This window comes from Sorangium sp. So ce119, assembly GCF_051524405.1.
In the GTDB taxonomy this organism is placed as follows: Bacteria; Myxococcota_A; Polyangia; order Polyangiales; family Polyangiaceae; genus Sorangium; species Sorangium cellulosum_G.
In genome coordinates this window covers 3,463,430-3,578,772 of the sequence record NZ_CP150310.1, presented here as the reverse complement: position 1 = coordinate 3,578,772, position 115,343 = coordinate 3,463,430, and the positions used below count along the sequence as shown (strand labels likewise).

The following is a 115,343-nucleotide window of genomic DNA, read 5'->3' as shown; positions in this document are numbered from 1 at the left end:
GGGTGAACACCCCGTCGATCGCCCCCTCCGCCGCGTTGAGCGCGAGCAGCAGGCTCTCGCTCCGCTTGAACGCCGTCTCCGTGGTGGCGCCGCCGTACTGGTTCTCGCTCGCGATCGTGACGCCGGGCAGGGCGCGCACCGCGTCGAGGAAGCCCTGCTCACGGCGCTGCGTGCTCGCCGAGCCCTCCTGGTAGCGGAGCATGACGACCCTGCCCTTGTCACCGATCGCCTTGCCGAGGTGCTCTCCGGCGAGCTTGCCGGCCGCGTGATTGTCGGTCGCGACGAAGCTCACGTGCTCGTCGCCGGCAAGATCGGAGTCGAACACGACGACGGGGATCTTCGCCTGCGCCGCCGCGCGCACCGGCGCCTTCAGCGCCGCGTCGTTGAGCGGCGCGAGCACGATGCCGGACACGCCCTGCGCGACGAAGCTCGCGACGACGTCGATCTGGGCCTTGAGGTCGTCCTCCCTGAGCGGCCCCTTCCACACGACGTCGACGTCGAGCTCGCGGGAGGCCTTCACCGCGCCCGCGTGCACGCTCTTCCAGAACTCGTGCGTCGTCCCCTTCGGCACGACGGCGATGCGGAGGCGCGCGCCGCTCCTCGCGGCCGCGCCTGCGTCCGTCGACGCCGCCTCCGACGGCGTCCTGGAGCACGCAGCGAGGAGGGTGACCGCGAGAGCGCACGCGAGGACATTGGCGTTCATCGGCCCGCGGAAGATAGCCGACGAAGCGCGGCGGCGCTCGCGCGAGCCATCGAGTCATGAGCTCGAGCGGTCATGTCCCTGCCCGCGCAAGAGGCGCACGGATGAAACAAGGATTGCCCGCAATGGATCTGTCGCGGCAGGACTGCGTGCTGGTGCTGTCGATGATGCTGGCGCAGCTCGCGGCCATCGTTTATGTCCGCGCGGCGTGGGTCGAGGACAGGAGAATGGCAGCATGAAGCGTGGGCGTCCCTTTCAGGTGGGCGATGTGTCGGTGTGCGAGCGTTGTTTCACAGAGGAGGACGTCCTCGAGTTCCTGCGTATCTCCGGCGACGCCGGGCGCCATCACGCCCGGCCGGACGCGCACGGCAGGCGCGTCGTGCACGGCCTGCTCACGGCGACGATCCCGACCCGGCTCGGCGGCGAGATCGACTATCTCGCGCGGGAGATGACGTTCGAGTTCCTGCGGCCGGTCTTCACCGGGGACACGATCCGCTGCGAGGCGACCATCACCGAGGTCGTGCCGGAGGCGGGGCGCGTGCGCCTCGCGATGAGCGGCGGCTGCTGGAACCAGGACGGGAAAGAGGTGCTGCGCTTCAACACCCGGGGCGTGGTGCTGGACGAGGCGGAGTGAGGGACGTGCTGCGAATGCGCTCCGTTCACTGGCTGGATCACGCGGCCGCCGTCCTGACGCGCCGCCGCCGGCTGTTCGCGGGCGGCTGGGGGGACGAGGGGGTGCTCGAGCGGGTGCCGACGGTCGCGCGGTTCGCGGAGGCGCCGCGCGCGGCGGAGGTCACCTGGGGGCGGGCGCGGCGAGAGGGGCCGGTCGAGGTGACCGACGGCTGGTTCGCGGCCGCGTGCCCCGGGCTGCCGCCCTGCGCGAGCACGGCGTTCGTGCGGCGCATCGCGCCGGCGGCGCCCGAGCGGGGGCGCCGGAGGCCGGTCTACGTGGCGCTGGCGGCGTCCGGAGAGGAGGGCTTCGCGAGCCGGACGCGGCTGTGGCGGCCGCTCGCCGCGCGCGAAGGGATCGAGGTGATCCTGCTGGAGAACGCGCTGTACGGGCTGCGGCGGCCGGCGGGGCAGCGCGCCACGGCGATCCGCACGGTGGCGGAGCATCTGCTGATGAACCTGGCGACGGTGGAGGAGACGCGGGCGCTCGTGGAGCACCTCGCCCGCGAGGGGTACGAGCGCATCGGGGTCGTCGGCTTCAGCATGGGCGGGGCGTCCGCTGCGCTCGCGGCGGCGGTGACGGCGCGGCCGCTCGCGGTGGCGGTGATCGGGGCGGGGCGCAGCGTCGTGCCGGTGTTCACCGAGGGGATGCTGTCGATCAGCATCGAGTTCGAGGCGCTGGGCGGGGCGGCGGCGGCGCGGGCGCGGCTGGGGGCGCTGTTCGGCGCGGCGGATCTCGACCGTCACCCGGCGCCGCGGCGGCTCGACGCGGCGGTCATCGTGGGCGGGCGCCACGACGGGTACGTGTTCGCCGAGCAGGTCGAGGAGCTCCACGCGCTCTGGCGGGCGAGCGAGCTGCGGTGGCTCGACACCGGGCACGCGGGGGCGGTCGTTTACCAGGGAGAGGCTCTCCGACGCGCGGCGATCGACGCGATGGAGCGGCTGGGGTCGTAACGTGGCGACCTCAACCTGGGTCGGTTGCCGTGAGAGCGATAAATGGCAGCCCAAGTAGATGAACCACGTAAACCACCTCACAACCACCTCAACCTGGGTCGGGTTGCCGCCTCAACCTCGGTCGGGTTGCCGCAACCTGGGTCGGTTGCCATGAGAGCAACAAATAGCAGTCCAGGCGGATGAACCACCTCAACCTGGGTCGGGGCGAACCACCGCCCCCGACGAAGGCGCATCCACCCCCCGCAGCGTCTCCTGGATCACCCTCCGCAGGCACGCCGCCGCCGGGTCCTTGTGGGTCCGCTCATGCCATGCGAGCCACATGTCGTGCCCGAGGTCCTCCACGGGCAGCTCCACGATCCGGACCGCGAGGTGCGACCCGAGCGCCACGGCGACGCGGCGAGGCATGAACGCCACCAGGTCGCTGCCCGCCGCCGCCATCGCCGCGGCCGCGAACCCGGGAACCACCAGGGCAATCCGGCGGACCAGGCCCTGCGCGCGGAGGGCCTGCTCGACCATGGCGTGACCTCGGCCCGGACGGCCGAGCGGGATGTGCACGTCGATGAAGCCGAGCCGCGGGAAGGAGCCCCGCGTCAGACGCTGGCGCACGATCGGGTGATCGTGGCGGACGACCCCGACCGTCGGGTCCCGGTAGAGCGGCGCGACGCGCAGCCCAGGGTCGCGCTTCCGCAGCCCGATCGCCACGTCGATCCCGCCCGCGGACATGCCCCCCGCCGCCACCAGGTAATCGACGCTCACCACGCGGAGCCGCGCGAGCGGCATCTCCCGCGCGAGCGCCGCCGCGACGGGCGGCACGTCCGCGATCTGCGAGTTGTCCGCGCAGGCCAGCGTCAGCTCCCGCGTCGACGTGCGCGGATCGAACGCCCTCCGGTGCTCGATCACCGCCCGTAGCTGCCCCATCGCCGCGGCGAGCTCCGGCAGCAACTCCTCGGCCGCCGGCGTCGGCGCCATGCCGCGGCCGTCGCGGACGAGCAGCGGATCGCCGAGGAGCTCGCGCGCCCTCGCGAGCGCGTTCGAGACCGCCGACTGCGTGACGCCGAGCCGCCGCGCCGCGCGCGTCGCGCTGCGCTCCTCGAGCGTGACCGCGAGGACGTGGAGCAGGTTGAGGTCGATGGCCGATAGATTCACCACGATGATGACATCTATCACGAACCATCACTGGAGATGGCACATCGCGCCTGCCTAGATACGGCCATGCCCGACCGAGAGAGAGGCCCAGTTCCCCCTCGAGCCACCCTTCTCTTCATCGCCGCCGCCGGCCTCGCCGCCGCCGGCTGCGAGGATTTCCGCCATTGCGACGCGCCCGATCCTGCGCGCCAGTCGGCGTTGCCAGCCGCGCTGTCGCAGACCGGCCTGTACGCCGACATCGCCGCGGGCACGGTGGCCAGCGACGCGGTGGCCTACGAGCCCGGATTCGAGCTCTGGAGCGACGGCGCGGAGAAGCGCCGGTTCATCCGGCTGCCGCCCGGCGCGCAGATCGACACCGCCGACCAGGACGCATGGCAGTTCCCCGAGGGGACCCATCTCTGGAAGGAGTTCCGCAGGGACGGCGTGCTCGTCGAGACCCGCGTGCTCGCCAGGGTGGGCTCCGCCCCGGAGGACTGGGCCGCGCTCGCCTACGTCTGGAACGCGGACGGCACCGACGCGCTCGCGACGCCCGGAGGCGCCGTGGACGCGCGCGGGACACCGCACGACGTGCCCGCGGCGGCCGAGTGCATGGGCTGCCACGGCGGGACGGAGGGCCGCGTGCTCGGGTTCTCCGCGATCCAGCTCGCCGCGAGCCCTGGCGAGGTCGACCTCGACGAGGTCGTCGCCCGCGGGATGCTCTCGGAACCTCCGCCCACGCCCGTCGAGCTGCCCGGCGACGCCGTGGCGCGCGCCGCCCTCGGGTGGCTGCACGCGAACTGCAGCCACTGCCACAACAAGCGCCGCCCGGAGAGCGACGGCGCGCGCTGCTACGACCCGTATCGCAGCTTCGACCTCACGCTCCGGGTCGGCGACCTCGCCTCCGTCGAGGCGACGGCCACGTACCGCACCGCCGTGGGCAGCGTGATCGACCCGGGCGATCCCGAGGAGAGCGACGTGGTGGAGCGCGCCCGGCGGCGCGATCCCGACTGGCCTTCGATGCCGCCCCTCGGGACCGAGGTGGTCGACGAGGCAGGCCTCGCGGCGCTGCGCGCCTGGATTCGCGGCCTCTAGGCGCGCTATCGTTCGTCGGACTCGGCCCGTCGCGCGCGACCTGCCCGGCCGCCTGTGCGAACGGACGGCGTTTTCGCCACACTGAGACACTCCGCGACGTCCGCGCGAGCCGCCGCGCCGGGGCCCGCGCGTCGAGCTCCGGGCTGGACGCCCGTCCCGCGGAGACCGGCCGCGAGGCATGAATCCATTCAGAGACGCGAGCACCGCCTGGCATGCCTGGCACATCGCTTGCGAACATGCGAGCAGCGGGTGGCCACGCCCGCCCCTATCGAGATCTCCCCACCACCATGCCCACCCGATTCGACACGCTGAGCGCGCGCCTGAGCAGCGCGTGGAAACCGGTCAAACAACCCACCGCCCCGCGCGCCTACCGCTGCCAGTGCGACAGGCCGGTGTTCTTCCGCAACAGCCAGTGCCTGGCCTGCAAGACGTCGCTCGGCTACGAGACCGAGCGCGCCAAGGTGCTGCCGCTGAAGCCCGGTCCGGCCGAGGGCACCTGGCAGCTCTGGGACGACACGTCGGACCCGCCGCGGCTCTACAGGCGCTGCGGCAACTTCGACTCGGCGTCGGGCTGCAACTGGCTGGTCCCGATCGAGGCGGACGACGCGCCCGCGTTCTGCGCGGCGTGCCGGCTCAACCGCACCATCCCGGACGCCGGCAACGCCGAGCACCAGGCGCTGTGGCGCCGCATCGAGACGGCCAAGCGGCGGCTGGTGTCCCAGCTCCTGGCGCTGAGCCTGCCGGTGAAATCCAAGGTCAGCGAGGACCCGGAGCGCGGCCTCTGCTTCGACTTCCTCGCCTCGCCGCCCGACGGCCCGCGGGTGATGACAGGCCACGCCGACGGCGTGATCACCTTGAACATCGAGGAGGCCGACGACGCCACGCGCGAGCGCATCCGCGCGGCGATGCGCGAGCCCTACCGCACGCTGCTCGGGCACTTCCGGCACGAGGTCGGCCATTACTACTGGGACCGGCTGGTGCGCGACACCGGCTGGCTGGCGTCGTTCCGGGCGCTGTTCGGCGACGAGCAGCAGGACTACGCCGCCGCGCTGAAGGCCAATTACGAGCAGGGCCCGCCCGCCGACTGGCCGCAGCGCTTCGTCAGCGCCTACGCGAGCATGCACCCGTGGGAGGACTGGGCCGAGACCTGGGCCCACTACCTCCACATGGTCGACACCGTGGACACCGCGCTCAGCTTCGGCATCGACGCCGACGAGGTGGAGCTCGACGTCGAGCCCTGGGGCACCGACGCGCTCTGGCGACCGGACGACCCGGGCGGCAAGAGCTTCCTCGGCTTCGTCAACGCGTGGGTGGAGCTGACCGCCGTGCTCAACGAGATGTCGCGCAGCATGGGCCAGCACGACTTCTACCCGTTCGTGCTCCCGCGCGTCGCCGTGGCGAAGCTGCAGTTCATCCACCTCGTGGTGAGCGGAGCCCCTGCGCCGGCGCTCCTCGCGCCCCCACCCGACGCCACCCCGCCCGCCGAGCCGGCGACCGCCGCGGCTCCGCCGGCCGCGACCCCGCCCGCCGAGCCGGCGGCGGCCGCGCCCTGACGGACCGCCCGGCAGCGCCGCGCCTATGCCTTGGGCCAGGTGAACGTGAAGGTCGCGCCGCGCCCGACGTCGGAGTCGAGCGCGACAGCGCCGCCGCTGCTCTCCACGATCTTCTTCACGAGCGCGAGCCCGATCCCGGTGCCGCCCGATACGCTCCGCGCCTCCAGCGTCTGGAAGATGACGAACACCTTCTCGTGGTAGCGCGGCGCGATGCCGGGTCCGTTGTCCGCCACCGTGAAGCGCCAGCGCGAGCCGGCGTCCGCGCAGGAGACGACGACGCGGCCGCTGGGCTTGTCGTGGTGGTGATTGATGGCGTTGCCGAGGAGGTTCATGAAGACCTGCTGGAGCAGCGCCCGCTCCGTCACGATGGTGGGCAGCGGACCGTCGACCTCGACGCGGAAGCCCTCCGGCGGCGAGAGGAGGTCCGCGACCTCCTCGATGAGCGGCCCCACCGCGACGACCTCGGTGGGCACCCGGACGCGCCCGATGCGTGAGTACGCGAGGATGGCGTCGATGAGAGCGTCCATGCGCTGCACGCGGTTGCGCAGGAGCTCCAGGTTCCGCCTCGACTCGTCGGTGAGGTGCTCGCCCACGTCGTCCTCGATCCACTGCGACAGGTTCGCGATGCCGCGCAGCGGCGCCTTGAGGTCGTGCGACGTGATGTAGGCGAACTGATCGAGCTCGCGGTTCGTGCGCTGCAGCGCCTCCGTGAGCCTCGCGAGCTCGTCCGCGCGCTGGCGGAGCGCGACCTCCGCGTTCATGCGCACCGTGACGTCGGTGCACGCGCCGGTCATGTAGCGCAGCCCGCCCTCGGCGTCGCGGAGCATGCGGCCGCGATCGAGGAGCCAGTGGACGCTGCCGTCGGGCCACACCACGCGGAACTCCAGGTCGAAGTCGGCGCCCTCGCGCACGCAGCGCTCGAGCGCGGCGAGGACGCGCTCCCGGTCGTCGGGGTGGACGAGGCTCGTGAACTGGTCGATGTGGCGCGCGGTCTTGCCCGGCGGCAGGCCGAAGAGCCGATCGAGGTTCTCGTCCCAGTCGAGCGCGCTGGTGGCCGGGTCCCAGCGGAACGTGCCGGTCGCCGAGGCGTCGAGCGCCGCGCGGAGGCGCTCCTCCTTCTCCTGGAGCGCGCGCTCCGCGCGGGCGCGCTCGATGGCGAGGGCGGCGAGGCGCGTCGCGACGCGGACGACCTCCTCGTCGGCGGCCGTCGGCGCGCCGGGGGTCGACCTGTACACGGCCCAGGTGCCGAGCACCTCGCCCCTGGAGGAGACGATCGGCGTGGACCAGCAGGCGCGGAGCCCGAGCGGCAAGGCGAGGTGGCGGAAGTCGGCCCAGAGCGGGTCGGTCGCGATGTCCTCCACGACGACCGGCGCGCGGCGATGGGCGGCGGTGCCGCACGATCCGGCGCTCGGGCCGATGACCAGCCCGTGCACGGCCTTGTTGTAGGTCTCCGGCAGGCTCGGCGCCGCGCCGTGGAGCAGGAGGCGACCGTCGTCGCTCGCGAGCAGGACGCTGAAGCGGCGGCCCGCCGAGTGCTCCTCGGCGTCGCGGCACAGCGCGTCGAGCGTGTCCTCGAGGCTCTCGTGAAGGGCGATCTTCTCGAGCACCTTGCGCTGCCACGCCAGGAGGATCTGCTGCCGGCGCTGCAGGGAGGCGTCCATCATCGAGCCGAGCATGCGGACGGCCTTCCCGCCCGCGTCGCGCAGCACGAGGCCGCGATCGTAGATGTACGCGTACTCGCCGTCGGCGCGGCGGAAGCGGTATTCGTCGCTCCACGTCGTCGCGACGCCGTCGATGGTGTCGTGGATGCTGCGGGAGACGCGCTCGACGTCGTCCGGGTGAATGCGGCGCGTCCAGCTCTCGACGCCCGGCTCGATCTGGTCGAGCGGGTAGCCGAACGTTCGCTCGAAGTTCTCGTTCCACCAGATCGCGCCGGTGGTGAAGTCCCAGTCCCAGAGGGTGTCGTTCGTGGCCTTGGAGAGCAGGTGGAAGCGCTGGTCGCTGAGGCGCAGCATGTCCTGCGCCGTCCGGCGCGGCGTCACGTCCTCCAGCGCGCCCTCGTAGCGCGCGACGCGCCCGGTCGCGTCGCGGATGGCGCGCGCGCTGATGCTGACCCAAACGCGCGTGCCGTCGAGGCGCACGAACTCGACCTCGTGGCCGTGGACGGCGCCGTCGCGGTCGAGGATGCCCATGATCTCCTGCCGCCGGCGCGGGTCGGCGTAGAAGCTCGGGACGGGCAGGTCGAGGAACAGCGTCTGGTCCGCGTAGCCGAGGAGGCGCGCGAACGCGCGGTTCGCGTCGATGAAGCGGCCCTCGGGCGTGGTCGTGAAGAGCGCGACGGGGCAGCCGGCGTAGAACGAGGCGAAGCGGTCCTCGCTCGCGCGCAGGGCGAGCTCCGGCTCGGTGGGGGCCTTGGTGTCGGAGGGGGTGATGCACATCTCGTGGGTCATTCGACGGGCCTCGCGGCAGGGCCATTCCTTCTGAAGGCGGGCACATGCGGCGGCAAGCACGATGCGACCGGCGACGTCGATCGCGGGGCGCGCCGGCATGGCCGTGCTCGCTGCGCTGTGGTCGACCCCGCCCAGGTTGAGCCGACCCCACCCAGGTTGTGCTCGCTGCGCTGTGGTCGACCCCACCCAGGTTGAGCCGACCCCACCCAGGTTGAGGGGTCGACCCCACCCGGTCGACCCCACCCAGGTTGAGCCGACCCCACCCAGGTTGAGGCGGCCGCAGGTTGAGGCGGCCGCCACTCAGGTTGAGGCGGCCGGAAGTGGTAGCGCGCGGCAGTGGTGGCGCGCTGCTTGGGGTGGCGGACCTGACGGGCAAGGTGGCGGCCGCCACCCCCGGCACGAAACGAATCGTCAAAATCATCGAGCAACGCCGCCGGCATAGAGTTTGTTGATGCATGCTGGCCATGAGCCAGCCTCGCGAGGTCATCCCCGGCGCCACCTATATGATTACCCGTCGCGTCCTGCGCCGGCACCTCCTCTTCCGCCCCGACGCCACCATCACCCAGCTCCTCGTCTACGCCCTCGCCGTCTCCGCTCGTCGATACAGCATCGAAGTGCATGCGCTCTGCGCGATGTCATCGCATCTGCACCTCGTCGTAACCGACACGAAGGGCGTCTTGCCGCGATTCTTGCAATTCTTCCACCGCATCGTAGCGCTGGGCACAAAGGTGCTCCGCAAGTGGGAGGGCCCGGTATGGGATCATGAAGCCACGAGCGTCGTGCGGCTCCTCACGCGCGCGGCGGTGGTCGAGAAGACCGCCTACGTCCTGGCGAACCCGGTGGCCGCTGGCCTCGTCCCACATGCCTCAGAGTGGCCCGGCGCCAAGGTCGATGTGGGCGAGCTCGGTCGCGGCGTGCTGCACGCGGCGCGGCCCTCGGCGTATCTCGACCCGGACAATCCCCAGTGGCCGAAGAGCGTGACACTCTCGCTCGCGCTGCCGCCGGTCTATGAACAGGCCGGCGCGGAGAGTTTTCGCTGTGAAGTGGCGGCCGAGCTCGGACGACTCGAAGCGCAGATCCATGCGGAGGCACGACGTCAAGGGCTCCGCTTCGTGGGCGTCAAACGAGTCAGCGCGATTTCCCCCTACGAGCGAGCGACGAGCTCCGAAGCGCTGCGCGATCGCAATCCGACGTTCGCGGTTGGCCGTCAGCAGGGTCGCGCGTGGCGAATCGCTGCTGCCGCTGTGCGGACATTTCGTACGTCGTACCGCGCCGCGCTCGAGCGATGGCGCGCCGGTGTACGCACCGCTGTATTCCCGGCCGGAACATGGTGGATGTGCACATTTCACAGCGCCAGCGTGAACGACGTCGTCCTTACGACGTAGGCGCTGCGTCCCAGCCGACCCAACCCGGGTCGGCTCTACTGCTCTACCCGGCGACCCAACCCGGGTCGGCTCTACTGCTCTACCCGGCGACCCAACCCGGGTCGGCTCTACTCAACCCGGGTCGGCTCTACTCAACCCGGGTCGGCTCTACTCAACCCGGGTCGGCTCTACCCGACTCAACCCGGGTCGGGTGCTCCCGGTCGGGTGCTCCCCCTACCGCCGGTGGAGCCGCTGGAGCCGCCTCACGAACTCGGGCTCGAACACGCCGTCCACGCGGATCGAGTACCGGAAGAACGGGTCCGGCTCCACGCCGTGGTAGTCCATGTCGTTGAACCAGTAGATGGGCGCGCGCACGATCGTGCGCTCCTCCCCCTCCCTGTCGCAGAGATAGAACCGCTTGCCGCCGCGCGGCGCGAACGAGATCGACTGCGCCGCCCCGAGCGCGCTCCCCGGCTCGGCGTCGCGGTGCGCGGGCGCGTGGTCGTTCGCCTCCAGACCGAAGAGGACACACCGCCCGATCTCGACGAAAGGCAAGCTCCGGATGAACGCCACCGTGCGGGGAAACACCGCCCTCGCCTCCTCGGAGAAGTCCTTGCCAGCGCCCGAGTGCTTGTCTTCCCAGCGGTCGTTCTCGAGGAGGTGATAACAGACCTTCCACGGGAAATAGACGCCGTAACGGTACTTGAGGTACAGCATCTGCGCCCGCGTCAGCGGGTGTTCGGTCTCGTCACCGAACGTGTACTCACGCTGCCGGTCGAGATCGAAGGCCGACGGGTCGTCGGCGAGCGCGACGAACTCGCGGAACTCCTCGCGCGAGAAGCCGCCGATCACGTGCCCGTAGTCCACGTACGGGTCCTCCTGCACCCAGGGCGCGACGACGCCCATCCATTTCAGGCTGCCGCCGGTGTACGAGGGCTCGACGCGGCAGAGCCCGAGCACGATCTCGCGATCGAGCTCCGCGAAGCAGGACGTGTCGATCAGCGGCGAGAGGTCGATGTAGGGCCGGCCCCACAGGCCGCAGAGCTTGGTCATGCCGTCCTCGCGCCGAGGGCCGAGAGGTACCTGCGCGCGACCATGCCGTCGAAGGCGTGCACGCCGTCCTCCACCGTGGCGTACGCCGACGGGGCGTACCCCGGCGCGCGCACCCCGCGCTGCTGGCGCTCGCAGATCGCGCGGTCTTCGCGGTTCACGGTGTCCCAGAACGTGAACACGTCGCCCGGATCGAAGCCGGGGGAGAACGCCGCCGGGTGGAAGTGCGTATCGGCGACCACGAGGGTCCGGTCCGGCGCGCGCGGGGTGAGCCGGTAGGTGAGCAGGTAATCGGGCTGGAGGCTCGTGAGCAGGCCCGGGAAGAGCATCGCGTCGCGCACGCGCCGCCGCTCCGCCTCGGCGACGACGAGCGGCCGCGCGCCGCGCGCCGCGGTGGTCGACACCGTATCGGCGCCGGGCGCGAGGTCCATGATCCCGCCGAGCCACGGGCCGCCCCTGCCCCACGAGACCGCGTCGTCGCACGGGGTGAGCCGCTCCAGCCCGGGGTGCACGCGCGGGAAGTGGTGGGACTCCTGGAAGTTCTCGACGCAGAGCTTCCAGTTCGCGGCGACCTCGTACTCCACCCGCCGGCCCCGCCGGAGCGAGCGCAGCTCGGGGCGCGCGAGCCACGGCGGCGCCTCGCCGAGCGCGCGCTCGAGCGCCGGCGCGTCCGGGTCGAGCGTCACGAACAGGAAGCCGAAGAGGGCGCCCGCCCGCGCGCCGAGCAGCCCGTGCGCGCCGCGGTCGAAGCCGGGGGGCGCGTGCGGCGCGGCGCGCAGGGCGCCGGAGAGCTCGTAGGTCCAGCCGTGATAAGGGCACGCGACGCGATCGACCCGGCCGCACGCGCCCTCCAGCAGCGTCGCCGCGCGGTGGCGGCAGACGTTGTGGAACGCGCGGATCTCCAGATCGGCGCCGCGGACGACGAGCACCCCCGCCGGCGTCAGCGGCGCGAGCAGCCACTCTCCGGGCCGGGCGATCTCGTCCTCCCGCCCGACGCAGAGCCACGAGCGCCCGAAGATCTCGGCCTGCTCGAAGGCGAAGACGTCCTCGTCCCAGTAGGCGCGCGCGGGCAGCGGGCGGGCGCTGTGGAGCGGCTCGAGGACGGCGTGGAGATCGGCTGGGGAGAGAGGGAGCTCCGGCAAGCGGCGCGATGCTACCAGAACGGGCCCGCCGGCGCGCACCCGCGCCCCTGGCCCCGCGCGCCTGCAGGCGAGGAGCGCCGGGCGCCGCCGAGGATCAGCACCCGAAGATGCCGCTCTTGTTGCACGAGATACGGCACTCGCTGCAGTGGACGCACCTGTCGTAGAGCCGGTACAGGGCAGCTCCGGCGGGGCGCTGGCTCTCGCACGCGCTCAGGCAGGCCGCATCGCCCTTCGCGCAGGTCACGGCGCACTGCCTGAAGTAGATGCACTCGTCGTCGCTGACGCACGCCGCGAGCTCGTCGGCGCAGCTCCCCTCGTTCGCGCACGCGACGCACCCGGACGTCTCGTTGCCGCAGGAGCGGAGGTTGTCGCAGGTGCCGAGGTCGTTGCAGTCGTTGACGTCGGTGCCGTCGGCGCAGCTCCCGTTGCCCTCGGGCTCGTCGCACTCGCCGTCGTTCGTGGTGAGGCACGGCGCCACCGCGCAGTCGTCGACGTCCGTCCCCTCCGCGCACTGACCGGTGCCCTCGGGCTCGTCGCAGGCGCCGTCGTTCGTGTCGGCGCAGGTCGGCGCCGCGCAGTCGTCGACGTCCGTCCCCTCCGGGCAGCGACTCGTGCCCTCGGGCTCATCGCAGGTCCCGTCCATCACGTGATCGCACCGCGGGAGCTCGCAGTCCTCGACGTCGGTGCCGGCCGGGCAGAGGCCGGTGTTCCCGGGCTCGTCGCAGACGCCGTTGCCGGTGTACGGGCAGAAAGAGCGGCAGTCGTCGGGGTCGGTCCCGGCCGGACAGCCGCCGGTGCCCTCCGGCTCATCGCAGGTGCCGTCGCCCGCGGTGGAACAGCGTTCTTCATCGTCCGGATCGAGGCAGCCCAGGAGGGCCGCCTCCGCCTCGTCGCACACCTCGGCCACGTGATGACCGTCCTCGCACCGGCCCTCCAGGCGGACGCACCCGATGTACGCCGTGTGCTCGTCCTGGCAGCGCTGCTCGGCCCTCTCCGCGAGGGCCTCCTGCTCGGCCTCGCACAGGCCATCCTTGTCCCCGGAGCAGTCCTCGCAGGCACAGCGCGCCTCGCAGACCGTCGCGTACACCGGCTCCACGGGCTCACCCCCCTTCGAGCTGGCGCAGGCCGCGAACCAACCGGCGAGAGCTGCTGTGGCCATCACGTGTCTGACACGCATCGTGGTCTCCTCATCCTCTGGCCGAAGCGAGAGAGGGTCGCGCCGAGGCGCAGCGCGCCGCCGCGAGGCTGGCAGGGGCAAGCGGCGTCGCTGGCGCCGAAAGCCCCAGGTACCCTCCACCTGCGCACACCGCGCTCGACCGTCTCTCGCCTCGACTGTGGCTGTAAAATTCGGTCAAAAGAAAACAGCTACCTATACCAGTCCGCCGAGAGACCGGTCAATCATCCAAGCTGCCTTCGTCCGACAGCCGCGAAGTGCGTCGCCGCCCGGGTCGGGCCAGGTGAGCGCAGGAGGGTATTCAGCGCAGCGACAGCGCGCTGGCGGGTGGCGCGGGCAAGTGTGTGTGTGGCCCGCGATCGAGGCTGCGCGAGGCCCGCACGAGAGAGGCACGCTCGTGCGCCGGGCGCGGCGCGGGGGCGCTCGGGGGGGCCGGTGCGGTGCCGTGGAAACGATCTGGAAACGGGGAGAGGCGCGCGCTCGGGAGGAGCGCGCGGGATTCAAGCGGACTCGTGTGATGGGCGGAGAAAAGGACCTTGCGACCCGCAATGAGTCATCCGTTATCGCGGAGAGAGCGCGACACCTGGAGCGAGCGCGGCAATGCGCCGGCGACCGTCGGAAAGCTGCGGTTTGCGTTCTCGTTGCCCGCGAAAGGGCGAGCGCTGGCGGTCGGGCGCGGAATGCGCGGTCGCTCCCTGCGCAAAAGAGCCGAGAGGGCATAAAGAAGCGTTGGCTTCGGTGCGGTTTCGGCAGAAGATGTGCGCGCGCGTGGACCACGCGGCGGCGCTGGACACCTCCGAGCGACGGCGCTGCGTCACTTGACCCTCATCGGCTGGAGAGCTGCGGATGAAGATGCGATCTTTGGTATACCTCTTTGCGCTGAGTCTGTTGACGACCGCGGCGTGCGGCGATGACGACGTGACGACCCCCCCCGGGACCGGAGGAGGCGGCGCGGGCGGCGGCACCACGACGACGAGCACCACGACCGGTACCGGCGGCGACGGCGGCGGCACGACGGGCGGCGGCGAGGGCGGTGAGGGCGGCGCCACCACGGGCGGCGGCGAGGGCGGTGAGGGCGGCGCCACCACGGGCACCGGCGGCGCTGGCGGTGAGGGCGGCGCCACCACGGGCACCGGCGGCGACGGCGGCGGCACCACCACCGCCGCCACCACGGGCACCGGCGGCGACGGCGGCGGCACCACCACCGCCGCCACCACGGGCACCGGCGGCGACGGCGGCGGCACAACGGCCAGCACGACCTCCGCCACCACGGGTACCGGCGGCGACGGCGGCGGCACAACGGCCAGCACGACCTCCGCCACCACGGGCACCGGCGGCGACGGTGGCGGCAGCGTCACCTCCACCACCACCGCCACCACGGGCACCGGCGGCGACGGCGGCGGCAGCGTCACCTCCACCACCACCGCCACCACGGGCACCGGCGGCGACGGCGGCGACGGCGGCGGCAGCGTCACCTCCACCACCGCCACCACCACCGCCACCACGGGCACCGGCGGCGACGGCGGCGGGGGCGGCGGCGAGCTCGGCGCCGACGGCGCTTCCTGCTCGGCGGATGCCGCGTGCGAGGGCGCGGTCTGCATCCAGGAGATCTACGGCTGGCCTGCCGGCTACTGCACGGGCGAATGCGCGGCGGACAGCGACTGTGCCGGCGGCGGCTCCTGCGGGTTCACGCCGGACGGCGTCGGCTTCTGTCTGTCCGCGTGCACGGAATCGAGCGATTGCCGCGACGCCTATGGGTGCTTCAACGGGTTCTGTCAGCCGGACTGCACCAGCGACGCGCAGTGCGCGGAGGTGGGCGTCTGCAACGAGGTGTCAGGCTTCTGCGACGCGCCGTCGGACGGGAGCGCCGACGGCGCGTCTTGCTCGTCGGACAGCGAGTGCGCCAGCGCCACCTGCGCCACCGAGATCGACTTCGGCTGGCCCGGCGGCTTCTGCACGGGCGAATGCACGGCGGACAGCGACTGCAACGGCGGTATCTGCGACCCCATCGGCCTCTGCTTGATCGAGTGCACCACGTCGAGCGACTGCCGCGACGGCTACACGTGCCTGGAGGACAACACCTGCTGGCCGGCCTGCACCAGCGATGCGCAGTGCACGCTGGAGGGCGCCACCTGCAATACGGTCTCGGGCCGCTGCGGCCCGCCGCCCGGCGAGGGCGCCAACGGTGAAGCGTGCACCGCCGACACCGATTGCGCCGGCCTCTTCTGCATCAGCGAGGCTCTCAGCGACTGGCCCGGCGGCTACTGCACGAGCGGTTGTGATCCGACGGTCAACGACTGCGCCGACGGCTCCGTGTGCGAGGTGGCGACCGCGGAGGGCGACGCCTTCTGCTTCACCACGTGCACCACGTCGAGCGACTGCCGCGAAGGCTACATGTGCGACCTCGGTAGCTGCTGGCCGGAGTGAGCCAGCGACGATGAGCGCCCGCAGAGGCTCGTGCGGCGTCACGAGGACCTCTGCGGCGCCGTCTCCCGTGCCTCATCTCCCGTGCGTCATCCCCGTGACGCGTCATCCGGCCTGCCGCCCGCGAGGGCGGCGGCGACGCAGGCCCGCGAGCGCGGCCAGCCCGACCGCCGCCGCCGTCGCTCCGGGGCCCCCGCCGCCGGCCATCCCGCAGCCGCACCCGTCGCTTGAGCCCGCGCCCACCGGCGCGGCCCCGCTCGATCCGGCCGCGCTCCCGGCGCTGCCCGTGCCCGTGGTCGCGGTGGCTCCGCTCGATCCCACCGTGACGCCCCCTCCGTCCGCGCCCGCGCTCCCCGCGCCGCCCGTGGCGGCCGAGGAGCTCCCGGTCGCTCCGGAGCCGCCCCCGGTCGCGCTGGAGCCGACCCCCGCGCTCCCGCTCGACCCGGTCGTGGCGTCCCCTCCCGCCGCGCCCGCGCTCCCGGCGCCGGTCGCCGAGGACGCGCTCGACGAGCCCTCCGCGCTGGCCAGCGCGATGTAGGCATCGGCGAAGCGCTGTCCGAGGACCTGGTAGGCGGCGGAATCGAAATGGTACGTGTCGTCGGGCGACCGCGGGGCGAAGTCATCCGTATCGACCCACGCGACCCGGGGATCCTCCTCGGCCACGGTCACCTGCGCGGCGCGTACGGCGTCGATGTTCGCCTCCCTGCCGACGGCGATCGGCCCGCCGTTCGCGGGGTAGAGGTTGTCGCTGACCCGGCCGAGCACGACGGGCAGATCGGGGACGCCGAGGTCCCCGCGGACCGCCGCGATGAAGGCGCGCAGCGCGTCGCCGTACCGGAACGCGGCCGACCACCCCGCCTCGTTCTCCCCCTGCATCCAGACGAGCGCGGCGATCTCGACCTCATGCCCCTCCGACTCGAGCCGCGCCAGGGCGTTGTCGAGCCGCGTCACCTCCTCCGGGTACTCGAGCGCGCGATCGTCGGCGTACGTCGCCGAGTCCAGCTTGCCGAGGAGCGCGTGGTAGAGCTGCGATTTGTAGAGCGACTCGGGGTCGGGCGGGAGCCCTCGCCCCCAGTGGTCGACGAGGTTCGTGCCCCCCTGCGACACCTTGACGATCGCGATCCGGTGCTCGGGGTACGCCGCGGCGATCGCGCGGCCGAACGTGATCTCGGGCCCGTAGCGGCGGGCTTCGCCCTTCGGCTCGAGTGGACCCCAGTCGGTGCTCGTCGCCGCGGCATACGGTCCTCCCTGGCGCGCGTCGGGGTTGAAGTGGTCGTACCAGATGTCCGGCTGGCTCCGGAGCTCGACCGGGAGATCGGCCCCCACCCCGAAGCCGACCATGTTCGACTGTCCCGCGAGGACGAACACCTTCACCGGCTGCGCCATCGCGGACGCGGAGAGGGACAACACGCCGGCTGCCAGGACGATGCAAGACCGCTTCATGGCACGGTATATCCCTCGCGCGTGCCCCTACGTCAATACGCGGCAGGACAGCGCGCTCGTGATCAGCCGGGCGATCCGCGGGAAGATCCGCGGGAAGATCCGCGGGAAGATCCGCGGGAATGGATATCAGGAGCCAGGAGCTACGAGACAGCACGCAGGAGCAGCGACGCTCGGCGCTCAGGCTTCAGGCCTGTCTGCCAGGCCGACGCCTGGCGCGCTGTTTCGGTTTCCGTTTCCGTTTCAGCTCCAGGCGCGCTGCGCGGCAGGTGCTCAGTCCGGTCGAGCTCGCCTCGCGATCTCATCACTCGGGCGTCGCCTGATAAGCCGCGCTCGACGCCGCGTAGACCCCGTTGGTCGCGTAGGAGTAGCGGTGCGGGCGCACGTGGTGCTCCGAGTGGCGCGCGCACCAGAGCGCCGCGCCGCCGGTCTCTTCCCGGTGCTTCACGCACTCCGGGCACGGCGGCTCGATCTCGGGGACCCGGCCCGCGGTCGCGTGCTCCTTCGGCCGCATGATCCACACCGGGCAGCGAGCGAGCCTGGAGACGCGCTCGGCGACCGAGCCGAGGAGCAGCCGCTCGAGCCCGCGATGGCCGTGCGAGCCGACGACGACGAGGTCGGCGTCGAGGTCGGCGGCGAGCTGGGCGATGTTCTCGGCGGCGGCACCCCGGCGGAAGTGGACGACGACGCGCTTCAGCCGCTTGCCGTCGAGCTTGCCGCCCATGGCGCGCACGCGCTCGCTCGCGCGCTGCTGGAGCTGCTGGAGCGCCACGTCGGGCCTGGTGGCCGCGGCGGGCACCCTCGCGATCCCGACGCCGATCCAGCTCTCGGGCTCGACGTAGACCGCGTGCACCTCGGCGTCCTCGCGGCAACAAGCGGACTCGAGCGCCTGATCCAGCGCACGGTTGCTCAGCTCCGAGAAGTCGACCCCCACGACGATGATGAACCGACTCGCTGCGCTCGCGCTCGACATGACAGCCTCCTCAGCCTCCTCGCGAGGCCGCACCGGCGGGTGGACCCGCCCTGCCCAGCACGCGCTCGCACGCCCCGTGCCATGCAACCGGAGTCGGGCGCTTCGCGCGGCGCCGCGGGCGGGTTGCTCACGGGGCGCCGCCAGGGCGCCCCGCGCGGCCCGGCGTGAGGCCCTGGCGCAGGCGCCGGGAGCGGGCTCCGCGCGAGGCGGGCGCGCCTGCATCTCCTTCGTCGCAGCGCAAACGGCGCGCGCGGGCGCAGACGTGGCGCACCGGCGTTGTCGCATCGCTCCCGGCCGGCGCGCGCGCGCCGGAGCGGGCGACGCCGCGGCGACGCATGGCACGGTCGGTGCTCAACGCATGACGGGCCTCGGGCGAAGGACGCCGGGGCAACCGGAGAGACGACGATGACGAGCCCTGGACCGATCCATGGAGAGCACCCCATCCCGCACCACACGATCCGCAGCGCGCGCATCCTCGGAGAGGACGGCGAGGAGTCGGTCGTGGCGACCGTCTACTGTCCTGTGAAGGAGCGCTCGGCCACCGTGCCTGAGTGTGAGTCGTGCCCTCGCTTCCACGCGTTGCATTTCGACGCGACCGCGCGCACGACGTCCGTCGTCTGTCATACCGGCCCGGCGAGCCGGGGCGTGGAGCGCGAGGATCCGCTGCGCGGCGCGGGCGGGCCGCTGGATCCGGAGACGCCGCTCGCCGACATCATGACCAGGAATGTCATCTGCGTCCGGCCGGAGGTCACCGTCGACGAGATCACGACCTCGCTCGTGCGCCACGGGATCAGCGGGATGCCGGTCGTCGACGCGGAGGGCAAGCCGGTCGGCATGGTGTCCCGGGCCGACGTGCTCCGGGCAGCGCAGGAGCGCGGCGACACGGAGGAGTCGGAGCGGCTCATGCTGCGGCCGGACGACGTCGCGCCGCTCGACATCGAGCAGGGCTTTCACGTGTACGAGCCGGTCAAGACCACCGCGCGCGACGTGATGACGCCCGTCGTGGTGCAGCTGCACGAGAGCGCGAGCATCCGCCAGGCCGCGTCGCTCATGGCCTACGAGGGCGTGCACCGGCTGCCTGTCACCTCGGACGACGGCAAGGTCGTCGGCATCGTGTCGTCGCTCGACGTGCTGCGGTGGTTCGGCCGGAGCTGCGGGTACCTGATCCCGCCCGCGCGCAAGAGGGCCTGAGGCGCGACAGCGGAGGAGGGTTGTTCATGGACCTGAGGGAGAAGGGAGCTCAGGGTACCTCCATGAGCCTTCGCGCGCCGTGTCCCGGCGCGCCGCCGCGCGTGCTCACAGCTTGCCGCCCGCCGCCGCGCTGATGCTACGCTGCGTTCCTTCAGGAAGGGAGGCGACGAATGAGCGAGTACCGGACGACCACGGCGAAGCCGGTGTTGGTGGCGGCGTTCCTGGATCAGATCTTCGGCGTGGATCCGGCCACCGGGCGCGTGCTCTGGGAGCACAAGCAGGACGGGATGGTACACTCGTCCACCGCGCTCCTGATCACGCCCACGGCGATCTACTCGGCGACCTTCAGCAGCATCGCCTGCCTGCGTTACCCGACGGGCGAGCTGCTCTGGGAGGCAAAGACCGCCGTGGGGGGTCGCGCCACGCTCCTCCTGGAAGGAGACCGGCTCTTCGTCGGCAAGCAGGGCGAGATCGAATGCTTCTCGCTCACCGGTCAGAGCCTCTGGCACAACCGGTTCAAGGGCAAAGGGATGGGCCCGGTCGCCCTCGGCGTGCCGGACAATGTCGCCCAGTCCGACGACAAGGACTGACGCGCCTCGACCCGCTGCGTCGACGACGGTCCGGTAGGGGGTCCGGATCCCGGTGGTGGTCCACGCGCCGACCCAGGCGTACTTCGGAGCACGCGCCGTGTGAAATCTGGTACATAGTGCGTAACTGCACAGATCGAGCAGTTGCTGGCGCGGTCCCTCGACGCGCCTTGACGAGCCATGGCCACTACAGTCTCGCCAAGCACGCAGGGCGCAACCGGTTGAACGTCGAGCGCTATCTCCAGAAGAAAGACCAGTATGGTCCCACCATCGTCTTCGCGGCGGATACGCTACACGCTTCGACGCTCGCGGAAGAGTTCAAGAAGACCCCAGGGTATCACCGATGGTGGGCAGGCCGCTCCGAAGGGGTGGCCTCTACGCCGGGCGCTCCGGGGACGACCTGTCCAGACCGGCAGCGCCGCCAGGTCGCTCTCGACCCATCAAGCCGCCCCCATCGCGTCGGCTTCCGCCGCGAGCACAAGCGCCCATCCCGTATCGATCCATTGGGTCGCCGCCCTCGGCGTCCCTTCCAGATAGCGCAGACGGTTGACCCGTTGCTCGTCCAGCAAGCCTCCGCTCTTCTTCACATCATCGCGGGCGACGAGCACCCAGGCGAGATCGGTCAGCGACACCGCCCGCTCCTCGAAGCCGCCCGGACCACCGTCGATGCGCAGCCCACCCGCTTCGGTCCGACCGACGATCCGGCATCGCTTGCCGTGCCGCTCCACCATCGCGCCCGCGCCGGGCCGGCGGAGCAGCTCCTCGACGAGCGCCCGAGCGCGTTCGCGGGCCCCGGCAGGCGGCGTTCGGGACACCCCGCGGCCCGAGCCCAGGGCGCGGTAGGCTGCGTGATCGATCCCCGGACAGGCCCAGAGCCCCTCGTCCTCGAGATAACGGGCCACCCCCAGGTATCGCCAGGCGGACTCCCCGGGCAGCCGCACGAGGACGAAGGCGGTCTCTCCGGGGCGGCGCTCCTGCAAGGAGACAGGCGCTCGAATGCGGTCGGGCGCGACGAGCGCCCCGGGAGCTTCCAGGCAGAAGAAGAGGTGACCGCCGACTCGGCCGGTCCGCGGGAACTCCTCCAAACCGAACGCGCGGGCAGCAGCGCTGTCGTCCTCGAGGCGCTCGCCGAGGGGCGGGCCGAGGTCCTCGGGGCGGATCACCTCGACCAGGCTCGCGATGGGCACCGTCTCGGCGGTCGCCTCGAACGACGGCCCGTCGGGATTGTCCGAGCGGAGCCACCACCGCGACCCGTCGCGCGCGATCCGCTTGATCTGATAAGCAAACCCGAGATCGCGATCGGGGATCTGCACCAGCGCCACCTTGCCGTCGATCGCCTCGACCGATGCGCCTCGCGCAAACCGCAGGATCAGCCAGTCTCCGTCGCGGACGGGACGCCTCCCGCCATCCATGGAATCGCCCGCCGCGCGCACGGCGAAGAGCCCCTCGCCGCGCGCCGCGACGGGTAACATCACGGTCTCGGCCCCGGGCGAGAGCTCCGCCGGCGCGCCGGCGGCGCCGGCCGCCGCGCGCAGATCGGGGAAAGCGACGAGCCGGCCGCGCGGCACCCCGGAGGCTACTTCAGGGCTCTCCGGCTCGGCCCAGAGGCCGTCGGGTGAACGCGCGAAGCGGACGTGGAACGCCGTTCCGGGGTGGCCGGCGGCGGGGCCAAACCAGCCGCGCAGGAGATCCGGGAGCTCGTTGCGCTGCGAGCCCACGCGGTGGGCGACGTTGCAGAACTCCTTCATGAAGCGAAAGCGCCACACCTCGCCGTCCGCAAGGCGGACATCGGTGTCTCCCGAAGGCAGATCGGGGCGAGCTTTCCGCGAGGGCAGCTTGAGGATGGGGTCGCGCTGGTTCCACGTCACCTTGGTCGAGAACGACGCGCCGGAGACGTCCTCCCGGCGACGTGCGCGGTACATGGCGAGCCGGTAGTCGACGAGCTCCCGGGTCATCGCGGCGAAGGCCTCCTCGTCGCCGGGAGGACACGAGAGCTTCGAGACGAAGCGATCGCCGTCGAGCGCGAACCAGCGGCGGCGGCGCTCCCCCGTCCACGCCGCGATGGGGTTGGCGGTCCAGTAGCCGACGAATCGTCCCGGGTCGAACGGTCGGCTGGCGCCCAGCTCGGTCACCTCGTCGAGGTCGCGGAAGAGCTCCGGAGAGCGAGCGAGAATCGAGTGGCTCCTGCGCGCGAGCTCGACGACCGGCATCCCGTCGAAGAGCGCGCCGGCCTCGAGCAGCGCCTCGAGGGTGACCATCTTGTAACACTTGCTCATCGCGGTGACCTCGATTTCCCGGAGCCACGCGCCGGCGGCGCGGAGGACCCGGAGCTCCCGCGGGCTCAGATCGCCCTCGGCCGCCACGAAATCGAACCAGCCGTCGTGGGCCGGCCGCAAGACGGCGGGCCGGTAGCCCATCCGGTAGAGCTCGCCCGCGGTCGGACGCTCGCCGCGCGCCTCGCGGAGATCCCGGTACGCGCGCTCCACCTCGCTCTTGCCGCGCGCCGGGAGCAGGCTGAGCAAGAGGTCCTTGGCCTCGAGTTCCAGGTCCACCGTGCATCCCGGCGGCAGGCGCGCGGCGCGGACGCCGCCGAGGAAATCGCGCAGGTCGGAGGCCTCGGAGCCGAGCGACACGAGCGTCCGCACGCGGTCGAGAAACACGCGGTGATTGCCCACGAAATCGAGCACCGTGAGCTGCGCCTTGCTGTCCGACCTGCGCAGTCCGCGGCCGAGCTGCTGGAGAAAGACGACCGGCGACTCGGTGGGACGGAGCATCACCACGCGATCGACGTCTGGAAGATCGATACCCTCGTTGAAGAGATCGACAGCACACAGCGCGTCGATCTTTCCAGCGACGAAGTCCGCCAGCGCCTCCTCGCGCGGCGCCGACTCCGGACCAGAATGGACGGCGGCGACGCGCACGCCTCGCCGCGCAAAGAAGTCGCACGCGTGGTGGGCGTGCCGGATCGAGCAGCAGAACACGAGCGTGCGCGTCCCCGGGTGCTCCTGCCACGCGCGCCACATCTGCTCGAGGCGACGATCGGTGTCGATCGCCTTCTCCAGCTCTTCCGGATCGAATCGTCGGTTCTTGAAGGTGACGGACCGATAATCGGTCTCGTCCCGGAGGCCGAAGTACGCGAACGGGACGAGCAGCTTCCGCTCGATGCCGGTACCGAGGTCCGCCCGGTAGGCGATGTGATCGTCGAATAGCCCCGCGACATCAGCGCCGTCGGCGCGCTCGGGCGTGGCCGTCAGGCCGAGCAGGAAGCCGGGATCGAGGCGGTCGAGGATGGCGCGGTAGGTCGGCGCGGTCCCGTGGTGGACCTCGTCCACGATCGCGTAATCGAAGCTCCCGGGGGCGAGGCGCGCGAGGTGCTCGGGACGCGACAGCTTCTGCACCGAGGCGAACACCACGTCCCCCTCGAGTTCGCCCGCGCTCCCGGCGCACCAGCCGAAGCGCGCGGCGCGGCCCTGCAGGAGGCGGCGGAACGTCTTCGCGGCCTGGAAGAGCAGCTCCTCGCGGTGGGCGAGCACGAGCACGCGCGGCGAGCGGCCCTGGTGCTCGGCCCAGGCGGCGACATCGAGCGCCGCGAGGTACGTCTTCCCCAGCCCGGTGGCGAGCACCACGAGCGCGCGGCGGCGCCCCTCTTCCGCGCGGCTCCGCCGGAGCGCGGCGAGCGCCTCGATCTGGATGGCGTGCGGCGGCGGCGGCGTCTCGATCGGCTCGGCGTCCTCCTCGCCGGGCGGCAGGTCCGCGGGGACCTCGCGCGCGCGGCGGGCGTAGCGCTCGACCCAGTCGGCCGTGAGCGGCAGGGCCCGGGACCACCAGCGCTCGAAGGCGTCGACGGCGGCGCGGTAGGCGTCCGGGTCTCGGTGGCGGTCGACGCGCAGGTTCCACTCGATCCCGCTGCCGAGCGCCGCGCGCGAGATGTTGCTCGATCCGACGAACGCGGCGCCGAAGCCCGGCCCCTCGAAGCGCCACGACTTGGGGTGGAACGAGCGGATCTTGCCGGGCAGCGCGTCGACCTCGACCACGCGCGCCTCGAAGCTGCCGCGGACGCCTCCGGCGTCCGCGAGCGCGGCGTTGCCGCCGGCCCAGTCGAGCAGCTCGACGAGCGCCGCGGCCTGGGTGATATGGAGGTAATCGCCGGTGACGAGCCGGACGCGGGCGCCGCGCGCGAGGGCGGCGAAGACGTGGCTCTCCAGGACGTCGAGGCCGCTCTCCTGGACGAAGGCCGCGAGGATGGCCACGTCGGTCGCGCGCGCGAAGATCGGCGCGATGTGCCGCAGGAACGGGTCCTCGGTGCCGCCCGTCGCGAGCGGCGAGGGTCTTCCTGCGAGGTAGTTCCCCTTGCCCGGGATCACGTGGCGCACGCCGCCGCGCGGGTCGTCCACGTCGCCGCGGAAGCGGGGAATCACGTGGACGTGCAGGTGCATCACGGTCTGCCCCGCGGCCTCGCCCGCGTTGATGCCGATGTTGTATCCGTCCGGCTGGAGCTCGGCGTCGAGCTGACGCTTCACCGCGTCGACGAGCTCGAAGATCGCGGCGCGCTCCTCCGCGGTGGCGTCGAACCAGGTCGAGACGAGGCGGCGCGGGACGACGAGCGCGTGGCCAGGGCTGACCGGGAAGCGGTCGCGCAGGGCAAAGGCGAGCGCGTTGCTCGCAATCCAGGCTGATCTGGGCGCCTCGAGGAAGGGGGAAGTCACCAGGCCTGCGATGGTACTTCGGAGCGGGCGCCGTGTGTCCGCGTCGCTCCGCCGCGCCGCGCCTCGAGAGGCACGTCGCGGCGGCTCGGCTGCCGGACGGAGGGGGCTCTCCACCGCCACCACGAGCGGCTCAGCAGGCCCCCCCGGCTCGCACCTTCGTCCCCGCCTCTCTCTCCGGCTGGTCGCCGACCTCGTACCTGCTAGGTTCGAGGCACGCCGCCCACCTCGTTCGGACTGCGCGCCACCTCCGCATCCATCCCCACGCCTCCCGCTACGCCGTCCCCGCCTCCCAGTCGATCCGGTACGCATACGCGCGCTCCTGCGCCGCCGCCCCGAGCCGCAGGAACAGCGGCAGCGCCCTGTCGCGGAGCCACTCGGCCACCGGCCCCGCGACCGCCTTCCGGTTGCCCATTCGCCGCGCCTGCCGGACGATCGCCTCGACGCGCGGCCGCCGCGCTCGCTCGAAGGCCGCGAACGCCTGCTCCGGGTCGGGCTCGTCGCGGAGGCACCTCGCGAGGAGCATCCCGTCTTCCATGGCCAGCGAGGCGCCCTGGCCGGCGTGCGGCGTCGTCGCGTGCGCCGCGTCCCCGATCAGGCACACCCGGCCGTCGTGCCAGCGCGGCATCGTGAGGATGTCGTGGAGCGGCCACGGCCCGAGCACCTCCGGCGTCGCGCGCACCACGTCGGCGATCCAGCCAGGATCGCCCTCGTGCAGCGCCAGGATGCGCTCGCGCACCCGCCCGGGCGCCGCGCCCCTCCCCGGCTCGGGCTCCCCGCCGTTGTGGAACCACCATATCTCGCCGTCCGGCGCCGCGAACGCCCCGAAGAACGCGCGCCGGCCAAACACCATCACGCTCCAGCTCGGCTCGATCGGCGCGCCGGGGCAGCGCGCGAACCCGCCGAAATCGATGAGCCCCGTGTACCCCGGCGCCGGCGCGTCGGGCACCGCGCACGCCCGCGTGCGCGAGCGGAACCCGTCGCACCCGATCAGCACGTCCCCGCGCGCCTCGCCGCCCTCGCCGCCCTCGCCGAACCGCGCCGCGACCTGGCGCGGATCCGACCTGTCGACGTCGGTGAGCCGCATCCCGTACCGGATCGCGACGCCGCGCCGGACCGCCTCCTCCGCGAGCGCCGCGTGCAGCGCGCCGCGCCGGATCATCACGAGCCCCGCCCCGAACCGCCGCGCCGCCTCGCGCTGGTCGATCTCGCCGATGCGCCGGCCGCGCGCGTTCTCGAACCGCATCCCCACGAAGGGCGCGCCCCGCGCCCGCACCGCCTCCGCGACGCCGAGATCGGCGAGCACGTTCATCCCGTTCGGCGCGATGCCCAGGAAGGCGCCCTCCTGCTCCGCCGGCGCCTCCCGCGCCTCGAAGATCGTCACCTCGACGCCGATCCGCCGCAGGAACATCCCGAGCACCGGGCCCGCGATGCCCCCGCCGATGAGGATCGCGCGCCGCACATCCCGCTGTGTCATCCCGAAATCTCCTCTCGATGCCTCGATGCCTCGATGTCTCGATGTCCGGGCCAGCATGGGTGCGACTCACGCTCATTGCCAGTGATGATCCGTGATGATAATCGTCACTGCCAGTGAATATATCGGCGATCGACCTCAATCTGCTGCTCGTCCTCCACGCGGTGCTCGAGGAGCGGAGCGCGGCGCGCGCGGCGCGGCGGCTGCGCGTCACGCCCTCGGCGGTGAGCAACTCGCTCGCGAAGCTGCGCGCGCTGCTCGGCGATCCGCTGGTCGTGCGGAGCGGGCGCGGCCTCGCGCCGACGCCCCGCGCGCTGGAGATCGCGCCGCGGCTCCGCGCGGCCTTCGGGGAGATCGCGGGGGCGCTCGAGGGGGAGCGCTCGTTCGACCCGAAGGCGACAACGCGCGCGTTCGCGATCGCGTGCTCGGACGTCGACCAGATCTGCAGCTTGCCCGCCGTCGCGCGCTCGTTCGCGGCGGAGATGCCGCGCGCCGCCCTCCGCGTCGTCAGCGTCGACCACCTCGAGGCCTCGGGCGGGCTCGGCGGAGGCGAGATCGACGCGGCGATCGCGCCCGCGCACCCGCTCCCGCCCGGCCACCACGCCGCCGACCTCTTCGAGCAGGACAGCGTCTTCGTCGTCCACCGCGATCACCCGTGCGCCCGCCGCCGGCTGACGCGCGAGCGATTCAACGCGATGCGCCACATCGACATCCACGTCGCGCTCGGGCGCGGCGGCATCGGCAACCGGGCCGCCCAGGAGATGCTCGCGGCCCACGGGCTTCGCCGCGAGATCGCCGTCACCGTCCCGACCTTCTTCGCCGCCGCCGTCGTCGCCGCGAGCACCGATCTCGTCGCCGGCATGCCGCGCCGCCTTGCCGAGGCGCTCGCGCAGGTCGCGCCGCTCGCCATCGTCGAGCCGCCGGGGCCCGGGATGGTCTTCCGCATGCAGCTCGTCTGGCACGAACGGACGCACCTCGACGAGGGCGCCCGCCGCTTCCGCGAGATCGTCATCGCCGCCCTGCGCGCCCCCCCGCGCGCGCGGGGGGGGCGCGCGGCGGAGACACGACACGGCTCGCCTCGATGATCTATTGCCTGGAACGCGCGGCGCGTGGCATATCTGAATGGGGGGCCCGGCGCATTACACCAATACGGCGCTCCCCCGATCGAGACGTCCGCTCTTCGGATGGCAGCCCCGAGCGCCCCGCGCTGGACGGGCGGCCGGGAGGCAGCTCCGATGAATTCTCTGATTGATTTGCTGGCCCCGGAGTTCCGCGCGGATCCGTACCCGGTTTACGCCGAGATGCGACGCGCGAGCCCGGTCTGCCAGGTCGAGCCCGGCGGGATGTGGCTCGCGACCCGGTATGATGACGTGCTCTTCATCCTGAAGACCCCGGAAGTCTTCTCCTCCGAGGGCTTCAAGGCGACCCTGGAGCCGCCCTGGGTCGGATACAACCCGCTCGGCAACTCGATGCTTGCCCTGGACCCGCCGTCGCACACGCGGCTGCGCGGCCTGATCCATCGCGCGTTCGGGGCTGCCACCGTCGCCCGGATGGCCCCGCGCCTCCACGCCGTCGCCGCGGAGCTCGCGGACGGCCTCGTGGGCGAGGTCGACTTCGTCGACGCGCTCGCGAACCCGCTGCCGGCGTTCGCCATCGGCGAGATCCTCGGCTTCGATCACGCGCTCCGCGCCGATTTCAGGCGGTGGTCCGACGATATCGCCGCCATCACGCCCGAGCCCCTCGACCCGGAGCAGCCCCGGCGCGTCCGGACGACCATCGCGGAGCTGACAAGGTACATGACGGCGGTCATCGAGGAGCGGCGCCGCGCGCCCACGGACGATCCGGTGAGCGATCTGGTGCGCGCCGAGGTCGACGGGCAGCGGTTGACGGACACCGAGATCGTCGAGTTCCTCTTCCTCCTCCTGATCGCCGGGCTGGAGACGACGACGCACCTCCTCGGTAACTCGCTGCTGTTCCTCGCGGATCACCCCGACCTGATGCAGCGGCTGCGCGCCGACCCGGCCCTGATCCCGCTCTTCGTCGAGGAGATGATCCGCTTCGATGGCCCGATCCACATGATCCCCCGGATGACGACCACCGAGGTCGCGATCTCCGGGGTGACCGTGCCGCGCGGAGCGCTGCTGTTCCCGGTCCTGGCCTCGGCCAACCGGGACGAGAAGCGGTTCAAGGATCCGGATCGTTTCGATTTGCACCGTGGCGCCCAGGGAGCTCTACCTTTCGGCCACGGCATTCACTTCTGTATCGGCGCGGCGCTGGCCCGCCTGGAGGCCCGGGCGACGATGGAGGCCGTGATCGCGCGGTTCCAGCGGATCGAGCGCGTCCCGGGGGAGATCCGCTATAACCGCGTCTTCACGATCCGCGGCCCCGTCGCCTTGCCGCTCCGGTTCATCCCCGCCGGCGGCTCGCCCAGCGCCTGACGTCAGGCCGCCGGAGCGCGGCTCGCGACCGGAGCGGGCATCTCGCCCGCCTCGCCCGCCGCCGCCTCGGGCCTCGCCGAGGCGGCGCTCGCCGGCCGGCGGGTGAAGAGCCCCGCGACGAACCACACGAAGGCCGCCACGCCGACGATGAACAGGCTGTCTCCGACGAGCCGCATCCAGCGCAGCCCCTCGAGCACCGGCTGCTGCAGGAACTCCGCGCTCCGCGCATACCAGAGCCCGCGCTCGACGCTGGCCCACGCCTGCGCGAGCCCGATGGGCAAGAGGCTCAGGAGGATCATCAGCCCGAGCCCGCCGTTCATCCCCCAGAACGCCACCCGGAGCCGCCCGTCGCTCCAGGCGGCGTGCGGGAACAGGCGGCGGAGCATCACGAGCACGAGGCCGAGCGAGAGCAGCCCGTAGACCCCGAACAGGGCGGCGTGCGCGTGCACGGGCGTCGTGTTGAGGCCCTGCATGTAATAGAGCGCGATCGGCGGGTTGATGAGGAATCCGAACACGCCCGCGCCCACGAAGTTCCAGAACGCGACCGCGACGAAGAACTGGATCGGCCAGCGATAGGCCTGCATCCAGGCGCTCCGGTCCTGCATCCGCCAGGTCTCGTGCGCCTCCATCCCCACGAGGACGAGCGGCACCACCTCCAGCGCGCTGAAGCTCGCGCCCACGGCCATCACCGAGACCGGCGTGCCGCTGAAGTAGAGGTGGTGGAACGTGCCGGGGATGCCCGAGACGAGGAAGATGCAGGTGGACAGGATCGCGGCGCGCGCCGCGCTGTCGGGCCGCACGAGGCCGAACCGCGTGAACAGGAACGCGATCGCCGCCGTGGCGAAGACCTCCATGAACCCCTCGACCCAGAGGTGCACGACCCACCAGCGCCAGTACTCCATGACCGACAGGTGCGTCTTCGCGCCGTAGAACAGGCCCACACCGTAGAACATCCCGATCGCCACCGTCGCGCCGGTGAAGAGCAGCACGATGTGCCGGCTCAGGTCGCGCCGCGCGAGGGCGGGCCAGAGCGCGCGCAGCATCAGGAAGAGCCAGAGGATGAGGCCGCCGAAGAGGGCGATCTGGAAGGCGCGGCCGAGGTCGACGTACTCGTAGCCCTGGTGTCCGAACCAGAAGGACATCTCGAGGGCGAAGCGCTGCTTGACCGACAGCCACTCTCCGGCGAGCGAGCCGAAGACGACGAGGACGAGCGCCCCGAAGAGGACGTTCACGCCGAGCCGCTGCCCCCTCGGCTCGCGCCCGCCGACGGCCGGCGCGAGGAAGAGCCCCGCCGCGAGGAAGGCCGTCGCGATCCAGAAGACGCCGAGCTGGACGTGCCAGGTGCGCGTCACCGCGTACGGGAGGTAGTCCGCGACCGGCAGCCCGAAGACCTCGTGTCCCTCGACCGTGTAGTGCGCGGTCAGCGCGCCGAGCGCGACCTGGAGCACGAGCAGCGCGACGACCACGACGCAGTACTTGCCGACGGCGCGCATCGACGGGGTGAGCTCCCACCCGCCCAGCGGATCGCGCGCCGGCGCGGGGGCGGGCGGCTCCTCGGCGCGGCGGAACGCGTGATACCAGACGAGGGCGCCGATCCCGGCGAGCAGCAGCACGATGCTCACGATCGACCAGATCACGTTGGGCGTCGTGGGGACATTGCCGATGAGCGGCTCGTGAGGCCAGTTGTTCGTGTAGCTCGCGCCGGTGCCGGGGCGCTCCGCGGCGCAGGCCCACGCGGTCCAGAAGAAGAACGCCGTCAGCTTGTCGCGCCGCCCCTCGTCGGGCACCGCGCCCGTGTGCAGCGCGTAGCTCTCGCGCAGGCCGGCGAGGCCCGGCTCGTCGCCGAACAGCGCGCGGTAGTGCGCCGCGGTCTGCTCGATCGCGATCGCGCGATCGTCGGACACCGTGAGCGTGCCGGTCGCCGGGTCGAACCCGTTGTGGCGCATCGTCTTCTGGAGGCGGGCCTTGAGCGCGGCCTGCGCCTCGTCGGGCAGCGCCGCGAACGGCGCGCCGTGCTCTCGATGGCTCCAGATCGCGAGGAGCGCCTCGGCCTCGCGGTGGAGCCAGTCGGCCGACCAGTCCGGCGCCTGGTAAGCGCCATGCCCCCAGACGCTGCCGACCTGCTGTCCGCCGATGCTCTGATAGACGAGCTGCCCGTCGAGGAGCTCGTCCTTCGTCAGCAACACCCTGCCGGACGGCGTCTGCACCCGGTCCGGGATCGGCGGGGCCTTGCGGTACACCTCCCGTCCCATGAAGCCGAGAATCAAGAATCCAGCGGTGATGACGGCGGCGAGCGCCAGCCAGAGTCGCCTTAGGCTATGCATATCGACCTCGTTGTTCGCGTGAGCAGCAGCGCACCCGCGCCTTCCGCGGCGCGGCGCCGGTGCTCCGGTCGTGACAGGAGGCCGTGAAGCAGGCGGCGTGCCTCACCTGCAAGTGCTTGTTTTTGTTGAACCAAGCCGCCTTCGTTGTCGATTCCGCAACAGCTTTCCGTTGTAGATTCAGCAACGACGTTGTACATTCGACAACATGGCGAATCTGGAGGCGCTGCTGTCGGTCGCGCTCGATCTCACGACGTCGCTGGGGGCCGAGGATCGCTACCGGCGCCTGCTCGAGGCGGTGCGGCAGGTGGTGCCGTGCGACGCGGCGTGCCTGATGCGGTATCGGGACGGCGTGCTCGTGCCGCTCGCGGCGCACGGGCTCGCGCCGGAGGCGCTCGGGCGCACGTACCGCGCGCGGGAGCACCCGCGGCTCGACATCCTCTGTCACGCCGCGGCGCCGGTGCGCTTCCCGCCGGACACCGATCTTCCGGATCCGTTCGACGGGCTGCTCGCGTCGGACGCGACCTCGCTGGCGCACGTCCACGCCTGCCTGGGGTGTCCGCTGCGCGTCGAGGGCGCGCTCCTCGGGCTGCTCACCGCGGACGCCGTCGACCCGCGCGCCTTCGAGCGGGTCGACGAGGAGACGCTCTCGTGGCTGAGCGCGCTGGCCGGGGCGGCGGTGCGCACGAGCCAGCTCATCGACGCGCTCGAGCACAGCGCCGAGCGGCTCGGCCTGGTCGCCGACGACCTCCGGCGGGCCGCGGAGCGCGAGCGGGGCGCGGGGCTGCTCGGGACGAGCCCGGCGATGGAGAAGCTGCGCGACGAGATCGCGCTCGTGGGGCCGTCGGATCTCACGGTGCTGATCACGGGCGAGACCGGCGCGGGCAAGGAGCTCGTCGCGCGCGCCGTGCACGCGGCGTCGGCGCGGCGGGGCGAGCCGCTGCTCCACGTGAACTGCGCCGCGCTGCCCGAGTCGGTGGCCGAGAGCGAGCTGTTCGGCCACGTGCGCGGCGCCTTCACCGGCGCGGAGCACCACCGGCCCGGCAAGCTCGAGGTCGCCGACGGCGGCACGCTCTTCCTCGACGAGATCGGCGAGCTGCCGCTGTCGATCCAGCCGAAGCTCCTGCGCGCGCTCCAGGAGGGCGAGGTGCAGCGGGTCGGCGCCGACCGGTCGCTGCGCGTCGACGTCCGCGTCATCGCGGCCACGAACCGCGACATCGAGAGGGAGGTGGCCGAGGGCCGCTTCCGGGCCGATCTGTTCCACCGGCTCAACGTCGTTCGCGTCGCCGTGCCGCCGCTGCGCGAGCGGCGGAGCGACATCCCGCTGCTCGCCGGCCACTTCTGCGACGAGGCGCGCGCGCGGCTCGGCGTCGGCCCGGTGCGGCTCACGCCGGCGGCGCGCGCGCTGCTCGTGAGCGGCGCCTGGCCGGGCAACGTGCGCGAGCTGGAGAACACGCTGTTCCGGATGGTGCTGCAGGCGTCGCGCGGCGTGCCCCGCGGGGCGCCCGTGGTCGTCGAGCCCGGCCACCTCGGCGCGGGCCTCCCGGCGGCCGCCGCCGGCCGCGGCGGCGAGGCGCCGGAGGAGGCGCCGCTGCACGCGGAGGCGCCGCTGCACGCGCAGGTGGACGCGTTCCAGCGCGGCCTCATCCAGCGGGCCGTGGCCCAGCACGACGGCAACTGGGCCGCCGCGGCGCGCTCGCTCGGGATGCACCGCAGCAACCTGCACCACCTCGCGAAGCGGCTCGGGCTCCGCTGAGGCCGCGCGCGGCGCGCGCGTCCGCCGCCGCGCCCCAAGGCCACCACCGCGGCGAGATCGAGAGCATCCCGCGTCATCCATCACCTCCCGGACCTGACGATGCGTCGCGGCCAGCTCACATTCCACGCTGCGCATCCGGATCGAGCTCACCGCGCCGGGGCGGGCGCTCAGGGTCCTCCCCAGCGGGGCCCCGGCCGGTCCGTGGCGAGGTACCGGGCCTGTCCGCGGCCAGGCACCTCAGCTCTCTCCGCAGCAGCGCAGCCGGCTCTCGGAGCGCAGCGGGCACCGGCCCGGCTGGCTCGTTCGCGCTGGATCCGACGGCCCGGACGAGTATCCTCCGGCGCGGGTGTCGTGGCCGTGGAGCGCCGCGACAGGTAGTCACGGGACGGTCGGGCCGCCTTCCCCCAACGCGCGACGGCGCTCGCGTCCTGGCGGTCCATTGCATCGATCCCATCCTCAGCTCGCTCCCGGAACCTGGGCCCCCGCGCGACGCCTCGCCCAGCGCGTCCTCGGCCCGCTCGATCGCTTCCTCCACGTCGAGGCGGCCAGCGGGATCGTCCTCCTGATCGCGTCCGTCGTCGCCCTCGCCTGGGCGAACTCGCCGTGGGGCGACGCGTACGAGCACCTCTGGCACATCCCGATCACGATCGGCGTCGGCTCGTTCGTGTTCGCGCAGCCCCTCCACTTCTGGATCAACGAGGGGCTGATGACGATCTTCTTCTTCGTCGTCGGCCTGGAGATCCGGCGCGAGATCCACGAGGGAGAGCTCGCGGATCTCAAGCGCGCGGCGCTGCCGGTCGCCGCGGCCGTGGGCGGCATGATCGCGCCCGCGCTGCTCTACCTGTCGCTCAACGCGTCGCCGGCCTCGCGGCACGGCTGGGGCGTCCCGACGGCGACGGACATCGCGTTCGCCGTGGGCGTGCTGGCCCTGCTCGGCAAGCGCGTGCCCCCTGCCCTGCGCGTGCTGCTGCTCGCGCTCGCGATCATCGACGACATCGGCGCGATCATCGTCATCGCCCTCTTCTACTCGTCGGGCGTCGCGTGGACCGGGCTGCTCATCGCCGCCGGCGGAGGGCTGGCCGTGCTGGTGCTCCAGCGCTTCGGCGTCCGCCGCCCCGCGGCCTACGTGGTGCCCGGCGCCGTGCTCTGGTGGGGCATGCTCCGCGCCGGCGTCCACCCGACGATCGCCGGGGTCGTCGTCGGCCTGCTGACGCCGGTGCGCTCCTGGTTCGGCAGCCACGGGTTCCTCACGGCGGCCCGCCGCGTGCTGGACGAGGTCGGCGAGCTCGCCGGGCGCGAGGGCCACCGGGCCGACGATCTGCTGAGCCCCCTCCGGCAGATCAAGACGGCCCAGCGCGAGGCGCTGCCGCCCGTCCTCCGGCTCCAGGCGGCGCTCCACCCGTGGGTCGCCTACGGGATCATGCCGCTGTTCGCCTTCGCCAACGCCGGCGTCCGCGTCGACGGCTCGTCGCTGGGCCACGGGGCCTCCGGGACGATCCTGCTCGGGGTCATGCTCGGGCTGGTCGTCGGCAAGCCGCTCGGCGTCTTCCTCGCGAGCTTCGCGATGGTCCGGCTCGGCGTCTGCGCCCTGCCGCGCGGCGTCGGCTGGCGGGGGATCGCCGTGGTGGGCTGCGTCGCGGGCATCGGCTTCACGATGGCGATCTTCATCGCGGGCCTCGCCTTCGACGACCCCGCGAAGCTCGCCGCGGCCAAGCTCGGCATCCTGGTCGCCTCGACCATCGCGGCGGTGATCGGCCTCCTCGTCGGCCGGCTCGTGCTCTCGGGGGCCCCGGTGCCCGGCGCGGCGCGGACGCTCCAGGAGGCCGAGACGTCGGCGGAGAAGTAGCCACGTGCTCGCCGGCGAGCTCGGGCTCGACCGTGCGGTAGTGCCACGCGAGGGTCGCCGTCTTCTCCTCGATGAAGCTGCCCGCGGTGCGCCGGGTGAAGGCCTCCAGCAGGGTCCGGACCTCGCCCTTCCAGCCGGCCGAGGTGGGGAGGTTCAGCGGCGCGCCAGGTCGTTCGCCATCGGGCGCGCCGTGCTCTGCTGTGCGCCGGTCGTGCCGGTCGTGCCCATCGTACCGATCGCCGAGGTGGCCGTCGTCGTCGCGCCGGGGCGCTGGACGCGGATCTGGTTGTGCACGTCATCGACGCCGCGCACGCTCTCGGCGATCTGCTCGATGATGCGCTTGTGGTGGCGCTCGTTCACCGAGCCCTCGAGCGTGACCTCGCAGTTCTGCACGCGCACGGTCACCTCGCTGGGATCGATGTCGTCACGATCCGAGAGCATCTCACAGATGTCCTCGAGGATGCGGCTGTCGGAGCGCCTGTAGCCCTTGGGCCCACGGCCGAGCGCGCTGCGCACGCGGTCACCGGCGCTGCTCAGCGCGCCGCTGACGCTCTGCATGGCAGAGCGGCCCGCGTCGCGCACGTCGCGAACGAGCCCCTGACCGAAGCCGCGGTCCTGGTCGCGCCCCCAGCCGCGCTCCTGTTCCCGGCCATAGCCGCCGTAGCCCCGCTCCTGTTCCCGGCCATAGCCGCGCTCCTGTTCCCGGCCATAGCCGCCGTAGCCCCGCTCCTGTTCCCGGCCATAGCCGCCGTAGCCCCGCTCCTGTTCTCGGCCGTAGCCGCGCTCCTGTTCCCGGCCGTAGCCGCCGAAGCCGCGCTCCTGTTCTCCGCCGTAGTCGCGGCCGTAACCGCGGCTCTCCTCGCGGCCGTAGCCGCGGCTCTCCTCGCGGCCGTAGCCGCGGCTCTCCTCGCGGCCGTAGCCGCTGAAGCCACGGTCGTAGTCGCCGTGGCCGCGCTCGCGTCCAGCAGCGAAGCGGCCCTCATCAAGAGTGTAGTCACCGTAGCCGCGCTGCGTCGCACGCCCGTAGTCGCGGTCGTTGTCGCGACCCGGAGCGCGGCTCTCGTCCCGGTCCCATCGATCCCAGTCGCGATCGCCCTGTCCGTAGTTGATGTCCCTGTCGAATCGATCTCGCATGGCACCGCTCCTTGTCAGCGTTGTTCAGCCACGAAAGCGCAGCGTGCTCGCGACGGCTCTGCGACAGCGAACAGCACGCTCAGTCCATCGCGTGGACCGCTACGGTGGGGCGCACCTCCATGAATCGCAATGAGGAACACGCCTTATCTCACGCCGGGATCGACCCGAGCACGGATGGACACATCAGGCGAGGGCTGAAGAGCCCGCTCCCTGGGCCAAGAGGCCGCTGAGCTCGGGCCCCGACCGGGCCCGGCGCAGGCCTCGTTCGCCCGCGCGCCGCGATCAGGGCATGAATTTGCATGCGATCGTCATGTGCCCCCATGAGCAGGGCACCGCAGCCTCTCAGCTCGGGTGGCTGCCGTCATGCGCACATCGACTCGAGCGTGGGTGAAGCAACCCTGGATCCAGAAAAGGAGGATTCGTGATGTTCCACAGGACCGCATCATTACTCGCCGCGATGGCCGCCGCCGCGCTCGTGGTCGCCTGTGACCGGAACCCCGGTGAGGACGTCGTGCAGGCCGGCAAGGAGTCGCAGGAGGAGATCGCCCGCATCCAGCGTGAGGCGGATCGGAAGGTCGCCGAGGCGCAACGGGAGGCCGATCAGAAGATCGCCGAGGCCAGGAAGAAGGCCGGGGAGGAGCAGGCCGGCGCGCAGAAGGACGTGGCCAAGGAGCGCCGGGAGCTCCAGGAGGCGCTCAAGAGCGCGCAGCACGACACGAAGGAGGAGTACATCGAGTATGCGCGCAAGCGGGCTCGGCTCCTGGAGCTGCGGACGGCGGAGCTGAAGGCGCAGGCTCCCACCATGCCCGCGGCGGATCGGGGCCCCGTCGACCAGGGGCTGCAAGACATCGAGGCGAAGCACCGCGAGGTGATCGGGACCCTGAACGCGCTCAGCAAGGACACGAAGCAGCCATGGAGCTCGGCCAAGGCCGACATCGACAAGAAGCTGAGCGAGCTCGAGCAGCGCATCGACGCGGTGGGCGGCACCCCCACGATGAAGCCGACGACGCCCGCGAAGTGAGCGTCGCCCGGCAGAGGCGCCCGGCGCGCGTGGCGCACCCGATGCAGTGCACCCGATGCAGTGGAGGTGCAGTGGAGTGGTGAGCGCGCGTCGCGCCTCGCAAGGGCGTCGGCGCGAGAAGGGGGGAATCATGGCGACGATGGGGCCCGAGGATCGTGAACGGTTCGCACGGAACGAGGACGCCGGGACGAAGACGATACCGAGCGCCCGCCTGAGCTCGGAGCGGGTGGGATCACCGAGGGTCTTGCTCGGCGGCTCGCTGGCCGAGGTGGCGTGCGGGGCGGCGACGGTCGTCCTGGCGATCCTCGCGCTGACGGGGACCATGCAGGGCTACCTCGTCCCGATCGCCACCATCGCCCTCGGCATCGCGCTGCTCGCGCACGGCAGCGCCGTCGCCGCGCGCCTCCGCGATCTCGCCGTCGGGTGGGACACGCGCGCCGAGCTCGGCGGCGGCACCGGCGCGGAGCTCATCGGCGGCGCGGCGGGCGTCGTGCTCGGCATCCTCGCGCTCGTCGGCATCGCCGCGCCGGTGCTCCTCCCGGTGGCGGTGATCATCTTCGGCGGCGCGCTCCTGCTCGGCGGCGGCGCGACCGCCGACCTCGGCGCGCTCGACGCGCCGGGCGCGCACGAGCGCCTCGGCGACGTCTCCCGCCAGGCGTCGGTGGCCGCCTCCGGCCTGCAGACGCTGGTCGGCGCCGGCGCTGTCGTGCTCGGCATCCTCGCGCTCGTCGGCATCGATCCCGTGGTGCTCACGCTCGTCGGCCTGCTCGCGCTGGGGTCGGCCGTTGTCCTCAGCGGCACCACGGTCTCCGGCCGCATGGCCGCCATCCTGCGGCGCTGACCGGCGCGGGAGCCGGCGCGCGCCGCCTCCGGAGCGCGCGCCCTCGAGCGCCGCGCGCCCCATAAGGCCCACCCCGACCGCTCAATCCGCACGAGCCTGGGTGTCGGCTGCGGGGCGACGGGCCCATCTGCCCTGCGGTGCCGGGTTTCGAGCTTTCACGGCGCGCGGAGCGGGTCTCATCCCGGGGCCGCAGCCGGACGAGGTACGGAGGAGAACCACGATGAACGTCTTCGACAGGGTGCTGCGATCGGTGGGTCTACGCAGGCGGCACGATCTCGGCGACACGGCGGTCGTCGCGGCCGCGCTCGGCCTCGGCGCCGGGCTGATGTACACGCTCGACCCCGCGGGCGGCGCGCGACGTCGGGCGACCGCCGTCGACAGGGCCGTGGGCCTCGCGCACCGCGCGGGCGCGCTGCTCGACGAGCGCCCGCGCGACCTCGCCCCGACCGGCGAGCGGCTCGATCTCACCCGGGCGAGCGGGTCGCCCGCCGCGCGCTTGCTGCTGGGCGCGCTCGGCGTGGGGCTCGTGGGCTACGCGATCAGGCGCCGCGGTCCGCTCGGGGCCCTGCTCGGCGTGGCCGGCGCTGCGCTGCTGCTCCGGGAGATCGGCGACCGACCGGCCAGGGGCGCGCTCGACGTCGGCGCGCCCCGCCCTGTCGTGGCCTTCCGCAAGACCATCACGGTGCGCGCGCCGATCCGGGACGTGTTCCTGTCGTTCATCCAGTTCGAGAGCTTCCCTCGGTTCCTGTCGCACCTGCGCCGGGTGGAGACGGTGGGCGACGGCCGGATGCGCTGGACCGCCGTTGGCCCGGCGGGCATCCCTGTGACCTGGGACGCCGAGCTGACGCAGCTCGTGCCCAACGAGGTCGTCGCCTGGCGGAGCTTGCCCGGCGAGGCGATCGAGAGCGAGGGCATCGTGCGGCTCGAGGAGGATCCCGAGGGCACCCGCCTCCACATCGGGCTGTCGTACACCCCGCCCGCGGGCGCCGTCGCGATGCTCTTCGGCGCCGATCCGGAGCACGCGATGGATGAGGACCTCGCGCGCCTCAAGACCCTGATCGAGGAGGGCAAGACCACGATCCACGCCGATGAGGTGGCCCTCGGCGACCTCTAGAGCGCCGATCAGCTCGAAGCACCCAGGAATGAAGAGATTCGAACCACAGAGCCACGGAGCACACAGAGGAACAACACAAAAACTCTGTGCCCTCTGTGCCTCTGTGGTTCGTTTTCTCGGGGTTTCAACCTGCTCGGTGTCCTGACGCCGCTTCGGCCGAGCACGCGGATCGCGACGTCTCGACCAGGCGCTAGCGCTGGACGGAACAGCGCGCTATGCGCCGGCGCGATGAGCGAGCAACGTGAGCAGACGTCGGGCGTGGAGGGGAGCGCGGCGCGCGTCGCCGCGGGAACGCAGGGAGCCTCGCCGTTCCGCGACTACGGCGCCGAGGCGAGGCCGGGCGTGAAGGAGCTTTACCGGCTGAACCACGAGGGGCAGACGCTGGCCTTCGTGCAGGAGAAAGAGCGGCAGTACCTCGGCCTCGACCGGCGCCGGATGGGCATGTGGGAGGCGCTCGAGCTGCTCGATCAGGTGGTCGACGACAGCGATCCGGACACGGAGCTGTCGCAGGTCGCGCACGCGCTCCAGTCCGCGGAGGCGGCGCGGCGGGACGGGCAGCCGCGGTGGTTCGTGCTGACGGCGCTGATCCACGACGCCGGGAAGATCCTGTGTACGTGGGGCGAGCCGCAGTGGGCCGTTGTCGGCGACACCTTCCCGGTGGGCTGCGCCACCTCGGACCGGATCGTCTTCCCCGAGCTCTTCGCGCGGAACCCGGACACGGCGAACCCGGCGTACCGGACGCCGTGCGGGATCTACGAGGAGGGCGCGGGGCTCTCCCAGGTGCACATGTCGTGGGGGCACGACGAGTATCTGTATCATGTGGTGAAGGACCACCTGCCGCTCGAGGCGCTCGCCATGATCCGATATCACTCGTTCTACGCGGCGCACCGCGAGGGCGCGTACGGACACCTGATGAACGAGCAAGATCGGCGGATGATGGAGTGGGTGCGGCGGTTCAACCCCTACGATCTGTACTCGAAGGCCGACGCCCCGCCCGACGTGGAGCGGCTGAAGCCGTTCTACGAGGACCTGATCGAGGAGTTCCTGCCGGCCGAGCTCCGCTGGTGAGGGGCCGGCGGAGGCGCTGTCTTCGACCGGTCACCCCGCCTGTCCCATCGACCCCCACAGCGCACCGCGGCGGAGGACGTCGAGCAGGCCTGCGCGCCGAGCCGAGGTCAGCGGCGAGCCAGGCGTCGGGCGTCCTACCTGTCCGCCTGGGACGCACACTCTCATCAGAATAAAGTTCTGTGTCGAGACTGAATTGTTTGCCGGGGACCGATGTCTCTCGGCATCGCATCGTGACGCTGTGGGCCGGATGACGGCGGCCGATCGGATTCCGCTGCGGCACCACCTCGGGTGCCCGCCCGCGCGCGGTGTGGCCCCGGTGATGATCAAGGCGCCGCTTTGCGGGAATTGGAATTAGGATAGTAAGGAGTCTTTTTTTTCTTGAAAACTGCGCCGTTTCGCGAGAATTAGGGCGACCCCTTTTTCTCCGGAGGACGCGAACATGAGGTCAGGACCCTTTACCCTTCTACTCTCGGCATTCCTGTGTACCATCGGCTGCTCGGACGATGGTGACGGCGGGGCAGGAGGGGCCGGCGGCCAGGGCGCGACGAGCGGCACGGGCGGCGCGACGGGCGGCACCAGCACCTCGGCGGGCGGCACCAGCGCCTCCACGAGCGGCACGGGCAGCGCGACGGGCGGCACCAGCACCTCGACGGGCGACGCCAGCACCTCGACGGGCGACGCCAGCACCTCGACGAGCGGCACCGGCGGCAGCGGCGGCGGCATGGCCGTCAGGACGCCTGCTGCGAGCGCCAACAGCCTCAGGGAGGCCGGTGAGAAGGCGAACCCGCCCATCCTGATCGGCGCGGCCATCTCCGGCGGTGGTCTCAACAATGGAGACTACAAGCGCGTTGCTGCGGCCGAGCACAACTACGTGACCGCAGAGAACGAGATGAAGTGGGACGCGCTGGAGCCCAACCCGGGGCAGTTCAGCTGGGGCTCCGCGGACAACATCGTGAACTGGGCGCGCAGCAACAACATGAAGGTCAAGGGTCACACCCTGGTGTGGCACAACCAGCTGCCGGGATGGGCGAACTCCCTGAGCGGGGCGACGCAGGTAGAGCAGGCCATCCGCAGGCACATCGAGAACGTGATGGGCCACTTCAAGGACCGCATCGACACCTGGGACGTGGTCAACGAGGCGGTCATCACCGACAGCGACACCGGCGTCGGCAATCCCCGCATGAGGCCCTCGGTGTTCTTCAACGCGCTGGGGGACAGGTTCCTCGACCTCGCCTTCGAGATCGCGCGAGAGCAAGACCCGAACGCCAAGCTCTACTACAACGACTACAGCATCGACGCGCTCAACGACAAGGCCGACTATGTCTACGAGATGATCAAGGGGATGGTCGAGCGCGGAGTCCCGATCGACGGCGTCGGGTTCCAGATGCACATCGGCCCCCCGAACAACGAGGCCGGCGGCGCGGACGTGGCGGCAAACCTGAGGCGCTTCGCCGATCTGGGCCTGGACGTGCTGATCTCGGAGATGGACATCAACCGCTGCAGCAATCAGGTCACCGCAGAGGAACAGCTCACGTACTATCACGACATCGTCGAGGCCTGCTTCGTGATGCCGGAGTGCAAGGCCATCACCTTCTGGGGGATCAACGACGGCAGGTCGTGGCTCAACGGCTGGAGCGGGGCGCTGTGCAACGGGCAAAGCTCTCAGTCTCTGCTCTTCAATGACCAGTATCAGAAGAAAGAGACTTACAACAGGGTGATGGACGCCCTGATGGGCCGTTAGTCCCCTCCTCGGAACCGCGGGCGGCGGCGGCTCGACGCCGCCCCGCTGAGCGAGCTCGCACCGCCGCGGCCCGGCGCTCGCCGTCTCACAAGGAAGATTCGACGGGGCACCCCGTCGATGCGGCGCTCGCTCCCAACCCCCTGCTCACGAGATACCGACGCGACGCGTCAACTCGCATAGATGGTGATCATCTGCGCGGTTTGTGGGAATGTTTGTCACCATGTCAAAGCTTTCGCGATTACGCCTTCTCGGGAATTTTCCTGCATCATCGTCACTCGCGCTCGGTTCCCTTGTGTTGCTAGGCGCGCTGCACGTCAGCGGCTGCGGCGATGACGGGGATGGCGGGGGTGGCTCCGGCGGCAGCGGTGGCGGTTCGACCACGGAAGCCAGCGGCACGACGGGGAGCGCCACGTCCGGCCCTGCGAGCGGCAGCACCTCGACATCGACCGGGGGCCCCGACGCATCGAGCAGCAGCGCCAGCGGCACCGGCGGCAGCGGCGACGGCGGCGGCGGCGGTGACGTCGCGACGGGCGGTGGAGGCTCGGGCGGCGGCGTGCCGCCGGTCGACTCCGGCCTTCCGACGCCCCCCGGCGGCGCCGACGTGGCGAAGCCGTCCGGCGCGGCGGGCGGGTTCAAGGTCATCGACTGGGCGGGCTTCTCGGGGGCCGTGACGTACACGTTCGACGACGTGAACTCGAGCCAGATCCAGAACTACGAGACGCTGAAGGGGCTCGGCGTGCCGTTCACCTTCTACGTCTGGACCGGCAGGGCCGAGGCCAACGATCCGGTGTGGCAAAGGGCGCTGGACGACGGGCACGAGCTCGCCAACCACACGAAGAGCCACTCGAGCAACGACAGCGGCTCCGATACGGACGCCGCGACGCAGTGGCTCCGGGAGAAGTTCGACCTCACGCCGTGGACGATGGCGGCGCCGAACGGCGCGGCGGTGTACACGGGCATCGCCCGGACGCGCTTCATGATCAACCGCGGCGTGTCCAACAACCTGATCAGCCCGAACGACTCGACCGATCCGTTCACGCTGCCCACCTTCATTCCCCCGACCGGCGCTTCCACGGCGGTGATGGACGAGCAGGTCACGAGCGCGCGGACCGCCAAGAAGTGGCGCACCTTCTGTATCCACGGCTTCACCGGCGGGAGCGACAGCGCGTATCAGCCCATACCGCTCCAGGCGTTCGTCGATCACGTCAAGCACGTCAAGGAGTTCGGCGACGTGTGGATCGGCACCATGGAGAACATCGGCGCCTACTGGCGCGGCCAGAAGGCGATCACCTCCGGCACCAACATGATGGCCGGCCCCGACACGACCTACAGCTGGCAGCTCCCCGACAACTTCCCGCCGGGCAAGTATGTGCGCGTGACGGTCACCGGCGGCACGCTCAAGCAGAACGGCGTCCCGCTTCCCTGGAATCCGCGCGGCTACTACGAAGTGGCGCTCGATCCGGAGTCCGTCACGCTGTCGCCCTGACGCCAGCCGCCCGGAGCGCCGCGCCACCCCCGGCGCGGCTCCGGGCTACACGCTGGGGCCCGTCAGCGCCGCCACGATGCGCTCGACCGACCAGTAGCCTGCCATTCCGCCCATCGCGTACACCAGACCGCGCCGCACCTTCGCCGGCTCCATCGAAGCTCGCTCGGCGAGGAGGTGCAGCGCGACGACCAGCGCGATCACGCCGAGCTGACCGAGCTCGACGCCCACGTTGAAGAACAAGAGCGCAGCCGGTACATGCCTTTCCGGCAGTCCGATGTCGAGCAGCGATGACGCGAATCCGAGCCCGTGAAGGAGCCCGAAGGCGAACGTGACGGCCCATGGGGCCCGGCGAGCAAGCGAGTCGGTCGGCCGTATGCACTCGCCGCAGACAAGGACGATCGAGAGCGCGATGGCCGCTTCGACAGGGGGGGCCGGCAACGTCAACCAGCCGAACACGGCGCAGGCCAGGGTCAGGCTGTGCGCGACCGTGAAGGCCGTGACGGCGCCGATCAGCTTCCTGCCGCCGCGCACGAGGAGCGTGAGCGCGACGACGAAGAGAAGGTGGTCGAACCCGGTCAGGATGTGATCGACGCCGAGCCGCGTGTAATCGACGACCAGCGGCCTCAGCGCGCGAAGCCCGGCGGAAGGGGGAATACCGTAAACCGAGAGGCTCGGGTCGCTGCCGGTCAACACCCGGACAAGCCGGCTTCCGCTCCGCCACTCGATCACCACCATCACGCTGGTCTCGGTCCCCTCGAGCCAGGGAAGCTCGATGGTGCCGACCAAGCCGGCGTCACCGCAGTCGAGAAATGCTCCGTCGAGCTTGCACGGCGGGGGGAACACCGCGGGCGTCGCGAGCTCGGATCTGAGCGTGGACGAGCTCGCCTCCCAGCGCAGGAGGAACCGCCCGTCCTGCCCTTCCACCTCCGTCAGCGAGAGAGTCGCCGAGTTGAGCTCGTGGCCATCTGCGGGGGCGTGCGCCAGCGATACCGCCAGCAAGAGAGGCAGGGACCACGCCAGCCGGCGCAGGTACAGGCGGGTCAAGGCGTCTTCTCGAATCTGTACCGCGCGAGGACGCTCTCGACGAACTCGTCGGCGGCTTGCTTCTTCATCGCGGCGACCCAATCCGCGGTGAGGATCGGGCGTATTTCCTCGCGGCTGGGCAGCCCCCCGCTCGTCCCGTTGACCCGCACGAGCAGCAGGCTGTCGTCGGTCTCCAGGGCCTGCCACGCCGCGAGCGGCGACTTGCCGATAGTCTCGGAGACCGCAGATCCGAACCTGGCTGCGAGCTCATCGCGGGTGAGGTTGCCACCCACGATCGGACGACCGAGCGTCCTCGGGTCTGCACCGTCGGCCAGCGCAAGTCGATACGTCGAGCGCTGCTGCTCTGCAGCCGGGTCGCTCCTGGGAAAGGCTACGACATGGAAATCGTACCGCAGCGGCGTTTCGTACCGGCTCCGGTGAGAGGCAAACCACGCGTCCAGCTCTGCATCCGTCGGCCTCCGCGCGGCCATCTGCTGAGCCGCCCGTGCCCGCAGCTTGTCCGCCAGCACGGTCCGCACCGTCGCGTCCTGTTGATCGAGCCCCTCCCGCAGCGCCTCACGATAGAGCACCTCTTCCTGCTTCCACCTGTCGAGCGCCGCCTTCAGCTCCGCCTCCGTCGGCGCCCGCCCCGTCTGATCGCGGAACTGCCGTTCCAGGTCCGCCGTCAGCCCCGCGCCGACGACGACGACCCTCGGATCGCCGGCGATGAGCCGGTGCGCGAGGAACAACAGCGCGCCGATGAAGAGGAAATGGATGACCGGCTCGCGGAGCAAACGAGCGAAGCCCCTCTCGGTTCTCCCGCTGGGTTCAGGCATGGAACGCGCTCTCGCTGGCGGAGCAGCAAATCCAAACGCTTCGGAGACGTCAAGCCCCAACTGCGGGACCTGCCACGGGTCGACAGAGCGTTGTTCCAGGCGACCCGATGCTCCTGCCCCGCGCCTTCACGGGCGCGGCAGGGCAGAGCCGACCCCACGCCTGTCGATGCGAGCATGCAAGCCCCCGGGGATGCCCCGGCGAGGCCGCGCTATCGCGGCGGCCCCGCCGGCGCCGCCCTCGCGCGCGGGGACGACCCCGCCGCCGTCACGCCCGCCCCGAGGACCGCGAGGGCCGACGCCGCGAGCATCGTCCCCCGGAACGCCGCGCCGAACGCGCTGAACCCATCGCCCCCCGCCGCCTCGCCCGGCCGCCCGCCGCCGAGCGCCGCGAAGATCGCCCCGGCGGCGGCCACGCCGCACAGCATCCCCACGTTGCGCGCCTCGGCGAGCAGGCCCGCCGCGGTGCCCTGCTGATCGCGCGGCGCCGCGCCCATGATGCGGCTGTTGTTCGGCGCGGTGAACAGCCCCGAGCCGAGCCCGACCAGCGCGAGCGCGGCGAGCAGGCTCGCGCGCCCGGGGTCGGGGCCGAGCGTGGCCAGGCGCGCGAGGCCCACGGCGAGCGCCGTCATGCCCGCGAGCGCCGGCGCGCGCGCGCCGATGCGGTCCGAGAGCCAGCCGCTGGCGGCGGTGGTCGCCGCCATCACCGCCGGCTGCACCGTCATCACGAGGCCCGCGTCCGCCGCGGTCATCGCGAGCGGCCCCTGCAGGTAGAACGGCAGCAGGAACAGCATCATGTACGCCGCCGCGTACTGGAGAAAGGCGGCGGCGAGCCCGGCCACGAGCGCCGGCTGCGCGAGGAGCGCGGCCGAGAGCAGCGGGGCCGGGCTCCGCCGCTCCACCCGCACGAACGCCGCGGCCAGGACGGCCCCGAGGGCGAGCAGGCCGACGGTCGCGGGGCTCAGGACACCCCAGCGCTGCCCGCGCGTGAGCGCGACGAGGAGCGCGCTCAGCGCCGCGCCGAAGAGGAGCGCGCTCGCCCACGGGAAGGGCCGCGCGCGCGCGTCGGCCGGGGCCGCAGCCGCCGCCGGGCCCCGGGCCGGGGCCGTCGTCGACCGCGAGCCCTCCCCGCCCCGGACGCCAGGGGGCGCGCCGGCCGCTGCGCCGACGGCGGCGACGGCCGCGCCGCGCCAGACGAGCGAGCGGGCGAGGAGCGCGCCCGCCAGCGCGATCGGCACGTTGATCCAGAAGGCCGCGTGCCAGCCGGCGCGCTGCGCGAGCCAGCCGCCGATCGACGGCCCCAGGGAGAGGCCCAGGTACGTCGCCGTCGCCTGCAGGCCGAGCGCGCGGCCGCGCTGCGTCGGCGGGAACGCGGCCGTGGTGAGCGCCGGGCCGTTCGCCATCAGCATGGCCGCCCCGGCCCCCTGGAGGGCGCGCGCCGCGAGGAGCGACGCGAGCGTGGGCGCGAGCGCGGAGAGCGCCGAGCCCACGCCGAAGACGCCGAACCCCGCGGTGTACACGCGCCCCTTGCCGTGGCGGTCGCCGAGCCGGCCGAACGGCAGGAGCAGCGCGCTCACGGAGAGCGAATAGGCGGCGAGCACCCAGCTCGCGGCGCCGATGTCGACCCCGAGATCCCGGCGGACGAGCGGCACCGCGACGTGGATGAGGCTGCCGCCGAGCGCGGACATCAGGGTGCCGACGGCGACCACGCCGAGCACCACGTACGGCCTGGGCGCGGCGGCGCCCGACCTGGGTTCAGGGGTGCCGGGCGCGGGGGAGCTGAGGGTGGAGGAGCTCAACCTGGATGCGGGGAAGCCTGGGGGCTGCGTGCTGGGGCGCTCAACGGGGCATGCTGCGGTAGAGATAGCGAGGCTCCGTCCTCGCCGAGGCGGCGCGGAGCCGGGCCTCCTCGACGATGCCGTGCGCCGGCGCGAGGGAGCAGGCCGGGTCCGTCGCGGCGGCGTCGCCGGTGAGGTGGTAGGCCTGGCAGCGGCAGCCGCCGAAATCGACCCCGCGGCGGTCGCAGCCCTGGCAGGGCGGCGGCATCCACGCGTCGCCGCGAAAGCGGTTCATGCCCGGCGCGTCGCGCCAGATCCAGGCGAGCGACCGCTCGCGCACGCTCTCGAAGCGCAGCCCCGGGATCGTGTGCGCCGCGTGGCAGGGCAGCACCAGGCCGTCCGGCGCGATGTGCAGGTAGCGGCGCGCCCAGCCGTCCATGCACGCCGGCGGCCAGGCGGCGTAGTAGTCCGGCGTGACGAAGACCATCTCCATCCGCCCGAGCAGCCGCTCGCGCGCCGCCGACGCGATGGCGAAGGCGCGCTCGAGCTGGCCCCGCGTCGGCAGGAGCGCCTCGCGGTTCGCGAGCGCCCAGCCGAGGTACTGCGTGTTCGCGAGCTCGAGGCGGTCGGCCCCGAGCCGCTCGGCGAGGTCGACGATCGCCGGGACGTTCTCGATGTTCGCGCGGTGCAGCACCACGTTGACCGTGAGCGGCAGGCCCTCGGCCTTGACCCACCCGGCCACCGCGATCTTGTGGTCGAAGGCCGCGTAGCCGGCGATGCGGTCGGCGCGCTCCCCGTCGGCGTCCTGGACGCTGAGCTGCAGGTTGTCGAGCCCCGCCGCCCGCAGCGCGGCGAGGCGCTCGCGCGCGAGCGGGACGCCGGAGGTGATGAGGTTCGTGTACAGCCCGAGCTCCCGCGCGCGGCGGACGAGCGCCTCGAGGTCGCGCCGGGCGAGCGGCTCGCCGCCCGTGAGGTGGACCTGCATCACGCCGAGGTCGGCCGCCTCGGCGAAGACGCGGCACCAGTCCTCCGTCGAGAGCTCGCCGGCGGCGCCCGCGCGCTCCATGGGGTTCGAGCAGTACGGGCACCGCAGCGGGCAGCGGTAGGTGAGCTCCGCGATCAGCGTGTACGGGCGGTGCTCCGCGGCGTCCGCCGCCACGCCGGCGCCCGGAGCGAGGGCGTCGGCCCCGGGCGGCGCGCCGCGCGCGGCGTCGTCCCCGGCGTCCCCGACGGCGGGCGCGGTGTCGTCCCTGGCCGCCCGCGCCGCGTCGTCCCCGGCAGCCCCCGCGGCCCCGGCAGCCCCCGCGGCCCCGGCAGCCCCCGCGGCCCCGGCAGCCCCCGCGGCGCGCCGCTCGAGCAGCCCGCGCGCGGCGAGCTGTTCCAGGAAGGCGATCACGTCGCGCTCCACCTCGCCCGGCGGCGCGGCGGCGAACGACGCCGCGATCTCGGCGGCGATCTCGCCCACGGTGCGCGTGCCGTCGAGGCGCGCGGCGACCGCGGCGGCGACCGGGTTCAGCGCGAGGCCGCGCTCCGGGTAGAGCAGGATCTCGCGGCCCGAGGCGCGATCTCGCACGAGCCGCGCCTTGCTGGCGAGGATCAGCCGGTCGCCGGGCGCGAGGGTCATCTCGGCGTCACGCCTCGGCGCCGTAGGCCGCCGCGATGGCGTCGAGCATCGCCCAGAGGATGTCGCACTTCGTGATGAGCGCCGCGATGCAGGCCTCCTGCGCGGCGCGCGTCGTCGCGCGCGCCGTCACGTAGTCGATCGCCTCGGTCGAGTCGGCCCGGGCGCGCGTCACCCGGCTGCGGAAGTAGTCGAGCGTCCCCTGGTCGACCCAGGGATAGTGCTGCTCCCAGGCGACGACGCGCCGGGACATGAGATCGGGCGCGAAGAACTCCGTGAGCGACGAGGCCACCGCCTCGAGCAGGCTGCGCTCGCGCACAAGCGTCACGTACGCGTCGCAGGCGAACCGCACCGCGGGCAAGACCCTCGTCAGGCCGGCGACCTCGTCGCGGTCGAGCCCCACGCCCTCCGCGAGCCGCAGCCACAGCGCGAGCCCGCCCTCGCCCTCGCGCGCGCCGTCGTGGTCGACGATGCGGTGGATCCAGAGCCGCCGGAACGCCGGATCCTCGGTCTTCGAGAGGATCAGCGCGTCCTTGATCGGGATCCGCGTCTGGTAATAGTAGCGGTTCAGCACCCAGCCCTGGATCTGGCGGCGAGAGAGCTCGCCGCGGTGCATCCGCTGGTGAAATGAGTGGTTGTCGTGGTAGCGCCGGGCGCCCTCGTCGCGCAGCCGCGCGACGAACGCCTCCCGCGAGAGCGGCTCGTCGTTCATAGGTCGATCACCAGGCCGTCGACGGCCACCTCCCAGCCCGCCGCCTCCACGGCGCGCCGCTCGGGCGAGCCCTCGACGAGGATCGGGTTCGTGTTGTTGATGTGCGTGTAGATCTTCCGGCGCGCGCCGACGCCCGCGAGCAGCTGCAGGCTCCCGCCGTCGCCGCCGATGGGCAGGTGCGCCATGTCCTCCGCGCGCGCCTTGCCGAGGCCGAGCCGGACGAGCTCGTCGCTCGACCAGAAGGTGCCGTCGAAGAAGCAGACGTCCGCGCCGTCGAGGCGCGACACATACTCGCCCGCGGCCCCCACGGCCGTCGCGATGGCGGCGAGGCGCCCGCTCGCGGCGTCGCGCACCCAGAGGCCGATGTTGTCCTCCGGCGAGGCCGGCGCGAGGCCCTCCAGGTGCTTCGGCACCTTGCCCGGCAGCGGCACCGGCGTCACCGTCAGCCCGGCCGGCGCGCCGTCCGGCCCGGCGAGCTCCGTGGGCTTCTCCAGCTCGAGGCGCCGCCACACGGTCTGCCCGGGGAAGCGCTGGAGCGTGCGGAAGATGGTGTTGCCCTCGGCGAGGCCCCGGTACACCGGCTCGGTCGCGTAGACGGCGAGCGGCGTGTTCTCGCGCAGCGAGAAGAGGCCCAGCGCGTGGTCGAGATCGCCGTTCGTGAGGATCACCCCCGCGATCGGCGTGGCGCGGCCCTCCCGCGGCTGGAGCGGCGGGAAGGCCTCGATCTGCCGGTGCACGTCGGGGGACGCATTGACGAGGAACCAGCGGCCGTCGCCCGCTTCGAGCGCGAGCGCGTCCTGGGTCCGAGGGCGGACGCGCGGCGAGCCGCGGCGCGCCTCGACGCAGTTCGAGCAGGCACAGTTCCATTGCGGGAGACCGCCGCCCGCGGACGAACCCAGGACGCAGAGGCGCATTCCGGTGCTCTCTCTTCGGTGCTCCTGCCGGCGCCCCTACTCCGCCTCCCCCGCGGCCTCGATGCGCTCCGCCGGAGCCGGGCGCGTGAAATTGATGGGATCGAAGTCGCTCTGGTACGAGCCGATCTCCGCATCCATCTTGATCTCGACAAACTCGGGCTTTTCGTAGCTCATCGGGTCCTCCTGATTGTCTCGCCATGTCACGACGTTCGTCGCCGGCTCGCATGCCGGCGCCGTTCGCCGCTTCACAACCTGGCAATACGAGATTCTGCACCAGACGTCTAACGTCAAGCCCGAAGTGCAGACAGATCGCATCCGGAGCGCCCCTACCGGCGCCGCCCTCGGGTCGCACCTTATGCGCTGCGCCCTTCTCCGGAGCCGGAGAGCGCGCGCATGAATGTATTTTGATCTCAAATCATCAGCACACCAGGAATTGTGCCATGAGCTTGTCTTTCTGGGCCGAAGGTTCCCGCCGACGCAGGCTCACTGGATCCGGACGTCGATCGTCATGTCTCCCCCGCCCCGCTGGACCGCGATCGCGAGGTTGTCGGCGGTGCGCAGCCGGGCGTAGGCCTGGAGCGCGCTCTGCGGGTCGGTCATGTCGAACCCGTTGATCGAGCGGATCGTGTCCCCGGTGCGCAGGCCGATCGCGGTCAGCAGCGAGCCGGGCGTGACGCGCGAGAGGCGGACGCCGATCACCCGCTCTCCCTCGCGCGCCGGCACGATGCGCGCGGAGCGCATGAGCTCGCCCTGCTTCTCCAGGACCAGTTCGATCGCCGACCGGTCGACGACGAACTCGCGATCGCTCACCTGCCGGATCTTCGACGCGATCTCCGGCGGGAGCGCGCCGCGCCTCGGCTTCTTCGGCGCGGGGCTCGGCGACGGCGCCTTCGCGCGCGCCGGCGCGAGGCGGTTGTCGCCGATGCGGACCTGGCAGCGGGCCCCGGGCTCCGTGAGCCACACGCGATCCCAGCCGATCGCGAGCACGGAGCGGCCCTCGACCGGATCGCCCGCCCGGCGCAGCAGCGGCTCCCCCCGCCCGACCGCGATCGTGGCGAACGACCAGGAAGGGTCCTCGGAGGCGGCGATCAAGAGGACGCGCGCGCCGTCGCAGATCGGATCCAGCAGGGGATCTCCATAGGTGACGACGTCGTCCGCCTCCCCTTCCCCCGCGGGCCTCGGCGTGAGCGGCCCCGTCACCGAGTCGAACGGGTTCCGCGCGAGGATGGCCGCCGCGCTCGTCGCGTGCGCTCCGCGATCGTCGGCGGGCGGCGGCGGAGCGCGCGGCGGCCGCGAACGCGGGAGATCGGTGGTCCACGCCTCCTTCACCAGGAACGAGATCCCGAGCGCCTGATGGTACGCCGCCGTCATGATCATCCCGCCGAGGAGCGCCGGGAAACATCGCTTGATGAGGAGTTCCGGAATCACCGTCATGTCCCGTGGGGGTGCCTGCGCGATCGCCGCGCGGCGCGCTCCGCGCCTCGCAGCGACAGCCGTGGTTCGGGCGGCGCAGCGGGAGATGGCTCGACGCCTCGCGCGCCCCGGGCGAGACACCCGCGCGCAGAGGGCGAGCCGTCTCCGCCGTCTCCCCGGGTGGGAGCAGCATCCGTGCCCAGGTGGCTTGGGAGTTGCTGCCCGGCCGCGTCATGAAGAGAGCGCCGGCGCCGGGACACGCGCTGCCGTCGATCCGAACCGGTCGGCCGCGAGGACCCCTGGGAAACCCGATGGAGTGCGACATCGTGTCGCATCTGCGACAATGGATCGCATGAACGCGTCCACCCGCGAGGGACGGAGCACGATGGGGCTGACGCTCCGGCTCTGGCTCATGCTGCTCGTGCCGATCGTCCTGGCCGTGGCGCTCTACGGGGCGGTGATCCACACGACGCGGCACCAGTTCCTGCGCAGCCAGGCGACGGCCGAGCTGCGCCACCACGCGAGCCTGGTCGAGGCGGCGATCGGCGGGGCCGTGGAGCGCGGCCAGGTCGAGCTGCTCAAGCACCGCATCGAGCGGCTCGCGCAGGCCGACCGCATCCTCGGGATCGCCGCCTTCGACGAGCGCGGGGGGCCGATCCTCGTGACGGATCCGATCGCCGGCGAGGCGGCCGAGCTCGCCGCGCTCGCGCGCAGGGCGCTCGCCACCGGCGCCGAGATCGAGGAGGAGCAGGCGCTCGGCGGCGGGCCGGCGCTGGTCCGCACGGTCACGTTCTCGCAGCGCGGCCTGTCGGTCGTCGCCGTGGTCGTCCGGGAGCTGCGCTACCTGGACGCCTTCGCGCGCAGCTCGAACCGCGGGCTGGCGCTCGCCGGGGCCGCGCTCCTCGCCGCCACCGCGCTCATCGCCGCGTTCGCGAGCCGCGCGACCGTCGGGCGCCCGGCCGGCGCGATCGTGGCGGGCGTGGAGCGCGTGGCGCGCGGGGAGCTCGGGGTGACGGTGCCCGAGGCGGGCGCCGAGGAGCTGCGGCGGCTCGCGCGGGCGTTCAACGCGATGACCGCCTCGCTCGCCGAGGCGCGCGCCCGCCTGGAGCAGGAGCAGGCCGCCCGGGCCGCCGTCGAGCGCAAGCTGCACCAGGCGCACGCGCTGTCGGCCGTCGGGCAGGTGGTCGCCTCGATCGGCCACGAGATCGGCTCGCCGCTCAACGTCATCCTGGCGCGCGCCCGCCGCCTCGCCGACCAGCCGGGGTGGTCCGACGCCGCCCGCGGCGAGCTGGAGACGATCGCGACGCAATCCGAGCGCATCTCGCGCGTGGTGGCGCGGCTGCTCTCGGTCGCGCGCCCGCCGAGGCTCCTCGGCCGCGGCAGCGACGTGGCCCAGGTCGCGCGCGAGGTGCTCGCGTTCCTCGGGCCGGAGTGCCGGCAGCGCGGGATCGCGGCCCGGATCGAGCACGACGGGGCGCCGGTGCACGTGGTGCTCGACGCGGACCACCTGTTCCAGGTGGTGTTCAACCTGTGCCTGAACGCGGCGCAGGCGCAGCCGCGCGGGGGCGAGATCGCGGTGCGGCTCCGGAAGCTCGACGCCCGCAAGGCGGCGATCGAGATCGAGGATCGCGGGCCGGGCGTCCCCCCCGGCGTCGCCGAGCACATCTTCGAGGCGTTCTTCACGTCGCGGGGCGATCGCGGCGGCACCGGGCTCGGCCTCGCGATCGTCGAGGGGATCGTGCGCGAGGCGGGCGGCTCGGTCGAGCTCGTCCCCACGGATCACGGCGGCGCCTGCTTCCGCGTCACCCTGCCGCGCGGCGCCGCGGCGCCGCTCGGGGCGCGCGGCGCGGAGGCGCGCGCGTGAGCGGCCGCGCGAAGGTGCTCGTCGTCGACGACGAGCTCGAGATGGTGAAGCTCGTGGCCGACATCGCCCGCGACATGGGCCACGATCCGGTGACCCTGACGACCCCGCTGCTGGCCCTCCCGCTGCTCGAGGAGCGGGAGTTCGACCTCGTGGTGACCGACGTGCGCATGCCCGAGATGGACGGGATCGAGCTCATCGAGCAGATCGCGCGCTTCGACCCGCGCACGGCGATCATCGCCATGACCGCGTTCGGCTCGATCGACACCGCGGTGCGCGCCATGCGCGCCGGCGCGTTCGACTACCTGCCGAAGCCGTTCCAGCCGGCGGACCTGGCGCTCCGCATGGAGCTCGCGCTCGAGCAGCGGGCGATGACGGTCGAGCTGACCGAGCTGCGCTCGGAGGTGGCGCAGCGGTTCTCGATCGCGGGGATGATCGGGCGCAGCCGGGCGATCGAGGAGGTGATCGCGCTCGTGCGGCGCGTGGCCGACAACCCCGCGACGGTGCTCGTGAGCGGCCCGAGCGGCAGCGGCAAGGAGCTCGTGGCGCGGGCGCTGCACGGCGAGAGCCGGCGCCGCGGGAGGAAGTTCGTGGCGGTCAACTGCGCGGCGATCCCGGAGACGCTCATCGAGGCGGAGCTGTTCGGGGTGCGCAAGGGGGCGTACACGGACGCGCGCAGCGATCGGCCCGGGATGTTCCAGGAGGCCGACGGCGGGACGCTGTTCCTCGACGAGGTGAGCGAGCTCGCGCTGCCGCTCCAGGCGAAGCTCTTGCGCGCGCTCCAGGAGCGGGAGGTCCGCCCGGTCGGCTCGGTGTCGTCGGAGCCGGTCGACGTGCGCGTCATCGCGGCGACGAACCGCGATCTGCGCGCGGCGGTCGCGGAGCGGGCGTTCCGCGAGGATCTCTTCTACCGGCTCGCGGTGATCGAGATCGCGATCCCGTCGCTCAAGCACCGGACGGACGACATCCTGCCGCTGGCCGAGCACTTCCTTTCGCGCGCGGCCGCGCGCGCGGGCAAGCCGATCGCCGGGTTCTCGGGCGCGGCGGTGAAGCGCCTGCTCGCGTACGACTGGCCAGGCAACGTCCGCGAGCTGGAGAACGCGATCGAGCGGGCCGCGGCGCTCTGCGACGGGGGGCGGATCTCCCCGGACGACCTCCCCGAGGGCGTGCGCGCCCGGCGGGAAACGCCGGATTTCCTCGAGACCGCGGCGGATCGGCTGATGACGCTCGACGAGCTCCAGCGCGAGTATGCGCAGCTCGTCCTCCGGCGCGTGGGCGGCAAGAAGCAACGGGCGGCATCGGTGCTCGGCGTCGACCGGCGGACGTTGCAGCGCTGGTTCGGCGGCGGGAGCGACGGCGAGGAGGGGGCGTGAGCGCGCGCCCGCCCGCGCGCCGCTGAGCCTCTGCAGCGCTGGATCGGGCGCGCGCGACGCCGGCCCCGCTCAGCGCCTCCGTCCGCCCGTCCCGGTCGCCCGCTCCATCGGCGGCTCCTCGGGCGGGATCGCCTCCGGCTCCCCGCGGCCGCGCTCGCGCGACACGTCCCCCTCGGTCCGCACCTCGGCCGTCTCGCGGCGCACCTTCGCCTTCGCGGTCTCGTGCTCCTGGATCACGTCCTTTCCGATGCGGAGCTCCTCCTTCACCACGGGCCGCGTCGACACCTCCACGCGCTCCTCGCGGATGGGGACGCTGATCGACCCCTCCTCGAACAGGGTGTCCGACGCGGCCGGCCGCTCCCCGCTCGCGGGGACGCGCTCGACGTGCACGACCTCGCGCGCCACGGGCACCGCGATCTGCTGCTCCTCGGTCACGACCTGCTTCGTGACCCGGACCCGGCCGACCTCCTGCACCGTCTTGCCGACCGTGACCTCCTCCTCCACGAGCGGCACGCGGATCTCCTCCCCCTTTTCGATCGGGCCGCCGGCCGCACGCGCCTGCCCGCGGTCCCCGGCGAGGTGCTCGCGACCGTGCGTGAGGATGAGCTCCCCATCCCGGATGTCGGCCACCTCGTCGTAGCGCACCAGATACTCCTCCGTGAAGAAGAGGCCCTTCTCGATCTCGAACGTGGTGGGGTTGATCCGGGTCACCTTGCCCAGCTTCTCGCCGTCCGCGCTCCGGACGACCATCCCCTGCTTGATCTCCTGCTGCGTCACCATCATGCACCCCCATCCGGCATCTTCTGTTTCAGGCCCATGCATCGGGACGGCGCAGGCCCAGCGGGACTGCCCAATCCGCCCGCCGCTCTCCGCCGTTCGACCTCTGGAGCGTCGCGCGCTTCTCACGTCGCCGACGCCGCCCGCCATCGCTGCCTCGGATGCCACTCCCCCTGATGCAATCCGCACACCGGCGCTCGGGAGGCCGTGGAAAGCGCCAGGCTGAACCCGCCGCCGCGAGCCGCGGCGTCCGGCGCCGAGCGCCTCCGTGCAACGAGGAAGCGCCCGAGCGCTCGGGAGTCACGGCGTGGGGCGCAGCCCTGTGCAGGTCCAGCCAGGGCGCTGCGACGCTCCTCGGCCGCGGAGGATCGAGCCCGTGCAGGCGCGGTGACCACGGCGAGGCGGAGGAGCCGCTCCCGCGAGGGCGGCAGCCGGGCGCCGGCGTGGCGGCGTGATGGAGGACGCTCGAGGTCGGCATCGCGCGGTGCTGGTGGGCCCCCGGGGTCCAGCGCGACAGGACACAGCGCCACGAGCCATGTGACCCGGCGAGGCCGCTCCCGGCGTGGCCGGCCCCGCGCACGGGCGCTGGGTCTCCGTCCTCGATTCTCGCGCGTCGCTTCGACGCCCCGCGGCAGGTGCTCTCCTGCTCTCGCGCGCCGCTTCCTGTTCTCGAGCGCGACTCCCGTGCTCTCGAGATGCTCCCCTGCCCTCGCGATCCGCTCTCCAGGAAGCCCTCAATGGCACGAGTCGTGCATCACCGTCATGCAATATCCGAGATGGGCTATCGCGCACGCTCATCACGCGGATAAGGCGAGGATGGGCCTCGCCGCGTTGAGGGTCGAATCGCCCCGCGGGTCAAATTGCCCCGCGGAACCGTGCTCCGCGCAGAGCGACGGAAGAAGGAGAGCGCAAGGAAATCATGAGCATGAGCAAGACGCAGAAGCCATCGCGACGCGCCGTGTTCACAGGTGAGGTCGCCCGCCCGATCAAGCGCGTGAGCGGCCGGACCCCGATCGACGGCACGCCCCTCGCCGTCCGCACGACGGGACTCGATATCGACGCTGACGTGCGGGATTACGCGCGCGCGCGTCTCGGGATCAGGCTGGGCAAGTTCGCGACCGAGATCCAGCGCGTCAGCGTGCGCCTCGAGGACGTGAACGGCCCGCGCGGCGGCGTGGACACCGCTTGCCGCATCAAGGTCGTGCTGAACGGGCTCGATAGCGTCATCGCTCAGGAGGTCGCGGTGGGGATCCGCGAGGCGATCGACCGGGCGAGTCACGTCGTGGAGCGCGCGGTGGGCCGCGCGATCCGACGCTCGCGGCCCGCTGCTGCGCTGCGCGGCCGGGGACGGAGCACCTCGCCCCGGACCTCGCGCAGGGCGCGCGCCGCAGAACCGCCCGGCCACGCCCTGGCGTGACAGGGCCACAGAATGTGGCCCGGCACCTTTTCCCGGGTGACCGGGCCCGTCTTCGGGTGGCCGCGAGCCTATCTTCTCGGGCGGTCCGGGATCCCGAGCGCGCGTCCGTCCGGGCAGACGAGCCTCAAGCCGATCCAGTGAGCCATCTCAGCGAGCGGCACCACCCAGTAGCGAGCGCCGAGCTCGGCGAGCTGGTCTGAGGAGCAATCAAGAGCTTCGGGTACGCGACGTGATCGACGGCGGGGTCGTCAGTATGCGAGGGTGACCGCACGAACCGCTTGATTTTCGGAGCGCGTTTGCCCATTCTACTCGCTCAAGAGGACGCTTGTCGCCTCGCGCAGCTCTTGCCCCCGGGCGACGTGGTCAGAAAAGTTCGATTCTATCGATTCATTCATCGATCGCGCGTCGCCTCCACAATCCCAACATCCAGACATTTCGCCTGGATCCAGCGGGAACGAGAGCTGAACCTTCCCTCTCACCACCTTCATCGTGAACCATGAAACTTCGAATCTCAAGCTTCATCGCGGCAGCAACCGTCGCCATCCTGTCCCCGCTTGCAGGCTGCTCCGACACCCCTGAGGATACCGGCGCTGGAGGCGCCGGCGGCTCGGACTCTGGAAGCACGAGCACCAGCGGGTCTACCTCGAGCTCGGTCGGTTCGGGCGGCGCTGGCTCGACCAGCGCGAGCTCCGGTGGCGACGGCGGCGGCGGCTCGACCGGCAGCGGCAACGCGGTCGCCCCGACGTTCGACACGGTGAAGTTCGTCATCGAAAGGACTTCTTGCTTCGGAGCGGGTTGCCATAACGACGATCTGAACGCGCTGGACCTGAAGGTAGACGGCGAGCTGCGCACGAGGCTGACCACGCACATCTCCGAGAATTGCGGCAATCTCCCGATCGTCAATCCCGGCAAGCCGGAGGAGAGCGCTCTGGTCAAGATCCTGAAGGAGCCGTGCGGCGATACTCCGCGGATGCCCATCGAGTGCGTCAACGACGGGGATGCCAAGTGCGTGCCCCCCGACTACATCGAGGCGATCGAGCAGTGGATCGCCGACGGCGCGCAGGAATAGCAGGAGACACCTGAACGCAAAGATTCCAGTTCGGCCTCTCCGTACCCTCGTGAATGCTGTCGAAGCAACCCACCACGAGGAGGAGAGGCCGAGGGTCTACTGCGTCACGATCGCGCCTGCCGGGTACGCTGCATGATCAGGACCGGGCGTGTCCACGGTGTTCGTCTCGAAGGCCCAGCTTCCACCCGGCGGAATCTGGACCGTGCCGCTGCCGATCGCCACGCCGAGCGGGCGCCCGACGCGACTGACCGAGAAGACCGTGGCGGAGGGATGGCTCACCGCCACGTCGAGCCCGTTGAGGAGCGTGCCCGTGTACGCCGTGCCGGCGCCACCAGGTACGGCCTTCACCTGGCTGATGGTGAGGCCGTCGATGGGAACGACGTCGAGGGCAAAGTAATTGCACCGGTAGACGACATATTTCACGTCTTCGATCACGAGGTCTGAGGGCAAGTCCGTCACCGCGGCCATGGTCACGTCGCCTGGACCCACGCACGCAGCGATGGTGCCCGAGCCATCCGTGAGTCGATAGAAATGCTGCGTCAGCAACCCGTTGATGCCGGCTGCCATGGCCTGCTGGGCCTCGTCGTAGAGATCGACCGCAACGGCGGCGTGGCAGGCGGGGATATCCCCGTCGTTCCGCAAGGCGACGTAGAGCTCGGTGCTGGCTGGTCCCTTGCGGAGCGTCAGCGCGATCGCGTTGAGCACGCCGTTTCCGCCGGGGAGCGCCGTGACGGTGAGATGTTCCGGAACGATGAGCGCGTCGTCACCGATGTCCCCGCCCGCCCCGGCGCCGTCGCTCGCCTCGCTCGAACAGGCCAGCGGGAGGAGCATCGCAGCAGCGATGAGGAAACGCTTCGCCAGCAGGAACATGAGAAGAGATGCCCAGCCCATCGCTGCCCGCCATGGTCGGGCAGCTCGGGCTCGCGACGTGAGGCACATCATGAAGAGCGGCGATCCCGCGGCGCCCGCGGCCACCGCCGACGCACGAACCCAGAGACCCCTTCGGTGAGAAGGGATCTCTGGATCCGTGCTCGTCCGAGTGTTCAGGGATTCGCTCCCGGAGTGCTCAGGCCTTGAGCTCCGTGAACCCGCCCGGATTGTGGATCGTGGCGCCGGCGACCGCGCCCTTGCCGCCGATGAAATCCTCCGTCTTGTCGGAATAGCCGAAGTGGGTCACTTCCGCGGTGCCACCCTTCGCAGGGAAGCCATCCGCCCCCGCCTTCACGCCCAGGGCGTTCATGATGTTGCAGAAGTACTTGTTGATCGGCGCGTTGCCGATCTTCGGATCGGTCCCGGTGCCCTGATTGACACCGTTGACCGTGCCGGTGCCATTGGCGCACTGCGACATGCTGTTGCCGTTCGTCAACTCCGACGAGGGGTCGAGGTTGATGATCTGGCCGGTCTTGAAGTAACCGCCGGCGCTGCCGGCCTGGATGATCGGCGCGTTGTTGAGGTTGTGCGCGTTGCCGTCCGACATCTCCTGGAACCAGATGGCGGCGCTGCTGTCGAGGACCGTCCCGCTCCCCGAGGGGATGCTGTCGAGCATCCGGACGAGGTTCGCGAACTTCTGCGCGTAATAGGCGTCGACCTTCAGGAGCATCTCGAGCGCGTTGGGCAGGCAGCTGCCTTGCATGCCTGCGTTGTCGAGGCGGTGCGAGAGGGCATGCGACTCCATGGTGATGTCGAGCCCGCTGAAATTGTAGTTCCCCGGGTACTTCAAGAAGATCACGGGGTTGGCGTTGCAGGCGGCCGAGAGCGCTGCGATGGCCGAATAGATGTCCGCCCCATCCAGATCGCCGGAGACCTTGGTCGTGAGGACGTCGCTGCCGAAGCCGCCCGACCCGGCCTTGGAGGCGTTCGCCGCCGTCGCGCCGAGCATCGCGCCGAGCTCCGCGTTGCACTGCGCGGTGACCATCACGTTTCCTGTCGAGTTGAGGAGCTCCTTCCAGGCCGCGAGCTTCTGCTTGTCGGCGCTGCTCATGTCGAACCGCTCGAGCGTCTGCAGATCGTCCTTCACGAGATCGAGGACGCTCTTGCCGCGGATCGTCGCGTAGGTGTCCGGAGACATCGGCTCCCCCGTCTGGAAGAGGCCCGTGAGCTGGCTGAAGGCCTGCGACGCGTTGAGGCCGCTGAACATGGTCTCGGCGGCGGAGTAGGAGATCCCCGACTGAGCGCTGTCCCTCTGAGCCGCCGTGTTCAAGAGCAACGGCGTGCCTTGCGGGCTGAGCTGCTGGGCGATGACGTGATCCAGCGAAGGACCGACGGCCTTCGCGTTGAACTTCGTCGCGGTTTCGAAGCTGAACGGGTCGTTGCTGTTCGGCGTGACCGGCTGGCAGGTGAAGAACGACCCAACGATCTGCGTGTGGGAGTCGTTCCCCTGTCCACGCTTCATGTTGGCGGTCCACTCGTTCATCGAGCGGATGCCGCGCGGCATGAGGAGCTTCTTCGCATAGGGAGCGAGGGCCGCGAGGCTCGTCGCCTCGAGGTCAGCGGCCGTGAGCTCGCCCTGCTTCTTCTCGGGGAACCATTTGTTCGTGACGCACCCGTAATGCGTGAACATCACGATGAGCGCCTTCCCGGATGCAGGGGTGTCGCCCCTCGCGGTGCGTTCCCACACAGAGCTGAGGAACGGCGCAGCCAGGACTGCTCCGCCCATGCCACGAAGGAAGATTCTGCGGTTCAGTTGCTTGCTCATGTTCGACATTCCTCAGCTATCACTGCGTTTCACGGACTCGCGTGGTGAACGATTCCGTCTGAGTGAGATCGGCCAGCAGATCGAGAACGCTGTAGCCGCCCTCGGACAGCTTCATGTCGAGCTGATCCACGAGGCACTTGTCGTTCCCGTTCGGAGCCCGACCATAAGCATAGGCGACCCACGCCTGGGCGTAAAGCTGCTTGGCTTTCGGAGTCTGGGCGATCTCCTGCATGAGCTGCAACGGAGAGGTGATCTCCTTCACCTTGCCGTCGCCGAAGTTGACGGTGTTCGTCGTGACGCTCGCGTCGATGGCACCACCACGAGGATCTTCCGTCTGCACCTGTCCGATGGCGTCGAAGCCCTCCATCACGAACCCCGGCGGATTGATGGCCGCGTGGCAGCCCGCGCAGTTCGCGGGCTTCGTCAGCTCTTCGACGTACGCGCGCTGCGTCTTGAAGTCGCCCTCGACGGTCAGCATGGTAGCGCCGGGGAGGGGCGGACCCGGATTGGCGCCGAGCATGTACGACGTGATGAACGCGCCGCGCAGGATCGGGCTCGTGGCGTCGTACCCCGAGTAGGAGCTCAAGAACCCGACGCGCGTCAAGAAGCCCGGCCGCTCGTCGGCGTTCAGCTCCACCTTGGTCAGCTCGGTGCCGTACATCGAAGCATCGAGCCCGTAGATCGCCGCGTTGTCCTTGTTGACGAAGGCGACGTTGCTGAGGAGGAGGTCATCGAACGAACCGCCCGCGAACGCGACCTCTTCGAAGTAGGCGTCGAGCTCGGCCTGCGCGCTGCGCTTGGCGCCCGCGGAGTACAGCGGATACGCGTCACTGTCGTGATCCCCCTTCCACCAGTGGGCGCTCCCGTTATCCATCTGGACCCAGTTGCGGTGGAACGCGGTCACGAGCGGGCCGGCCTTCTCGCGCACGGCGATCATTCGCTGCGCCTGCTCCAGGATCTGCTCCTTGGTCTGGAGCTGGTTGCCGTCGGCCGCCGCGTTCAGGGCCTCATCCGGAGCGGAGCCCCAGAGCAGGTACGAGAGCCTCGTCGCCACCTCGTGGCTGGAGAGCTGGATGCCCTTGCCCGACGTAGACGGGGTGCTCGTCAGCTCGGGGAGCATGAGGAACGAGGGCGACACGAGGAAGGCCATCAGCGTCGTCTCGGCGACCTCGGCGGGCGTTCCGGCCGGCGTCGTCTGGCCCAGCTTCAGGAATCGCGCGACCTCCTCGGCGCTCAGCGGGCGACGGAACGCCTTGCGGCCGAAGGTCTTGATGGTCTCCTCCAGGCAGCCGCTCGCCGAGGGGTCACAGCTGATGAACCTGGACTTGTTCGGCCCAGCCATCACGTCCTTGGCGATCTGCGCGGCGACGTCTTGATAGATGCTCCACGCGGGAGCGGTCATCGGGCCGTCGAAGTCGGAGACGAGCAGCTCGGAGGGTAGCTTCCTCTCGGTGCCTACGCTGGTGACGCCGAGGAGGTCCCGCACCGTGTTTTCGTACTGCCGGTTCAGCATGCGGGGGATCTGGGTCGTCGCCGGAATGCCGGGGACGCAGACCTCCGGCGGCGGCAGTGTGGTCCCCCCCCCCGTGTCGCCGCCGCTGCTGCCGGAGGTCGACCCGTCATCGTCCGCACCGTCCGCTATGTTGCCGGTGCAACCGGCGAACAGCGGTGTTGAGGCAAGAAAAATTGTCGTACCGATGTACGAGAGGTTTCTTAATGTTCGCATGCGCATGCGTCACCTATTCCCGGTCCGTGTCGCAGTGATCACGCGAGCGAAACGAAAGGTGTGGACGAGCCCGACGCTCGTCCCTATGCGTGGGCACGAGCGCCTCGCCGACGGTTTCCTCTGGAGACGTCATCGTGAAACGCCGGCGTACGAGCGGCGCGCTGCTGTGCGCTTCGATGTCGAGGGCCGTGCCCTCCGCGGGCTCCGCGACGCCGTTCGTCTGAAGAGCGCGCCTCCCCTTCATTCGCGGCCTTCGAGAGGGCGAACGCGCGGCCACCTCGAGATCGACCTGCGCATCAGGACCATCGCCTGTCCCGCGGGACAGGACATTTCCTGATCTACCGAATTCATGACGGGAGTCCGTTCATGCGCGAGGCGCCGGCCTCTCGCAGCCGGGCGAGCTCGTCGATCACGCCGTCAGCGTGGCGTCCGGCCGCTCGATACCGGTGCTTCGCGCCTGGTAACGCCACGCAGCATGACGGTGACGCGCGAGCCCGGCCTTCCCTTGTAGGTGACTCGTGGCTTACGATCGCGTTGGCGCCGCGGTGAGGCGCATCCGCATCCCGGCCTCGGGCGTGGTGAAGGCCCGCGCGCTGGCCGCGACAGGATGCGCGGGCGGCTCGAACGCGTACCGGACGGCGAGCGTCGCGAGGGTCAGGATCGCCACGGCCATGGCGTGGTGGTTGCCGATGCACTTGTGCCGGCCGGCGCCGAACGGGAGGTACGCGTGGGCTGGCCGGGTGACGCCCTCCGCGAAGTGCTCGGGGTGGAAGTCGTCCGGCCGGGCCCAGTGGGCCGGGTGGCGGTGCAGCGTGTACGGGCTGACGGCGAGGATCGCGCCCCGCGGGATCGGCACCCCGCCGAGGACGTCCCGCCGGGCGGCGACCCGGTTGATCACCCATACCGGCGGATAGAGGCGCATCGACTCCTGGACGACCATCCGGGTGAAGCGCAGCCCGCGCGCGTCGGCGAACGTCGGGGGCCGCTGCCCGATCTGCGCCGAGACCTCGGCGGCCAGCCGCCGTCCGGCGTCGGGGTGCGTCGCCAGCAGGTACCACGTCCAGGTGAGCGCGAGCGCCGTGCTCTTGTAGCCGCCCACGAGGAGCGTCGCGATCTCGTCGAGGAACTGCCGCTCCCCCATCGCCCCGGTGCTCAGCTCGTCGGCGAGCAGGCGCGTGAGCAGCACGTCGGGGGCGCGCCCCGCCTCCAGGCTCGCGCGCCGCTGCGCGATGATGCGCGCCACCACCGCGCGGACCCGCTTGGCCGTGGCGGCGAACCGCCGGTTGCCCGGCGTGGGCAGCCACGCGGGGGCCAGGACCGGCGCGCCCATCGCCTCGACGAGGCGCGCCTCCATCTCCTCGTTGAGGGCGCCGAACTCGTGGACGTCGTCGCGCAGGTCGCCGCCGATCAAGAGCTCGGCCAGCAGATCGAGCGCCAGGCGGCGCATCTCGCCCTCGACGTCCAGCGCCGCGCCGACCTGCGTCGACCAGCGCGCCCCCGCCGCGGACGCCGCGCGCACGACGCCGCCCGCCATGTCCTCCACCGCCCTCGGCTGGAACGAGGGCTGGAGGAGCCGGCGCTGCCGGAGGTGGACGTCGCCCTCGGCCGTGAAGAGCCCGCGGCCGAGCAGGCGGCCCATCACCTCGAAGAAGCGCAGCCCGTCCTTCGTGGCGCCGCCCCGGTCGATCGCGCCCGTGAGGATGCGCCCCGCCTCGTCGACGTCGTTGACGAGGTAGTTGGGGCCGAAGAGGTCGAAGAACGCGACCTCTCGGTAGCCGGAGCCGCCGTCCCGGGTGAGCCGCCGGTAGAACGCGAGCGGGTTCGCCTTGAACTCCCGCACGTTCCGCAGGCTGGCGCCGAGGCCCCGGGGGGCCGCGGCGGGGTGCGACGGGGCCGCGGCGGGGCGCGACAGGGCCGCGGCGGGGCACGGCGGGGCCGCGGCGGGGCACGACGGGGCCGCGGCGGGGCACGACGGGGCCGCGGCGGGGCGCGACGGGGCCGCGGCGGGGCGCTGCGGCGCCGTGGCGGGGCGCGACGGGGCCGGGCCGCTCATGGCGAGCCCCTGCCCGGCCTCGCCCGCAGGACGGCGTAGAAGGCCGGGATCCGCGTCGAGGTCTGGCCCGGCCGCATCGCGGCCGAGCGCAGCTCCGCGCTCCCGGCCTCGACGTGCTCCCACGACGCCTCGGGGAAGCGCAGCGCGAGCTCCCGCGCGCCGAAGCGCGCCGGCGGCGGGAGCCCCGCCTCGAGGCAACGCAGGAGCGGCGTCGGGTAGTCGCCGCCCCGCGCCCCGAGGAGCTCCAGGTACGCGAGCGCGCTGCCCGGGAAGTCGGTCTCGACGAGCAGCAGGGTGCCGCGCTCGCCGACCAGCGCGCGGCAGCTCTCGGCGAGGCGGCCCCGCTGCGCCGCGTCGAGCGTGTGGAAGAGCCCGCGGACGAACACGTTGGCGGCGCCCACCTCGGCGCCGAGGCGCGCTCCGGCGCCCGCCTCGGTCATGTCCAGCACGCGAAAGGAGAGGCGCGGCGGCGCCGAGGCCCCCCCGGGAGCGGCCCCCGCCTCGCCGGGCGCGGGCGCCGCGCCCGTCCGGTGGAGCGCCTCGAGCTCGACGCGCGTCTCCCGCTCGGCGTGCGCCACGGCCTCGGCCGAGACGTCGACGCCCACCGCGGCCGTGAACCAGGGCGCGAGGACGCGCGTGTAGCGGCCGTTGCCGCAGCCCACGTCGACCAGGGGGAGGCCCGCGTCCATGGCGCGGCGGGCCAGGCCGACGATCCAGCCCCGCTCCTCCGCGCTGTCGCCGTCCCAGAGCACCTCGCCGCCGGCGCCGGTCTGCCGGATGCCGCGCCAGTAACGGTCCCAGGCGCCTCCGCGAGCCCGGAACGCGCGCAGCCCGGCGCGGACGAGCGTGGGGACGAGGAGCGCCCTGCGCCAGGGCGCGCGCTGCGTCGATGCGCGATCGGTCACAGCGATGCCCCCCGGGTCGCGAGCTCGAGCGACAGCGAGAACTGGAGCTCGAGGCAGTCGAAGACGGTGTGGATCATCCCCACGGCGATCTCGCGGCCGCGCGCGTCGAGCGGCTCGGACTTGAACGCGACGGCGTCGGCCTCCTCGTCCGGATCGAGCGCGGGGTGCGACAGCGCGTGGCGATCGGCCAGGTAGTCGAGCCGCAGCGGGCGCTCGGCCTCGACCCGGCGCGCCAGCGCGCGCGTGTTCTCGAAGAACGCGTCCCCGCTCGCCTCCAGCGCCTCCATCAGCCAGAACCGCAGCGCCGGCTCGGGGTGCGCGAACGCGAGCTTGACGAAGGCGGACATGCTCCGCCGCTGCGCCTCCGAGTGCTTGCTCGCGCAGTAGAACTCGAGCGTGTCGCTCGCGCTCCAGCCGAGCCGCCTGTCCATGTCGAGCTCGATCCAGTCGCGCAGGTACAGCCCGTGGTGGGACTGCAGGTCGGCGACCCAGCGGTTGATCGCCCGCTCGCGCTGGTCCGCCGGCCGCCGGTACGCGAGGGCGTGGGCGTTCAGATCCCGGTAGCCCATGCAGTCCGGCGTCCAGAAGAGCGCGATGCGCCGGAGCTTCTCCTCGGGGTCCAGCGGGTCGCGCGCCCGCATCCACGCGAACAGCGCGTGCTCCGCCGCGGCGCGCTTGCGCTGCTCCAGGACGCGCTGCACCGGCTCCTGGCCCGGCGCGACGGGCCCGCCCCGCCGGCGCGCCGGGCTCGCCGCGGCCGGCCCGGGCTCCTGCCGGGGGGCGCGCGCGGCGGCCGCGATGCGCGCCGTCGACGGCGGCCCGGCGTCGCTCGCGGCCCGCTCGGCGTAGCGGAGGAGCCGGTCGCTCTTCACGCGGATCATCTCGAAGAGGCGGCTCACCAGCGCCATGGCCCGGGCGCGCCGGCCCTCGTCGAGCGTCGCCTCCTCGAAGAGCTGGCTGTCGAAGAGCAGGTGTCCGATCTCCCGCTTCAGGTGGTACGGGCCGAAGTAGCGGTACTCCACGCCGGAGCTGCTCGTGAGATCGGCGGCGACGCCGGCGGAGGCCGTGAAGAAGACATGCCCCCAGGCCTCGATCGCCTGCATCACGGCGGAGCGGACCAGCGGGTCCTCGTTCAGGGTGCACATCTGCATGATCTCCATGCCGTACTCCCGGAAGATGTCCGTCTCGGTGCCCGCGTAATACCACCCGAGCATGTCGCTCGCGCGCCAGCCGAGGCGCCGGTCGAGCCCGAGCTTGCGCCAGTCCTCGAGGAACAGCCTGGCGTGCGTCTCGTCCTCCCGCGTGTGCCTGTTGATGGCGTGCTCGAAGGCGCTCGCGGGCGCCGGGTACCTCATGAACCACCGGTTCATGTCGCTGAACCCCAGGATGAAGTTCGCGATGACCGGCGCGAAATCGAACCGCGTCTCCAGCGACGTGGGGCCGCTCGTCATCCACCGGTAGAACGGGTGCGCGGCGATCTCCCGCTTCTTCTGCTCGATCAGCTCGACGACGTGCTTCATGGTGCCTTCCTCCGCTCGCGGGCGACGCGCGACGCGCGACGCGCGACGCGCCGTCAATCGAACAGGACCCACAGCGTCCTGAGCTCCCGGCCGAGGGGGCGGAACACCATCCAGTCCGGGGAGGCGTCCATGGGCCGGAGGCGCGGGAAGCGGTCGAGCAGGGTGCTGAAGAAGACCTGCGCCTCCAGGCGCGCCAGCGCCTGCCCCATGCAGGAGTAAGGGCCGATGGTGAAGCCGACCTGCCGGCCCGCGCCCTCCCGCACAGGGTCGAAGCGATCGGGCGCCGGAAACGCCTGCGGATCGCGGTTCGCCGCGGCGAGCGCGAGGACGAGCGTCTCGCCGGCGCGGATGTGCTTGTCGCGGATGGCGAGGTCGACCGTCGCCATGCGCCGCACCGAGGCGACCGCGCCGTGATACCGCATCATCTCGTCGAAGGCGTTCGGGAGGAGCGCGCGATCGCTCGCCAGCCTGGCCCGCTCCTCGGGGTGATCGAACAGGATCTGCACGCCGTTGCAGAGCTGGTTCGCGGTCGTGTGGTACCCGACGACGAGGAACATGATGCATTGCGCGACGATATAATCGTCGCTGAACTGTACGGCGTCCGGGTCCGCCTCCACGAAGACGCCGAGCAGATCGGCGCCGCGCTCGCGCCTGCGCCGCGCCTGCTCGACGATGGGCCGCAGGAACTCGGACAGCTCGACCATGCCCTCCTGGCAGCGGAAGAGCTGGTCCCGATCCCCCATCTCGAGGAGCTCGGAGATCTTGTTCGAGCAGCAGAGGTACAGGTCGACGGCCTCGGTCGGTAGGCCGGTCACCCCCGCGACGACGGCCATCGCCATCGGGTGCGCGACGTCGTTGACGAGATCCATCTCGCCGCGCTGCACCGCCGCGTCGAGCAGGCCGTCGAGGATCGCCTGGACGCGCGGGCGCTGGGCCTCGACGTGCTGCGGCGTGAAGTGGCGCTTGAGGAGCTTGATGAAGAGGGCGTGCCGCTCCGGGTCGGCGCGGTCCCCCCAGGCCAGGAAGATGCGCCGGAGGGGCCCCAGCGCGAGCTGGTCGGCCGTCGTCAGCCCCTCGATGCGCTTGAGCTCCTCCACGACGGAGAGCCGCGGGTCGCGGAGCGCCGCGCAGACATCCTGGTAGCTGGTGAGGACCCACGACTCGAGCTGAGGGCTCCAGCACACAGGCTCCTCGTCGCGCATCCGGTGGAGCAGCGGATGCGGGTCGAGGAACAGGGCGGGATCGAGGAGATCGTAGGTGCGGACGGCGTGCGAGGGGGCGGTGGCGGTCATGCGCGGCGTTGCTCCTTGCGTGCAGCAAAGCGGGAGAGGCGACGGGCAGCGGCGGCATCGGCGATGCGCCGTGTTCCTCCAGCGTGGCCAGGGTGTGGCGCGCGGCCCGGGGGCCTATCGCGGCCCGTCGCGGCCCGTCGCGGATCGGAAAAGCAATCCACGGGCCCGCCTCGCCGAGGAGGTGCGCACGCAGGAGAAGCCTGCGCGTGCCGTGATTCGCGCGACGCGGCCGGCGCCAGCGGTGGCACGGTGCCAGCGTGCCACCGGGCGCCTGCTGGCACCGTGCCAGCGCGCCGTCGGAAGCTGGCGCTCGTGTACTCCCGCTTCGAGCGGCCATCCATCCACCAGCGCTGGAGCGTGCGCCAGTCCGGATCGATCGCGACCGGGAAGCCGTACCCGACGTGCGTCAGATAGCCTTTGAACGCCTCGGGATCGAGGGCTCGAGATCCTCGTGGTGAACCATCCCGACGACGACGAGCCTCGCGCCCGATAGCGCTCGTCCAGCGCCTCGAGCGCCGGGGCCGTGGCGCTGCACAGCAGCGGAGATCCCGTCGCGGCGACCGACGGAGTCGCCCGTCCATGCGAGCATCCCGTCGCGCCGCAGGAGAAATTGCTGTGGCCCACGTGCGGCACTGTCCATTGCCACTGTATCAGCGACGAGGACGAATCGTCAGATGCCGTGTCGGCGGGGGCGCTGCTCACCCTGGCGCGCGAAATCGCTGGACACGCCTCGCCGAAAAGCGGATTTTGAATTGTCGCAGTGGCGGGAGACAGGCGCGGGCAACCCGTGCTGCATCCCTGCTCCGAGGCGACAGAAGATTCGTTGCGCGATCGGTCCCGTCCTGAACGAGCGCCGCAACATCACCAACGTATCCGCGCACCGAAGAGGCCGCCTTCATTGCGCAGCCAGATGCGACAATTCAACCAATGACCGACAAGTACACAGACTCAGTTGCACAGAATCAGCCGTAAGTTAATACTGTTGACCAAGCTTGTATGCCGTTGGTAGAGTGAAGCCGCCCGCCCGATGTGGGGCTGGACGCGACTGACGGCCTGAGCTTACCGGCCTGCGAGAGCTACATGCGACATAATCACTTGCAACACGCATCTACAACCGACCGCCGCGCATCCCGACGACGGCTGGCCACGCTCGTGGCGCTGACCGCGTTGTCCCTGAGCGCGTGCGGCGACGAAGGAAACGACGCGTCAGGCAGCGCGCCCGAGGGCGGCGCGGGGGGGCCCGCCGCGACGAGCGGATCAGGCGGATCGGGCCCGATTGCGGGCTCGAGCTCGACCTCGGGGTCGGGCCCGGCCTCGAGCTCGCACGCGGCCTCGGGCTCGGGTGGTGGCGACTCGACCATGCACCCGTATGACCACTGCGTGAACGGCTATATGCCCCACCCCAGCGACTCCAGCCCGACCATGAAGGATGGGCCGGCGGAGTTCTTTCCGCCCGGGAAGACAGATCCGAACATCGTTGATCTGACGGTGCAGCCGGAAGTCCTGGAGTGGATGTATGACAACTCGTGGCAGGCGGCCCACGTCGAGTGGCACGCGATCCGCGCCTGCAACCTCCCGGGCGGCGGTGGGTTGAGCAAGGTGAACATTTGCCGGTTCACCCAGCTCGTCCCGGAGGATCAGAACTGCCAGACCGGCGGCGACGGCTATCAGTTCCTCGTGTTTCACCGCCACATGATCCAGGCGTTGAAGCAGCTCTGGCCCAACCACAGCGAGCAGTTCGAGGGCTTCGCCAAGTTTCCGACCTCGGCGGAAGACGTGCCGCCCCAGTGGCGTTCCGCGTGGAAGGACTGGGATGCGTCCGCCCTCGAAGCCGGGAGGATCGGCGACGAGATCGACAAGCCCGAGAACCTCGCGCGGTTCCCGGACGAAGGGACGCTCGGCTTCTGGCTCCAGTGCAACGTGGGACAGAGGCTGAGGACGCCGGAGGCGAGCAACATGCCGTGGGTCGGCCTTCACTTCGTGCTGCACGCCAAGTGGGCGCGTCCGGGCAACACGCAGCACGGCGTGAACAACACCGAGGCGAACATCGACAACTACATGTTCTGGAAGCTCCATGGCTGGATCGACAACGTGTGGGAGAAGTATCGCCTCGCCAAGGGCCTGAAGCCGACCGACCAGAAGCTGAAGGACGATCTCGTCGCGCAGTGCCGCGAGATGGACACCGAGATCAAGATCATCCAGGAGGACCTGACGCCCGACGAGGTCGTGAACCCCAACGAGCCTTTGCCGGTGGAATCAGGGTTCTTCCACGAGAGGGTGCGCCCCCTGTTCGAGGACACGACGAACCTGTGCAGCGGATGCCACGCCGAGTCGGGCGCCAATGCGAGGTTGACGCTCGGTGGACACATCAGCTCCAGGAAGATCGTCGACGGCCTGGTCAACCGCCCCTCCCTCGACGGCGGCCAGTACAAGCTCGTCGTTCCGGGCGATCCCGACCATAGCTGGCTCTACCTCAAGGCCGCTGGGCTGGCGGAGACCGCGGGCTGCACGCCGACAGCCACGGCACAGTGCATCGGGGGCGTGATGCCACCCAGCACGACCGGGCCGACCATGACCCCGCAGCAGCTCGGGATCTTGCGTCAATGGATCCAGGACGGCGCCGCGGGCCCGCCCTGATCCGGGGCGGCGCACCTCGGCGTCGAGGTTGTCCATCTCGACGCCGAGCACGCTGACCCCCCTCGTCTCCCGACGCGGCCGCCTCGCCTCATCCGTCCCCCGACGGCGGCGGCCGCGTCCCATCCCTGCACAGCCGCGCGCTTCCCCGGTCATCCGCTGCGACAGTTCTGGCGTCGGCCCGATCGCTGGGGCTGAATCAGTTCGCCCCTGTGTACGTGAACTCCAGGATCGCTCCCGGGTTGCTCAGGGCCGTCGTGGCCCCGCCGGTCGGGCCGCTCGTGTTCCCCTCGGTGTCCGTGATCACGTAGAATGTCCGACCGTCCGGGCTCATCGCGAGGTCGCGGTAGCGGTTGGTGGTCTGGAAGTGGACGACGGGCTCGCCGACCAAGGAATCGCCGGTCGCGCTCAGCTTCACCCGGTACACCGCGCCCTTCTTCAGCGTGGTCATCAGGAGGGAGTCCTCCCAGCCGGGGATGCCGGATGCAGCAGCGTAGTGGTGGAGCGAGGAGGGCGCGATCGTCGGCCAGCAGATGTAACCGGAGGACCCGCACGCGTGATTCTGGAAGTTGTAGCCGTCGGGGACGGTGTAGAAGGTGAAGAACGGCGGCGTGAAATCGGGGTGGCTCCACGCGCTCTCCTGCTGCTGGGGGACCGAGGAAGGGGGCGTGTAGTCATTCCACGCGAGCGACGCGCAAGGCGTCGTCGAGGCCGACCAGTTGACGTACCTGTAAGCCTGATTGTCCTGATACCCGGCCACGTGCGGCCAGCCGTAGTTCTTGCCGGGCTGGATGATGTTCAGCTCGTCGTCGGTCTTCGGCCCATGCTCGTTCGCATAGAGCGTGTCACCGCGGAACGTGAGGCCCTGCGGGTTGCGATGGCCATAGGAATAGACATGGCTGCGGGTGCCGGCGATCTGCGGATTGTCGGACGGGATCGAGCCGTCGAGGTTCAAGCGCAGGACCTTGCCGGCGTACTTCGACCAGTCGTTCGCCGCCACCTCGTCGGCCGTGGGTAGGTCCTGCGAGCCGACCGGGAGGCACTTCCTGTTGAACTGGTTGTTCCCTTGGTCGCCGACGGTGTAATAGAGCTTCTGATCGGGGCCGAACAGGAGCCGCGCGGAGTTGTGATCGTCGCTGCCGGGCAGGCCCGTGATGACGTCGAGAGGGCTCTCCAGGGTCCCGGCCGTCGGGTTGTACGTGTAGCGACGGATCTTCGTCCTGCGGCTCACGGCTGAGCCTGGATCGGCGTCGTAGGTGTAGGAGACGTAGACATGGTCAGCGCCGTTGCCCTGGAGCAGATCCGGGTGCAGGGCCAGGCCCAGCACCCCATCTTGCCCGCCCGACTGGTACGCTTCCGTGATCGTGACCGCGGTCGCCTTCTGGCCGTCCGACGGCCTCACGCGCACGACCCGCTTCCCCACGCGCTCGGTCAACCACAGATACCCGTCCGGCCCCCAGACGACCCGGATCGGAGACGACAGCCCTCGCACGACCTCGCGCGAAGCGAACGTGGCGTCCTCGGCAGCGAACTCAGCAGAGCCCGCGCCCTCCTCGGCGACGGGCTCGCTGGCGCCGAAGGGCTGATCGTGAGCTCCGACCGGGCCGTCCAGGGAATCTGTGGGGCCACATCCGATGAAGCTCCACGACGCCGTGGAGAGCAAACCAGCCTGAGCCATGAAGATCGCCGAGCGGCGTGAGAAGAAGACGGACATGTGACTACCTCGCTGTTCGTTTCAGATGACGGCGCTGACCAAGTCCCACCGTTTCCCAGGGGCCGGCGGACGTGATGAGCGAGCTTCCGACGTGAAACCGCGGATCGCAGGGCGAGCGTTGAATCGTGCCCTGATAAAGCAGAGGTCTTTACTATTAGCAATGATTGTCAAGTTGAATTTGCATTGCAATGCCAATGGATCCAGCGCGCGCACGCGGCGCAGGAGCCCGGAGAGGGCGCTCTCCGCGCGCGGCGGGAGATGGCACCATCTCTGAACCCAACAACCCCCCTCCCCTCCGGATTCACCGTAGGCGAGAGGGCTCAGGCGAGTCCGGCAACGCCCCTACCCCGCGGAGAGCCTGCTCACGTGAAGCTGGGTGGCACGGCAGTCCCGGTGATCCGCGCGACGGTGCCGACGCCAGCCATACACTCTCCTGGAGGCCGTCACCGTCACCACCTCGTCCGCGTACCTCGCGTCGAGCGCGACGCCGCCTTCCAGCACTATCCTGTAGACCCCGAGGTTGGCGCTCTCGCCCGGGCTGACGAGCAGCTCCTGGAGCCGTTCGACATGGAGGTCTGTCTTGTTCGGGGCGTCGCGCGCGGATCGTATGCGACCCAGCAGTCGATCCACAGAGCTCTGATCCGTGCAGCCGTTGACCACGACGATCTCGATCCTCCCCGCGATCAGGCCGAGCGTGACACGGGGCGAATGGAGGTGCTCAGAAGTGGTTGCATGGCTACACCTGCGCCTGTCGTGCCTGTGAGCTGGGCAGCAGGCCCCTGCGGCCTGGAGGATGGCGTCCTGCGAGGTCACGGGTCGGAGAACTTGAATAACCAGAGCGGCTCGAGAGAACAACGATGTTGACGCCGCCCTGCGCGGTGGCGTGAATGCCGCGGGTGGATGCCCCGCCGACCCCCTCCTCGCCGCCGAGCGCGCCGCGCGCCGAGCCGCCCGGCGACCCCGCGCAGGCCCGGCTGACGCTCGCGATGCTCGCGCAGCCCGCGGCGCCGGCCGCGCCTGGCGTCACCGCGGCCGGCGCGACCGCCGCGCCCCGGCGGCGCGCCGCCTGGATGCGGCCGGCGCCCTTGCTGGCCGGCAGCGCCGTCCTCCTCGGGTTCGACCTCGCCCTCGCGGTCACGCCGCGCGTGTCGGCCGCCCTGACCGCGCTGGAGACGCTGCTCGTGCCCGCGTGGGTCGCGGCCGTGGTGTCGCTGGAGCGCGTGCGTAAGGCGCTCGCCGGCGCGCGGGTCGAGGCGAGGAAGCCCCGGCTCGCCCTGTTCCTGCTCGCGCTCACCCTGCTGCTCGCGTGCATCGGCGAGAAGTGGCTGATCCTGCTCGGGCACGCGGCCGAGGACGCGGGGCACCGGGGGGTCGTGCTCTACCGGTCCTACACGGTGCTCGCGTTCGTGGTGGCGCTCGGCGGCCTGCTGGGGCGCCGGCCGATCGAGCGGCTGCTGGCCACGGCCGCGGAGCACCCGGCCCGGCTGATGGTGCTCTCGTTCGGGGTCGCCACGCTGCTCGGCAGCTTCCTGCTCACCCTGCCGCAGTCGCTCCGGAGCGTCGCGGACGCGTCGTTCGTCGACGGCCTGTTCATGTCGGCGAGCGCTGTGTGCGTGACCGGGCTCGCCGTGCACAACGTCGCCGAGACCTACACGCCGTTCGGCCAGGCCATCCTGCTGCTCCTGGTCCAGATCGGCGGGCTCGGGATCATGGTCCTGTCGACGTTCTTCGCCATCGTGGCCGGCCGGAAGCTCAGGCTGCGCGACGCGGCGGTGATGGCCGAGATGATCGACGCCGAGTCGTTCGCGCGGCTCCGGCGCAACCTCGCCGCGATCGTCCTGTTCACGCTCGGCATCGAGGCGGTGGGCGCGCTCGGCCTGCTGTTCAGCTTCCTGCCCCACCACGAGATCGCCTCCGGGCCCGTCGCCGGCGAGCCGCTCTCGGGCGCCGGCGATCACCTCTGGGCGGCCGTCTTCCACGCGGTCAGCGCGTACTGCAACGCCGGCTTCTCGCTGTTCGGCGGCGGGCTCGTCCCGCTGGTCGGCTCGCCCGCGGTCTCCGGCGTGCTGGCGGGGATGGTGATCCTCGGCAGCCTGGGCTTCCCGGTGCACGACGAGCTCCTGCGCCGGGCCAGGCTGCGGCTCCGCGGCGAGCGGCCGCCGCGGCTGTCGCTGCACAGCCGGGTGGTGCTGATCGGCACCGCGGTGCTGCTCGCGGTCGGGGCCGCGGGCTACCTGGCGCTCGAGTGGCGCCGGTCGATGGACGGCCTGTCGTGGCCCGTGAAGTTGATGGCGAGCTTCTTCCAGTCGGCGATGACGCGGTCGGCGGGCCTCAACACGGTGGATTACGGCCTGATGGGCCCGGCGACGTGGATGCTGACGTGCATGCTGATGTTCATCGGCGGCGCGCCGGGATCGACCGCGGGCGGGATCAAGATCACGACGTTCGCCGCGCTGTTCGCGGCGCTGCGCGCCGAGCTGCGCGGGGACGAGGCGCCGCACCTGCTCGGCCGGGCCATCCCGGCGGCCACGGTGCGCCGCGCCCTCGCGATAGCGTGCCTGATGGTGGTGCTCGTCTCGGGCTTCCTGCTCGTGATGCTCACCCTGGAGCCGCACGACCCGCTGGGCCTCGCCCTGGAGACGATCAGCGCGCTCGCGACGGCCGGCCTGTCGGCGAACGTCACGCCGTCGCTGAGCGCGCCGGGGAAGCTGGTGATCACCCTGGCGATGTTCATCGGGCGCATCGGGCCGCTGACGCTGGCGATGGCGCTCGCGAACCAGGCGCGGTCGCGGTTCTACCGGCTGCCGGAGGAGAAGGTCGGTATCGGGTGAGCGGGGGCGCTCGGCGCTCGCCGCGCGGGCGCGCCCGGCGGCGTGGGCGCGGGGATCGTGCTGCCCGCCCCGCCGGAGCGGCTGCGGCGGTGATTTCGCGAAGGGCCGGGGAGCTTCGGCTCATCCAGGGAGCAGGAGGCATCGTGCTTCCCGGAGGCCGCCGTCGTCGCGACAGCGCACCACGCGGCCGCGCGGCGCTCACGGAGGAGATCCATCATGGCTTATCGCAGATCCGTTCTCGTGCTCGCAATGGCCGCCCTCGGCGGCGTGCTCGCCGGGTGCATCCCGTTCGGCGATCCCGAGGGCCCCGGCGCCAGGGGCGCCGTCTCGCTGGGTGAGGGCGTGAGCACGAGCGAGCTCGAGACGCTCCGGGTCCGCGCCGTCCCGGCCTCGGACACGCCGTTCGACACGGACGACCCGCAGTTCCCCGGTCCCGATCTCGATGGCGACGATCGATGGGACGCGCTCGCGGTGTCTCTGGATGGGCTGAGCTTCCCTCATCCGTACGAGATCGGCGACGTCCTCGGCACGACCGACCACCCGCGCTGGCGCGTGTTCGCGTGGCTCTCCGCCGATGGGGTCGGAGAGCAAAGCGACGCGCCGAAGAGCGGGGAGCCCTACGGGACGACCACGGTCGATATCGACAGCTGCGGGATCAGCTACGGCGGGTACTGCACGGCGACCGAGGGGGTGGACGTCACGATCGATCAGAGAGCGCCCTGACGGCGCATCGCGCTGGATGGGATCGAATCGCCTCGCGCCCTCCGGGCGACTCATCCGTTGGTCTTCGCGGCCCCCCTGCCCTTCGCCCGCGCCGCTGGCGCCTTCGGAGCCGCGCCGGCCTTGACCCGCGCCGCTGGCGCCTTCAGGCCCGCGCCGGCCTTCGCCCGCGCCGCTGGCGCCTTCACGTTCCCGCCGGCCTTCGCCGGCGCCGCTGGCGCCTTCGTGGGCCCGGCCTTCTCGAAGCGCACATCGAAGACGCCGGCGTCCTCCTCGACGAAGCGGAGGAGCGCCTCCCCTTCCCCGGCGAGCTGATCGCGCACCTCCCTGGAGAGCGCCTCGAAGGGCGCGATCACGAGCGTGGCCGAGGCCTTCTTCCGCTCGATCGTCCAGGTGCCGACCACGAAGCCGTCCACGAGGAACGTCGGCAGGATGCGCAGGTTCGCGGAGAGGACGATCCGGCCGCGATGCTCGTCCGCGATGACCCGCGTGCGGTCGTCGTGCGCGAGCAGGAGGTTGTCGTAGTCGGGGACGAACCGGGCCGGCGCGGGGGTGTCCGCGGGCGGTCGAGGGGCGTCGGGCAGATCGAAGAGCTCCCGGCCTCGCTCGTCGCGGAACGTGCAGAGCCGCTCCCGCAGCGACTGGAGCACGTCCTTGACCCGGGTGAGGCCGGACCACGTCTGCACGTCGGTCGCTGTCGCCGGGCCGAACGACGCGAGGTAACGGAGCACGAGCGCGCGAGGCCCGTCGCCCTCGCGGAACGGCTTGCCCAGCCAGGACGCCGACGGGGCGAAGTCCGCCGTCCCCGGGTAGCCCCACGCCGTCGCGGAGGGCACCTGGACGACCGGCAGGTGCATGCGAACCGCGAGCGCCATGGCCCGCACGTCGCCGTCGGGGTGGAGCTGGGCCAGGTGGTCGCGCAGCTCGTCCATGGTCCGCGGCTCCTCATCGAAGTACGCGCGCGCCTCGGCGACCAGCCGGGGGATGTCGAGGTCCTCCGCGCGCTCGCGGAGGACCGATCGCACCGCGGCGTGGAGCACCGGCGCGATGACCGGGTGCAGATCCAGGTAATCCTTCGCGCTCACGAGGTGCAGCGTGCCGCGCAGGAACGGCGCCCGGACGACCTCGCGGCGCGCGATCAGCTCGACGAGATGCTCGCGCCGGAACCCCGCGAGCCGCGACCAGAGCCCGATGAACGGTGGCCGCGCGAGCTGGGCCTGGAGGGCGATGAGCCGCTCGATCCCGTGGACGGCCGCGGTGCGCTCCCTCGAGAGCAGCATCTGCCGCGCGAGCGTGGCCCGGTTCAGATCTCGTCGTGTCAGCGTCGTGGTGGGCACGCCGGCGAGCTTACCCGAAACGAGGTTCACCCCCCATCGGCGTCCCGTGGCCTCCAGCGCGGTTGGCCGAGGGCCTCGCGCTGCGTCGTGGTGAGCCGATCGAGCCTGGCGATGATGGCGTAGGCGCCGGGCGCGGTGCGCCGGAGGGCGACGGGATCGGTGACGCTCGGGTGCCGCTCGGCGTCCTGCAGGGCGCTGGCGACGCGGTCCGGGGGCCAGCCCAGCGCGTCGGCCAGCTGCTGCACGGTGAGGGGCGCGCTCGCGTGCACGAGCGCGGCGAGCACCGTCAGCGCGTCACCGAGGGCGGCTTCGATCGGGCCACCGGCCATGTCGTCGCTGAGTTGGGTGAAGAATCGGCCCATGTGGCCCAGCCGGGCTCCGGCGGGCGTGGTGGCCCCGAGGATCTCGGCTCCCTGCCGGGACGTGTCCGCCCACATCGCGTTCGTGCGCGCGCTCGTCCTCCACGACCGCTCCCAGACGTCTTCGTCGATGACGTAGCGTTCGCCCCGCCGGGGGCCGCGCTCGCGCCGGACCACCTGCAGCCCTTCCAGATAACCGATGGCCTTGGACACCGACGCAGGGCTGACCCGCAAACGCTCGACCAGCTCGGCGGCGGTCAGGGCGCCTGCGTCGGTGGTGTACAGGGACACGAGCACCCGGGCCGCCATCCGGGGAAGCCCGCTCTGGACCATCATCGCCGCGAACTGCTCGACGAAGCCGCGCACCGCCCCGGGGTCCCGCCCGTCGGCGCCGGCGGCGACCGGTAGCTCCGGGGGCCGATCCTGCCTGCGGCGACGGGCGCGCCAACCGGTGGCCTGGTGGGCGTGGTCCGCCCGGTAGCCTTCGGGCCCGCCGTTGCGGGCGACTTCCCGGCTGATGGTCGACGTCGGTCGACCGAGCCGCCTGGCGATCTCGGCGTACTTGAGCCCTTCGGCCAGCGCTGACGCGATGTGCCGGCGGTCCTGGTCGCTCAGCCTCCCTCCCGGCATCCTCGCCCGCCTCCTGTCGTATCGATGGGCCAGTCGAGTGTGCGTTCGCGCTCAGCACATTGCAACGATCGATCGCCTGGCCGTTGCGTTCATCGACAAGGCCATTGCAATGGCGACCATGAATCCGCCGGACAGAGGCAAAATCGATTGACGCTCTGTTGACGGCACCTGAAACACACCGTAGCTTTCGTGACCGCTCAAAGCGCCGCTGCGGAGGGCCGCGTGACGGGCCCGGGGTCGAGCGCGGCGCAGCGCAGCGAGAGGCCCTGATGCGGGTCGGGTGATGTTCATGGGGCTTGCCATCAACGCTCGGACGCCTGAGGACGTGGCCAGTCGGTCACTGGCGCCAGACCTGGCCCGCGGCTTCGTGCTGCTGCTGATCGCCGTGGCGCACGCGCCGGCGTTCGTCCGTCGCTGGGATCTCGGGCCAGCCGCGCTCAACACCATCGCCGCGCTCCTCCGATCGCTCATCGCCGAGAACCAGGCCCGCGCCCTCTTCGTGTTCCTCTTCGGCTACGGTCTGGGGCAGCTCGCCCGCCGGCAGCAGGCGCGCGGCAGCGACTGGGCCTCGGCCCGCGACCTGCTGCGGCGCCGGAGCCTCTGGCTGATCGTCCTCGGCTTCGCGCACGCGGTCCTGCTCGTGCCGTTCGATATCGTCGCGGTCTACGGGCTGACCTTGCTCGTGCTCACGCCGCTGATCCAGGCCCCGGACTCGGTCCTGTGGAGGACAACCGTGCTGACGCTCGTCCCCGCGACACTCCTGCTCTCCTGGCAGAGCGTGACCGCGCAGACCGCCGCCGCGATGGGCACGCCCATGACCCTGGCGCAGGACATGGCCCCCGACTATGGTGCCCACGTCACCGCCGGCCTTCCGTTCTGGCCGCTGAAGACGGCCGTCTCCACCCTCGTGGTCGTGCCGGGCATGCTGCCGGGCATCTGGGCCGCCAGGCGCCGGATCCTCGACGAGCCGGAGCGCCATGCGCCGCTCCTGTTGCGCGTCACCGCGCTCTGCATGGCCGTATCGGTCGTCGGTAGGCTTCCCATGGCCCTGCTGGTGACCGGCGCGTGGACGACGTCGATGACCTGGATCGTGGCCGGCGCGCACGCCCTGACCGGATACGCCGGCGGTATCGGCATGGCCGCCGCCGCCGGGCTCGTCGCGATCAGGGTGGGACGCGACCACGGGCGGCTCACCACGGCCCTCGCCGCGCTGGGACAGCGGTCGTTGACATTCTACCTGTTCCAGTCGGCGGTATGGGTGGCGCTTTTTTACCCCTTCACCCTCGACCTGCGGGATCACATGGGCTTCGCCGCCATTTGCGCCGTCGCCATCGCGATCTGGGTCGCCTCGATCCTGCTGGCCGACGGGATGCGGCGCGCCGGCTACCGCGGCCCGGCAGAGGTGATGGTGCGGCGGCTCTCCTACCGCCGCTCCGAGCCTGGAAGCGCGCCATCGGGTCCCCGGCGCTGACCCGCCACGGCCGTACGGCGTGGACGAAGTGCCCTTCCGCCTCCGCGCGCCCGCGCTAGGATTCACTTCCCATGCGAAAATTGCACCTGCTCAGGCCGCTGACAGCGGCCCTGACCTTGATATCGCTTCACACAGCCGGCTGCTCCGACACGCCCTCCGAGGGCGACCCCGTGACCGGTGACCCGTCCGGCCCCGGCGGCTCCGGCCCCGGCGGCGGCTCCGGCCCCGGGGGTGCCTGCGAGCCGTCCGGCGGCGGGCCGCACTGGCTCCTCGAGGGGGAGACCGTGACGTTCCCCGTGGCGTGCTCGACAGGCCTCGCGCTCCCCGGCGACGCGTTCGAGGTCGCCGATCTCCCCGAGGGCGCCGCCTACGATCCGGTCGCGCGCGAGGTGACGTTCTCGCCCGGGCTCGATCAGGCCGCGGTCTACGAGGTCGAGATCCGCGTCGCGCAGACCTCCGAGGTCGGGCGCGTCAAGATCGGCGTCGCCGACGACTGGGCCGATCCGTCGAACGTGCCCGTCGTCGATCCGGCCAGCTACCCCGAGGAGTACGGCCTCCCGGTGCTCTTCCTCTCGCCGGGGCCCGAAGCCAAGGAGTACGCCCCGGCCACGGTCGTCTACCGAGGTCACACGTACCAGGCCGAGGCGGAGCTCCGGGGCGAGAGCTCGCTCTCGTACCCGAAGCAGAGCTACACCCTGAAGTTCCCCAAGAACGACAAGTTCAACGAGCCCGACGAGGCCGGCGGGTTCACCGATCGTCGCAAGGTCGTGCTCGCCAGCACGTTCGACGACAACTCCTATGTCCGGCAGCGCCTCGCCTACGACCTCTGGAACCGCCTCGATCCGGAGCACATCCAGATCAAGACCTACAGCGCCGTGCTGTACATCGACGGGGAGTACCGGGGCCTCTACACCGTCGTCGATCACGTGGACGGGTACCTGATGGAGGACCACGGGTATCCGCAGGACGGCAACCTCTACAAGGCGGTCAGCCACGACGCGAACTTCGCGCTCACGTCCTACGGAGGCGACGGCGAGCCCAAGGAGACGCTGCACGACGGCTTCGAGAAGAAGGAGGGCGAGCCGCCCGAGGGCGAGCCGGAGGCGTTCGCGGACCTGGAAGAGCTCGTGGACTTCGTGGCCACGTCCGACCCGGAGACGTTCGTCGCCGAGATCGACGCGCGGATCGATCGGCGCGACTACGAGGACTGGTGGATCTTCGTCACGTTCATCCTGGCCGACGACTCGGCCGGGAAGAACAGCTACCATTACCACGACCCCGCGCCCGGCAACGTCTTCCGCTATGCGCCGTGGGACTTCAACGCGAGCTTCGGCCAGGCGTGGGAGACGTCGCGCGAGTCGGCGTCGGAGCGCGCCGAGTACACGGGCATGAACCACCTCTTCGAGCGCTTCCTGGAGGAGCCCTCGATCGGCGACCCGCTGCGCGCCCGCTACAACGACGTCCTGCACGGCGTGTTCGCCGACGCCGAGGTGCAGGCGCTCGTGGACGGCTACATCCAGCGCATCGACGCGAGCGCGCGCCGCGACGAGGCGCGGTGGGGCGACGCGTACCGGAGCTACGAGGGCTGGAACACGCGCGCCGACTTCACGACCTACGAGGAGGAGCTCGCCTACCTCAAGGCGTGGATCTCGGAGCGCTGGCAGCACCAGGACGAGCTCTACTGAGGCGGCGCCGGGCGCGACCCGCCAGATCACATCACCCTTCGTTCATCCACGCTCTCCATCCCTCGGGAACGTAGGTCTCCGCAGTGCGGGGAGTCACGCTCGCCGCTGACGGCCGTGCGCGAACTCACCTCTATTCTGCAGACCGGTTGACATCGACAGCGGTCTTCCGTCTCTTGCCGCCGCCCGGCGCGCGAGGCCGTCGTGCCCTTCCGGGTCACGTCGCCCCGGCGCGGTGGGCGCAACGTGCGCGGGGGTCCGGAGATCTGCTCGATGCGTCATGTCCTTCACCGTCTTGCCTTGGTAGCCTGTCCGGTCTTCTCGTCGCTCGCCGGGTGTGGGGCCGACCCCGCCGGCCCCACGGAGACGGCCGCGAGCGTCGACGGGGACCACGGCGGTCGGCCCGGGGAGTCAGCGGGCCCGGAAGGCGCCGTGGCCTGCGCCCCGCTCGCCGCCCGGCTCCAGGCGGCGCTCGACGCCGCGGTCGACGCGCAGGGGCTCCCCGGCGCTGCCGCGGCCGTGGACCTCGGGGGCTGCTCGTTTCGAGGCGCGGCGGGGGTGGCGAACATCGAGCCGGAGACGCCGATGAAGCCAGGAGATCTCTTCCGCGCGGGGAGCATCACCAAGACGTTCGTCTCGACGCTGGTGCTGATGCTCCGCGCCGAAGGCGCGCTCTCGCTCGACGACGCCGTATCGGCGCACGTGGCGGGCGTCCCCCGCGGCGAGCGGATCACGATCCGGCAGCTCCTGAATCATACAAGCGGCCTGTTCAACTACACGGACACCGACGCGTTCCTGAGCGCCGTCGAGGCCGACCCGACCCGCGCGTGGACGCCCGAGGAGCTCATCGCCTTCTCCGCCGCAGAGCCGCCGTATTTCGAGCCGGGCCGGGGCTTCGCGTACTCCAACACGAACTACATCGTCGCTGGCTGCCTCGTCGAGGCGGTCTCCGGAAAGCGTGTCGTGGAGCTGCTGCGCGCGCGCATCCTCGAGCCCGCCGGCCTCGCCAGCACGTACCTCGACGGCGCCGAGCCCGCGGTGCCCGGGCTCGTGCACGGCTACGGGTCGTACGGCGGCGAGCTCGTCGACACGACTGCCGCCGTGGACCCGTCGTCCGCGTGGACCTCGGGTGGCCTGGTGTCGAACACGGAGGACCTCACCACCTTCTTCGTCCGGCTCCTCGACGGCGGGCTGCTCGGCCCGGCCGAGCTCGCGGAGATGACCACCTGGGTCGGCGCCCTGCCGGCGGACGCGCGGGGTTACGGGCTCGGGCTCGCCCGGCGCGCATCGCCGGTCGGGGCGACCTACGGCCATGGCGGCAGCATGTGGGGCTTCGTGTCCGCGTCGTACCGCGCCGTCGAGCGCGACGCCGCCATCACCGTGCTCGTCAACCACGAGGAAGGCGACGTCGAGACGATCGTCGATGATCTGTTGCGCGTCCTGCAGGCGCCTTGAGGCGATCGCCGCGCTCGACGAAGATCCGACCTTCCACCAGGAGATCCGCGCGAGCCCGCCCGGCCAGGTTCGCCTCGTCGTGGCCTTTTTGTGGATTCACCGCACAGCGCCGTGAGAAATTCCCTCAGTTGGCAGCCCTTTTCAGAGGAGAAATTCAACAGGGAGGCGGGGAGGCGGGGAGTATTTTGAAGATTTTCCTCCCCGCCTCCCCGCCTCCCTGTGAATTTTCCGAAGAATTCGAGGGGAGTCCTCAGTACAGCTCCTGCACACCGAGGAGCGATCACCCATGGTTTCTGCCGCCGAATCGGCGATGTCGTGGCTTACCGTGGGGTTGTGACAGCGCCGCTGTCACCCCATGTTCCTACCAGATCGGCGTACCGCTTGCATCGCGAGGCTCCACGGCCCCCTCGTTGGGAGCCGACCTTGGAAGGAGTCGACGATGAAGTTTGTGGAGCTGATCATAACCCTGGGAGCATGCTCCGTGGCGCTCGGTGGCGCCCAGTTCACCGCTGCAGCCGCCACCAGGCCCGTGGAGGATCTCGCGCTGGTGGAGGAGGTGCCGGTGCCGGTCTCGGCCGAGTTGATGAGTGATCGCCAATCGCATCATGGCCACCACGGCCATCACGGTCACCATGGCCATCACGGCCACCATGGCCATCACGGTCACCATGGCCATCACGGTCACCATGGCCATCACGGTCACCACGGCCATCACGGTCACCATGGCCATCACGGTCATCACGGCCACTGGTTCCACGGGCGATCGTTCTCCGCAGCGGCTTCGTACGGGGCGCTGCCGACGCCTGTCGTGCTCCTGGCCGAGCACCGCTGACGCTCGTCCCGCGGACCGGCGACGCAGGATGAGGGACCCGGGCGACCGGCTGTCCTTCATCCTCGGCGCCGGAGCTCACCGGCCGGCGCGCGGCCGTCAGAAGCCGGTGTGAGAGGGGGAACGATGGGGAGAGAGGCGATGGTCCGGTGGCGAGCGCTCGTGGTCCTGGCCGCAGCCGCGGGGCACCTCGGCCTGGTGATCGTCCTGGGAGCGTTCCCGATCGACCTGGGCTGCGGGAGCTGGCTGGCGGACGCGCTGGCCTCGTACGGCACGGTCTCCGGCGCCGACAGCGGGTATGCCTTCTTCGCTCCCGCCGTCGCCTCGCCCCCCTCGGCGACGTTCGAGATCGTGGACGCGACGGGGGCGGCGACCACGGATCACGTCAAGCCCGGGACGAGCTCCGAGGCGGACCTGCGCGCCGGGAACATCGTCGGGAGGTTCTGGCTTCAGGGCGATCAGGCGCTGAAGCGCTCGATCGCCGCGTCCTGGGCCGGGAAGATGTTCGCCAGGCACCCCGGCGCCGTCAGCGTGGTCGTGCGCGTGGAGGAATGCGAGGTCGCCCCGATGCACGCATACCGTCAGGGAGACGGGTTCAGGTGTCGCTGGCATTACCAGGCGAAGTTCGTTCCCCAGGCGACGGCGCGCGCCGCGAAGCAGGCAGTCCGGGAGGCGCCATGAGCGGGCACGCCGCGCTTCGCCTCGCGGGTCGGGCGGCGCTGGAGCGCGCATGGCAGGCGATCGATCGCTTCGCGTTCGCGCCCGCGTCGGCCGTGCCCCTCGCGGCGCTGCGGATCGGGCTCGCGTCGGTGCTCCTTCTCCAGGCCGCGATGGTCGCTCCGGTGTTCCTCGATCTCTACGGGCGGTCTGGCTTCCTCCAGGGGCCGCTCAGCGACATGATGGCCCGGAGTCACCTTCTCCGCGTCGGCTGGCTCATCGACGGCCTCGCCCCGCTGGGCATCGGCGAGGCAGCCCTCCTCAGGGGCACCGGCGCGCTCTACGCGCTCGCCCTCGTCGCGCTCCTCCTCGGGTGGCGGGCGAGGGCCGCGGCCGCGATGGCCTGGCTCACCCACCTGATCCTGATGATGGCGGCGGAGAGCACGAGCTACGGCGCGGACAGCTACGCCCACATCTTCCTCTTCTATCTCCTGTGGATGCCCTCGGGAGCCGCGCTGTCGCTGGACCGCTGGCTCGATCGCGCGCCCGTCGACCCGCCGGCGACAACGCGGCTGTCGCTGCGCGTCGTCCAGGTGCACCTCTGCATCTCCTACCTCGCGAGCGGGCTCCACAAGGCGTCCGGCGAGCAGTGGTGGAACGGCGAGGCGATCTGGCGCTCGGTCATGCTGCCCGAGTATCGCCAGGTCGATTTCTCCTGGCTCGCCCACGACCCCTGGATCCCGACGGTCGCCGGCTGGCTCGTGATCCTGGTCGAGGCCGGCTACGCGTTCTTCATCTGGCCGCGGCGCACCCGCCGGATCTGGGTGGCGGCCACGGTGGCGCTGCACGTCGGCATCGCGATCTTCATGGGGCTCGTCGTGTTCGGCGCCCTCATGGCGGTGCTCACGATCGCGGCCTTCGGGGTGAGCGCGGAGCCGCGCGGATCGGTGGCGCTGGGCGCGCATCCGTGAGAGGGTCACCGCCCTGCGCCGCAGCGGAGCGGCGCGCGACATGAGGCCATGAAATCGAAGAGCGTCCTTGTCATCGGGCTCGGCCGGTTCGGCACCTCCATCGTGGAGACCCTCTGGAAGAACCGGGCCGAGGTGATCGCGGTCGACAACAACCCCGAGGCCGTCGACGCGGTGAAGGACAAGACCTCGGCCGCGTTCGTCGGCGACGCCACCGTCCACAAGGTGCTCGAGGGGATCGGCGCGCAGTACGTGGAGACCGCGATCGTGACCTTCGGCGAGCACTTCGAGCCGTCGGTGCTCTGCGTGGCCTCCCTGGTCCGGATGGGCGTGCGCGAGATCATCGCCCGCGCCGCCACCGACCGCCAGGCCGACATCCTGCGCGCCGTCGGCGCGACCCGCGTCATCCAGATCGAGACAGAGATGGGCCGCCGCGTCGGCGCCGACATCACCACCCCGCTCGCCCAGGACCTGCTCGACCTCGCCAGCCACTACCGCGTGGTCCCCTGGAGCGCCCACGGGCCGCTCGTCGGGCAGACGCTCGCGGGCTCGAAGATCCGCCAGCGCTACCGGATCAACGTGCTCGGCGTGCGGCCGCACACGAGCAAGCTGCCCGCCGACAAGCCGCGCCTCGAGGCGCCCACGCCGGACTACGTGATCCGCGACGGCGACACGCTGCTGCTCGTCGGCGACAGCGACGACGTGAGCCGCTTCGTGGCCGAGGTCGGGGGCTGATCGCCGACGCTGGACCCCCGGAGATCGCCGCACCGGCGGCGCGGCGAGGCCGCACACATCACCGCAGACGCGCGCCCGTGAAGCGCGACCGCGAAGCGCGGTACGCTGGAGCCGTACGCTGAACGAAGCACGCTCCGGCCTCGCGACGCATCTTCTCGCCTCGCGCCCGTCATGCGACAGGGGCGGCGCATGCGTTCCACAGCGTCCTCTGCGATGCGCCTCCTCGTCTCCGAAGCGCTGCTGCTCGCGGTCGCCCTCACCGGCAGCGCGGCGCGCGCGCAGCCGGCCGGCGCGCCTCCGGCGGAGCCTCCGCCCGCCGACGGGGACCCGGGCGGCGCCTCGGTCCCCCGCGGCGGCGCGGGCGCGGTCATCGTCCCCGAGCCGGGCACGCCCCAGCCGCCGCCCGCCGCCGCCTCCGAGCCGAAGCTCGTCACGTACTCTCCGCCCGCGTACCCCGAGGAGGCCCAGCGCGCCGGCGTCCAGGGGAGCGTCATCCTCAAGCTCGACATCGACCGCACCGGGCGCGTGACCAAGGCCGAGGTCGCGACGCCGGGCGGACACGGGTTCGACGAGGCCGCGCTCGCCGCCGCGCCCGGCCTCGTGTTCGAGCCGGCGCGGCGCCCGGACGGCACGCCGGCGCCGTCCCGGATCCTCTACCGCTACGCGTTCACGCTCACGCCGAAGCCCGCCGAGGCGGCCGCGCCAGCGCCCCCGGCCGACGTCGAGACCGTGGTCGGGACGGTCATGGCCGCGGGCACCGGCGAGCCGCTCCCGGACGTCGCGGTCAGCCTCCTGCGCCCCGACGGCGGCCGCGAGGAGGCGAAGACCGACCAGCAGGGCAAGTTCCGCTTCAAGAACCTCCCGCCCGGCAAGTACCGCGTCGAGGTCGCCGCCGTGGGGTTCGCGCCGTTCGCGGCCGACGAGGAGATCGCGGCCGGCGAGGCGATCGAGGTGCGCTACCGCATCTCGCTCGCGGCGCCGAAGGACGGCAAGGCGCCGGCGGGCCTCGAGGTGACCGTCGAGGGGGAGCGCCCGCCGCGCGAGGTGACCCGGAGGACGCTCGAGCGCCGCGAGATCGACCGCATCCCCGGCACCGGCGGCGACGCGCTGCGATCGCTGCAGAGCCTCCCCGGCGTCGCGCGCAGCGGCTTCGGGCTGCTCATCGTGCGCGGGTCCGCGCCCCAGGACACGCTCACGTTCATCGACCGCACCCCGGTGCCGATCATCTACCACTTCGGCGGTCTCTCCTCGGTCGTCCCGACCGAGATGCTCGAGAAGATCGACTTCTACCCGGGCAACTTCAGCGCCGTGTACGGCCGCGCCATGGGCGGCATCGTCGACGTCGGGCTCCGCTCGCCGAAGCAGGACGGCAAGTACCACGGCGTCGTCCAGCTCGACCTCATCGACGGGCGCGTGCTCCTCGAGGGGCCCGTCCCGTTCCTGAAGGACTGGACGTTCATCGCCGCAGGCCGGCGGAGCTGGGTCGACGCGTGGCTCGGGCCCGTGCTCAAGGAGGCGGGCTCCAGCGTCACGCAGGCGCCCGTCTATTACGACTACCAGTTCGTCCTCGAGGGCCGCCCCTCGCCGGCCGAGCGCGTGCGCGCGAGCTTCTACGGTTCGGACGACGGCTTCGAGATCACGCTGGACAACCCGCCCGAGGACGAGCCGGCGCTGACGGGCGACTTCGGGTTCCACACGGCGTTCCAGCGCCTGCAGCTCAGCTACGAGAACCGCCTTGGGAGCCGCGATCGCATCCTCTGGTCGCTCGCCCTCGGCCGGGACGTCGTCGACTTCCAGGCAACTCCCCTCGCCTTCAACATCACCTCGAAGTCGCTCGACCTCCGGCTGGAGCTGTCGCACCGGTTCGCGCGGTACCTCACGATGAACGTCGGGACCGACCTCACCAGCGGCGTGGCCACGGTCAACGTGCGCGCGCCGGCGCAGTCGCCCGCCGGCCACCCGTCGAACCAGCCGTTCTCGCTCGCCCCGTTCCAGGACCAGTCGTTCGACGGCGTGTACTCCCGGCCGGCCGCCTACGCCGAATTCGAGGTCATCCCCTCGCCGCGCGCGCGGATCGTCCCCGGGGTGCGGCTCGACTACGCGCTCGACACGCGCACGTTCGACGTGAGCCCGCGGCTCAACGGGCGCTACGACGTCCGGAGCGACTTCCCGCGGACGACGGTCAAGGGCGGCGTGGGGCTCTATCACCAGGCGCCCCAGTTCCAGGAGACGATCGAGCCGTTCGGCACCGCGGGGCTCAAGTCGAACCGCGCTGTCCATTACGGCCTCGGCGTGGAGCAGGAGATCACGAAGCAGATCAACGTGACGGTCGAGGGGTTCTACAAGGCGCTCGATCGGCTGGTGGTCTTCTCGCCGGAGAAGGAAGGCTACGCCAACGACGGCACCGGCTACGCGGTCGGCGGCGAGGTGCTCCTGAAGTACAAGCCCGACGAGCGCTTCTTCGGCTGGGCGGCCTACACCCTCTCCCGGTCGATGCGCACCGACGGCCCCGGCGAGGAGGAGACCCCCATGCCGTTCGATCAGCCCCACGTCCTGACCGTGCTCGGGAGCCTTCGGCTCGGCCGCGGCTGGGAGCTCGGCGCGCGCTTCCGCCTCGTGTCGGGCAACCTGCAGACGCCCTATGTCTGCGATCCGGAGGAGAAGGGGTGCAATCCGAACCGGGTCAACGCGGTCTACCACGCGTCCTCGGCGCGCTACTCGCCGTTCCCGCTCGGGGGCGAGTACAGCGAGCGGATGCCGCTCTTTCACCAGCTCGACATCCGCGCCGACAAGACGTGGCGATTCAAGACGTGGCAGCTCGGGCTCTACCTCGACGTGCAGAACGTCTACAACCACCAGGCCGCGGAGGGCATCAGCTACAACTTCAACTACTCGAAGCGGGAGTACGTGACGGGGCTCCCCTTCCTGCCCACGCTCGGCCTGCGAGGAGACTTCTGATGAACCGGACCCGACTGCCCGCGCGCCGCGCGCTGCTCGTCGCGCTCTCGACCCTGGCCCTGGGCGTCCCCTGCTGCGCGGGGGCCGACTTCGCGCCCTCGTCCGAGGTGGAGGGGCTCCGCGTCCTCGCGGTGACGGCGGACAAGCCCTACGCGGCGGCGCCGCTCGGCGACGGCGTGACGTTCGAGATGACCTACGCCGACGCGCCCGGCGAAGGCGCGGGCCCGCGGCCGGTCGAGATCACGTGGCTCGGCGGCTGCGTGAACCCGCCGATCGGCATCGACGAGCACATCGGGTGTCTGCCGCAGCTCCTCGGCGCGGCGGCGGCGTTCGCCCCCGGCGGCGGGGCGGAGAACGAGGAGACGGAAGGCGCGCCGAGGCTCTTCGATCGGGACGACATGAAGGCGGAGGAGAGCGGCGAGCGTGGCAAGGCCAGGTTCAAGATGGTCCTGCCCGACGACATCTTCGAGGGCGCGCGGCCCACCGAGACGGGGAGCTTCGAGGCGACGGCCTACGTGTTCTTCGCCGTGTGCGCCGGCACGACGCGCGTGGCGTCATCGCCGCTCGCCGCCGGGTTTCCGCTGGAGTGCGTCGGCGAGGACGGGGCGGTGCTCGGCGCGGACAGCTTCGTCGTGGGCTACACGCAGGTCTATGTGTTCGCGGATCGGCGCCGCAACGAGAACCCGCCGATCACGGACCTCACGGTGAAGCGCGGGGACAGCGAGCTCGAGAAGGACGAGGACGGTTTGCCCGTCGTGCAGCGGTGCGCTCTTCCGGACGAGCCCCAGCAGGCCCAGGGATGCAGCCCGCCGGCGACGGGAGCCGACGACTGCACGACCTACGACATCGACGCGATCGTGGGGGACGTCGCCGAGGAGGACGTCGAGGTTGCCGGGCTCGGCGGGCCGCCCGTGCGCGAGGCGATCTGGGTCGACTACTACACCGACGGGGGCGGGTTCGACGGCGCCAGGCGGCTCGTGAGCGACACGACGCGAGGCTTCATCGCGGACCACGGCACGACGTGGACGCCGCCCTCGGAGGCGGGGGTCGTGTCGCTGTGGGCGGTGGTCCACGACACGCGGGGCGGATCGAGCGTCTTCCGCCGCCAGGTGCGGGTGGCGGAGTAGCGCGAGCGTCGCGGCGGCGGCGGCCGGGCGGGCTCCGTGGGAGCGCGGGCCGGCGCCGCGCGGGGAGCGCTTGTGCCGGGGCGCGCGCTCCCGTATCGCACCCGCCATGCCGCCCCTCGATCTGCACGTCGCCGTGTTCGGCGCCTCCGGCGCCGGCAAGACGGTCCTCCTCGCGGCCTTTTACCGGGCGCAGACCCAGCCCTCGTTCCAGCAGGAGTACGCGTACAAGATCCAGGCGGTCAACAAGGCGCAGGGCAACCGGCTCCTCGGGCGCTTCTATCGCCTCGAGGAGGGCACGTTCCCGGACGGCAGCACGCGCTTCGACGAGATCGAGTTCGACTTCTTCCCGCGGGACCTGCCGGAGCCGGCGGTCCGCATCCACTGGTACGATTACCCCGGGCGCTGGTGGGAGGAAGAGCCGGTCGACGCGGACGAGCGCGAGGCGATGCGCCAGGGCCTGCTCCGGCTGGGCATGAGCCAGGTGGGCATCCTGCTCGCGGACGGCGCGAAGTACCGGAGCGAGGGCACCGGGTACATCCGGTGGCTCTTCGAGCACTTCGCGGACGAGTGCGATCGGCTGCGCCGGACGAGCGCCGCCGCGGGCGAGGAGGTGAGCTTCCCGCGCGAGTGGATCCTCGCCCTCAGCAAGGCCGACCTGTTCCCGCCGGAGTACAGCGCGAGGGACTTCGAGCGCGAGGTCTGCCGCGACGCCGACGATCAGCTCGCGAAGCTCTGCGCCGTGCTCCGCGCCGAGCACGCGTTCGGGCACCGCTTCATGCTGCTCTCGTCCGTCGCCGCCCCGCCCGACGCGCAGGTCGACCCGAGGACGTCGCTCGGCGTGCGCACCCTCGCCCCCGCCGTCCTGGTGAGCACGGTCGAGGGCGCGGTCCGCGAGGCGCAGGCCTCGCGCAAGGAGAAGTCGGCCAAGGAGACGTTTTTCCAGGGCCTGCGCGATCTCATGCAGTTCGTCGATTCCGTGGATGACTTCCTGCCGAAGCGGTACCAGATCGTGAGCAAGATCCTGAGGTTCGTCTCGATCAAGGATTTCGCGAGCACCCGGGTCGATCGGCTGAAGAAGGCGCGGGAGGACGCGATCCGGAGGGGCGACACGTTCAAGGCGGTCCTGACCGGCATGGTGGCGGCCCTGCGCGACGACGAGGGGCTGCGGGCCTACCATCAGAACCAGTAGGGCCGTTATGCTCGCGCCCGTGCCCGCCCCCGCCCGCACCGTCGAGACATCGCGCCTGCTCTGGAGGACGCGCGGCGAGCACTGGGATTACGAGTTCATCTGCGTGCCCGAGATCCCGGCGCTCCCCGCCTGGCTCACAACGCTCGAGGCGATGCTCGGCGACGCCGACGCGGGCGCCGGAGAGCTCCGCTATGGCCTGCTCGAGGTCGACGGGCGCGGGCGGGAGGCGCCGCGCGCGTTCGCCTACGTGGCGGCGCGGTTCCTCGATCCGGCGCGGAGGGACTGGACGGGGCGGAGGGTTCAGCACTTCGCGGTCTGGTTCCCGCCGATCCCGCCGGAGGAGGTCGAGGCGCTGCCTGCGGCGGTCCCGGCGGACTGGCATCTTCGCGTGCTCGACGGGCTCGCGGCGACGTACGGGTCCAGCGAGGTGTTCGGGCTGCCCGAGGAGGCGATCCGCGCCTGGAAGCGGAGCCATCAGGAGAGCCGGGCGGCGAGCGCGATGGCGCTCGTGAAGCGCACGCCGCCGGTGGCGCTGCTCGAGGGGGAGGCGGCGTCGTCGGACCAGGAGGCGCGGTGGAAGAGGGGGGCGACGATAAAAAAAAAGTCCCCTGAGCCGGCGAGGGAGGTGAGCCTGGTCGTGGCGGGGGGGAGGCGCGGCGGAGTGCGCCGGGGGTTCGGGTGCTTCACGGCGCTCGTGATGATGCTGGTCGCGGTCCATCAATTGATGGCGTGCGGGGCGGCGGTTCACCTGGGCTGAGCCCTCGGCGCGGTGTTCACGGAGATAAGCGTGGAAGCCGCTGGTTGGTCCTCTACTCCGGACCTTGGTCCCTGAAGCAGCAGCCGCCCCTGTCTACTCGCAGTGGAAACCAGAATTCAACGCAAAGACGCAAAGACGCTCGGGTAGCCCTGGGGGATTACTCCCCCAGGGCCCCCACAGATCCGGACGTGCGGGACTACCGCATCCGGCTCTTCGGAACATGGGTTCGCTACGCGGGTGAGTACGGCCTCGCGACCCGGGCAGGTGGGAGGGGGTAACGTTTCAGCAGCGTGTGCCTGCGGTCCCAGTCGATCCGCGCTCTCTGAGAGCGACGACCGAGCCACTTGCACCAGATGCCGACGACCTGCTCACGGAAGCGGCTGATCGCCTCGGAGTTCCCCGTGATGCCGAAGTACCCGAAGTGACCTCGCAGCTTCTGCGCGAGCGAGCGCTGCTGCTCCCCGATCGCCTGGTGCCGATGCTGCCGACACCACGCCGCGACCCGCTTCAGCGCGCGGCGGAAGCGATCGGAGGCGGTCTTCTGCTTGACCACCCACCGGCCTCGACGAGACAGGCCCCAGTAGTGGGTGAAGCCCAGCAGATCGAACGTCTTCGAGCCACGATCCGGTCGATCCTCCGGGGGAGGCCGCTGGTCGGGCCGACGAAAGTCGATGAGCCGGGTCTTGTCCGGGTGGAGCGCAAGGCCGTACTTGCCGAACCTCTCTGGCAGCACGGCCAAGACGCGACGAGCGTCTTCCTCGTGCGAGAACGCCAGGACGAAGTCGTCCGCGTACCGGATGAGAAACGCGCGGCCTCGCAGCCGCGGCTTCACCTCCTGCTCGAACCACACGTCCAGCACCTCGTGCAGGTAGACGTTCGACAGCAGCGGCGAGATCACGCCGCCCTGAGGCGAGCCAGATTCCGGGAAGGACACGGCCCCGGATTCCAGCACGCCCGCATGCAACCACTTGCCGATGAGCCGCAGCAGCACCCCATCGCGCACCCTTCGACGAAGGATCTCCTGGAGGTGGCCATGGTCGAGGGTGTCGAAGAACTTCCGGATGTCGACCTCCAGGACCCAGCCGCCGCCCATGTGCATCACCTGGTCGCGGAACGCTTGCAGCGCTTGATGCGCCGAGCGCTCCCGCCGGAAGCCGTACGAGCCGTGTAGAAAGTCCTGCTCGTAGATCGCCTCCAGCACCATGACGACCGCGCGCTGCAGGACCTTGTCTTCGAAGGTCGGGATGCCGATCGGCCGCGTCTGCGACCCGTCCCCCTTCGGGATGAGGACCCGCCTCACGGGCGGCGCGCGGTACGTGCCGGACTTCGCGCGTTCGAGCAGCGACCGGAGGTTGTCCTCCAGATGCGCCGCGTACTCGTCCGCGGTCTGCCCGTCCACGCCTGCGGCGCCGTCCTTGCGCGTGCGACGGTACGCCTCGCGCAGCCACTCGACGTCGATGTGGTGCGCGAGCGTCGTGAACGCCATGCCAGGCGCTTCCCTCGCCAGCTTCGCTATCCGCTCGAGTTTCGTGGAGATGGTCGGGGAGCCCGGTGTCTCCTTCATCTTTCCCTCCAGCAGCTCCATGTCCCGGCACCCCCTTCGCTCCACGGGGTCCCTCGGGACGGTTCCCCCGCTTCAGCTACTACGAGGTGCTCGGACGCCTCGTCACCCTTCCCGCCTCGCTTCGTTCCCTTCGCTCGGCGGTACCGCGCCCGCCGCTACGGCGGGCTCTTCTTGGCGGAGGCGACGGGGCCTCCCAGGTTCCTGGGGAACCCTTGCGTGCACGCCCTGGTCTCCGACCCCGGGGGGTCCAGCGCGCCGAGCCCTTCGCCGCACGCGGCGTTCCAGCGCGCCGGTGTTGCCTTCCGCTCCTTTGACAGCTTGGGCACCCACCTAACATTGCATTTCGAGGCTCAATACAAGGCTTTCACGCTCGCTGTCTACGCTTCGCAGCCCGGGGTCTACCCTCCGGACCACGCAAGACTCGCTTCCGGCTGGGGGCTAGCCTTGGCCGGGGAGGTCCGCAGGACCTCCATGGGTTCCATCGCAAGGTTTCAGCTTTCTACATGAGCTTCCCCCTCACCCAGGCTTTGCCTGGCGCACCAAAGGCGCAAAGGCGCAAAGGCGCAAAGGCGCAAAGGCACAAAGGCACAAAGGCGCAAAGGCGCAAAGGCGCAAAGGCGCAAAGGCGCAAAGGCACAACAGGTAAGGGAGAGAGCGGAAGTCATTCCTGCAACCCGTTGACTACGCGATGGATGCCCTGCCGCACTCTCACCTCGCCGAAGTTGATAACAATCGCGAGCCTGAGGCCCGAGAGTCGCAGGGAAGTGAGGGCCTGCGCTTCGAACACTCTGTTGTGCGCTACCGTGGCTTTGCATTCGACGATGACTCGATCGCCCACGAGCAAATCGAGTCGCATGTCCGACGCAAGGCGCCTTCCCTTGTACACGAGCGGCACCGCCTTCTGGCGCACCACCGTGAGCCCTCGTGACTCAAGCTCGAAGGCAAGGGCCTCTTCGTAGACTGTTTCGAGCAGCCCAGGGCCTCCAAGGCTACGATGCACCTCGATCGCCGCGTCGACGACGATCTTGGCTATCGTCATTCTCGGTCATTGCCTCTCCGTCGTTTTGCGCCTTTGCGCCTTTGCGCCTTTGCGTTGAATTCTGGCAAGTTCGCGTCCGCCGGTCTCGCGGAGATCAGCCGAGGCGCGCGGCGAGCACCTGGTAGAACGCGCGACGATCCGCGTGGTCCGGCAAGCCCGAGACCTGTCCGTCACCCACCTCGATGACCGTCCAGCCGCCGTGGAGGAGCTCGGCGACATCCAGCGTGAAGAACCGGCTCCTCACGCGCGCCGCGAGCGCGCGCAGATCGGGCAGCGGCGCCGTCTCCGCTGCGTACTCGGCCTCGTCCCAGTAGCGCAGCGAGGCGATCGGCTCGCCGTCGAGGAAGAAGATCCGGTGCTCGCGGGCGAGCGGCATCCCGCTCTTCGGGTGCCGCCCCGCCGGCGCGAGCTCGACGAACTCACGAAAGACGAGGCCGCCCTCGAGATCGCTGCCCTGGAGCTCGAGGAAGCGGCGCACCACGCGCTCGACCGCGGCGCGATCGGAGGCCGCAGGGATGAAGCACGCCTCGGCCCACTCATGCTTTCTCGACTTCACGAAGTCCTTCAGCAGGACAGGGCCGTCGCCGAAGGGGCCGAGGACGGTCATCACGTCGTCCATCGCGATGTCGCCCTGAACCGGGAGCCAGACCGAACGGGGCGTGTGCCCTTCGAGCGCGGGGTACCAGCCCGGGAGGTGGTGGCCTCGCGCGTAGGCGTCGGGATCGTTGACGAGGCGCACGCCGCGGGCAGCGAGGGCGCCGTGCAGGTCCGCGTACACGCCGGGCCGGAGCATCCAGCCACGGTAGACAGCGTCCCGGCCCTGCGCCTCCGGCACGCGGCGGACGGCCGCGCGGCGGTCGCCGGCGACGAGCGCCTCGTAGTCGATGAGCCCGATGTCGAGGCCAAGGCCACGGGCGGCGTCCGCCTCGCTGGCGAACGCGCCGTCGGGCTGGCGAGGGGCGAGCGGGTCGGAGCAGAAGAGAAGGATCATCGAGCTCTCTCGCGGGATGGGGACGAGCGGCCGGCGTCGGGCGGCGACCGACGTCGGAGACGGTGGCTGAGCGCGCCGACGCCCTTTACACTCGCCGCGGCCGTCGCGCCACCACGGCGCGGCCGCAACGCATGACGGAGATCCCCAGTGAATGACCACCCCGCATTGACGCCCGGCCGCGTGGCCGTGGTGACCGGCGCGGCGAGCGGCATCGGCCTCGCCGCCGCGAGCCGCTTCGCGCGCATGGGCCTGAAGGTCTGCCTCGCCGACCTCGACGGGCCGGCGCTCCACGAGGCCGCCGCGAGCGTGGCCGCCGTCGCGGCCGGCGGTAAGGACGACGTGCGGGCGGTGCCCACCGACGTCGCCCGGCTCGAGGACGTGCAGCGCCTCAAGCAGGTCGCCTACGACGCGTTCGGCGAGGTCGCGGTCCTGATGAACAACGCCGGTATCGGCAACGGCGCCAAGCCGTGGAAGGACCACGAGCGCTGGCGGCGCCTCATCGAGGTCAACCTCTGGGGCGTGATCAACGGCGTGCAGGCGTTCACCGAGGCGATGCTCGCGCAAGGCACCCCCTGCGCCATCGTCAACACGGGATCGAAGCAGGGCATCACCACCCCGCCGGGCGACGCCGCCTACAACGTCAGCAAGGCCGGCGTGAAGGTGCTGACCGAACAGCTCGCTCACGAGCTCCGCAGCGTCCCCGGCTGCAAGATCAGCGCGCACCTCCTGGTCCCGGGCTACACGTTCACCGGGATGACCGCGCGAGGCCCGGAGAAGCCCGCCGAGGCCTGGACCGCAGATCAGGTCATCGACCTGATGATCGACAGCATGGGCCGGGGCGACTTCTACATCCTCTGCCCCGACAACGCGGTGACCCGCGAGATCGACGAGCGCCGCATCCAGTGGGCGGCCGACGATCTGATCCGGAATCGACCCGCGCTATCGCGCTGGCACCCGGACCACGCAGAAGCGTTCGCGGCCTTCATGGCCGGCGCGGCGAAGCGCTGACCCTGAGCGCGGGCTGCCGACTCCACGAGCCCACCGGCGCGCCTTCCCCCCCCGCCAGCACGCCCTGGCACCTACCAGAGCGACAACCGATTGAAATGGCGGAGAAGACGCCAGAATTCAACGCAAAGGCGCCAAGGCGCCAAGGCGCAAGAATAATATCTCGTTTTTTGCGCCTTTGCGCCTTTGCGCCTTTGCGCCTTGGCGTTGATCTCCGGGCTTCCTCGTCGTCGGTGTTCTAGCGCTTAGCAATCATTGCATCGGCGCAGGCGCAGGCGCCGCGTCCGGTGCGGGCGCAGGCGCCGCGTCCGGTGCGGGCGCAGGCGCAGGCGCCGCGTCCGGTGCGGGCGCAGGCGCCGCTTCCGGTGCGGGCGCAGGCGTCGGCGCGGGCTCCGGGGCCGGCGCGGGCTCCGCCTTGGTTGGCACCGGCTTGCAGGGCACGCAGGGCGGCAACTCTGGCACCTTCGAGCCCGCGGCATAGGAGAGCGTGAGCAGGATGTTATTCTGCACCTGCCAGGCGTCGATGAGCTGCGGCTGGCGCACGACATGGAGCTGGTAATCGAGGGACGCCCACTCCACGAGCTTGAAGGAGAGCCCCCCGGCGATGTCGACGTTCATGAGGTCCAGCGCGCCGCGCTCGTCGCCTGCGTCCAGAGCCGAATACACGATCGGCAAGAGGGCGGCGATGCCGGCCCTGTACGCGATCTGCTTGTCACGGAGCGTGCCCGAGGCCTCGATGACAGCCTCGGCGCCGAGCTGGGCATAGCTCGAGAGCTCGCTCACCTCGACCTCGGGCGTCCCGTCGTCATCCCCCAGGGCGAGCACGCCCGACGCAATGACCTCCTGCGCGCCAGCGCCGACGCGCGCCTCTACAAGGACGGACTCCCGATTGACAGGCTGGACGAAGACGCCGAGCGACTCCTTGAGCGTCACGGGCTGGAACGGATCGCTCAGGTGAAGGCGCGTCCCGGTGATCGCCTCTGTCGTCCCCTCCGCGCGCGTGATCGCGTAGGTCGTCGGCGCCGAGCGCGCGTCGCTGCCAGGGAACATCTGCGTATCGAGAGCGAAGCGACCGAACGGCCCGAACCAGGGCACGACGTGGTAGAGGTAAATAGCCTCGAGTGCGAGCGCGTCGCGCGTCTTGACCCAGGCATCCAGGGCCGGCGTGCGCGTCACGCCAGCGCCGGCCGCGAGCGTCATGCGGAGCTCGCTGGCGACCCTGTTGAAGTCCAGGGAGCCCTCCAGAATGAAGCCTGCGGATACGCCCGTCCCGTCTGTCTGCCCGACGACGCTGCGATTATCGGCCAGGTTGAACGTGCCGCCGAGGAGCAGCCCCGGTGACCAGCCCTCCACGCGCCCCGGATCGGTCGCGGGCGCGTCGACGTACGTGGTCTCCACGGAGGGCGCCGACTGCGCAGAAGCTCCGCGAGCGAGGAGACTGGCCACGACGCACGCCGAGGCCACGAGCCCGAAGCGTTCTTGATAGATTTTCATGGGGATACCCTGGGCGATTGTGCTGAATCAGGTACAAACACGGGGGGGCTATAGCACAGAGAGCGTTCGACGAGGGTCGAACGTGACAATCTTCAGGAGAGATCGGCGCTGTCGAGCAAACGGCTGCGTTTCACGTGAGCTCACCTCGCCCGGGCCTGCGATCACGGTTGAGGTCGCTCCGCGTAGGGCGCCGCCTTACTCCACGCCCTGGCGCCCGCTGACAGGTCAGATATCCAAGGTTCCCCTCCGACGGATGGGGTCAACGACATGCCTCTGCGACTGGCAACGGAACAGCGGCCTGTCGCCGCGCGATCAGACGTCGTTCGCGCCGAGGTGCGGAGAGAGCACCTCGGTGATCCAGCTCATCACCGCGCGCACGCGGCGCGGCACGCTCCTGCCGTGCGTGTGGAGGAGCGAGACCGGCATGGGCGCGCACGTGAGGGCGGGCAGGACCTCGACGAGCGCGCCCGCGGTGATGCTCTCGAGCATCCCCACCCGCGGCGCCTGGATGATGCCGAGGCCCGCCACGCACGCCGCGCGGTAGGCGTCGGCGCTGTTGACCGTCACCGCGCTGCGCATCGGCCGCTCGCGGTAGCCGCCGTCGTGGGGGTACTCGAACGACGGCGCCTCGGCGCCCAGCGTCGACGAGTAATGCACGATGAGGTGCCGATCGAGATCCTCGAGCCGGCGGGGCGTGCCGTGCTTGCGCAGGTACGCCGGGCTCGCGCAGTTCATCATCCGCAGGACGCCGAGCCTGCGGCCCACGAGCTCCGCATCGCCCGGGGGGCCGATGCGCACGACGCAGTCGAACCCCTCGCGCAGCGGCTCCACACGGCGATCGGTCGTGCTGAGGACCACCTCGAGCTCGGGGTGGCGCGCGAGCAGCTCGGGCAGGCGCGGGATGATGACGTCGCGCGCGAAGTTCACCGGGAGATCGATCCGCACGCGCCCGCGCAGGGCCCTCGCCGCCTGGAACATCCCGCCGATGTCGTCGGCCTCGAGCACGAGGCGCCGCGCCCGCGGGAGGAGCGCCTCCCCGTCCGGCGTGAGGCGAACGACGCGCGTCGAGCGCTGGAGGAGCCGGCTGCCGAGCTCCGCCTCGAGGGCCTTCAGCCGCAGCGACACGCGCGCCTTGGGCATGCCGAGGTGCTCGCCGGCTCGCGTGAAGCTCTCGAGCTCCGCCACCTTCACGAAGATCTTCAGCGACTCGAGGTCGACGCTCATTGTCTCGCCTGTCGAAACAGTGTGTCGGATCTCCCGGTCCTTCTCAACCGGGAACGGCGCGCTATTCATCAGCGCAGACAGCGGCGAGCGGCCGCGTCACCCGCGAAAGGAACTGACCATGAGCACATCGAAGCGCAACCCCGTCGCCCTCATCACCGGTGGAAACCGCGGCCTGGGAAAGAGCATGGCGCTCCACCTCGCCGATCGCGGCGTGGGCGTCGTCATCACCTACCGCAGCAACGCGGCCGAGGCGACGGACGTGGTGAAGCAGATCGAGGCCAAGGGGGGCAAGGCGGCGGCCCTCGCGCTCGACGTCGGCGACGTCCGCGGCTTCGACGCGTTCGCCGGGGCCGTGAAGGCGGAGCTCGCCGGCCGCTTCGGGCGCGACCGCCTCGATTACCTGGTGAACAACGCCGGTATCGGCGCCCACGCGAGCTTCGCCGAGACGACGGAGGAGCAGTTCGACGCCCTCATGAACGTCCACCTGAAGGGGACGTTCTTCCTCACGCAGAAGCTCCTGCCGCTCATCGCGGACGGGGGGCGGATCCTCAACGTCTCGTCGGGGCTCGCGCGGTTCACCTTCCCCGGGTACGCCGCGTACGCGGCGATGAAGGGCGGCATCGAGGTGCTCACCCGCTACCTGGCGAAGGAGCTCGGACCGCGGAAGATCACGGTCAACGTCCTCGCGCCGGGCGCGATCGAGACCGACTTCGGGGGCGGCGCCGTGCGCGACAACGCCGAGCTCAACAGGATGATCGCCGCCCAGACCGCCCTCGGCCGCGTCGGCCTCCCCGACGACATCGGCGGCGCGGTCGCGCTGCTCCTCTCGCCCGAGAGCCGCTGGATCAACGGCCAGCGCATCGAGGCCTCCGGCGGCATGTTTCTCTGAGGCGCGCCCCGGACCGGGCGACGCAAGCGCCTCGCCTGCGTCGCCCGGTCCGGGCGTGTCGTCTTCGTCCACTTTGTAAATAGTCGCCAAGAACATCCGCTGAACATCGAACATCGATCCTGAGCCCGCTACACCACCGCTCGACGCGGTCAAGCAGCACTTCACGAGGAGCCTCGAGCGCGGGCGGCCCTGGTCGCTCTCCGGGTGTCACCGCAAACCCGGCTGCCGACGGGCGCCGGGTCGTGGTACGGCACGGCCATGACCTCCGCGCTCGGCGCCCCTCGCCGGCTCCGCTCGAGCGCTGAACAGGCGATCGTGCGCCGAGAGGAGAGCCATGCTGGAACGCATCTGGGAACGTCACCGCGCCGGCGGGCTCGACGCAGCGGCGGCCGCCGCGGAGGCGCCGTCGCCGGAGGACCTCTGCTACCTCGCGATGCTGGCGTTCTCCGACGAGCGCTATCCGGACGCGGCGGCCTTCGCCGCCCGCGCCGCGCAGGCCTCTCCGGGGGACGCGCTGTTCCAGGCGGCCGCGGCGCACCTGGCGCGGGTCGCCCGGGAGGGGAAGCGCAATGTCTATGTGTCCGCCGAGGGATTCGCCGCCTTCATCCGCGGGGGCGGCAACGTGCCGCTCTACCAGGAGACGAGCGCGGCGCTGGCCAGCCAGTACCCGGAGGCGGCGTTCGATCTGCTCGATATCGGCGCCGGCGATGGAATGGCGCTGCTGCCCGCGCTGACGCCGGCCGTGCGGCGGGTGACGGTGGTGGAGCCGGCGGCGCCGCTGCTCGAGCGGTGCGCCGCGGCGCTCTCGGCGCGAGGCGTCGCCTTCGAGGCGTTCGGCGGGCGGCTGCAGGACCTGGCGGCGGACCCCGGCATGGCGTCGCGGCGCTGGGCGGTGGCGCAGGCGACCTTCTGCCTGCACGCGATCGCTCCGGCCGACAGGCCGGCGCTGCTCCGCTGGGCGCGCGCGCATTGCGATGCGCTGCTCGTCGCCGAGTTCGACGCGCCGCGCATGGACGAGCCGCTCTCGCCGGACACCGCGCGGCACGTGCTGGAGCGCTACCGCGCAGGGCTCGCCGAGTACGCCGGCGCCGATCTCGACGCGGTGGCGCAGGGCTTCCTGATGCCGGTGCTCTTCGGCTACGCGGACCGCGGCGCCACCCGCACCACGTTCGAGCACCCCGTCGACGACTGGGCGGCGCTGCTGCAGGAGGCCGGCTTCGCGCACGTCGACCGCCGGCTGCTCCATCCGTACTGGTGGGCGCCGGCCTGGATGCTGGCGGCGCGCTGAACGTCGCGGCGCGGATCAGGCGATGAGCGCGCCGTCGCCCGCGGTGGCAATGTCGTTCAGGCTCGGGCTCTTCGTGTCCGGCCAGAACTCCGTGTTGCCCTGCATCAGGAAGCGATAGGCCATCGCGCTCGACACGAGCGTCACCACGAAGCCGGCGAGCGCCGCCGGCAAACAGGCCACCTTTTTCGGCCCGGGCAGCTTCATCAGCCGCTGGAATCGATACCCGAGCAGGTTCGGGAAGAGCTCCCAGAAATGGCGCGCCCCGCGGACGTGCTCGCCGATCAGCCGCTTGAGCCAGAGCGGGTCGGCGCGGTCCATCTCCCGCAGCGTCTCCGCCATCCGCTCCCGCTCGGCCGGGGAGAGCCGCCGGAGGTGGAGATCGAGCACGTGCAGCGCCGTCTGGCCGATCATCTGGCGCTTCTGGTTCCGGAGGACGTCGAGGACCGTCGCGTACGATTCGAACACGTGCGCGGCCCCGGGCGCGCGGACCACCCGCCGGACGTCCGCCTCGTGGCTCAGGAAATCGGTGCACACGAGCGCCTTGATGAAGCCGTCCTCGCAGGCAGGGAGCCCGGCGGGGAGCCAGATGTTCCGCGCGACCGCGGCGCGGATGCAGTAGAGCTGCCCCGACACCTGCGCGCCGCCGCGCGACATGGCCGACGTCGCCAGCGAGATGCGGTCGAAGATCGACTTCCTCGCCTTGAGCGCGAGATCCTTGATCGGCTCGTCCGTCGAGATGCTCGCCTCGGGGTGCTCGAGGAGCGCCTCGCACAGGCGCCACAGCGTCCCCTCCCCGTGGAGGACGATATCGCCGTCCATGAGGAGGAGCAGCTCGGCCTCGGGCGCGGAGCGCTCGTGGACGAAGACGTTCCACGCGTTGAATTTGCCCCGCTCCGGGAGGTCGAGCGCCCGCGCGACGAGCGCGTCACGCGCCGTGTGCTCCCGCGCCGCCGCGCCGAGGACCTCGGCCGCGATCCGCGGCGTCGCGTCGCTGCAGCCGTTGGCGACGCAGACGAGCTCGCACCGCTGCCCTCGCCGGGAGAGCTCGGCGAAGATCGACTGCCGCAGGATGGAGTCGAGCGTCTTGCGAATGACGTCCGCCTCGTTCCAGACGAGCACTCCGATGGACACGAGCACCGGACGTGAGCTCGGCGCTCGTTTTTCCGGCATGCGTTGCATGTTGCCCCATCGTGGATCGAACCCGGCAGATGTCAAAGACATCGACGAAAACATGACTGGAAACACGATTGGAAACAAAGAAGACACGCCGACGACGAGAGTTGGATAAAAACCATGATGCGGAGAACCGCACGTGGAGATAGGCAGTCGTCGCTTGACGAGAGCGCTGCGGCGCCGACACACTCTCACGAATGCGTCTCACGCGCTCCGTCGCAGAGGCCGCGCCGCGCGTGGCCCACGTCCTCCGCAAGTACGATCCCGCGGAGTGGGGCGGGACCGAGACGCACGTGGTCGCCATCACGCGGGAGCTCTCGGCGCGCGGATGGGGCGTCGAGATCCACGCGCCGGCGGGCCCGACCGCCGCGGACCACGCGCTCGCGTCCGGCGTCGCGCTCCGTCGCTTCGACGCCTTCTGCCCCTACCTCGGCGACAGGACGTCGCTGCGGGCCCTCCGCGCCGCGGGGGGGAACATCGTGTCGCTCGAGGAGCCCCTCCGGCTCGCCCGCGACCGGAGCCTCTCGCTGGCGCACGTCCACACGAGCGGCCGTATCGCGGGCGGCGTGCGCACGGCCATGCGGCTCACCGGGCGGCCGTACGTGATCTCGGCGCACGGGCCGGTGATGGTGGACACGGCGATCCTCGCCGAGGAGTCGGCCCGGCGGCAGCGCGGCGCGTGGGACGTCGGCGGCCCCTTCGGGCTGCTCCTCGGCGCGCGGCGCGTGCTCGACGACGCGGCGCGGATCCTCGTGTTCAACGAGCCGGAGCGCGCGGCGCTCGCGGCGCGCCACGGCGATCGCGCCGTGTGCATGGACCACGGCGTCGACGCGGCCCGCTTCGCCGGCGGCGACGCCGGGCGGGCGCGCGCCCGCTGGCCGGAGCTCGGCGAGGGCCCGGTGGTCGCGCTCGTCGGGCGCATGGCGGCGCAGAAGAACCAGGCGCTCGCCGTCGCCGCCTTCGCGCGCGGGGCGCCCCCGGACCACCGGCTCGCGCTCGCCGGCGCCGAGACCGACCCCGGATACCGCGCCTCGGTCGAGCGCGAGGCGCGCGCGCTCGGCGTGGCCGATCGCGTGCACTTCCTCGGGAACGTGCGCCCCGCCGACGTGCCCGACCTGCTCGCGCGCTCGTCGCTGGTGCTGGTGCCCTCGACGCACGAGACCTTCGGGCTCGCCGTGCTCGAGGGCTGGGCCGCCGACCGCCCGGTCCTCTTCGCGCGCCGGAGCGCCCTCGCCGGCCTGGCGCAGGCGCTCGGCGGCGAGGCCGGGGCCGCGGTGCCGACGCTCGACGTCGACGCCTGGGCCGCGGCGATGGGCCGGATGCTCGCGAGCGAGCCCGACCGCCGCGCGGCCGCGGCCGCGGGCGCGGCGCTGGTGCGCGCCCGGTTCGACTGGACCCGCGTCGCCACGCGCCTCATCGCGCTCTACGCCGAGGTGATCGAGGAGGCGCGGCGCTCCCCTGCCCCTCACGCGGCGCGGCGGCGCGCCGCCGAGGGCCGCACCGGGTAGAGCGCCGCGGCCGCGCCGAGCAGGATGTACAGGGTGAAGAGCAGCGGCGTCTGGCGGTACGCCCACTCCGTGAAGCTCTGGGAGAACGCGCCGAGCAGGCCGAAGAAGGCGCCGACGCCGAAGCGCGATCGGAGCGATCGATCGCGCCGGAAGAGGAAGCTCCCGGTCATGTGGTACCAGCGCAGCCAGAGCAGCGCGAAGAGCGCGACGCCCACCCAGCCGGTCTCGCCGAGCGTGATCGCATAGAGGCTGTGCGCGGGCGCGGCCTGGGGGTCGTCGACGTGGGCGTCATTGCGGAGCGGCCGCTTCGGCGGCCTCGAGTCGGTGTCGGCGTAGGGCACGAAGTGCTGCTGCAGCAGGGGCCCGTAGCGGTTCGACACGCACCACGACCAGTTGTTGAGGCCGCAGCCGCCGGGCTCGTGCTGCACGATGAGGTTCGCCAGGTTGAGGTACGCCCCCCGGCCCTCGTACACCTTGCCGCCGTACTCGGCGCCTCCCTCGGTGAACCGCCGCTCGAAGTCGCCCGAGGTCTTGTAGGCGGCCACCCCGGCCAGGGCGAGCACGACCGCCGCGGCGGCGACCTTGCGCGCGGTGATCCTGAGCGAGCCGCACAGCGCGCCGACGCCGAGGAGCAGCGCCAGCAGGGTGACGATGCCGGTGCGCGAGATCGTGAACACCACCGCGAGCGAGCCGAGCACGGCCCCCGCGGCGCAGAGGCGCCGGAGGCGCGCGCCCTCGCTGGAGAGCGCGACCGCGAGCAGCGGCGGGACGACCATGAGGTTGTACATGGACAGGCTGTTCGGGTGCGCGAACGTCCCGTCGGCGCGCGCGTGCTTGAGGACCACGCGGCTGTGCACGGTGGCGAAGAACTCGTAGATCGCCGCGGCGCCGAGCGCCGAGACGACGATCCGGAGCTCGCGGTCGCCGCGGATGTAATGGGCCATCGCGACGAAGAGCAGGATCGCGCGCAGCATCTTCGACAGCTCGAAGAGCCCGAAGAGCTGGGGCGCCGACGTGGCCACGTTCAGCGCGTTGAACGCGAAGAACAGGAGCATGAGCGAGAGGCTCGCGGGGACCTGCGCGCCGCGGGCCGGCCGGCGGGGCTGGCTCGCGAGCAGGATCATCCAGAGGACGTCGAGCCAGCACACCTCGAAGCCGCGCGTGGTGCCGCGGTACCACTCCCGGCTGACGAAGTTGATGTCCTGGAGCTCGGGGTCGATCGTCCCCATCGTGAGGACGAAGGCGCACGCGTCGCGCAGCCATTGCCGGCGGGACGCGAGCCACGCGCCGAGCGGCACCACCGTGAGCAGCCCGGCCAGGAAGAGGTAGTGCTTCGTGTCCATGCGGCCTGGCGCTCCCGGGGACGTCAATCTCTCGGCCGACGAGGGGCCATCAGGGGATCTCGACGGCCTGCGCGCGCCGCGCGGGCGCGGCGGCGGGGCCGCGGCCGAGCGCGCAGCCGACGCAGCGGAGCGCCAGCGCCGCGTCGACGGGCCAGCTCTTCTCGCGCGCGTACCAGAGGCGCGCGCGCAGCCGCGTCTCCGCGTCGGCCTCGGGGTGCGTGAGGCCGGCGTCGATCGTGAGCAGGCCGTAGGGCACCGCGAGCGCGTCGGACAGGAGCGCGTCCGACGCGCCGTCGGGCCGGCCCTCCCTCCAGGGCGAGAGGCCGACGAGGAAGCGGCGGCCGAGCGCGACGTCCCAGAGCCGCAGGACCGCGTCGAGGAGCGCGATCCCGGTCGCGCCCTCGACGAGCGTGAGCGGGGCCGGCGGCGTGGGCACCTCGATGCGCGCCGCGGCGCCGCGCCCGAGCAGGTACGAGACCAGCGAGCCCAGCGCGCCCAGCGGCGCGAGGAGCACGAGCAGGAGGAGCGCGAGCGCGCGCGCGAGGAGCGCCGGCCCGGGCGCGCCGCCGCGCTGGCCGAGCACGAGCGGATCGTCCACGTCGAGGCGCGCGCGGTCGGAGAGGCGCACGGCGCGGTGGGGCGCGAGCTCCACGTGCGAGAAGGAGACCCCGACGCCGACGATCGTCTCGTCGTGCACGACCGCGTTGGAGAGCGCGGCGCCCGACTCGACGACCGCCTCGCGGCCGATGACCACCGAGGGGCCGACGCGCGCGCCCGCGCAGACGACCGCGCGCGCGCCGACGAAGACCGGGGGCGTGAGCTCCGCGGTCTGCGAGATCAGCGCGCCGCGCCCGGCCCACACGCCCGGCGAGCGCTCCGCGGCGTGGACGATGATCGCCCGCGGGCCGTCGGCCGGATCCGACGAGATGCGCCCGGAGAGCACCGCCGCGCTCAGCGCGAGCGCGTCGGCCTGCGACCGGACGAGCGCGCCCCAGCTCGGGCCGACGGCCTCGTCCGCGCGCGCGTCGCCCGCGTCGCCCGCGCCGAGCACGCGCACGACGGCCGCGTCGACGCGCCCGGCGACGGCCGCGGGCGGCTCGAGCCGGATCGACAGGCCGCGGGGGGCCGCGGCGGCGATCATCGGGGCGAGATCGCCGCCGCCGAGGACGGTCGCGGGGACGACGACGAGCGGGACGTCATCGGGGAAGCCGGCCCGGCGCGCGACGCCGCGCGGCGACAGCGGGGACGCGGCGAGCACGAGCGCGACGTCGGCGCCGAGCGCGTCGTGCTCGGACAGCCACGCGGCCACCGCCATGCTCGCGGCGTCGGCCCCGATCTGCACGGCGACGCGCCGGCACCTGATCTCCCGGAGCCACTGGAGCTGCCGCGACACGAGCGGCCGGCCGGCGATCGAGAAGAGACCGGCGTCGGGGCTCTCCGCGACGCGCTCGATGATCGCGTACATGCCCCCTCCTCCATCAATACGCGCCGCGGCCCGAGAGCACGGCGAGGACGGTCCTCGACAGGACGAGCACGTTGTCGATCAGGGTCGTGCGATCGATGTACTCGATGTCGAGCTCGACCTGCCGGACGAACGGCAGATCGCTGCGGCCTCGCACCTGCCAGAGGCACGTGAGACCGGGCCGCATCTCGAGGCGCCGCAGCGCGTAGGCGCTGTACCGCTCGACCTCGGACCGGATCGGCGGCCGCGGGCCCACCAGCGTCATGTCGCCGATGAGCACGTTCCAGAGCTGGGGGAGCTCGTCGACGCTGTACTTGCGGAAGACGCGCCCGACCGCCGTGACGCGCGGATCGCGGCGCATCTTGAAGCGGATGTCCTCGCCCGCGTCGGCGGTGAGCTGGGCCTTGGTCGCCTCGGCGTCGGTGCGCATGGTCCGCAGCTTGAACATCCGGAACGGGTGCCCGTGCTTGCCGATGCGCTCCTGGGCGAAGAAGACCGGCCCGCGGCTCGTCAGCCTGATCGCGGCCGCCGCGAGCCCCAGCACCGGCAGGGCGGCGACGAGCGCGATCGCGGCCACCACGATGTCCACGGCGCGACGCACGCGCGGCCGCTGCACGTGGAGCCGGAGCGCGAGGACGAGCGCCGCGCGCCGCAGCCGCGCGGCGGCCCGCTGCGCTCCGCGCTTCGGGGCTGGCATCGCGAAGTCCCACGCCGTCATCTCGATCGTCATCGCCAATCCTCCGTGAAAGGGCAGAAGGAGCCGATTTCACCGTGGCGACGTCGCAAACAGCGCGCCAAGCAGCGGCGAGCGGCGCTTTGCGGCTTCCTCGCCGCGCGCGGCCCCCTGGCGATCTCAAGTCGAGACAGAGTCCAGTGATGCCGCCCGATCCGCGTCTCTCCACGTGAGACGAGCCCCCGGAGACGCCGGGTGTGGCCGTCATCGCTCGTCTCACTTTGAGACGCCCTGGCGGCGTCGCGCGATGAGCGATGACCGGCGCGAGACAGCGCCGGAACGGCGGCAGGGGTAGTAAGATACATCCACCACCCGACTGACCCGATGAACCGCAACCTGCTCTCGAAGCTCAAGGAGCGCCTGCAACCGACGCTCGATCCGGAGGCGCCCACGGGCGTCCTCTCCGACGCGCAGCACGAGATCGTGTATGCGCTGTTTCAGGTGCTGGCCGCGGACGAGGGGTTCCCGCGGGAGCAGGTCCGGCGGCACGTCGACGCGCGGACCCGCGCCGAGCCCGGCTATCTCCGCGAGTACGCGGCCGCCGTGGCGCTGCTCGAGGCGGCCACCGCGCGGCGTCACCCGGGCAGGGCGTTCACGGCCCTGTCCGCGGAGGCGCGCGACGCGGTGCTGCGATCGATCCTGCGGCCCTATCCGAGCGCGCGGCGCGAGCCCGCGTGGCGCCGCCGCCTCAAGCTGACGTCGGAGAACCTCGACGTCGCGCGCGGCGCCACGATCGGGGGGCGGCCGGCGCGCCGCTTCCGCCTGCACGTCGTGCGCGATCTGCTCGTGTACTACTACACGACGGCGGCGGGCTGGGCCGTGGTGGGCTACGACGCCTTCCCCGGGCGCTCCCGCGCGGAGCTCGAGCCCTGCGAGGTCCGGTCCGTCTCGATCGAGCGGGGTCGGATCCTCCTCGCGCTCTCCGACGGATCGGTCGAGGAGCTCGCGCCGCAGGCGGTCCGCGTCGAGGGCGACGACGGCCTGTCGATCCTGGTCAAGGCGGGGCGGCAGCGGGCCTCGTTCTCGCGCGCCGCCCTGCTCTCGCTCGGCGAGCACCTCGACGAGGAGGGGGGCGCGCTGGTCCTCCGGGTCGGCGACCGCACCCACGAGATCGCGCGTTGAGCGCGCGCAAGGCCGAGGTCGTCGTCGTCGGCTCCGGCCCCGCCGGCGCGGCGGCCGCGCACGCGCTCGTCGAGCGCGGGGCGGACGTGGTCCTGCTCGAGGCGGGACAGCCGCCCCCGAGCGACCGCTTCGCGGTCATGGAGCGCGCGTTCACCGGCGCGATCCCGTGGACCTTCGATCCGGTGCCGTACGAGATGATCGGCGACGATCTCGAGCTGAACGTCTTCGCGATCCGCAAGCTCGGCGGGAGCAGCCTGGCGTGGGGCGCCGTCACCCCGCGCTACCAGCCGAACGACTTCCGGATGCGATCGCGGTACGGCGTCGCCCGCGACTGGCCGATCTCGTACGACGAGCTCGAGCCGTACTACTGCCGGGCCGAGCGCCTCATGGGGGTCGCCGGCGCGGCGGACAGCCCGTGGACCCCGCCGCGCAGCGAGCCGTATCCCATGGGGCCTTTCCCCATGAACGACACCGACCAGCTCGTGAAGGGCGCGTGCGCGCGGCTCGGGATCCCGCTGCACTCGGTGCCGGTCGCGCGCAACTCCGAGCCGTACGACGGGCGCTCGGTGTGCACGTACTACGGGGTCTGCCGCGCGTGCCCGATCGGGGCGATGTACACGTCGGATCGCACCGTGAGCCGCCTCGCCGGGCGGCCGAACTTCCGCCTCGTCACCGAGGCGGTCGCGCAGCGGGTCGAGGTGGACCACGCCGGCCGCGTGAAGCGCCTCGTGTACCTCGACGCCGCCGGGCGCGAGCAGGGCGTCGAGGCGCCGCGCGTCGTGCTCGCCGCCCAGTGCGTCGAGAACGTCCGCATCCTGCTCGCGTCGCAGACGGGCGCGTTCCCCCGCGGGCTCGCGAACAACAGCGGGCGCCTCGGGCTCGAGCTGATGGAGCACCCGAAGTTCTACATGACCGGGCGGGTGAAGCAGCGGCTCAACCCGTACCGCCAGGGCTTCGAGACCGCGACGACGTTCATGTTCCACGACCACGCGCGGCGCGGCGAGCACTGCGGCGGGCGCCTGCTCGTCCGCGAGAACGCGGGGCCCTCGCCGGCGCGGCTCGCGCTGGAGAGCGGGCTGTGGGGGCGCGCGCTCAAGGACGAGATCCGCGAGTTCGTCGGCCATTACGTCACGCTCGGCGCGTTCCTCGAGCAGCTCCCGTACGAGGACAACCGGATCGCGCTGTCGTCGAAGGTCCGCCAGCGCGGCGGCGCGCCCGCGGCGCGCGTGGAGTTCGAGCTCGTCCGCGCGTACGAGCGGCGCGGCTACCTCGAGATGAAGCGGACGATGGAGCGCATCTTCGACGCGCTCGGCGCCGAGGAGGTCGAGGTCACGCTGCCGCCGTGCAACAGCGGCCACTACATGGGCGGCCACGTGATGGGCGACGATCCGGCGACGTCGGTGACCGACGCGGATCTGGAGGCGCACGAGGTGAAGGGCCTCTACCTCGCGAGCGGGGGCGCGTTCCCGTCGAGCGGCGTGAGCAACCCGACGCTCACCACCGTGGCGCTGGCCCTGCGCATGGCCGACCGGATGCTCGCGCCGGCGCCGTGAGCCCGATCCCGGGCCGGCGCGTCGTCGACGCGGACGGCGCCGGCGCCGCGCGCCGTCCGGTCAGCGGAGCGCCTTGCGGACGAGGTCCTTCGCGCGCGACGTGAGCCCGTCGAGCGCGAGCCGGGGCGCGAGGCGACGCACCTTCTCGAAGGCGGCGGCGATGTCGTCCATGTCGCCCGGCGGGCCGAGGAAGACCTCGTGCGGGATCACGAGCGACTCCTCGGCGGCGATCCGCTCGGCCACCGGGCAGCGCGCGTCGAGGCCGAGCCGCTCGCGCGCGGAGGCGCCCCGGCCGAAGGAGCGGTGCTCCTCGCCGCCGATCCACAGCGGCGAGCGGTAGACGACGTCGTACGAGACCCCGACGGGGATGCCCTCGGCCCGGAGCGCGGCGAGCACCGTGTCGCGCGGCAGGCCCTCGAAGCGCTCCGCGTCGAAGCGGAGCAGGAGGCCGTAGAGGCCGAGGCGGGTCACCCTCGGGTGGACCGGCAGCGCCTCGATCCCCTGCACGCCCGCGAGGTTGCGCGCGAGCCGCGCGACGTTGTCCGCCTTGGTGCGGAGCTGGCCCTCGAGGCGGCCGAGCTGGGCGAGGAGGATCGCCGCCTGCATCTCGGTGATGCGGTGGTTGCCGCCGAACGTCGCCGGCGCCCCGGGCTTCCACGGGCGGCCGCAGTTCTTGCCGCCGAAGATGCGGTGGGCGAGCGCCTCGTCGCTCGTGACGAGCGCGCCGCCCTCGCCCGAGGTCATGCCCTTGCTCTGCTGGAAGCTGAACGATCCGATCGCGCCGACGGTGCCGACGCCGCGGTCGCCCCAGCGCGCGCCGACCACGTGGGCGCAGTCCTCGACGAGCGCGACGCCGTGCCGCGCGGCGAGCGCGGCGAGCGCGTCGAGGTCGGCGAGCTGGCTGTAGAGGTGCACGGGGATGACGGCGCGCGTGCGCGGCGTGATGAGCCGGCGCACCGCCTCGGGATCGACGCAGGCGTCGTCGCGGCGCGCGTCGGCGAAGACGGGCGTGGCGCCGACGTTGACCACGGCGAGCGCCGTCGCCATCCACGTGAGCGCGGGGACGATGACCTCGTCGCCGGGGCCGACGCCGAGGGCGTGGAGCGCGATCTCGAGGCTCACGGTGCCGTTGGCCACGCAGAACGCCTCCTTCGCGCCGCAGAAGCGCGCGAAGGCGCGCGAGAAGGCCTCCTCCGCGGGGCCATTGAACGACCAGCGGCCGCTCTCGACGACCTCGAGCACGGCCCGCCGCTCCTCCTCGCCGTGGACGGGCCAGCCGTGGAACGGCCTCGTCCGGAGCGGCGTGCCCCCCTTGATGGCCAGCGCGTCGCTCATGGCAGCGGGCGCCTCCCGATCGACAAGCGTCTCATGATCCCTCCATCGCGCTCGCGCGCGAGGTCGTCCGCGCGCCGGGCGGCGCGCCCGAGGGCGGCGCCCTCGAGGATCGGCTCGATCTCCGCGACGAGCCGCGCGTGCGGGAAGCGCGCGGCGGCGGCGTCGTGCGCCCGGGAGCCGGCGCCCGGGTCGGCGAGGAGCGCGCGCGCCGCGGCGGCGAGGCTCTCCGGCGAGCCCGGCGTGAACAGGAGCCCGCCCGCGCCGTGATCGAGCCACTCGGGGATGCCGCCGTGGTCCGCGCCCGCGACGGGGCGCGCGCGGCGCATGGCCTCGATGCCCGTCATCCCGAACGGCTCGGGCCAGCGCGCGGGGACGACGGCGACCGAGGCGGCGTCGTAGCGCGCGCGCAGGCCCTCCGGGGCCACGTAGCCGTGGAAGCGCACGCGCCCGGGGGCGGCGCGCGCCGCGAGCGCCTCGAGCTCGCCGCGGGACGGGCCGTCGCCGACGACGTCGAGGGTGGCGTCCGCGGGCAGGAGCGGGAGCGCCCGGATCGCGAGGTCGACGCCCTTGCCGCGGAGGAGCTGGCCGACGACGACGAGGCGCGGCGCCGCCGGGCGCGGCGTCAGGGCCGCGGGATCCTCCGGGGGGATCGGGTGGACGACGCGCACGCGGCCGGGGTCGACGCCGGCGCGCAGGAGGTTCGAGGCGACGTAGCGGCTGCACGCGACGATCAGCGCGCGCGCGGAGAGCCCGGCGAGCCGGGACCGCAGGACCAGCGGGTTCTCGACGCGCACGGGGACGCGCGCCGCGGGGCGGCGGTCGCGGACGACGCAGCAGCCGTGGGCGACGCAGGCGAGGCCGGGGGCGCGGTCGCAGGGCGCGAGCGTGAGCGGCAGGTAGCGGTACGTCCGCGCGCACGTGAGCTCGTGGTCGTGGGAGGCGATCACGAGCGGCGTGTCGCCGAACGGCGCGAGCTCCTCGACGCGGCGCGCGCGCTGGACGTAGACCACGTCGAGGTCGCGCGCGCAGCCGGGGCGATCGATCGGCGCGGCGCGGCGGAACCCGCGCGCGTAGCCCTCGGGATCGCGGCCGCGGAGCGCGCCGTGGAGCAGGACGACCTCGTGCCCGCGCGCCGCGAGCGCGGCGGCGAGATCGCGCGCGTGGCGCTCGACGCCGCCCGCGTAGCCGAGCGTGGGGACGGCGAGGCCGACGCGCATGGGCCCCCTCACGCGGCGAGCCCGAGGCGCCGCCGGACGAGCGGCGCGACGTCGGCGATGGCGGAGACGCCCTCCGGGAGCGGGGCGTCGGAGGCGAGCGCGGCGCGCGACGAGGGCGTGCCCAGATCGTAGCCATGCATGCCGTTCACGCGGCCGCCGACGTAGCTCGGCGCGAAGATGGCGCCCTCGTCGAGGAGGAACATGGCGCGGCCGTAGGCGGCGCCGCCCGTCGGGGCCCGCCGCGCCTCGAGGGCGGCGAGGTCGAGGAAGCGGCCGGGGAAGCCGGCGCCCTCGACGAGGCGGCGCGCGCGCTCGAGGGCGGCGTCGTCGCCCCAGAGCCGGAGCATGGTGCTGTCGACGAAGACCCGGACCGACGCGAGGCGCGCGAGGCGGGCCACGACGCCGCGCGGGTCGATGAAGGTGTGCACGTCGGCCATGCCGTGGTCGCCGACGACGAGCGTCGTGACGCGCGCGCCGCCCCGGCCCATCTCCTCGCGCGCGCGCTCGATGTGGGCGCCGATGCGGCGCATCACCGCGGCGGCGGCGTCGGTCCCGCCGCCGCCCGCGTGCAGGGTGGCGTCGAGCTCGGCCGCGTAGAGGAACGCGAGGTCGGGGCGCTGCCGCCGGATCGCGCCGTGCGCGTGCTCCCATCGGGCGGGCTCTGCGAGCTGCCAGGGCGCCGCGTAGACGGAGATGCCGGCGGCGCGGGCGTCGGACAGGAAGGTCCGCGCGCCGCCCACGTCGCGCGCCTGGAAGAGGTCCTCGCGCTCGGGGAGGTCGAGCCAGCGGAAGGCCTCGGGCGGGACGCGATGGAGCGCGACGTACCCGGTGAGCCCGGCGGCGCGGGCGAGCGCCCGCGACAGCCAGCGGCGCACGGCGGCGCGCTCGTGGACGATCCGCGGGAGCAGGCCGAGCCACCGGAGCGGGTCGAGGAGGCCCGGCGCGCCCGGCGCGCGCGCGGTGAAGAGGCACATCCGCCCGTGCACGGCCGGGGGCGCGCCGGTGAGCACGGTGGCGAGCGCGCCCGAGGAGTAGCCGAGGACGCCCTCGAGCGCGCGCCGGTGCGGGAGCGAGGGGAGCGCGCCCTCGAAGCGCGCGAGCTGCGACGGGCCGAGCGCGTCGACGAAGGCCACGAGCACCCTGTCTCGATGGGCGGCCAATCAACCTCCTCGCTGCACGAGGGCCAGCAGGCGCTCGCGGAGCACGGCGTCGGGGGCGCCCGCGGGCACGCCGAGGAGGCGCTCGGCGGCCGCGCGCGACGCAGGGTCGTCGGGGGCGTAGGCGAGCGCGACCGCGACGCGCGCCAGGCGCTCGCGCGGGTGGCCGACGTAGGGGAGCAGCGGCGCGGCGCCGCGCCACGCCGCGCGCGCGGCGGCGAGCGGGGCCGCCCCCGGGCGAACGTCGGGGAGCGCGCGGAACAGGCGCCCGCGGAAGGTCGCGAACGCCAGCGGGTCGGCCGGCGCGCCGGCGCGCCACGCCTCGTGATCGAGGTGCCACCGGGCGATGAGGGCGCGGAGGCGCGCGTACCACGCGGCGAGGTCGCCGCCGGGCGGGCGCCACCGGTCGGGCCGCGTCCGGAAGGCGACGGCGTCGCGGTACGCCGCCGCGAGGTCGGCGCCCACGGCCGGGCAGCCCTTGAGCCGCTCGAGCTCGGCGAGCTTCTCGACGTGGCGCGGGCGGTAGCGGTCGCACGCGAGCAGGCGCACGTCGCCGCACGCGAAGGCCGCCTTGTGGCCGTGGCGCGCGATCCGGTCCTCGTTCCCGCGGGCGGGCTCGAGGTTCGAGAGGGCGAGGCCGGCGGCCCGGTTCATGAGGAGCCGGCCGCACTCGTCGAGCGACACGCGGCGCGGGGAGCGCCGCGGCAGCCGGTCGGCGAGCGCGTCGGGCCCGAGCACGACGCGCGCGCCGCCGAGCGCGGCGTCGAGCCAGAAGAGCGTCGGCGGGAGGCGGGGCAGGTCGTCCTCGGCGAGCGGCAGGAGGTCGACGTCGACGCCGAGGCGCCGCGTCCAGGCGTGCCCGTGCGCGCGCAGCCGCTCGCGGGAGGCCGCCGCGCGGCCGCGCACGACGACGACGAGGTCGTAGTCGTTGAACGGCCCGAGCTCCCCTGCCCGCTCGACCACGCCGCCCTCGCCGCGCGCGTAGCCGCCGAGCAGGAGCAGGCCGCGCAGGCGCGGACCGAGCAGCTCCTCGGTGGAGGTGGCGATCGACGCGAGGTCGCGCGCGATGGCCATCTCGGCGCGGGGGTCGCCGCACAGGGTGTAGCGGGGCGCGCCGGGGCGGGGCGGCGCCGGCGCGGCGGCGGACGCCGGCGCGGCGGCGGACGCCGGCGTGAGGGCGGGCGCAGCGGCCGCGGCGGTCACGTCCGGCCTGCCTCTTCCTCGGCGCGCGCCGCCCGCCGCCGCCCGGCGAAGTACCCTGTCGCCTGGGCCACCCGGGTCGCGATCCCGCGCGGGGAGGCGACGCCGGCGAGGGCGTCGCGGACCAGGCTGCCGGCCAGAGGGCGCGCGAGGTCGGAGAGCCACGAGGGCTCGCCGAGC

General features: G+C 71.9%; 89 protein-coding genes and 2 pseudogenes (2 of these 91 running past the window's edge). 41 read left to right on the top strand and 50 right to left on the bottom strand.

The window, feature by feature from the left end; all coding sequences use genetic code 11:
- Positions 1-703 carry the 5' portion of an ABC transporter substrate-binding protein gene (locus WME76_RS13360; RefSeq protein ID WP_437960510.1) on the bottom strand. It extends 317 nt beyond the left edge of the window, so the window shows 703 of its 1,020 coding nt (coding positions 1-703); it begins with the start codon at positions 701-703; the stop codon falls past the left edge of the window.
- A 232-nt stretch (positions 704-935) separates the two neighbouring features.
- Here WME76_RS13360 and WME76_RS13355 point away from each other — a divergent pair, with 232 nt between their 5' ends.
- Together WME76_RS13355 and WME76_RS13350 are read left to right on the top strand one after the other, a co-directional pair.
- The gene (locus tag WME76_RS13355; protein WP_437960509.1) at positions 936-1,334 is read left to right on the top strand and encodes a hotdog domain-containing protein; all 399 of its coding nucleotides are present in this window, start codon (positions 936-938) and stop codon (positions 1,332-1,334) included.
- 14 nt (positions 1,335-1,348) lie between these two features.
- Positions 1,349-2,323, top strand: coding sequence for an alpha/beta hydrolase family protein (locus WME76_RS13350; RefSeq protein ID WP_437960508.1), 975 nt, complete (start codon positions 1,349-1,351; stop codon positions 2,321-2,323).
- A gap of 189 nt (positions 2,324-2,512) precedes the next feature.
- Here the strand turns inward: WME76_RS13350 and WME76_RS13345 are convergent, their stop codons facing one another.
- Entirely contained in the window at positions 2,513-3,490 is a 978-nt protein-coding gene (locus WME76_RS13345; protein ID WP_437960507.1) for a LysR family transcriptional regulator, read from the bottom strand.
- Positions 3,491-3,535: 45 nt separating this feature from the next.
- Between WME76_RS13345 and WME76_RS13340 the strand changes: the two genes are divergently transcribed.
- Together WME76_RS13340 and WME76_RS13335 are read left to right on the top strand one after the other, a co-directional pair.
- Complete coding sequence (locus WME76_RS13340) at positions 3,536-4,540, top strand: hypothetical protein (protein ID WP_437960506.1); 1,005 nt, start codon at positions 3,536-3,538, stop codon at positions 4,538-4,540.
- Positions 4,541-4,827: 287 nt separating this feature from the next.
- On the top strand, positions 4,828-6,093 hold the full coding sequence (locus tag WME76_RS13335) for a zinc-binding metallopeptidase family protein (protein WP_437960505.1): 1,266 nt from the start codon (positions 4,828-4,830) through the stop codon (positions 6,091-6,093).
- Between the two features lie 23 nt (positions 6,094-6,116).
- Here the strand turns inward: WME76_RS13335 and WME76_RS13330 are convergent, their stop codons facing one another.
- Positions 6,117-8,543, bottom strand: coding sequence for a PAS domain-containing protein (locus tag WME76_RS13330; protein ID WP_437960504.1), 2,427 nt, complete (start codon positions 8,541-8,543; stop codon positions 6,117-6,119).
- 464 nt (positions 8,544-9,007) lie between these two features.
- On the opposite strand from WME76_RS13330, the gene WME76_RS13325 reads away from it, so the two are divergent.
- Positions 9,008-9,928, top strand: coding sequence for a transposase (locus WME76_RS13325; protein ID WP_437962109.1), 921 nt, complete (start codon positions 9,008-9,010; stop codon positions 9,926-9,928).
- A gap of 213 nt (positions 9,929-10,141) precedes the next feature.
- Here the strand turns inward: WME76_RS13325 and WME76_RS13320 are convergent, their stop codons facing one another.
- The 3 genes from WME76_RS13320 to WME76_RS13310 all read right to left on the bottom strand — a co-directional run bounded on the left by WME76_RS13320 (position 10,142) and on the right by WME76_RS13310 (position 13,276).
- On the bottom strand, positions 10,142-10,960 hold the full coding sequence (locus tag WME76_RS13320) for a hypothetical protein (RefSeq protein WP_437960503.1): 819 nt from the start codon (positions 10,958-10,960) through the stop codon (positions 10,142-10,144).
- Positions 10,957-12,099: an aromatic ring-hydroxylating oxygenase subunit alpha gene (locus WME76_RS13315; protein WP_437960502.1), complete on the bottom strand. Its 1,143-nt coding sequence runs from the start codon at positions 12,097-12,099 to the stop codon at positions 10,957-10,959. The genes WME76_RS13320 and WME76_RS13315 overlap by 4 nt, the downstream gene beginning before the upstream one ends.
- 94 nt (positions 12,100-12,193) lie before the next feature.
- On the bottom strand, positions 12,194-13,276 hold the full coding sequence (locus WME76_RS13310; RefSeq protein ID WP_437960501.1) for a latent transforming growth factor beta-binding protein: 1,083 nt from the start codon (positions 13,274-13,276) through the stop codon (positions 12,194-12,196).
- 849 nt (positions 13,277-14,125) lie between these two features.
- Between WME76_RS13310 and WME76_RS13305 the strand changes: the two genes are divergently transcribed.
- Entirely contained in the window at positions 14,126-15,700 is a 1,575-nt protein-coding gene (locus WME76_RS13305) for a hypothetical protein (protein ID WP_437960500.1), read from the top strand.
- 102 nt (positions 15,701-15,802) lie between these two features.
- Here WME76_RS13305 and WME76_RS13300 read toward each other — a convergent pair whose 3' ends face one another.
- Together WME76_RS13300 and WME76_RS13295 are read right to left on the bottom strand one after the other, a co-directional pair.
- The gene (locus WME76_RS13300; protein ID WP_437960499.1) at positions 15,803-17,140 is read right to left on the bottom strand and encodes a sialate O-acetylesterase; all 1,338 of its coding nucleotides are present in this window, start codon (positions 17,138-17,140) and stop codon (positions 15,803-15,805) included.
- 301 nt (positions 17,141-17,441) lie between these two features.
- Positions 17,442-18,110 (bottom strand): universal stress protein, encoded by a 669-nt coding sequence (locus tag WME76_RS13295; protein WP_437291133.1) that lies wholly within the window; start codon positions 18,108-18,110, stop codon positions 17,442-17,444.
- Positions 18,111-18,515: 405 nt separating this feature from the next.
- Here WME76_RS13295 and WME76_RS13290 point away from each other — a divergent pair, with 405 nt between their 5' ends.
- A complete protein-coding gene (locus WME76_RS13290; RefSeq protein ID WP_437960498.1) occupies positions 18,516-19,301 on the top strand; it encodes a CBS domain-containing protein in 786 nt (261 codons plus the stop codon).
- Positions 19,302-19,471: 170 nt separating this feature from the next.
- On the top strand, positions 19,472-19,891 hold the full coding sequence (locus tag WME76_RS13285) for an outer membrane protein assembly factor BamB family protein (protein WP_437960497.1): 420 nt from the start codon (positions 19,472-19,474) through the stop codon (positions 19,889-19,891).
- A gap of 437 nt (positions 19,892-20,328) precedes the next feature.
- Here the strand turns inward: WME76_RS13285 and WME76_RS13280 are convergent, their stop codons facing one another.
- Together WME76_RS13280 and WME76_RS13275 are read right to left on the bottom strand one after the other, a co-directional pair.
- Positions 20,329-24,594 (bottom strand): DEAD/DEAH box helicase family protein, encoded by a 4,266-nt coding sequence (locus WME76_RS13280; RefSeq protein ID WP_437960496.1) that lies wholly within the window; start codon positions 24,592-24,594, stop codon positions 20,329-20,331.
- Between the two features lie 271 nt (positions 24,595-24,865).
- A complete protein-coding gene (locus WME76_RS13275; RefSeq protein WP_437960495.1) occupies positions 24,866-26,068 on the bottom strand; it encodes an FAD-dependent oxidoreductase in 1,203 nt (400 codons plus the stop codon).
- A gap of 113 nt (positions 26,069-26,181) precedes the next feature.
- Here WME76_RS13275 and WME76_RS13270 point away from each other — a divergent pair, with 113 nt between their 5' ends.
- Positions 26,182-27,150 (top strand): LysR family transcriptional regulator, encoded by a 969-nt coding sequence (locus WME76_RS13270; protein ID WP_437960494.1) that lies wholly within the window; start codon positions 26,182-26,184, stop codon positions 27,148-27,150.
- A 150-nt stretch (positions 27,151-27,300) separates the two neighbouring features.
- Positions 27,301-28,503: a cytochrome P450 gene (locus tag WME76_RS13265; RefSeq protein WP_437960493.1), complete on the top strand. Its 1,203-nt coding sequence runs from the start codon at positions 27,301-27,303 to the stop codon at positions 28,501-28,503.
- Between the two features lie 2 nt (positions 28,504-28,505).
- On the opposite strand, the gene WME76_RS13260 is transcribed toward WME76_RS13265, so the two are convergent.
- Positions 28,506-30,827 carry a nitric-oxide reductase large subunit gene (locus WME76_RS13260; protein WP_437960492.1) on the bottom strand — a complete coding sequence of 774 codons (2,322 nt, stop codon included), beginning with the start codon at positions 30,825-30,827 and terminating at the stop codon, positions 28,506-28,508.
- Between the two features lie 205 nt (positions 30,828-31,032).
- Here WME76_RS13260 and norR point away from each other — a divergent pair, with 205 nt between their 5' ends.
- The gene (gene norR, locus WME76_RS13255) at positions 31,033-32,580 is read left to right on the top strand and encodes a nitric oxide reductase transcriptional regulator NorR (protein WP_437960491.1); all 1,548 of its coding nucleotides are present in this window, start codon (positions 31,033-31,035) and stop codon (positions 32,578-32,580) included.
- 439 nt (positions 32,581-33,019) lie between these two features.
- Positions 33,020-34,426 (top strand): Na+/H+ antiporter NhaA, encoded by a 1,407-nt coding sequence (gene nhaA / locus WME76_RS13250; protein ID WP_437960490.1) that lies wholly within the window; start codon positions 33,020-33,022, stop codon positions 34,424-34,426.
- Positions 34,427-34,457: 31 nt separating this feature from the next.
- On the opposite strand, the pseudogene WME76_RS13245 reads toward nhaA, so the two are convergent.
- Together WME76_RS13245 and WME76_RS13240 are read right to left on the bottom strand one after the other, a co-directional pair.
- A pseudogene (locus WME76_RS13245) lies at positions 34,458-34,583 on the bottom strand (trehalose-phosphatase); the annotation flags it as partial.
- A complete protein-coding gene (locus WME76_RS13240) occupies positions 34,580-35,560 on the bottom strand; it encodes a BON domain-containing protein (protein ID WP_437960489.1) in 981 nt (326 codons plus the stop codon). The pseudogene WME76_RS13245 and the gene WME76_RS13240, both read right to left, overlap by 4 nt.
- A gap of 457 nt (positions 35,561-36,017) precedes the next feature.
- Between WME76_RS13240 and WME76_RS13235 the strand changes: the two genes are divergently transcribed.
- From WME76_RS13235 to WME76_RS13210, 6 genes are all read left to right on the top strand, one after another.
- Positions 36,018-36,581 (top strand): hypothetical protein, encoded by a 564-nt coding sequence (locus WME76_RS13235; RefSeq protein WP_437960488.1) that lies wholly within the window; start codon positions 36,018-36,020, stop codon positions 36,579-36,581.
- Positions 36,582-36,711: 130 nt separating this feature from the next.
- A complete protein-coding gene (locus WME76_RS13230; RefSeq protein ID WP_437960487.1) occupies positions 36,712-37,422 on the top strand; it encodes a hypothetical protein in 711 nt (236 codons plus the stop codon).
- Positions 37,423-37,642: 220 nt separating this feature from the next.
- Positions 37,643-38,536, top strand: a complete 894-nt coding sequence (locus WME76_RS13225) for an SRPBCC family protein (RefSeq protein ID WP_437960486.1) — start codon at positions 37,643-37,645, stop codon at positions 38,534-38,536.
- A gap of 228 nt (positions 38,537-38,764) precedes the next feature.
- Positions 38,765-39,604: an inositol oxygenase family protein gene (locus WME76_RS13220; protein ID WP_437960485.1), complete on the top strand. Its 840-nt coding sequence runs from the start codon at positions 38,765-38,767 to the stop codon at positions 39,602-39,604.
- Between the two features lie 439 nt (positions 39,605-40,043).
- The gene (locus WME76_RS13215) at positions 40,044-41,345 is read left to right on the top strand and encodes an endo-1,4-beta-xylanase (RefSeq protein ID WP_437960484.1); all 1,302 of its coding nucleotides are present in this window, start codon (positions 40,044-40,046) and stop codon (positions 41,343-41,345) included.
- 292 nt (positions 41,346-41,637) lie between these two features.
- Positions 41,638-42,831: a polysaccharide deacetylase family protein gene (locus WME76_RS13210; RefSeq protein WP_437960483.1), complete on the top strand. Its 1,194-nt coding sequence runs from the start codon at positions 41,638-41,640 to the stop codon at positions 42,829-42,831.
- Positions 42,832-42,876: 45 nt separating this feature from the next.
- On the opposite strand, the gene WME76_RS13205 is transcribed toward WME76_RS13210, so the two are convergent.
- The 9 genes and pseudogenes from WME76_RS13205 to gspC form a co-directional block, all read right to left on the bottom strand.
- Complete coding sequence (locus WME76_RS13205; protein ID WP_437960482.1) at positions 42,877-43,956, bottom strand: HupE/UreJ family protein; 1,080 nt, start codon at positions 43,954-43,956, stop codon at positions 42,877-42,879.
- A complete protein-coding gene (locus WME76_RS13200; RefSeq protein ID WP_437960481.1) occupies positions 43,872-44,750 on the bottom strand; it encodes a hypothetical protein in 879 nt (292 codons plus the stop codon). Before WME76_RS13200 ends, WME76_RS13205 begins: the two co-directional genes overlap by 85 nt.
- Positions 44,751-44,899: 149 nt before the next feature.
- On the bottom strand, positions 44,900-46,486 hold the full coding sequence (locus tag WME76_RS13195) for an MFS transporter (RefSeq protein WP_437960480.1): 1,587 nt from the start codon (positions 46,484-46,486) through the stop codon (positions 44,900-44,902).
- Positions 46,487-46,526: 40 nt separating this feature from the next.
- Positions 46,527-47,624, bottom strand: coding sequence for a pyrroloquinoline quinone biosynthesis protein PqqE (pqqE, locus tag WME76_RS13190; protein ID WP_437962108.1), 1,098 nt, complete (start codon positions 47,622-47,624; stop codon positions 46,527-46,529).
- A gap of 204 nt (positions 47,625-47,828) precedes the next feature.
- A pseudogene (gene pqqD, locus WME76_RS13185) lies at positions 47,829-48,089 on the bottom strand (pyrroloquinoline quinone biosynthesis peptide chaperone PqqD); the annotation flags it as partial.
- 7 nt (positions 48,090-48,096) lie between these two features.
- Positions 48,097-48,798, bottom strand: a complete 702-nt coding sequence (gene pqqC, locus WME76_RS13180; RefSeq protein ID WP_061617814.1) for a pyrroloquinoline-quinone synthase PqqC — start codon at positions 48,796-48,798, stop codon at positions 48,097-48,099.
- Positions 48,795-49,712, bottom strand: a complete 918-nt coding sequence (pqqB, locus tag WME76_RS13175) for a pyrroloquinoline quinone biosynthesis protein PqqB (RefSeq protein WP_437960479.1) — start codon at positions 49,710-49,712, stop codon at positions 48,795-48,797. Before pqqB ends, pqqC begins: the two co-directional genes overlap by 4 nt.
- A gap of 36 nt (positions 49,713-49,748) precedes the next feature.
- Positions 49,749-49,886: a hypothetical protein gene (locus tag WME76_RS13170; RefSeq protein ID WP_437291097.1), complete on the bottom strand. Its 138-nt coding sequence runs from the start codon at positions 49,884-49,886 to the stop codon at positions 49,749-49,751.
- Positions 49,887-50,195: 309 nt separating this feature from the next.
- Positions 50,196-51,146 (bottom strand): type II secretion system protein GspC, encoded by a 951-nt coding sequence (gene gspC, locus WME76_RS13165; RefSeq protein WP_437960478.1) that lies wholly within the window; start codon positions 51,144-51,146, stop codon positions 50,196-50,198.
- A 331-nt stretch (positions 51,147-51,477) separates the two neighbouring features.
- Here gspC and WME76_RS13160 point away from each other — a divergent pair, with 331 nt between their 5' ends.
- Positions 51,478-52,989, top strand: a complete 1,512-nt coding sequence (locus tag WME76_RS13160; RefSeq protein WP_437960477.1) for a sensor histidine kinase — start codon at positions 51,478-51,480, stop codon at positions 52,987-52,989.
- Positions 52,986-54,359 (top strand): sigma-54-dependent transcriptional regulator, encoded by a 1,374-nt coding sequence (locus WME76_RS13155; protein ID WP_437960476.1) that lies wholly within the window; start codon positions 52,986-52,988, stop codon positions 54,357-54,359. Before WME76_RS13160 ends, WME76_RS13155 begins: the two co-directional genes overlap by 4 nt.
- 69 nt (positions 54,360-54,428) lie before the next feature.
- On the opposite strand, the gene WME76_RS13150 is transcribed toward WME76_RS13155, so the two are convergent.
- Positions 54,429-55,142: a YsnF/AvaK domain-containing protein gene (locus WME76_RS13150; protein WP_437960475.1), complete on the bottom strand. Its 714-nt coding sequence runs from the start codon at positions 55,140-55,142 to the stop codon at positions 54,429-54,431.
- A gap of 919 nt (positions 55,143-56,061) precedes the next feature.
- Here WME76_RS13150 and WME76_RS13145 point away from each other — a divergent pair.
- Positions 56,062-56,553: an HPF/RaiA family ribosome-associated protein gene (locus tag WME76_RS13145; protein WP_437960474.1), complete on the top strand. Its 492-nt coding sequence runs from the start codon at positions 56,062-56,064 to the stop codon at positions 56,551-56,553.
- Positions 56,554-57,049: 496 nt separating this feature from the next.
- Positions 57,050-57,622, top strand: coding sequence for a hypothetical protein (locus WME76_RS13140; protein WP_437960473.1), 573 nt, complete (start codon positions 57,050-57,052; stop codon positions 57,620-57,622).
- Between the two features lie 96 nt (positions 57,623-57,718).
- Here the strand turns inward: WME76_RS13140 and WME76_RS13135 are convergent, their stop codons facing one another.
- The 7 genes from WME76_RS13135 to WME76_RS13105 form a co-directional block, all read right to left on the bottom strand.
- Positions 57,719-58,492 (bottom strand): hypothetical protein, encoded by a 774-nt coding sequence (locus tag WME76_RS13135; RefSeq protein WP_437960472.1) that lies wholly within the window; start codon positions 58,490-58,492, stop codon positions 57,719-57,721.
- A gap of 196 nt (positions 58,493-58,688) precedes the next feature.
- A complete protein-coding gene (locus WME76_RS13130; RefSeq protein ID WP_437960471.1) occupies positions 58,689-60,317 on the bottom strand; it encodes a DUF1552 domain-containing protein in 1,629 nt (542 codons plus the stop codon).
- Between the two features lie 19 nt (positions 60,318-60,336).
- The gene (locus tag WME76_RS13125) at positions 60,337-62,049 is read right to left on the bottom strand and encodes a DUF1592 domain-containing protein (protein ID WP_437960470.1); all 1,713 of its coding nucleotides are present in this window, start codon (positions 62,047-62,049) and stop codon (positions 60,337-60,339) included.
- A 517-nt stretch (positions 62,050-62,566) separates the two neighbouring features.
- Positions 62,567-64,096: a cytochrome P450 gene (locus WME76_RS13120; protein WP_437960469.1), complete on the bottom strand. Its 1,530-nt coding sequence runs from the start codon at positions 64,094-64,096 to the stop codon at positions 62,567-62,569.
- Positions 64,093-65,001 carry a methyltransferase domain-containing protein gene (locus tag WME76_RS13115; protein ID WP_437960468.1) on the bottom strand — a complete coding sequence of 303 codons (909 nt, stop codon included), beginning with the start codon at positions 64,999-65,001 and terminating at the stop codon, positions 64,093-64,095. The genes WME76_RS13120 and WME76_RS13115 overlap by 4 nt, the downstream gene beginning before the upstream one ends.
- Positions 64,998-66,521: a hypothetical protein gene (locus tag WME76_RS13110; protein ID WP_437960467.1), complete on the bottom strand. Its 1,524-nt coding sequence runs from the start codon at positions 66,519-66,521 to the stop codon at positions 64,998-65,000. The genes WME76_RS13115 and WME76_RS13110 overlap by 4 nt, the downstream gene beginning before the upstream one ends.
- A gap of 53 nt (positions 66,522-66,574) precedes the next feature.
- On the bottom strand, positions 66,575-67,813 hold the full coding sequence (locus WME76_RS13105) for a cytochrome P450 (RefSeq protein ID WP_437960466.1): 1,239 nt from the start codon (positions 67,811-67,813) through the stop codon (positions 66,575-66,577).
- Between the two features lie 1,359 nt (positions 67,814-69,172).
- On the opposite strand from WME76_RS13105, the gene WME76_RS13100 reads away from it, so the two are divergent.
- Complete coding sequence (locus WME76_RS13100; protein WP_437960465.1) at positions 69,173-70,450, top strand: hypothetical protein; 1,278 nt, start codon at positions 69,173-69,175, stop codon at positions 70,448-70,450.
- A 196-nt stretch (positions 70,451-70,646) separates the two neighbouring features.
- Here the strand turns inward: WME76_RS13100 and WME76_RS13095 are convergent, their stop codons facing one another.
- Together WME76_RS13095 and WME76_RS13090 are read right to left on the bottom strand one after the other, a co-directional pair.
- Positions 70,647-72,161: a glucose/sorbosone family PQQ-dependent dehydrogenase gene (locus WME76_RS13095; protein WP_437960464.1), complete on the bottom strand. Its 1,515-nt coding sequence runs from the start codon at positions 72,159-72,161 to the stop codon at positions 70,647-70,649.
- Between the two features lie 342 nt (positions 72,162-72,503).
- On the bottom strand, positions 72,504-72,821 hold the full coding sequence (locus WME76_RS13090; RefSeq protein WP_437960463.1) for a hypothetical protein: 318 nt from the start codon (positions 72,819-72,821) through the stop codon (positions 72,504-72,506).
- 227 nt (positions 72,822-73,048) lie between these two features.
- Here WME76_RS13090 and WME76_RS13085 point away from each other — a divergent pair, with 227 nt between their 5' ends.
- Positions 73,049-74,992: a TrkH family potassium uptake protein gene (locus tag WME76_RS13085; RefSeq protein WP_437960462.1), complete on the top strand. Its 1,944-nt coding sequence runs from the start codon at positions 73,049-73,051 to the stop codon at positions 74,990-74,992.
- 216 nt (positions 74,993-75,208) lie between these two features.
- On the top strand, positions 75,209-75,715 hold the full coding sequence (locus WME76_RS13080) for a hypothetical protein (RefSeq protein ID WP_437960461.1): 507 nt from the start codon (positions 75,209-75,211) through the stop codon (positions 75,713-75,715).
- A gap of 50 nt (positions 75,716-75,765) precedes the next feature.
- On the opposite strand, the gene WME76_RS13075 is transcribed toward WME76_RS13080, so the two are convergent.
- The gene (locus tag WME76_RS13075; protein ID WP_437960460.1) at positions 75,766-77,079 is read right to left on the bottom strand and encodes a winged helix DNA-binding domain-containing protein; all 1,314 of its coding nucleotides are present in this window, start codon (positions 77,077-77,079) and stop codon (positions 75,766-75,768) included.
- A complete protein-coding gene (locus WME76_RS13070) occupies positions 77,076-78,038 on the bottom strand; it encodes a MarR family transcriptional regulator (protein ID WP_437960459.1) in 963 nt (320 codons plus the stop codon). The genes WME76_RS13075 and WME76_RS13070 overlap by 4 nt, the downstream gene beginning before the upstream one ends.
- 283 nt (positions 78,039-78,321) lie before the next feature.
- Between WME76_RS13070 and WME76_RS13065 the strand changes: the two genes are divergently transcribed.
- From WME76_RS13065 to WME76_RS13055, 3 genes are all read left to right on the top strand, one after another.
- Positions 78,322-79,509 carry a DUF418 domain-containing protein gene (locus WME76_RS13065; RefSeq protein ID WP_437962107.1) on the top strand — a complete coding sequence of 396 codons (1,188 nt, stop codon included), beginning with the start codon at positions 78,322-78,324 and terminating at the stop codon, positions 79,507-79,509.
- Positions 79,510-79,580: 71 nt separating this feature from the next.
- On the top strand, positions 79,581-81,194 hold the full coding sequence (locus tag WME76_RS13060; protein ID WP_437960458.1) for a CotH kinase family protein: 1,614 nt from the start codon (positions 79,581-79,583) through the stop codon (positions 81,192-81,194).
- 297 nt (positions 81,195-81,491) lie between these two features.
- Positions 81,492-82,646, top strand: coding sequence for a serine hydrolase domain-containing protein (locus WME76_RS13055; RefSeq protein ID WP_437960457.1), 1,155 nt, complete (start codon positions 81,492-81,494; stop codon positions 82,644-82,646).
- Between the two features lie 361 nt (positions 82,647-83,007).
- Here the strand turns inward: WME76_RS13055 and WME76_RS13050 are convergent, their stop codons facing one another.
- Positions 83,008-83,403 (bottom strand): hypothetical protein, encoded by a 396-nt coding sequence (locus tag WME76_RS13050; RefSeq protein ID WP_437960456.1) that lies wholly within the window; start codon positions 83,401-83,403, stop codon positions 83,008-83,010.
- 213 nt (positions 83,404-83,616) lie between these two features.
- Between WME76_RS13050 and WME76_RS13045 the strand changes: the two genes are divergently transcribed.
- From WME76_RS13045 to WME76_RS13015, 7 genes are all read left to right on the top strand, one after another.
- The gene (locus WME76_RS13045) at positions 83,617-84,156 is read left to right on the top strand and encodes a hypothetical protein (RefSeq protein WP_437960455.1); all 540 of its coding nucleotides are present in this window, start codon (positions 83,617-83,619) and stop codon (positions 84,154-84,156) included.
- Complete coding sequence (locus WME76_RS13040) at positions 84,153-85,103, top strand: HTTM domain-containing protein (RefSeq protein WP_437960454.1); 951 nt, start codon at positions 84,153-84,155, stop codon at positions 85,101-85,103. The genes WME76_RS13045 and WME76_RS13040 overlap by 4 nt, the downstream gene beginning before the upstream one ends.
- A 48-nt stretch (positions 85,104-85,151) precedes the next feature.
- On the top strand, positions 85,152-85,835 hold the full coding sequence (locus WME76_RS13035; RefSeq protein WP_437960453.1) for a potassium channel family protein: 684 nt from the start codon (positions 85,152-85,154) through the stop codon (positions 85,833-85,835).
- A gap of 189 nt (positions 85,836-86,024) precedes the next feature.
- Positions 86,025-88,793, top strand: coding sequence for a TonB-dependent receptor domain-containing protein (locus tag WME76_RS13030; protein ID WP_437960452.1), 2,769 nt, complete (start codon positions 86,025-86,027; stop codon positions 88,791-88,793).
- Complete coding sequence (locus tag WME76_RS13025; protein WP_437960451.1) at positions 88,793-89,920, top strand: hypothetical protein; 1,128 nt, start codon at positions 88,793-88,795, stop codon at positions 89,918-89,920. The genes WME76_RS13030 and WME76_RS13025 overlap by 1 nt, the downstream gene beginning before the upstream one ends.
- A gap of 106 nt (positions 89,921-90,026) precedes the next feature.
- Complete coding sequence (locus WME76_RS13020) at positions 90,027-91,109, top strand: TRAFAC clade GTPase domain-containing protein (protein WP_437960450.1); 1,083 nt, start codon at positions 90,027-90,029, stop codon at positions 91,107-91,109.
- Between the two features lie 19 nt (positions 91,110-91,128).
- The gene (locus tag WME76_RS13015; RefSeq protein ID WP_437960449.1) at positions 91,129-91,866 is read left to right on the top strand and encodes a hypothetical protein; all 738 of its coding nucleotides are present in this window, start codon (positions 91,129-91,131) and stop codon (positions 91,864-91,866) included.
- A gap of 229 nt (positions 91,867-92,095) precedes the next feature.
- On the opposite strand, the gene ltrA is transcribed toward WME76_RS13015, so the two are convergent.
- The 4 genes from ltrA to WME76_RS12995 all read right to left on the bottom strand — a co-directional run bounded on the left by ltrA (position 92,096) and on the right by WME76_RS12995 (position 95,460).
- The gene (gene ltrA / locus WME76_RS13010; protein WP_437960448.1) at positions 92,096-93,451 is read right to left on the bottom strand and encodes a group II intron reverse transcriptase/maturase; all 1,356 of its coding nucleotides are present in this window, start codon (positions 93,449-93,451) and stop codon (positions 92,096-92,098) included.
- Between the two features lie 134 nt (positions 93,452-93,585).
- Positions 93,586-93,756, bottom strand: a complete 171-nt coding sequence (locus WME76_RS13005; RefSeq protein ID WP_437960447.1) for a hypothetical protein — start codon at positions 93,754-93,756, stop codon at positions 93,586-93,588.
- Positions 93,757-94,091: 335 nt separating this feature from the next.
- Positions 94,092-94,469 carry a GxxExxY protein gene (locus WME76_RS13000; RefSeq protein ID WP_437960446.1) on the bottom strand — a complete coding sequence of 126 codons (378 nt, stop codon included), beginning with the start codon at positions 94,467-94,469 and terminating at the stop codon, positions 94,092-94,094.
- Between the two features lie 94 nt (positions 94,470-94,563).
- On the bottom strand, positions 94,564-95,460 hold the full coding sequence (locus WME76_RS12995) for an ATP-grasp domain-containing protein (protein ID WP_437960445.1): 897 nt from the start codon (positions 95,458-95,460) through the stop codon (positions 94,564-94,566).
- 147 nt (positions 95,461-95,607) lie between these two features.
- On the opposite strand from WME76_RS12995, the gene WME76_RS12990 reads away from it, so the two are divergent.
- Positions 95,608-96,468 carry an SDR family NAD(P)-dependent oxidoreductase gene (locus WME76_RS12990; RefSeq protein ID WP_437960444.1) on the top strand — a complete coding sequence of 287 codons (861 nt, stop codon included), beginning with the start codon at positions 95,608-95,610 and terminating at the stop codon, positions 96,466-96,468.
- Positions 96,469-96,717: 249 nt separating this feature from the next.
- Here WME76_RS12990 and WME76_RS12985 read toward each other — a convergent pair whose 3' ends face one another.
- Together WME76_RS12985 and WME76_RS12980 are read right to left on the bottom strand one after the other, a co-directional pair.
- Positions 96,718-97,959 (bottom strand): hypothetical protein, encoded by a 1,242-nt coding sequence (locus WME76_RS12985; RefSeq protein ID WP_437960443.1) that lies wholly within the window; start codon positions 97,957-97,959, stop codon positions 96,718-96,720.
- Positions 97,960-98,271: 312 nt separating this feature from the next.
- Positions 98,272-99,183 (bottom strand): LysR family transcriptional regulator, encoded by a 912-nt coding sequence (locus tag WME76_RS12980; RefSeq protein WP_437960442.1) that lies wholly within the window; start codon positions 99,181-99,183, stop codon positions 98,272-98,274.
- A gap of 118 nt (positions 99,184-99,301) precedes the next feature.
- On the opposite strand from WME76_RS12980, the gene WME76_RS12975 reads away from it, so the two are divergent.
- Both WME76_RS12975 and WME76_RS12970 read left to right on the top strand, forming a co-directional pair.
- Positions 99,302-100,072, top strand: coding sequence for an SDR family NAD(P)-dependent oxidoreductase (locus tag WME76_RS12975; RefSeq protein WP_437960441.1), 771 nt, complete (start codon positions 99,302-99,304; stop codon positions 100,070-100,072).
- Positions 100,073-100,406: 334 nt separating this feature from the next.
- Positions 100,407-101,360, top strand: a complete 954-nt coding sequence (locus tag WME76_RS12970; protein WP_437960440.1) for a class I SAM-dependent methyltransferase — start codon at positions 100,407-100,409, stop codon at positions 101,358-101,360.
- 15 nt (positions 101,361-101,375) lie between these two features.
- Here the strand turns inward: WME76_RS12970 and WME76_RS12965 are convergent, their stop codons facing one another.
- A complete protein-coding gene (locus WME76_RS12965; RefSeq protein ID WP_437960439.1) occupies positions 101,376-102,530 on the bottom strand; it encodes a glycosyltransferase family 2 protein in 1,155 nt (384 codons plus the stop codon).
- A gap of 200 nt (positions 102,531-102,730) precedes the next feature.
- Between WME76_RS12965 and WME76_RS12960 the strand changes: the two genes are divergently transcribed.
- A complete protein-coding gene (locus tag WME76_RS12960; RefSeq protein WP_437960438.1) occupies positions 102,731-104,041 on the top strand; it encodes a glycosyltransferase family 4 protein in 1,311 nt (436 codons plus the stop codon).
- On the opposite strand, the gene WME76_RS12955 is transcribed toward WME76_RS12960, so the two are convergent.
- From WME76_RS12955 to WME76_RS12945, 3 genes are read right to left on the bottom strand one after another with little or no spacing between them, the layout of a single operon-like run.
- Positions 103,999-105,384, bottom strand: a complete 1,386-nt coding sequence (locus WME76_RS12955; RefSeq protein ID WP_437960437.1) for an O-antigen ligase family protein — start codon at positions 105,382-105,384, stop codon at positions 103,999-104,001. The two genes, WME76_RS12960 and WME76_RS12955, sit on opposite strands and share 43 nt — an antisense overlap.
- 49 nt (positions 105,385-105,433) lie before the next feature.
- A complete protein-coding gene (locus WME76_RS12950) occupies positions 105,434-106,849 on the bottom strand; it encodes a hypothetical protein (RefSeq protein ID WP_437960436.1) in 1,416 nt (471 codons plus the stop codon).
- A 13-nt stretch (positions 106,850-106,862) separates the two neighbouring features.
- The gene (locus WME76_RS12945; RefSeq protein WP_437960435.1) at positions 106,863-107,576 is read right to left on the bottom strand and encodes a sugar transferase; all 714 of its coding nucleotides are present in this window, start codon (positions 107,574-107,576) and stop codon (positions 106,863-106,865) included.
- A 327-nt stretch (positions 107,577-107,903) separates the two neighbouring features.
- Between WME76_RS12945 and WME76_RS12940 the strand changes: the two genes are divergently transcribed.
- Positions 107,904-108,701 (top strand): hypothetical protein, encoded by a 798-nt coding sequence (locus tag WME76_RS12940; RefSeq protein ID WP_437960434.1) that lies wholly within the window; start codon positions 107,904-107,906, stop codon positions 108,699-108,701.
- Positions 108,698-110,254, top strand: coding sequence for a GMC family oxidoreductase (locus tag WME76_RS12935; protein ID WP_437960433.1), 1,557 nt, complete (start codon positions 108,698-108,700; stop codon positions 110,252-110,254). Before WME76_RS12940 ends, WME76_RS12935 begins: the two co-directional genes overlap by 4 nt.
- A gap of 60 nt (positions 110,255-110,314) precedes the next feature.
- Here the strand turns inward: WME76_RS12935 and WME76_RS12930 are convergent, their stop codons facing one another.
- The 5 genes in view from WME76_RS12930 to WME76_RS12910 are tightly spaced (at most 8 nt apart) and all read right to left on the bottom strand, a layout consistent with a single transcriptional unit that may run on beyond the window.
- Positions 110,315-111,589, bottom strand: a complete 1,275-nt coding sequence (locus WME76_RS12930) for a DegT/DnrJ/EryC1/StrS family aminotransferase (RefSeq protein WP_437960432.1) — start codon at positions 111,587-111,589, stop codon at positions 110,315-110,317.
- Positions 111,586-112,806 (bottom strand): glycosyltransferase, encoded by a 1,221-nt coding sequence (locus WME76_RS12925; RefSeq protein WP_437960431.1) that lies wholly within the window; start codon positions 112,804-112,806, stop codon positions 111,586-111,588. The genes WME76_RS12930 and WME76_RS12925 overlap by 4 nt, the downstream gene beginning before the upstream one ends.
- 8 nt (positions 112,807-112,814) lie before the next feature.
- On the bottom strand, positions 112,815-113,966 hold the full coding sequence (locus tag WME76_RS12920) for an alkaline phosphatase family protein (RefSeq protein ID WP_437960430.1): 1,152 nt from the start codon (positions 113,964-113,966) through the stop codon (positions 112,815-112,817).
- A complete protein-coding gene (locus tag WME76_RS12915) occupies positions 113,967-115,166 on the bottom strand; it encodes a hypothetical protein (RefSeq protein ID WP_437960429.1) in 1,200 nt (399 codons plus the stop codon).
- Positions 115,163-115,343: the final stretch of a glycosyltransferase family 2 protein gene (locus tag WME76_RS12910; RefSeq protein ID WP_437960428.1), read on the bottom strand. The gene runs 707 nt beyond the window's last position; 181 of the gene's 888 nt are visible here — the last part of the coding sequence; its start codon lies off the right edge, out of view — the gene reads right to left on this strand; it ends in the stop codon at positions 115,163-115,165. Before WME76_RS12910 ends, WME76_RS12915 begins: the two co-directional genes overlap by 4 nt.

Coding starts and splice junctions, on each gene's coding strand:
- WME76_RS13150 (WP_437960475.1), bottom strand. CDS start 55,142: ATGATGGTGACGCAGCAGGAGATCAAGCAGGGGATGGTCGTCCGGAGC.
- WME76_RS13130 (WP_437960471.1), bottom strand. CDS start 60,317: ATGAGCAAGCAACTGAACCGCAGAATCTTCCTTCGTGGCATGGGCGGA.
- WME76_RS13340 (WP_437960506.1), top strand. CDS start 3,536: ATGCCCGACCGAGAGAGAGGCCCAGTTCCCCCTCGAGCCACCCTTCTC.
- WME76_RS13310 (WP_437960501.1), bottom strand. CDS start 13,276: ATGCGTGTCAGACACGTGATGGCCACAGCAGCTCTCGCCGGTTGGTTC.
- WME76_RS13065 (WP_437962107.1), top strand. CDS start 78,322: ATGTTCATGGGGCTTGCCATCAACGCTCGGACGCCTGAGGACGTGGCC.
- WME76_RS12945 (WP_437960435.1), bottom strand. CDS start 107,576: ATGACGATCGAGATGACGGCGTGGGACTTCGCGATGCCAGCCCCGAAG.
- WME76_RS13170 (WP_437291097.1), bottom strand. CDS start 49,886: ATGAGCTACGAAAAGCCCGAGTTTGTCGAGATCAAGATGGATGCGGAG.
- WME76_RS12955 (WP_437960437.1), bottom strand. CDS start 105,384: ATGGACACGAAGCACTACCTCTTCCTGGCCGGGCTGCTCACGGTGGTG.
- WME76_RS12960 (WP_437960438.1), top strand. CDS start 102,731: ATGCGTCTCACGCGCTCCGTCGCAGAGGCCGCGCCGCGCGTGGCCCAC.
- WME76_RS13070 (WP_437960459.1), bottom strand. CDS start 78,038: ATGCCGGGAGGGAGGCTGAGCGACCAGGACCGCCGGCACATCGCGTCA.
- WME76_RS12980 (WP_437960442.1), bottom strand. CDS start 99,183: ATGAGCGTCGACCTCGAGTCGCTGAAGATCTTCGTGAAGGTGGCGGAG.
- WME76_RS13125 (WP_437960470.1), bottom strand. CDS start 62,049: ATGCGCATGCGAACATTAAGAAACCTCTCGTACATCGGTACGACAATT.
- norR (WP_437960491.1), top strand. CDS start 31,033: ATGGCGAATCTGGAGGCGCTGCTGTCGGTCGCGCTCGATCTCACGACG.
- WME76_RS13300 (WP_437960499.1), bottom strand. CDS start 17,140: ATGAAGCGGTCTTGCATCGTCCTGGCAGCCGGCGTGTTGTCCCTCTCC.
- WME76_RS13295 (WP_437291133.1), bottom strand. CDS start 18,110: ATGTCGAGCGCGAGCGCAGCGAGTCGGTTCATCATCGTCGTGGGGGTC.
- WME76_RS12965 (WP_437960439.1), bottom strand. CDS start 102,530: ATGCCGGAAAAACGAGCGCCGAGCTCACGTCCGGTGCTCGTGTCCATC.
- WME76_RS13085 (WP_437960462.1), top strand. CDS start 73,049: ATGCCGCGGGTGGATGCCCCGCCGACCCCCTCCTCGCCGCCGAGCGCG.
- WME76_RS13215 (WP_437960484.1), top strand. CDS start 40,044: ATGAGGTCAGGACCCTTTACCCTTCTACTCTCGGCATTCCTGTGTACC.
- WME76_RS12940 (WP_437960434.1), top strand. CDS start 107,904: ATGAACCGCAACCTGCTCTCGAAGCTCAAGGAGCGCCTGCAACCGACG.
- WME76_RS13105 (WP_437960466.1), bottom strand. CDS start 67,813: ATGACCGCCACCGCCCCCTCGCACGCCGTCCGCACCTACGATCTCCTC.
- WME76_RS13160 (WP_437960477.1), top strand. CDS start 51,478: ATGAACGCGTCCACCCGCGAGGGACGGAGCACGATGGGGCTGACGCTC.
- WME76_RS13025 (WP_437960451.1), top strand. CDS start 88,793: ATGAACCGGACCCGACTGCCCGCGCGCCGCGCGCTGCTCGTCGCGCTC.
- WME76_RS12970 (WP_437960440.1), top strand. CDS start 100,407: ATGCTGGAACGCATCTGGGAACGTCACCGCGCCGGCGGGCTCGACGCA.
- WME76_RS13305 (WP_437960500.1), top strand. CDS start 14,126: ATGCGATCTTTGGTATACCTCTTTGCGCTGAGTCTGTTGACGACCGCG.
- WME76_RS13110 (WP_437960467.1), bottom strand. CDS start 66,521: ATGAAGCACGTCGTCGAGCTGATCGAGCAGAAGAAGCGGGAGATCGCC.
- WME76_RS13350 (WP_437960508.1), top strand. CDS start 1,349: ATGCGCTCCGTTCACTGGCTGGATCACGCGGCCGCCGTCCTGACGCGC.
- WME76_RS13265 (WP_437960493.1), top strand. CDS start 27,301: ATGAATTCTCTGATTGATTTGCTGGCCCCGGAGTTCCGCGCGGATCCG.
- WME76_RS13220 (WP_437960485.1), top strand. CDS start 38,765: ATGAGCGAGCAACGTGAGCAGACGTCGGGCGTGGAGGGGAGCGCGGCG.
- WME76_RS12930 (WP_437960432.1), bottom strand. CDS start 111,589: ATGAGCGACGCGCTGGCCATCAAGGGGGGCACGCCGCTCCGGACGAGG.
- ltrA (WP_437960448.1), bottom strand. CDS start 93,451: ATGGAGCTGCTGGAGGGAAAGATGAAGGAGACACCGGGCTCCCCGACC.
- WME76_RS13000 (WP_437960446.1), bottom strand. CDS start 94,469: ATGACGATAGCCAAGATCGTCGTCGACGCGGCGATCGAGGTGCATCGT.
- WME76_RS13325 (WP_437962109.1), top strand. CDS start 9,008: ATGAGCCAGCCTCGCGAGGTCATCCCCGGCGCCACCTATATGATTACC.
- WME76_RS13225 (WP_437960486.1), top strand. CDS start 37,643: ATGAACGTCTTCGACAGGGTGCTGCGATCGGTGGGTCTACGCAGGCGG.
- pqqB (WP_437960479.1), bottom strand. CDS start 49,712: ATGCGCCTCTGCGTCCTGGGTTCGTCCGCGGGCGGCGGTCTCCCGCAA.
- gspC (WP_437960478.1), bottom strand. CDS start 51,146: ATGACGGTGATTCCGGAACTCCTCATCAAGCGATGTTTCCCGGCGCTC.
- WME76_RS12975 (WP_437960441.1), top strand. CDS start 99,302: ATGAGCACATCGAAGCGCAACCCCGTCGCCCTCATCACCGGTGGAAAC.
- WME76_RS13240 (WP_437960489.1), bottom strand. CDS start 35,560: ATGCGAGATCGATTCGACAGGGACATCAACTACGGACAGGGCGATCGC.
- WME76_RS13120 (WP_437960469.1), bottom strand. CDS start 64,096: ATGAGCGGCCCGGCCCCGTCGCGCCCCGCCACGGCGCCGCAGCGCCCC.
- pqqC (WP_061617814.1), bottom strand. CDS start 48,798: ATGAACGACGAGCCGCTCTCGCGGGAGGCGTTCGTCGCGCGGCTGCGC.
- WME76_RS13260 (WP_437960492.1), bottom strand. CDS start 30,827: ATGCATAGCCTAAGGCGACTCTGGCTGGCGCTCGCCGCCGTCATCACC.
- WME76_RS13355 (WP_437960509.1), top strand. CDS start 936: ATGAAGCGTGGGCGTCCCTTTCAGGTGGGCGATGTGTCGGTGTGCGAG.
- WME76_RS13030 (WP_437960452.1), top strand. CDS start 86,025: ATGCGTTCCACAGCGTCCTCTGCGATGCGCCTCCTCGTCTCCGAAGCG.
- WME76_RS13100 (WP_437960465.1), top strand. CDS start 69,173: ATGCACCCGTATGACCACTGCGTGAACGGCTATATGCCCCACCCCAGC.
- WME76_RS13230 (WP_437960487.1), top strand. CDS start 36,712: ATGGCGACGATGGGGCCCGAGGATCGTGAACGGTTCGCACGGAACGAG.
- WME76_RS13285 (WP_437960497.1), top strand. CDS start 19,472: ATGAGCGAGTACCGGACGACCACGGCGAAGCCGGTGTTGGTGGCGGCG.
- WME76_RS12995 (WP_437960445.1), bottom strand. CDS start 95,460: ATGATCCTTCTCTTCTGCTCCGACCCGCTCGCCCCTCGCCAGCCCGAC.
- WME76_RS13060 (WP_437960458.1), top strand. CDS start 79,581: ATGCGAAAATTGCACCTGCTCAGGCCGCTGACAGCGGCCCTGACCTTG.
- WME76_RS13135 (WP_437960472.1), bottom strand. CDS start 58,492: ATGTTCCTGCTGGCGAAGCGTTTCCTCATCGCTGCTGCGATGCTCCTC.
- WME76_RS13145 (WP_437960474.1), top strand. CDS start 56,062: ATGAGCAAGACGCAGAAGCCATCGCGACGCGCCGTGTTCACAGGTGAG.
- WME76_RS12985 (WP_437960443.1), bottom strand. CDS start 97,959: ATGAAAATCTATCAAGAACGCTTCGGGCTCGTGGCCTCGGCGTGCGTC.
- WME76_RS13335 (WP_437960505.1), top strand. CDS start 4,828: ATGCCCACCCGATTCGACACGCTGAGCGCGCGCCTGAGCAGCGCGTGG.
- WME76_RS13140 (WP_437960473.1), top strand. CDS start 57,050: ATGAAACTTCGAATCTCAAGCTTCATCGCGGCAGCAACCGTCGCCATC.
- WME76_RS13330 (WP_437960504.1), bottom strand. CDS start 8,543: ATGACCCACGAGATGTGCATCACCCCCTCCGACACCAAGGCCCCCACC.
- WME76_RS13275 (WP_437960495.1), bottom strand. CDS start 26,068: ATGACACAGCGGGATGTGCGGCGCGCGATCCTCATCGGCGGGGGCATC.
- WME76_RS13320 (WP_437960503.1), bottom strand. CDS start 10,960: ATGACCAAGCTCTGCGGCCTGTGGGGCCGGCCCTACATCGACCTCTCG.
- WME76_RS13235 (WP_437960488.1), top strand. CDS start 36,018: ATGGCCGCCGCCGCGCTCGTGGTCGCCTGTGACCGGAACCCCGGTGAG.
- WME76_RS12950 (WP_437960436.1), bottom strand. CDS start 106,849: ATGTACGCGATCATCGAGCGCGTCGCGGAGAGCCCCGACGCCGGTCTC.
- WME76_RS13035 (WP_437960453.1), top strand. CDS start 85,152: ATGAAATCGAAGAGCGTCCTTGTCATCGGGCTCGGCCGGTTCGGCACC.
- WME76_RS13045 (WP_437960455.1), top strand. CDS start 83,617: ATGGTCCGGTGGCGAGCGCTCGTGGTCCTGGCCGCAGCCGCGGGGCAC.
- WME76_RS12925 (WP_437960431.1), bottom strand. CDS start 112,806: ATGCGCGTCGGCCTCGCCGTCCCCACGCTCGGCTACGCGGGCGGCGTC.
- WME76_RS13290 (WP_437960498.1), top strand. CDS start 18,516: ATGACGAGCCCTGGACCGATCCATGGAGAGCACCCCATCCCGCACCAC.
- WME76_RS13020 (WP_437960450.1), top strand. CDS start 90,027: ATGCCGCCCCTCGATCTGCACGTCGCCGTGTTCGGCGCCTCCGGCGCC.
- WME76_RS13080 (WP_437960461.1), top strand. CDS start 75,209: ATGGCTTATCGCAGATCCGTTCTCGTGCTCGCAATGGCCGCCCTCGGC.
- WME76_RS13095 (WP_437960464.1), bottom strand. CDS start 72,161: ATGTCCGTCTTCTTCTCACGCCGCTCGGCGATCTTCATGGCTCAGGCT.
- WME76_RS13040 (WP_437960454.1), top strand. CDS start 84,153: ATGAGCGGGCACGCCGCGCTTCGCCTCGCGGGTCGGGCGGCGCTGGAG.